Source organism: Corallococcus sp. AB032C (assembly GCF_003668935.1).
Taxonomy (GTDB): domain Bacteria; phylum Myxococcota; class Myxococcia; order Myxococcales; family Myxococcaceae; genus Corallococcus; species Corallococcus exiguus.
The window spans coordinates 115344-228693 of the sequence record NZ_RAWP01000002.1 but is presented as its reverse complement, the minus strand read 5'-3'; the positions used below and the strand labels follow the sequence as shown (position 1 = coordinate 228693).

The window sequence follows — 113350 nt, the reverse complement described above, 5'->3', positions numbered from 1 at the left end:
GCCCCGGCGTCTCCCACCGAGGCGCCCGCGCCCCGCGCCACGGGATTGCCAAGAGCGGTGTGGGCCGCGGTCGCGGCGCTCTACGTGGTCCTCTTCCCGTACCACCCGGGCCTGCGCTCGCCCAACGAGCTGTGCCGCCTGTGGCAGACGCGCGCCCTGGTGGAGGACGGGACGCTGGAGATCAACCGCGCCCTGCGCGACTACGGCCCGGTGGGCGACCTGTCCGTGATGGATGGGCGCTACTACCCGTCCAAGGCGCCGCTCTTGTCCTTCGCCGCGGTGCCCGTGTACGCGGGCCTGAGGCTCCTGGGCGGCAGCCACCGCTACGCCGTGCCGGAGGTGCCGCTCGTCTTCTTCAGCCGGCTCTTCCTCACGGTGCTGCCCACGCTGTGGCTGCTGTGGCTGGTGCGCCGCTTCCTGCGCGCGTTCCTGTCGCCCGTCGTCGCGGACGGCGTCACGGTGACGTACGCGCTGGGCTCGCTCGCGTTCAGCTACTCGCTGCTCTTCATGAGCCACCAGACGACGGCGGTGCTGCTCTTCGCGGGCTTCTACGCGCTCTGGAAGCTGTCGCGCGGCGAGTGGCGCGAGCGTGGCTACGTCGTGGCCGGCGCGTGCGCGGGCGCCACCGTCGCCGCCGAGTACACCGGCGCGCTGGGCGTGCTGGGCCTCATCCTCTACGCCGTCCTCACCGTCCTGGGCACGCCGGAGCCGTGGGCCGCGCGGCTGAAGAAGCTGGGCCGGGCCACGGGGCTCGCCGTGCTGGGCGCGCTGCCCTTCATCGTGGCGCTGGGGCTCTACCACCAGGCCACCTTCGGGCACCCGCTGGAGACGGGCTACAAGCACCTCAACGACGCGGCCTACCAGCCGTGGCACCTGGGCGGCTTCCTGGGCATCCGCACGCCGGATCCGCGCGCCTTCGCGCTGTCGTTCTTCTCTCCGCTCCGGGGCCTCTTCACCCTGTCGCCGTTCCTGCTGCTCGCGCTGCCCGGGCTCGTGCTGCTCAAGCGCCTGGGCCGGACCTCCGCGGAGGCGCGCGCCCTCTTCTGGATGTCCGCGGCCACGCTCGTTGGCTACACGTACTTCACCTCGTCGTTCACCTACGACTCGTGGGGCTGGACGACAGGCCCCCGGCACCTCACGGGGCTGGTGCCCTTCCTGCTGCTGCCCGCGGGCCTGGTGCTGGAGCGGCTGCGCGGCGCCGGCAGGCCGGTGCTGTCCGGCATCGCGGCCATGCTGTGCGCGGCGTCCGTGCTCGTCACGGGGCTGGCCACCTTCGTCAACTACATCCCCGACGACGTCTCCACCCCCGTGCTCGCGCTGGCCCGGCCGCTCCTGATGGACGGCTACCACCCGCCCAACCTGCTCGCCTGGCTGGGCCTGCCCACGTCCCTGGCGGGCGCGGTGCTGTTCGCGGCGCTCGTCACCGTGGCGGCGTCCGTCTTCGGGGCGCTGGGCCGGGACGCGGCCGGACGCGCGCCTCCGCCGGCGCTCTGGGTGGCGGGGCTCGCCACGCTGGCGGTGCTCGCGAGCTCGCAGGCGGTGTTCACCCGGAATGACCGGGCGGATCAGAACGCGGTGCGCTTCCTGGAGTCCGTCTGGCTCCAGCCCCCCGGCCGCCCCACCGCGCCCTTCTGGCCCCACGCCGGTTCCTGAGCGCGTGGCTATACTGGCGTCCCCCTCCCTCGGAGACCGTGCATGACCTCGCGGTGGTTCCTGCTGTCCACCCTCCTGCTGTGCGCTCCCGCCGTCTCCCACGCCGAGGACGCCGCCGCCCTCTGGGACAAGAGCTGCAAGAACTGCCATGGCCCGGACGGCCGCGCCCAGACGCGCGTGGGCCAGAAGGAGTCCATCCCCGACATGAGCCGGGCCTCCTGGCAGAAGGCGGAGTCGGACGCCGAGCTGCGCAAGGTCATCGCCAACGGCTCGTCCCACAACCCCAAGATGAAGGCCTACAAGGACCGGCTCACCCCGGAGCAGATGGACGCCCTGGTGGGATACATCCGCACCTTCAAGGCCAAGGCGAAGGAATAGCGCTCGTGAATAACCCTTCGCGTCCGGGCGTCGTGGGGATTGGAAGAATTGGAGCCACCATGAAGACCCTCACCGTCGCCATCGTGTTCTGCCTGTCCATGGTCAGCCTCTTCACGTCGGTGCGCGCCGACGCCAATGCCTTCCCCCGCCTGGAGCCGGGCATCTCCCAGCCGGTCGCGCTGATGCCCAAGGGCGGAGACGGCAAGGGCGGTGGCAAGGGCGGCAGCGACGGCGGCAAGGGCGGCGGCGAGGAGGATGAAGAGGAGTACCGCCGGCAGACCCGCGCCCTCTCCCAGAAGGCCGCCCTGGAGCTGGTGGATCCCGGCGTCCTGGACGACATGCTCCGCCTGCGCGCCGCCGTGCGCGGCGGCCACCGCTGACGCCGGGCTACCTCGCAAGAATGAGGGGGCTCGCAAAATTTGCGCAGCCCCCTGACGTCACACGGCACCCCCCCGCATCGCGGACATCCCTTATTCCGGCGGGTTGAGTGCCGGAATTCCCGGCACGAAGCTTGCTGTTCACTGGCTCCCAAGACGTACCTCCCCCAGGGTACGTGAAGGAGCCCCCGATGGTGCGTCGCCCAACCCCCCGCCGTCAGTCCCGTGGCTTCACGCTCCTGCTCGCACTGGGCGTGGTCGCGGTCGTGACGATGGCGGTGATGCTCAGCTACAGCGTGGTGGGCCGCGAGGCCGACACCCAGTCGGACACCCGTCGCCAGAAGCAGGCGTTCTTCGCCGCCGAGGCGGGTCTGGCCGAAGGTCGCGAGACAATCCGCCTGATGCTGAACAACAACGGAAACAGCTCCACCATGTCCCTGCCCACAGCCCTGGGCGGGGGCGTACCGGTGGAGGACATTCCGGCGCTCGCCGCCGCCAATCCTCCCTGGTACGAGCTGCTGCCCGGTCCCACGGCGGACAAGTGGAACCGGTACACCCTCCTCAAGGCCAACCTGAGCGCGTCGGAGCTCCCCGCTGGCGTGGACTACCCGGAGCAGAACAACGTGCGCTACCGCGTCTTCGTCCGGGACGACGTGGACGATGATCAGAACACCGTCGACAGCAACCGCCAGATGTGGGTCCTCGCCGTGGGCGAGGTGACCACGGCGACCGGCCGTCCGACGCGCTCCATGGTTCAGGCGCTGGTGACCAATGCGACCGGCGAATCCATCTTCGCGCCGGGATGCATCACCAAGGGCTGCGGCCCGGACATGACCTACAACAATCCCACGGACATCAACGCGCCCACGGGAACCACCATCACCCTTCCGTGACCTCGTCTTTCCCCACGAGCCCCCCATGAAACGCCTGACTCCCCTGCTGCTCCTGCTCCCAGCGCTCGCCAGCGCCCAGGAACGAGGCGAATTGGCCTTCAACAAGGCCTGCGCGCAATGTCACCAAGCCCGGACCCCGACGGAGGCCCCGAGGAGTTCCTTCCTCAAGGTCCGCAAGCCCGTGGGTCCCTACATGGACCAGGTGCTGAACAAGAAGAGCCTGGTGGAGGTCCGCACGTGGGTGGTGTCCCCCCACCAGATCAACCCGAAGACCGACTGCGATACGCGCCTGCTGTCACGGGACGATTTGGACGCGCTCACCAGCTACCTGGCCACCGTCGTGGTGCCCCCGCCGACCTCGCGCCGGATGAGGCTGCGCAAGCAGATGGATGAGCAGGTGGCGGCGCGTGAGAAGGCGGACGCGAACGAGAAGGCGAAGTCCCAGCAGAAGAACCAGGGGAAGAAGTGATGCGCACGCTCTTTCAACGAACCCTCACTGCGCTGGTGCTGACGGTCGCGACGCCCTCGATGACCTCCGCGCAGCAGCTCTGCCAGGACGACCTGTCCAACGACAAGCAGGGCGCCTTCAAGCTGGGCCCTGACGGCCTCACCGTCGCCAACGACACCATCGTCCTGCGCGACGACGACCGGCTCCAGCTCAACACCAACCTCAAGAAGCTGGACTCGGAGAACATCACCTTCCCGTTCGACCAGACCGTCACCATCGACTACGTGTACGAGTCCGCCGGTGCGTCGCACTCGCTCGGCTACATGTACATGGATGACGTGGTGGCTCGTGGCTACGCGGACAAGACCACCCACGAGCTGCTCGACAAGAACAACAACGGCATCGCCGACCTGCACGAGGCCCTCTACAACCTCACGCCGGACGACGACCCTGTCATCGAGGCCAAATACCGGTACGTCGGCAAGTCGCGGCGCTGCTCGGTACCCTTCACTTCCGGGACCAAGAAGTACATGGAACCTGAGCTGGCGATGCGGGACACCTGCGCCAGCACGTTCGTCCACAAGAAGGACCAGACGGACGCGCGTCCGGGCTACGGGCACTCCAGCGCATTCAACATCGAAATCGACTGGGTCGGCGTCAACGAGGTCAACTCAGGCACGGGCGACCGGGGCCTGTTCAACTTCATCCCCAACCTGTTGGAGCCGCCCGCCGAGGAGAACGACTTCGAGGGCATCGGTCGAATGGTGTTCCTGCTGGTGGACGACGACGACGACACCACCGTCCACCGCAACCTGGGCCCCGTCGCGGACGCCACCAAGACCAACGACGGCGTGCCGGACTACAACGTCTCCCAGTATGACTACCGGGGTCTGAAGCTCCCCGCGCCGATCGCTCCCGCGGCCGGGGCGTCGAAGGAAGAAAAGGACCAGTACACCGCGGACAAGAACAACTACGAGAAGATCAATACCGGCGACCGCCGGGTCAACCTGGGGCTCGTCCAGGGTGGCAAGGAGATCATCTTCTTCGCCGTCGTCTACTACGACGTCCGCCACAACACGGACAACGACACGGTCGCCCCCTGCCTGAAGCGCAAGCCCTATACGGGCGTCCCCGAGGAGGACGGCAAGTGCCTGCTGCACCTGCAGACGTCCATCTCCGTGTTCTTCTCCAAGGCCACCTGGAACCTGGACCAGAACTTCAAGGCGCCCGAGAACAACTACGTGGCGGAGCGAAACATCGGCTGCGACTACTCGGATGGCTGCCACGATGCTTCGTCCGACCTGGCCTGCGAGATCGATAAGTCCGGCGGCAAGAAGGCCTGTGGCTGGCTGGAGCAGGCCACGATCCAGCGCCTGGACACGCCCGCCTACAAGAACCTGAAGTTGCCGATGGAGGGCGTGACCGTGCCGGTTCCGGGCAAGGACCTCACCGACCCGGTGAAGGCCGCTGCCATGGCCAGCATGAACTACATGCCCCACGTCATCGTGGGCGCGCCGACCACCGACCCCTTCCGGTGGATCCTCGGCTTCGAGGACCTCAACGGCGGCGGTGACCGCGACTTCAACGACATCGTGTTCATGATCAACAAGGAGAACGGCGGTGGCGCCAAGTCCACCACCATCACCTCGGACGTCATGGGCGACACGGGCGACAAGCTGGGCCCGGACTTCACCATCACCAAGGTCCGCTTCCGCCGCCAGGACGACATCGCCCCGTACGCGACCCCGGGCAGCCCCCCCACGAACATCCGCACCAAGTCCCCCTGCACGACACCGAGCTGCATTCCCCCTCCCACCTGCACGACGGCCCCCTGCTGGACGGAAGAGATTCCGGGCGCCTGCACCGCGAGCGGCGTGAAGCCCACCATCACGTACTCCATCGCCGTGGACTGCCGCGTGCTGAACGCCTCGGGCAAGTACGAGAAGAACGAGAACCCCTCGTGGGTGCCGGTACCGCTCGACAACGACAAGAAGCCGTACCCCGACCAGGAAGTGGAGATGGACATCCTGGCGCTGGGCCTCACCGGTTCGCAGCTGTGCTGGAAGGTGGACATCAGCAGCCCCAGCGAGCTGTGCCGTCCCATCATCGACGACGTCGACATCGGCTACCAGGCGGTGCGCTCCGGCTCCTACGCGCGCTCCAGCCCTAGCACGCTGGGCAACGTCGCCGTCTGGGGTGTGAACGAGACGCCGGGCCAGAACTGGGGCGTGAACTGGAGCAACGACGGTACGCTGCCCGCGGCCGGCGTGCGCGCCTATGACAACGCCAAGGACTTCACCATCCGCGGCCGCCTGTACATGCAGTCGCTCTACGAGCCGGGCGTCGCCAAGACCGACCCGAAGCAGCGCTGGGAAGCGGGCCGCGTGATGGCGCTGTCGCTGGCCTCCTCCGATCCGCTCAACCGCAAGCTCTACACGATGAACAGCTCGGGAGAACGCAAGGACGTCAAGGACGCGGACGTGGGCAGCACGCTGCTGCCCGCCTCGCTCTGCAACACGTACAGCGAGATCGACGGCCGCTACCTCTATGACATGAACAACGACCGCGCCTGCGTCATCGACAGCGACCGCCAGTTCTTCGTCGACTGGCTGTACGGGTACGAGAACAAGAGCGCGCCGAACGCCGCCAACAAGTACCGCCCCTGGCCCTTCGGCGGCGTCAACCTCTCCACCGTGGCGGTGGCGGTGCCTCCGTACCAGGACAACTGGTATCAGAACGCGAAGGGCACCGAGCGCGACACCTACCGCAAGAACTTCATGACGCCCCTGGAGGCGCGGCCCACCCGTGCCTTCGTGGGCACCATGTCGGGCGTGCTCCACGCCTTCAAGGCGGGTGACTTCCGCAACGGCCTGAACGACAACTGCGTGGGAGAGCCCCAGTTCCGCGGCTACTTCTTCCCGACGTCGTGCCCGAGCGACAAGACCAAGGCGATCCGCGACTACGGCACCGGCGACGAGGCCTTTGCCTACATGCCCAACCTGATGCTGAGCCAGTACCGCAACCAGTACGTGCGCTTCCGCAACTCGGGCCTCCTGCCCCGGCCGGGGATGGACGCTTCGCCCAGCATCGCCAACGTGGACCTGGGTGACCGCAACGACTGGAACGACAACATCAAGTACACCTGGACGCCCGCGACCGCGGAGCAGAAGAAGCAGGGCGCCAAGACGGTGCTCGTCTCCGCCACGGGCAAGAGCAGCCCGGTGGTCTTCTCGCTGGACATCACGGATCCGAAGGACACGTGGTACCCGCTGCCGCTGTGGGAGTTCAGCCTGGCGGACACGGACGTGGCGTCCGCCTTCACCGATGCCATCAAGAAGGACGCCAGCGTGCTGCTGCCGGACAACTCGGGCTCCCGGCACGCGCCTTCCGTGGCGCGCATCTCCTGGGGCTCCGGGGATGACAAGGATCGGCGCTGGGTGGCGGTGGTGGGCACCGACTACGAGCCGGGCGACTCGCGCGCGGGCGCCGTCTACATCCTCGACATGAAGACGGGCAAGCCGCTCAAGTACGACGACAACAAGGGCAAGTACGCGGGCGTCATCACCTTCGAGCAGGGCTCGGGCATCGCGGCGGAGACGGCGATGCTGGACCTGAACCAGGACGGCTCCTACGACGTCATGTACGTGCCCACCACGGCCGGCAGCGTCTGGCGCGTCAACCTCAAGGACGTGAACAGCTCACGCCCGATGGGCAGCCAGGTCCAGAAGTGCATGGTGGCCCACGCGGCCTCCGCGCTGAAGGACAACGAGGACGCGAACCAGACGGAGCTGGACCTGCAGGAGCTCTACTCCAACATCGCGGTGAAGGTGGTCGCGACGGACGCGGGGCCGGCGGTGCGCTTCTACTTCGGCACCAGCGACAGCCCCGACAAGTACACGGACGGATATCCCGCGGACGTCCAGAATCCCCAGAACCCCACGTACCAGTACCACCTGCTCGCCTTCGAGGACACGGACCCCATGGGCAAGAAGGGGTGCGCGGAACTCAAGCCCCTGTGGGTGCAGAAGATGAGCGCGGGTCAGAAGCTGTGGGGCGGCGTGGCGCTCAGCTCGGACAACATCTACGCGGCGACCGCGGTGGGAACGGCGGCGGACATCTGCAACCTGAACGCGGACGCGAAGGGTGAGGCCTACATGGCCAGCCAGTCGAGCGGCGCGCTCGTCGGCGGTGGACCGGCCGAGTTGGAGGGCCACGCCATCTCCTCGCCTGTGGTCCATGACGAGCACCTCTTCGTGCTCACGGCCACGGGTAAGATGACGGTCAAGGGCGGCGAGAACTGGAACAACAAGGCAGGCACGAGTGGAGTGCCGCGCTCGCAGATCATGATGTGGGAACCGCTGCCTGACGGGAGACTGCCGCAATGAAGCAGCGCGCCTCACGGGGTGTGACCCTGCTGGAAGTCATGGCCACCATGGCCGTCATGCTGCTGGGAGTCGCGGCGGCGATGACCGTGGTGAGCCAGACGACCCAATCCAACCGCCGCACCCTGACCGCCAATCAGGCGCAGATCATCGCCGAGCAGACCCTGGAGAACATCCTCCAGGTGGGCTGCCAGGGTTCGGTGACCTGCGACACGGCGACGAGCCAGACCTTCGACGTGTATCAAACGGCGGAGGGCTTCCAGCGCAACACGCCCCCCGCGGACACCAGCGTCATCGCGCGCAAGTACACGGTGACCGTGGACGTGGACAACTCCAAGGTCCCCGCCACCATCGAAGACGGCAAGGCGGGCGAGCCGGCCATCACCCGCAACCTGGTGGGGACCACGGCGGGCACGCTCGTGAACGTGCGAGTATCGGTCGCCTGGGATGAGCCGGGCATCCGCTCGGACCGGCAGATGGTGGTCCTCCAGAGTCGAATGGCGCCATGACACCGTCCTCCCTCCGCAAACGGGGCTTCACGCTCCTCGAAGTGATGATCGCCAGCTCCCTCGGCGTCATCGTGCTCGCCACGGGACTGGTGGTGGGCACCCAGATGCAGAAGCGCGCCCTGTTCGAAGAACAGACGATGACCGCCCAGGTCACCGGGCGCGCCGTGAAGGAGATGCTCACCCTGGACGTGTCCCGCGCGGGCACGGGCATGGGCAACACACCCATCTCCTTCAAGAACGATGACGAGCGCTCGGCCATCACGGTCTGGTCCAAGCCGGACCTGACGACGGGCGCCGGGACCACGCTGGGCGCGGACACGACGAACTACGCGCCGCCTCCCGCGGGGTTCCCGGCTTCGGACGCCCTCCAGCTGTACTGGGGGGATACGGCCGGGATGCTCACCCTGACGACCTGCGATTCGCTGTCGCGGATCCGCGAGGAGGAGACCACGACGGCCGGCACCTTCTGCACGCGCCTGAACCCATCGACCGCCCTGATGGACGCGACCAACCCCACGCTGGCTGTGCTCGTCAGCGGAGGCAACAAGAAGGCCTGCCCCGTGCTGGTGGACAGCGTGCAGCAGGGCGCCGCGAAGCTCGTCATCAAGGATGCGACTCCCCAGGTGCCCCGCTCGGACGTCTGCGCCGGCAAGGACCTGTGGACGAAGGCCTCCGGGGACATCGAGAACTGGGTGGCCCTGCGGCTGAGCGGCGCGGCCTACCGGGTGAACTGGAAGGGCGGCATCCCCACGCTGGAATACCGCGCTCCGAACCAGACGGACTGGTCGGTGTTGAGCCGTGACGTGGAGCAGCTCACCGTGCGCGAGGGCGTCGTCAACCTGTCCAGTCCCTTGAACCTGCTGGAATGGTATCCCGGAGATAACACGGCGGTCCCGAGCGCCCCTCATCCGGCCATCTCCGACTGCAACGTGGCGAAGCACACCCTGGGCTCATGCAAGACGGACGATCTCTCCTCCACGGGAACCGCGCTCGGGGCCCCGACCACGGATGAGGAGACCATCAAGCGCCTCCGCCAGCGGGTGCGCGAGCTGGAGGTGACGCTGGTCATCCGCACGCGGCGCATCAACCGGGACGCGAGCACCACGGGCACGGATGAAGAGGGCCTGGCGAAGGACGGCTATACGCGCCGTCGCTACACTTTCCGCGTCGCGGCGCGCAACATGGCGGTGGGCCTGACGCGGCCCGCTACGGCCCCGGTGACTCCATGAAGCCAACACGTGGCATGACGTTGCTGGAGATGATGACGGCTGTGGCGGTTGTGGGCGTGGTCACCGCCCTCGCCGTGGCCGGAATGCAGGGCAGCATCGGTGGACAGCGTGAGAACACCGCGACGCGGGAGCTGTGGTCGTCCGCGCTGCGCGCGCGGCAGGTGGCCATCAGCACCAATCAGCCCGTGCGATTCGTGGTGGAGAACAACGTCGACCAGCCGGATGGCAAGCAGTACACCGTGGCCCGCTGGGAACAGCTGAGGTGCGGCAGTGACCTGGCGACCGCGGACGAGTGGAGCATGGACCAGTGTCCGAACACGGCCTGTCTGGACAAGACCTGCCGCAACACGCCCGCCTGCTGCACCGCTACGGGGCCGGACATCATCATCCCGGTGACCATGAACGCGACGGACATGAACAACCTGTGCTTCTTGCCGGGTTCCGGCCGACCGGCGTTCAACAAGATGAACTGCCTGCAGGGGCAGCTGGGCGATCCAGCCGCCGTCGCCGCCGCCGCGCCAACGGACAACTCCATCCTCTTCCGCTTCACGTCCAACCGCGCCAAGAGTGTGCTGATGGTGGAGCCGTTGACGGGCCTGTCCAGCGTAATGGATTGCGATTCGCTGGCCGCCACCACCACGGACACCACCAAGAAGGACCTCCGGCTGGCGAACGCCTGCACCAAGCCTTGAGCGGGCTTACCGCGCGCCCGGGGACCTTCCCATGTCCCGGGCGCGCGTGAGCCTCCCCGCCCAGCGGCCGTCCCGCTGCCCCCATGGACACGACAGGTGTCCGCATCCAGCGTTGATTTGGGAGAAGCCGCACCCTAATTAGCCGAGGGCCCCACACGGGCCCCCGAATGGATACCTCTCCTCCTCCGAAGTCCGATGGCACGCCCTGGCCCGGCGGCGCTCCCCCTTCCTCCGGTGATGCCTTCGCCCGGCTCCTCGCCTCCCTGCGCGTGGGACACCGTGCGCGAACCCAGGGGGTGAAGGGCGCGGCGCGCGGCCACCTGCTCGCCCGCCTGCACCGCGAGCTGCGCGCACCCCTGGTGTGCGTGGCCGTGGATGAAGAAGCGGCGGACGCGCTCGCGCACGACCTGGCCTTCTTCCTGGGGGGCATCGGCAGCCTGCTGGAGCCCCGCGTGCTGCGGCTGCCCGCGGACGAGGTGCTCCCGTACGACGAGCTGTCGCCGGAGGCAGGCCCCATCACGGAGCGCCTGGGCGCGCTGTTCCACCTGGCGCGCGGCACGCCGTTCCCCGCGCTGGTGCTGTCCCTGCGCGCGCTGCACCGCCGCGTGCTGCCGCTGGGGGTGATGGAGGGGCTGGCCCAGCGCGTGGAGGTGGGCCAGGACTTCGACCGCGACTCGCTGGCGCGGAAGCTGGCGCTGATGGGCTACCAGAACAGCCCGCTGGTGGAGGACAAGGGCACCTTCAGCGTGCGCGGCGGCCTGCTGGACGTCTTCAGCCCGCTGTACGAGCGGCCGGTGCGCCTGGAGTTCTTCGGGGACACCATCGAGTCCATCCGCGTCTTCGACCCGGAGTCGCAGCGCACCGTGGACGCGCTCAAGACGGTGGACCTGGTGCCCGCGCGCGAGCTGCTGCTCACCGACGACACCCGCCCGCGCGCCGAGGCCGCCGCCCGCGCGGTCGCGGACCGCATCAACCTGCCCACCATCAAGCTGCGTGAGCGGCTGGACGCGCTCCGCGAAGGCCTGCCCGGCTTCGGACTGGAGGGGCTGCTGCCCGGATTCTTCGAGGGCGGGCTGGCCTCCGTGTTCGACTACCTGCGCGCGTGGGCCCAGGAGCCCGTCGTCTACCTGGACGACCCGATGGGCCTGGACCGCGCGTTGGAGGAACTGACGGCGGAGCTGGAGAAGGGCGTGGCGGAGGCGGACGCGCGCCAGGACCTCACCTATCCACCGGAGCACCACTTCCTCACGCGCGAGGGCGTGGCGGCGGGCCTCAAGGCCCTGCGCGTGGTGGAGGGCGGAGGCCTGTCGCTCACGCAGTCCGAAGCGCCCGTGGCCTTCACCTTCGGCACGACGCAGGACCTGCGCGAGGCCATCCTCGCGCACCACGGTGAGGAGGGCGCACTCACCCCGCTGGTGGAGCGGCTCCAGCGCTGGCGCGACACCGGCGTGGCGTGCGCGGTGGCGTGCGGCACGCTCAGCCAGGCGGACCGGCTGAAGCGGCTGCTGCTCGACCGCTCCGTGATGGTGAAGGTGCACACGGAAGCGTTGCAGGACCCGGCGAAGCTCTACGAGCCGGCCATCTGGGCACACCTGTTCACCGGCGAGGTGAGCCACGGCTTCATCGACCCGGAAGGCCGGCTGGCGGTGCTCGCGGACGAGGAGATTTTCGGCGTCCGCTCCCGCCGCCGCGTCAAGCGCAGCAAGAAGCTGGATGCGTTCGCCGCGGGCTTCAAGGACCTGAAGGAAGGCGACCTCATCGTCCACACCGACTTCGGCATCGGGCGCTACGCGGGCCTGACGAAGATGGAGGTGCAGGGCGTGCCGGGGGACTTCCTCGTCCTGGAGTACGCGGGGCGGGACAAAATCTATCTGCCGGTGGGCCGCATGCGGCTCATCCAGAAGTTCACCGGCGGCGACCCGGAGAAGGTCCAGCTGGACAAGCTGGGCACGACGAGCTGGGAGAAGACGAAGAAGCGCGTCAAGGAGCAGCTGCTCAAGATGGCGGCGGAGCTCCTGCAGATGGCCGCCGCGCGCAAGGCGCACCCGGGCTATGCGTTCGCGGCGCCGGACCGCTACTTCGCCCAGTTCGAGGCGGACTTCGAATTCGACGAGACGCCGGACCAGGCGAAGGCCATCGAGGACGTGCTCGCGGACATGCAGAAGGCGCAGCCGATGGACCGGCTCGTCTGCGGCGACGTGGGCTACGGAAAGACGGAGGTGGCGATGCGCGCCGCCTTCAAGGCCACGTTGGATCGCAAGCAGGTGGCGGTGCTGGTGCCCACCACGGTGCTGGCGCAGCAGCACTTCCACTCGTTCAAGAAGCGCTTCAAGGACTACCCCGTCACGGTGGAGGTCATCTCCGGCATCCGCAAGCCGCCGGAGATCCGCGACATCCTGCGCCGCGCGAAGGAGGGCAAGGTCGACATCGTCATCGGCACGCACAAGCTGCTGGCGGGCGAAGTGGCCTTCAAGGACCTGGGGCTGCTGGTGGTGGACGAGGAGCAGCGCTTCGGCGTGAAGCAGAAGGAGGCGCTCAAGCGGCTGCGCACGCAGGTGGACGTGCTGACGCTGACGGCGACGCCCATCCCCCGCACGCTGCACATGAGCATGTCCGGCGTGCGCGACATGAGCATCATCGCCACGCCGCCGCAGGACCGCCGGGCCATCCGCACCTTCGTGATGAAGTACGACGAGGGTGCCATCAAGGAGGCCGTGGAGCGGGAGATTGCCCGCGGTGGCCAGGTCTTCTTCGTGCACAACCGCGTGGAGTCCCTGCCGTCCATGGAGCAGGAGCTGAAGAAGCTCCTGCCCAACATCTCCATCGGCGTAGCGCACGGCCAGATGGGCGAGGGGCAGCTGGAGAAGGTGATGCTCCAGTTCACGGAGCACAAGTTCCAGGTGCTGCTGTGCACCAGCATCATCGAGAGCGGCATCGACATCTCCAGCGCCAACACGATGATCGTCAACCGCGCGGACCAGTTCGGTCTGGCGCAGCTCTACCAGCTGCGCGGCCGCGTGGGCCGCAGCAAGGAGCGCGCGTACGCGTACCTGATGGTGCCCACCCGCCGTCCGGTGACGAAGGACGCGCAGCGGCGCCTGGAGGTGCTCCAGAACTTCACGGAGCTGGGCGCGGGCTTCTCCATCGCCAGCCACGACCTGGAGATTCGCGGCGCGGGCAACCTGCTGGGCGAGAAGCAGTCCGGCGCCATCGCGGAAATCGGCTTCGACCTGTACGCGCAGCTGATGGAAGAGGCGGTGGCGGAGCTGCAGGGCCAGCCGCCCAAGGTGCACGTGGAGCCGGACATCAACCTGCCCATGCCGGCGCTCATCCCCGACGACTACGTGGCGGACGTGCACCAGCGGCTGGTGTTCTACAAGCGCTTCAGCCAGGCCAGCCACCCGGACGAGGTGACCGACCTGCGCGCGGAGCTGGTGGACCGCTACGGCGAGGCCCCCGACGAGGTGGACGCCCTCTCCGAGGTGACGCTCCTCAAGATCGACATGCGCGAGCTGCGGCTGCGCGCGCTGGAGGGGGGCCCGGCCCGGCTGTCGCTGGCGCTGGGTGGCGACGCGCTCCTGGACGGCGCGAAGGTGGCGGGGCTGGTGCAGCGCTCCAAGGGCTTCTACCGGCTGACGCCGGACATGAAGCTCATCGCCCGCGTGCCCCCGGAGGTGAAGGGGCACGCCCTGCTGGCGGAGGCGCACAAGCTGCTGCGCGACGTGGGCACCTGCGCGCTGCCCCGGCACTGACGCACTCCCGGGGACTTGAGATAGGCTGGCCGCCGAATGGCGATTGAGAAGGCGTTGTTGCTCATCGCGGACATCGGCGGCTACACCCGCTTCATGCGGCAGCACCGCTTCGGTCTCGCGCACGCGCAGGACACGGTGGCCCAGCTGCTGGAAGCCGTCATCGACGCGTCCGGGCGGTTCAAGCTGGCGAAGCTGGAAGGCGACGCGGCCTTCTTCTACGCCGTGGGCGAGGACACCTCGCCGGTCGCGAAGCAGGTGGCGGCCATCCGCCGTGCGTTCCTGGAGCGCCGGGAGCAGCTGGCCATCGACCGCATGTGCAAGTGCGACGGCTGCACGCAGGTGGGCAACCTGACGCTCAAGTTCGTGGCCCACGCCGGGGAGGTCGCCTTCCAGAGGGTGAAGCACCTCACGGAGCTGGCGGGGGTGGACGTCATCCTCCTGCACCGGATGCTGAAGAACGACGTGCCCATCTCCGAGTACGTCCTGATGACGGACGCGGTGCACCAGCACCTGGGGCCGGAGCTGCGTCAGCTCAGCCAGGGGCTGGAGCACGACTTCGAGGGCATGGGCCGCACGCCGACGCACTACATCGAGCTGAGCTCGCTGGTGACGAGCGTGCCCGCGCCGCGCCCCAACCTGCTGCGCAAGTTGTGGAACAAGCTGACGATGGAGCTGCGCTCGCTGAAGTACGTGCTCGGCTTCAAGGAGGCGTGCGAGGGCTTCCGCAACGTCGAGGTCGTCGACGCCGTACCCGAGAAGCCCTGAGCCGCGCCTTCAGCCGCCCGTGCAGAAGCGGGCCACCGCCTGCGTGAGCGCGGCCTCGCAGCGCACCAGGTCCTCCATGGGGACGAACTCGCCCGTCTGGTGCGCGACGCGGATGTCGCCGGGGCCGAACACCACGGCCTCCGCGCCCAGCTCCGTGAGCTGCGGGGCCTCCGTGCCGAAGGACACCGTTTCGGACGCGTTGCCGCTGACCTGCTCCAGGAAGCGCACCACGTCCGCGTCTCCGCGCGTGTGGACGCCGCGGTCCATGCGCAGGACCTTGATGCGCGCCTCGTAGGCGGGCTCGTCGCGGGTGAGCTCCTGGCGGATGTGCTCCATCATCTCCGGGACGCGCTCCGCGGCCTGGCCGGGGATGGGGCGCCACTCGACGGTGAAGCGGCAGGAGCCGGGCAGGACGTTCTTCGCCTTGCCGCCCTGGATGAGGCCTACGTTCACGGTGGTGAAGGGCGGCTGGAAGCCCTCGTCGCGGTCCTCGCGGAGGACGGTGTTCGCCAGCGTCTCCAGCCGGTGCAGGAAGCGGCCGGCTCGGAAGATGGCGGACGCGCCCAGCTCCGGGTACGCGCTGTGCCCTTCCTTGCCCAGCACCTCCACCTCCGCCAGGCAGTAGCCCTTGTTGGCGCGCACGGGGATGAGGCGCGTGGGCTCGCCGACGATGGCGTGCCTCGCGCGGCCCAGGCCGGCGGACACGAGCTTCTTCGCACCCACCAGGCCGACCTCTTCATCGGCGGTGAGGATGACGAGCAGGGGCGCGTCCAGCTTCGGCAGGTCCTTGCGCGTGGCGGTGTGCAGCGCGCAGGCGATGAAGCCCTTGGTGTCGCAGGCGCCGCGGCCGTACAGCTTGCCGTCGCGTTCGGTGAGGCGCAGCGCGTCCGTCCAGGCGGCGTCATAGGGCACGCAGTCGGAGTGGCCCACCAGGGCCAGCGCGGCGCGGTCGGCGTCGCCCTTGCGCGCGACGAGGTTCACCTTCGCCACGCCCGCTTCGTCGGTGTAGTGCTGGCGCTCGGCGGTGAAGCCCGCGGCCTCCAGCCGCGCCTGGGCGTAGTCGATGAGGGGCGCGTTGGGGCGCGAGGACGTGGTGTCCAGTGCCACCAGTTCCGCCAGGGTGGCCCGCAGCGCGGGCAGCGTGTCGCTCATGGGACGGCCTCCAGTCAGGCCACCTCCATGCCACCGCCCGCGCCGCGACGCCAGTGGGCCCGTGCCCCCGGCGTCGCGCGGAGGCCCCCGGCTTGTTACAGGCTGGACGCGGGCTCTTGCGCGGGCGCCGCGTCGGGGTTCCCCAGCCCCTTGAGGATGGCCGGTTCGGACGCCGTCACGTGGCCCACGTAGAAGACGCCGTGGTAGCCCTCTGCGTTGGCCGAGCTCCACCGGTGCACGAAGAAGCGGTCGCCGTTGTCCTTCCCCTTCGCCTCCTTCACGCCGCAGTCCAGCTTGCTGCTTTGCTGGTTCGCCGCGCAGATCCACGCCGTGCCGCTGTCGTAGGCCATGTCCAGCGCCGTGACGTCGTCAAGCTGGTCCTTCAGCAGGTAGCCCATGGGCTGGTACTGCTTGTCCCAGGGCAGTCCCTTCGCCGTGCGCGGATGGACATTGCCACTCACCACCAGGTGGAAGCGCTCCGGCTTTGCCTTCACCTGTGCCAGCACCGTCTTCGTCAGCGCATCCTCACGCTGCTGGCTGGAGAGCTTCGGGTGGTCATAGACGAACACCGCCACGTCCAGCCCCTGCGCTCGCAAGTGGCGCAGCTGCTCCAGCATGTTCGCCACCGCTTCACTGCCACGGCCGTCCGGATACGGGCTGCGCCAGAACGGGGCCTCCATCAGCTTGAGCCAGTCCACGTCACCGCCCTGGCTCTGGAGGAAGGTGGTGATGCGCTCCTCGTTCTCCACCGGCAGCTCCAGGCCCACCGTCACCGGCATCCCGGACGTGACGAGCTGACACACGGACTGCGCGATGAAGCGCGGCACCTCCTGCGTGCCGTGCAGCTCGCCCAGCAGCATCACCCCACCCACCTTCGCCAGCTTCTTCAGGCCCAGGATGGACTGGCCGCACTCGGTGAACGTCGCCGCGGCCTTCGCTGCGGGCTGCTCCGTCTTCGTCGGCTGCTGCTTCGCGAGCTTCGGCATGACGCCCCGGAAGACCCGCCACTCCATGGTCAGGTCACGCGTGCCCTGCCCCGACTCCATGTAGAAGGCATTCTCTCCCACCGGGAAGGCCAGCCGGTCCTCATCGTCTTCCACGCTCAGGACAAGCGGATCACCGCCCCTGAAAACCATCCGGGACATGCTCCAATCGAGCTCCTTGCCGGGCTGCGACAGCGTCTTGTTCACCGACTTGGTAATGCGGGTGATCCACAGCTTGCTCTTGGTCGGCGTCTCCCTCTTGCCGATGACCATGTACCGGTGCCAGTAGCCCGCGATCTTCGAGCCACCGAACTCCTGCTTCCACTCGGTCTCCAGCACCAGGCTGCCCCGGTCCTCCCGGTAGGGCAGGTTCGCGTCCTTGAAGTACTCACGGACCGACGGCCACATCTCCTCCAGGGGCACGTCGTAGATGGCTTCGTAGTCCGGCGTCTCCAGGTCCTGCCGCCCCGCGCAACCCACCGCCAGGAGCAACGCCAGCCATCCCACTTTCACCATCGAGCGCATTCGCAGTGTCCCCTCTCGTTCCGCGATGCACTGAATAACGTCGTGGGAGCAGTGGACATATCGGGGCCCGTGAAAAGCCAGAGGCCGCGCGGGCCACCAGCTCCGGTGGCTCGCACGGCCCCTGTGCTTCTGCCTCGGGTCCGGGTTACGGAGCGGACGCGGGCGCCGCGTCCGGGTTCCCCAGACCCTTGTTGATGGCGGGTTCGGACGCCGTCACGTGGCCCACATAGAAGACGCCGTGGTAGCCGTCCTTGTTGGCCGAGTTCCACCGGTGCACGAAGAAGCGGTCGCCGTTGTCCTTCCCCTTCGCCTCCTTCACACCGCAGTCCAGCTTGCGTCCCTGCACATCCGCCGCGCAGATCCACGCCGTGCCGCTGTCGTAGGCCATGTCCAGCGCCGTGACGTCCTCGACCTGGTCCTTCAGCAGGTAGCCCATGGGCTTGTACTGCTTGTCCCAGGGCAGGCCCTTCGCCGTGCGCGGATGGACGTTGCCACTCACCACCAGGTGGAAGCGCCGAGGTGTCGCCTTCACCTGAGCCAGCACCGTCTTCGTCAGCGCATCCTCACGCTGCTGGCCGGACAGCTTCGGGTGGTCGTAGACGAACACCGCCACGTCCAGGCCCTGCGCTCGCAACTGCCGCAGCTGCTCCAGCAGGTTCGCCACCGCCTCGCTGCCACGACCGTCCGGATACGGGCTGCGCCAGAACGGGGCCTCCATCAGCTTGAGCCAGTCCACCTCGCCGCCCTGGCTCTGGAGGAAGGTGGTGATGCGCTCCTCGTTCTCCACCGGCAGCTCCAGGCCCACCGTCACCGGCATGCCCGCCGTGACGAGCTGGCACACGGACTGCGCGATGAAGCGCGGCACCTCCTGCGTGCCGTGCAGCTCACCCAGCAGCATCACCCCGCCCTCCTGCGCCAGCTTCTTCAGGCCCAGGATGGACTGGCCGCACTCGGTGAACGTCGGTGCGTCCTTCGCGCCCGGCGCCTTCGCCGCCGGCTGCTCCGCGCTCACCGCCTGCTTCTTCGCGAACTTCGGCATGATGCCCCGGAAGACCCGCCACTCCATCGTCAGGTCTCGCGTGCCCTGTCCCGAGTCCACGTAGAAGGCGTTCTCTCCCACCGGGAAGGCCAGCCGGTCCTCGTCGTCCTCGATGGACACCCCGTACGCGCCGCTCGCGGTCGAGGACGAATCTCCTGGCGCCCCCGTGTCCCGTTCCAAGTGATCACCGCCGAGCCCCCGTCCGATGCCCCAATCCAGCTGCCGGCCGGGCTGCGCCAGTGCCCTGTTCACCGACTTGGTGATGCGGATGATCCACAGCTTGCTCTTGGTCGGCGTCTCCCTCTTGCCGATGACCATGTACCGGTGCCAGTAGCCCGCGATCTTCGAGCCGCCGAACTCCTGCTTCCACTCGGTCTCCAGCACCAGGCTGCCCCGGTCCTCCCGGTAGGGCAGGTTCGCGTCCTTGAAGTACTCACGGACCGACGGCCACATCTCCTCCAGCGGCATGTCGTAGATGGCTTCGTAGTCCGGCGTCTCCAGGTCCTGCCGCCCGGCACAGCCCCCCACGGCCAGTCCCATCAGCATCACCAGCGACAACCACATTCCTGAACGCATCCACATCCTCCCGCACCCCAAACGCGCCGACGGCGCCCCCCATATCGAACCGGGTCGCCGTCCCTACGGGTAGAGACGCCGGGCGAGCTGCTGGAACGCCCTGCCGCTCTCCTCCGTCAGCGGATGGCGGCCGTCCCGGACCACGAGCCGGCCCGCCACCGCCACCTCGCGCACCGCGCCCCCCGCCGCGCCGAAGACGATGCCCGGCAGGAGCGACGCGGAGCTCGCGCCCACCAGCGACGGGTGATGCACGTCCACCGTGAAGAAGTCCGCGGGCGACCCTGGCGACAGCGTGCCCGTGCCCATCCCCAGGCTTCGCGCGCCCTGCACCGTGGCCATGTCGAAGAGCCGCGCCGCCAGTCCATCCAGCGTCCCTGTTCCCGGGTCCAGCACCGCGCGGCGCAGCCGCACCAGCCGCAGGTGCTGCTCCAACTGCCGGGCCTCGTCCAGCAGGTCCACCACCGTCTGGCTGTCCGAGCCGAAGCTCACGCGCGCCCCGGCCTTCACCAGCGCGTCCGCCGGCACGATGCCGTCACCCAGGTTGCGCTCCGTGGACGGGCACGCGCACACCGTGGCCTCCGCGCGGCCCAGCAGCGCCACTTCGTCCTCCGTCAGGTGCACGCCGTGCACGGCCGTGAAGCGCGGCCCCAGCAGGCCCACGTCCGACACCAGCTCCACCGGACGGCGGCCGTGCTCCGCGAGGCACGCCTCAATCTCCTTCGGCTGCTCCGCCACGTGCATGTGGATGGGCATGCCGGCGGGCGCGGAGCGGGCCACCTGCGTCAGCCAGTCCCGAGACACCGCGCGCACGCTGTGCGGCGCGAGCCCCACGTTCACCCGCGCGTCACCGCGCACCGCGTGGGCCAGCGCCTCCGTGGTGGACAGGAACGTATCCACGTCCGCGTCGATGAAGCGGCGCTGGCGCGGGTTCGCGGGCACGTTGAAGCCCGCGCGCGCGTAGCCCACCCGCAACAGGCAGATGCGCAGCCCCACGTCCGTGGCCGCGCGGATGACCGCGTGCGCCAGCGCGTTGCGGTCCGCGTAGGGCGTCCCATCCGACTGGTGGTGCAGGTAGTGGAACTCGCCCACCGTGGTGATGCCCGCGAGCACCATCTCCAGGAACACCTGCCGGGAGGCGATGTGGATCTCGTCCGGCGTGAGCGCCTCCGCGGCGCGGTACATCGCCTCGCGCCAGGACCAGAAGTCGTCCTGCCCTCCGGCGGACGCCACGTATTCGGTGCGCCCGCGGATGAGCCGCTGGAACGCGTGCGAGTGGCCGTTGACCAGCCCTGGCAGCAGCGCCCGCCCCGCGAGCCGCTCCACGCGCGCGCCTTCGGGCACCGCGGCGAGGACCCGGCCATCCGCGCCCACCGCCAGCGCTCGGCCTTCGTGGAAACGCCCTTCCGTGAAGAGGAAGTCGGGTTGGTAGACAGTGATGTCGCTCACGCGCGGCAGCGTATGCCAGTTCGCCGCGACGCGCGGTAGCGGCTTCAGGCGCCCATTTCGGCGGTGTCCATGAAGGGCAATCGGCTGTCCGCCCAGGGCCGGGTGCGCACCGCGTCGCGGATCCACGTGCCGTGGCGCCGTTCGTCCTCACGGTGGCGCCGGATGAGGGCCTTCACTTCGGGGGACCACTCGAACTGGAGCGCCAGCTCATAGGCCCGGTCGAACAGCTCCTCGTTGCCCAACATGGCCCACAGCGTGGCCTCCGTCCCCATCAGCCCCGTCATGGCCGTCAGGCCCTTCATCGCGGAGCCCTTCAGGTCCGGGCGCAGCGTCACCGGCTCGCCCCCGAAGTGCTGGATGAGCGCGTTGAGGTCCTGCACGTGGCGCAGGTGGTCCGCGCGGAAGCTGTTGAGTCGCTCGCGCACCAGGGCGGGCCCGATGCGGGCGATGGCCACGTCATACGCGCCCACCGCGTCGGCATCGAGCTGGGCCAGGCTGTGCAGGCGATCCACTTCGGACTTGTTGGCCATGGGTGCCTCCTCCAACCGGGTGCCGAGAATGCTTGGGCCCGAACAACGTGGGGCCTCCTCCGCCCGGAACCAACGGCCCTCCCCGGTACCCATCCCTCCTCCGCACCCAGGGCAGGCGGGCAGCCTGCGTTTCACTCGGGGGTGTGGCCGAAAAGCGGGTCCCGGGTCGCATGGAGCACCTGCCCTCCTGGTCGCCCACCAGGCCATGTAAGGAATTGCGCGCCCGCCCTCCTGTGCAGAGCGTTGGAGGGTGAAGACCTCCGAGACCCAGAAGCGGCCGCGGCGTTACCAGACGAAGCGCGGCGTCCAGCTCACCCCCGAGTCCGTGAAGAGCGGACAGGTGGAGACGCTCGGGCCTCGCAAGCCCGGGGTGCCGCGAAACAAGAAGCCCGCGGCGTCCGTGCGCAAGACCGCGAAGGCGGCGCGTCCCCCGAAGACGCCGGAGCAACTGCTGGAGCGCGTGTGGCCGCCCATGCTGGCGCGGCTGGCGGTGTCCGACGAAGTGCACGACGAGACGCACTCCTACGAGGTGAAGTACGACGGCTTCCGCGCCGTGTGCGCCCTCACGAAGGGGAAGCTCGCCTTCCAGAGCCGCCGGGGCAACGACCTGACGAGCCGCTTCGGCCGGCTCGCCGCTTCGCTGCGCGAGCTGTCCGTGCGCGACGTGGTGGTGGACGGAGAGGTGGTCGCGCTCGACGAGAAGGGGCGCTCGCGCTTCCAGCTCCTGCAGCACACGGAGGAAGGCGCGGAGCAGCGCTTCATGGTGTTCGACCTGTTGTGGCTGGACGGCGAGGACCTGCGCGAGCTCCCCTACGAGGAGCGCCGCGCGCGGTTGGAGCAGCTGATGGCCGACGTGAAGCCGCCGCTGCAGCTCTCCGAGAAGCTGGACCTGCCGCTGTCACGCGCCCTGCTGGAGGCGCGGCGCAAGGGGTGGGAGGGCATCATCGCCAAGCGCAAGGACGCGCCCTACACGGGCACGCGCTCCGGGGACTGGCTGAAGCTGAAGGTGGTCGCGGGCCAGGAGGTCGTCATCCTGGGGTACCTGCCCATCAAGAACGCGCGGGCGAAGTCGGAGATTGGCGCGCTGCGCGTGGGCGTGCACGGCAAGAACGGCTTCCACGACGTGGGGAAGGTGGGCACGGGCTACACCTCCGCGGACCGCCGCGAGCTGCGCTGGCTGCTGGACGCCACGCGCGTGAAGAAGCCCGCCGCCGTGGATGCGCCCACGAACACGGACACCGTCTGGGTGAAGCCGAAGTACGTGGCCCAGGTGAACTTCACCGAATGGACGAAGGACGGCCGCCTGCGCCATCCCGTGTTCCAGGGCCTGCGCGGCGACAAGGTGCCGAAGGAGGTCGTGCGCGAACACCCCGCCCCCATCGAAGGCGCCGCACGACGGGGCTCGCGGCGCGCGCCCATGCAGGCCGCCGCCCGCACCGCGAAGGCGCCCGCCATGAAGACGCCGCGAGGGAAGCAACGCGCGCCGGAGGTGGCCCTCACGCATGGCGAACGCGTGCTGTTCCCCGAGTCCGGCCTGACGAAGGCGGACGTGTTCGCGTACTACGAGCAGGTGGCGCCGCTGCTGTTGCCCGTGCTCGCGGACCGGCCCCTGGCCCACCAGCAGTGGCCCGCGGGCATCCAGGCCGCGGGCTTCTTCCGGCACGAGCTGTCCGGCATCCCCACGTGGATGCCCACGCTGCGCGTGCGCCATGAGGACAAGACGCTGCGCCACGTGAACGTGAAGGACGCTTCCGCGCTCCTGTGGCTCGCCAACCAGTCCGCGCTCACGCTGCACATGTGGCTGTCCCACGCGCCCCGGCTGGCGCAGCCGGACTTCGTGGTGTTCGACCTGGACCCTGGCGAGGGTGGCTGGAAGGACGTGGTGAAGGTGGCCACCCTGCTGCACGCGCGCCTGGACGAGCTGGGGCTCAAGGCCTTCCCAAAGACGTCCGGCAAGCGCGGCCTGCACGTGCTGGTGCCCCTGGCGCCGGGCCACACCTACGCGCGCACCCAGGCGTTCGCGAACGCGCGGGCGCGCGAGCTGGAGGAGGAGCTGGGCGACATCGCCACCACGGAGCGCTCCATCCGCGAGCGCGGCGGGCGGCTCTACATCGACGCGGGACAGAACGCGCGCGGCAAGACGGTGGTGGCGCCCTACTCCCTGCGCGCCGTGGAGGGTGCGCCCTTCTCCGCGCCGCTCGACTGGAGCGAGGTGAACGGCCGCATGGACCCGCACCGCTTCCGCCTGAAGACGCTGAAGAAGCGCCTGGACGCCGTGGGGGACCTGTTCGCCCCTGTGCTCCGGGTGAAGCAGGTGCTGCCAGACGTGTGAGCGAGCAGCTGACGCGCCGCGCCCTGAACGGATGTTTCCCTCAAAGGGGCGGCGCGTGCTAGTGCGGCGCCGCCATGTCGTCCGTGACCGTCGTGCCCCCGGCCGTGAAGCCCGCGCCGCGGTGGAAGGTGTCCCTCGCCTACGCCACCTGCTTCATCCTCTGGGGCTCCACGTGGGCCGCCGTGAAGGTGGGGCTGGAGGACCTGCCGCCCCTGCGCTTCGTGGGCACGCGCATGCTCGTGGCCGGGGTGGCGCTGTTGCCCTTCGCGCGCTCGCGCGGGACGGCGCTGGGGGGTGGCACCGGTTGGCGCATCGCGGGGCTGGGCGTGCTCCAACTGGCGGTGCCCTTCGGGCTGCTCTTCGTGGCGCAGCAGTGGATTCCCTCCAGTTGGTCCGCGCTCCTCTTCTCCACCTTCCCGGTGTGGCTGCTGATGGTGGGCCGCTTCGTGTTTCCGGACCAACCGCTCACCGGGAGCAAGCTCTTCGCCGCGGCGCTGGGCCTGATGGGCGTGGTGGCGCTCCAGTACAAGGAGCTGGTGTCACTCAGCTTCTCCGGACAGGTGCTGCTGGGCTGCGCGATGACGCTGTTCGCGGCGTCGGTGGTGGCGGTGGCCAACGTGCTGGTGCGCCGGCACATGACGCACGTGCCGCCGCACCTGCTGACGTTGGTGCAGACGTTGAGCAGCGCGGTGCTGCTGCTCTCCGCGTCCGCGATGCTGGAGTGGAACCAGCCGGCGCACTGGACACCGAAGGCAGTGGGCGCGCTGCTGTACCTGGCGCTGGGCGGGACGGTGCTCACCTACCAGTGCCTGTACTGGCTGCTGCCGCGCATCTCGCTGGCGGCGCTGGGCGCCATGGCGCTCCTGGACACGCTGGTGGCGGTGACGCTGGGCGTGGCGCTGCTGGGCGAGCCGCTCACGCCGTCGCTGCTCGCGGGCGGTGCGCTCATCCTCACGGCGGCGGCGCTCGCCAACCGCGACGAGGCTCCGGAGGCGAAGGTGCCTCCGGAAGCCCCACCCGCGGGTTGAATCAGAACGGCAGGGGCAGCGAGTACGCCGTGCCGTTCTGCGTGCCGGTGCGGTAGCTCCTCGGCGCGCCGATGACGACCGACGGCGGCGAGCCTCCGGAGCCTGGGACGACCGCGATGGACTGGCCCAGATAGGAGCGCTCCGCGCCGTCGCCCACCACCAGCAGGAAGGGCGACAGCGGGCCCGTGGACTTCGCGCCACCGGCGAAGAGGAACGCCGCGCCGTCGCCATCCGAGGCCACCGACGCGTTGGGCGCGCCCACCCACAGGTCCGGCACGCCGTCGCCGTTCAGGTCCCTACCGCCCGACAGCGACGTGCCGAAGCTCACCGCGCGGGCGCGGTACGTCACGGGGATGGGCGTCAGCCCGTCGTTGATCGCGCCCACCACGGCCTCGTTCTTGGTCGCGCCATTGGCCGGGCGCTTCGCGTTGATGGCGGCGACGTCGTAGAGCAGCACCGTGGGCTGGTTCACACCCTCGAACAGGTAGTTGTTGGCCGACACCGCGATGAAGTCTCGCGAGTCCCCCAGGAACTTCCCCGCGCGCGTGGTGGCAATGCCCAGGTTCATCAGCGCGATCTTCTTCTCCGGATCCCCCGCGATGCGCACCATGGATGCCACCGTGCGGCCACCACACCTCGTGCCGCCCGCGTCGAAGCCGTAGGCAATCACGATGCCCGAGTGCGCGTTGTCCGAGTAGCGCCACGCCACCTCGTGGCAGCCGTCCCCGTTGAGGTCACCCACCGTGGCGATGGCGGAGGTCGTCGGCATCGTGGTGCTCGCCCAGTCACCGTCGGGCGAGCCAGGCATGAAGGTAGTCGGCCAGGAGTAGGCCGGGTCGCAGGCCAGCGTCATCTTCGCGAGCGACGCATCCTCGGGCGCGCGGCCCAGGAACACGTCCATGCCGCGGTCACGCAGCACGGCCAGGTCCTGCTTGCCATCACCGTTGAAGTCGAAGCCGCCCACCACGCCCCGTCCGATGGTGGTGCGCCTGCAGCGAGTGACCACCGCGGCATCGTCGCAGCCGGTGACCACGGACGGCGCGAACACGCGGTAGGCCTGCTTGAAGGTGCCATCCGCCTGCCCCAGCGACACCAACAGCCCACCCAGCGACTGCGTGGCCGTCGTCATGCAGGCGTTCGCCACGTAGGGGTCCCGCTCCGTCGCGGCGGAGTTCGTCGCCGGGATGACGAGCCCCGTGGCGCCGGCCACCATGTCCGGCCGGCCGTCGCCGTTGAAGTCCGTGAACGCCACGTCCACGCCCACGTTGCGGCCGCCGTGCCACGGAGAGCTGGCGCCCTCCCCTGACACGATGGCCTTCCCCGGCTCCGCGGTGTCGAAGGTGTACGCGCGGCCCACGGTCATGTCCGCGCCGTCGCTGTTGGGGCCCGGACCGGAGAAGCCCGGCGAGCCCACCAGGGCCATCACCTTGTCGTTGAGGCGCGCGACGGCCACGGTCTCACCGAAGCGCTCCACGCTGGCCTTGGCCGTGACATCCATGCCGCTGCGCGACCACTCCGCGATCGTCGCACCCGCCTTGGAGAAGACATCCACGCGACCGGTGAAGGCGCCCGCCGTGGAGGACGCGCGGCCGGAGAAGCCCGCCAGCACCGGACCGGAAGGCAGGTTCCACGCCGCGAGGCCCGCGCCCAGCACCTCCGACTTCGCCGCGCCACCCAACGCCGCGAGCGGCTTGTTCATCACCGTGTCCTTCGACAGGCCGGTGAGCGGGAACACCAGCACCTTGCCCGCGTTGCCCAGCGTGGCCGAGCCCGCCATCACCGATGCGTACGGCGCGCCCAGGAGCAGCTCCGGGCCCGGCGTGCCGTCCACGTCCATCACCGCCCAGCTGCGGGTCGCGGTGATGCTTCGCGCGTCGCCGTAGAAGCGTGCGAACGCGTTCGCCAGCGGCATCGTCGGCGGATTCACCACCGCAGGGTCCGCCGCCAGCATCGCGCCCCGCAGGTCGAACAGGTACGCGCCACCCGCGTCAACCTGCGCCGCCACACCACCTGTCGTCCGCAGGTCCGGCGCGTCCGCCTTGTCCGCCATCACCAGGAGGAACGGGGGCCGGCTGCCCTCGCCGGGGATGGTCCCCAGGCGGAAGGTGCCCTCGTTGGCCATCGTCTCCACGGCGGTGTTGGACACCAGCACGTACAGGTCCGCCGCGGAGCGGTAGCGCGGCGCCGTGTCGCGCGCGAAGTACACCGCCACGGCCATCTGCTGCCCGTTCGCGGTGCCGTCCGCATTGAAGCGGGTCAGCCGGTGCAGCGCCGCCAGGTCCGGGCGGCCGTCGTCGTTGAGGTCCGCCACCACGAGCGCCCGGCCCAGCTCCGTGGTGCTCTTCAGCTCGAACTTGCCGTTCTTGTCGACGTCCTGGCCACCCAGGCGCACCGTCGGCAGGTCCGGGATGGTCTGTCCCTTGTTGAGGATGAAGATGTCGATGACGCCGCGCCGGCTGATGCCGGAGAGGGTGGACAGGTCCGCGCCGGGCGAGCCCACGAACAGGTCCATGTCGCCATCGCCATCCGCGTCCGCGATGGCCATGCCCGTGCCGAACCCGCCGCGGCCCAGGCCGGTGAGCGCGGGCCTCAGCAGCGCGGGCGCCTTCCCCGGCTTGAACGAGTAGAGGTACACCGCGCCCGAGTCACCGATGGTGACGTCCGCGGCCGGCGAGGACACCGCCAGGTCCGCGATGCCGTCGCCGTCCAGGTCACCCGCGGCCAGCATGTCTCCGAAGAGCGCGCCCTCGGTCTCACCCGTCAGCACCCAGGTGGGCTTCGCGGGCAGGCCGGACGCGCTGCCCTTGTAGATGAACACCGCGCCGCCCGTGGGACGCGACAGCTCGCTCTCGCGCTGGCCCACCGCCAGGTCCTGGATGCCGTCGCCGTCGAAGTCCGCGGTCACCAGCGTGGCCACGTCCGACAGCTTGCCGTGCGCCAACAGGGGCCGCGTCAGCTCGTCCAGCACGCGCACCGACACCGGGGCCACGTCGCCAGTGAAGGCGTCCTTCGCCTCCAGCACGACGGTGCCGGTCGCGCCCGCCTCCACCACGACGCGGCCGTTCACCACGGAGCCGGGGCCGGACTTCTTCGTCCACGTCACGCGGTCCGAGCCGCCCGTCGTGCCCAGCGGCGCGGACGAACCCGATGGCACGCCCAGGTACTGGGGGTCACCCACCAGCTTCGCGGCCTTGCTCACGGTGTACTGGAGCGACTCCGTGTCGCCGGACTTCGTGTCGCGCACCGTGATGACGTCCTGCGCCTCCACCTGCCCCGCCGTGTAGAGGCCCGTGTCGGTGAGCGTGGCGCCGGAGCCGTTACCGGTGAGCGTGAAGGTCGCCGTGCCCACCAGACCTTCGGTGGCGATTTGGAAGGACGTGCCCGGCCGCAGCATCGCGCGCGCGGGCGCGACGCCGAACCTGGAGATCACCTTCACCCGCACGCTGGTGGCGCCGCCGCACTGCTCATCCACCACCGTCAGCGTGGCCTCGCCGGCCGTGCCACCCGCGACGAAGCGGTTGCCGCGCATGTCGCCGGAGGTGCCGCCTGCCTCCGCGCGGAAGGAGTAATGGCCGCTGCCACCGCCGGCCGTCAGCGTGGCCACGTCGCCGGAGCGCACCGTCGTGGGTTCCGCCGACAGCGACAGCGGGGCAAGGCCCTCGCAGGGGCCCACGTAGGGGAGCTGCTCGGCGGGCTTGAGCTCACCGTCACAGGCCAGGGTCAGCAGCACCGCGAGGGGGGTCGCGCGGAGGAGACGTTTCATGAGGGTGCCTCGGAAGGGGGCGCCCGTCCTCCCCCGGGACGAAAGGAAGACGGGCGCATGTACTGACGCGGAAGCAGTCTTGAAGCAGCGACTTCAGGGCAGCGCGCCGGAAGACACCCAACGCTGGATGAGGGCGATGCCCTGCGGATCCAACGGCCCATCCGCGGGCATGCGCAGGTCACGCACCGCCGCGTTGATGAGCTGGGCGTTGGACTTCCACAACTCGTAGGTGTTCAGCGGCCGGCCGGGGCTGGTGATGTGGCACTTGGCGCAGCGGGCCTCGTGCACGGGCCGGATGTCGCGCGCCCAGCTGGGGACCGTGGTGAGCGGCTGGTAGAGGAAGGGCATCTGCCGGCGCGCCTCCGAGCCGTCCTCGAAGCGGGACACGACGTTCAGAGTGTGGCCGCCCGGCGCCAGGGAGGAGAAGGAGAACGCCTTGAGCGTCTCGCCGTCCGCCTCCAGGCCGCCCATGCTGAACGCGGGCCCGGTGGCTTCGACCTCCTGGCTCTCCAGCTGGAAGTGGACGCTCTTCGGCGCGGTGCCCGGCGGCAGGCGGGCCTGGACCACCAGCCCGTCCTCCACCACCAGCATGCCCTGGTGCATGCCCGTCACGCGCGGCGCCGGCGTCTGGCTGATGGACAGGGCCTGCTCGCCCACGCGCACCCACGCGCAGCCGCTCTCGTCCGCGGCCAGCAGCACCACGGACCCGGACGGCAGCCCCTCCGCGGAGCCCCAGACCTTCGCGTCCGCGTCGTAGGTGAAGAGCCGGTCCCCGGCGCGGGCCCAGAGGTAGCGCCCCGCGCTCAAGAGCTGCTCGGGCAGCGCCGGCAGCGACACCGTGCTCCAGCCGTCCATGTTCCGGCGCAGCAGGCGGGTGCTGGTGAGCACCCAGACCTCACCCGGCGCGCCCGTGCCCGCGCTCAGCCCCGCGAGCGCGCGCACCGTCTCACCGCCCGCGAGCGGCGCGTCCGTGCCGCGCACCTGGTAGACGCCCGGCGCGGACGCCACCACCACGTTCAGCTTGCCCTCGCGCGCGAACCACAGGCCCGCGAGGCCGTCCTCCGCGGGCGCGGCCGTCATGGTGGTGATGCCGGTGAGCGGCTGCCCGGACAGCTTCAACGACGCGAGCACGCCGCCCTGGATCTGGAACAGGCCCTTGGGGTGGGCAATCCAGGCCGCGCCGTCCGCGGTCTGCGCGGTGGCGACGATGCCGGTGCCCAGCACCTCCTGCCACAGCGGTTCGATGAGCCAGCCCTGGTCCGCGAGGAACAGGCCGCGGTCGGTCTCCACCAGGGCGCTGTGCGGCCCCAGGCGGAAGGTGGCGCGCACGGAGCCTGGCGCCGCCGTGTTCTTCGGATGGGCGGCGAGCGCGGCCTTGGTGCCATCCAGCCGCAGGCGCACGGCCTCACCCGTCGCGGTGGCGAAGATTCCGCCGCCGGACTGGTCCGCGAAGCCGGGCACCGCGGACAGGGACTGCGCCGTGGTGACCTGGTGGGCCGTGAAGACCGCGGGCTTCGCCGGGTCGCTGCCCGGGGGTGCGTCCTCGCCGCACGCGGTGGACAGCACCGCGGACATCAGCAGGAGCGAGGTGGGGAGGAAGCGCGCCACGGTGGGGGAACCGTGGCGCGGACGGGGACGCATGAGGGGAGTGCTCATCAAGACTCAGGCAAGGATGAACCGCAGCGGGTCCACCCGCGTGATGCTGTAGTCCAGCTTCGCCGAGGCCAGCACCGTCGCGATGATGTGCTCGGGGAAGATGTTGGAGCCGTTCGGATCATTGGCGCCCGTGCGCAGGTCCACCAGACCCGGCGACATGCCGATGTCACCGCTGCGGCCCACCACCAGGTTGTGCTTGATGCCCGCGCCCATCATCAGGCAGCTGTTGGACAGGTGGTGGTCGCGGCCGCCCGTGGCGTTGATGGTGGGCGTGCGAGCGAACTCGCTGAACACCAGGATGGTGGTGTGGTCCATGAAGTTGCCGCCGCCCGGGTGCTGGGTGGCGCGCAGGTCCGTCACCAGCAGGTTCAGCGCGTTGAAGCCCGCGCGCTGGTTGGTCGCGTGCGTCTGCTGCGTGCCGAAGTGGGTGTCCAGGCCGCCCGCCAGGTTGATGGACACGCACTGGCTGATGCCCTTCTTCAGGGCGGTGGCCACCATGGCCGCGCGGCCCGCGGCGCTGTTGTACGGGTAGGCCTGACCGTTGAGCCCGTAGAAGTCGCGCACGGACTGGTTGGCCGCCAGCTGGAAGCGGAACGAGTCCGACAGCTTGTTCTCCATCACGGTCTGCATCTGACCGCGGCTGCTCTCATAGGCCGTGCCCACGCCCCGCGCGGTGAGCGCCTGCTCCTCGCAGGTGATGGGCATGCCGTTGAGGTCGATGAGGCTCTTCTCGATTTCGCTGTCCAGCTGGCGCGCCGCCACGGGCGGATCCAGCGTGAGCACCAGGTCCGCCAGGCCGCTCACGCGCAGCGCGTTGGCGTAGCCGCCGTAGCGGTCGTTGTAGGACTCCACGCCCTGGGCGATGGACGGGATGGGCACCGTGGGCTTCATCTGGCCCACGATCTCCGTGGCGGTGGAGGAGCCGCGCGCCGCGCTGCCGATGGGCATCTTCCCGGTGAGGAAGTAGCGGTAGCCCACCTCGTGGGTGAGCGTGCTCATGTTGATGCCGCGCACCACCGTCATCAGGTCGTAGTGGTCCGACAGGTTGGGCACGCGCGGGTCGCCGATGGCCGGCCCGAACGCGATGTTCGACGGGGCCGCCCCCGCCCGGTCCTTGGGGATGACGGGGATCTGCGCGTAGGCCGCGTCGGTGAGCAGGCTGTAGCCCGGCATGATGCGCGTGTCGCTGACCTTGTCAGCGGTGAACACCGCCGGGTCACGCGGGTCGAACGCGAGCAGCTGGTCCCACCCTCCGCTGAAATACACGAACACGAAGCAGCGGTCGGGCGGCGCCATGTTCGTCGCCTGGGCCACGGCCTTGAAGGGGATGCCTCCCAGGAGGAGGGAGCCCATGAAGCCGGCTCCGGCCTTGAGGAAGTCGCGGCGCTCGGGGGAGCTGAGGTCGTCTTGGCGTGTCTTCTTCATCGCAGGCACCGTCAAGGTCAGTAGGTGATGAAGCGCGAGTCCGTCAGCATGGCGATGCAGACCACCGCCAGCGCCTGGTCGCGCTTCTTGAGGGTTTCGGCCCGAGCGGAGGCCTTGCGGAAGAACGTCGCGTAGCGCGTGAGCTCGTCACCGGCGAGGGGCGCGCCCCAGAACCGGGTGGAGAGGTACACGAGCGTTTCGTTCACCTGCGCGTCCGTGAGCTTCGTCAGGTCGCTCATGGGCGTGGGCAGCGTGCGGCCCAGGGTGCGCAGGCTCAGGTCCGCCTGAGCGATGTCCTTCTGCGCCTGGGCGATGCAGACCTTGCGCGCGCCGTCGTCCAGGAAGCGGGCGAAGACGAGGTTGGGCTCCGTGTTCTCGGAGGTGATGAGCGCGTAGTCGGCGCGGCCCAGCGACTGGGCGCGTGCCTCCAGCTCATCCCACTCCATGCCCACGGCGATGCGGATGGACTCCTTGAGCTGCGCGACGGTGAGGCGGCGGGGCGCGCGGCCCACGCTGCCACCCTGGGCCTCCGGGTCCGGCAGCGGGTCGATTTGATCCGTGTTCCCGTGCGGGTTGGGCACCGGATCCAGCTGGGCATCCAGCGGGACGGGCTTGGCGGGGACGTCCACGGAGCCCTGGGTGCAGCCCGTGGCGAGCGCGAGCAGCGCGGTCAGCAGAAGGCGGCGCATCAGTCGATCCTCCGGTACGCGTCGGACATCACCACCTGCTCGATGAGGCCCTTGAGGCTGTGGTTGTTCTTGGCGAAGTCCTGCGACAGCGTCTGGAGGTACATGCGCTGCTCCTCGACCGTCATGGCGCGGCCCAGGAACTCGTTCCAGACGCGCTTGACGGTGCAGCGCTCCAGGTCGCCCGTCTCCATCATCCGCTTCACCAGCGTCTGCGGACCGCCCTCGATGTTCTTCTCCTCGTCCGCGCTGCGGTAGAGGTAGGTCTTCAGGAGGCCCAGCGAGTTGGCGCCGTCGCCGTCGAAGGCCTGCATCACGTACTGGCTGCACTCGCCGCCGCAGTTGGTGTCACCGTTGATGGCGCAGTCGCGGCACTTCACGTCCAGCTTGGGGAACTGCTCCGGGGACAGGAACAGCGCGGAGCGCTCCGCGTAGCGGCCCCAGTGCGCGCCCGTGGGCTCGATGGTGGCGTGGCAGTAGTTGCAGCCGCAGCGCGTGGCCAGGTTGTTACTCCGGTTGCAGATGTCGTCCGGGGACGGCAGGTTCGCGTCCGCGGCCGGGGCGAAGTGCTTGCAGAGGAACGCCTCGTAGAACTCGTTCACGCGGGCGCGCTGCGTGGGGAAGCGGTAGAGGAACGCGGGCGTGGTGAGCACGCCGGAGTGGGTGTTCTCGCGGACGTACTCGCTCCACTGGGTGGCGTTCGCGTACGTCACGGCGGGCAGCGTGGCCACATCCGCGGGGGACTTGATGCTGAAGACGCCCGCGCCCTGTCGCTGCCGGTAGAACTCCGACAGCGGGCCGTTCACGAAGGAGCGGCGGGTGGTGAGGATGTTGAAGTAGGGCTCGTCGTTCCGCACCACGGCGTCCGTGATGTAGAGCGGCTCCTCGTTGAAGGCGGCGACGCGCGCGGTGTGCACGTCGGTGATTTCGCAGCGGCGCATCTTGTCGCCGCAGCCGCAGCTGCGGTCGCTGTTGAAGCGCGACGTTTCACAGGACGCACCCGTGTAGGGGTTCGTCGCGCGGTCCTGCGCCTCCACGGCACACACCTTCACGGTCTCCGTGGTAGTGGACCAGTAGGGCTGCACCGTGGTGGTGACGTAGCCGTCGCGCTGCACGCACCCTGTTTGCGCCTTCCAGACGCCCTTCTGGTTCGTGGAGATGTCGAACCCGCAGCGTTCCAGCCTCATGCTGGTCGTCGGGGTGGTGGGATGCTCCCAGGCGGTGATGACGCCCGTGGCCGGAAACGGCACCAGGATGTTGGTGGTGTTCTTGTTCGGGTCCGGCAGGCAGAGGTAGCCCACGGACTTGCTCGCGGAGGCCAGGTAGCGGTTGTCGCAGAAGTTCACGTACTTGCCGTACGTCGCGTCGGCCTTCAGCGCGTTGCAGTCCGCGAACTTCAGCTCGGGCGACGTGGAGGCCACGTCCAGTTGGCGGCACTGGTAGAAGTTCGTGTCGTAGTCGTAGCTGACCGGCAGCGGGATGCCCTGCTCGTCCCGACAGGCGGGGGCCGTGGAGTTGCTCTGGTGGGGGTCCTGCGGGTTCGCCTTGCAGCTGTCCTGCGCAATCTCCCCATCACAGCGCTGGCTCTGGCCGCCGCGCAGGGTGTTGGAGTTGTTGCCCGCGAAGCTCAGCGGCGTGCCGGACACGCGGTAGTCGCCGTTGCCCTGCACGCTCGAGTTGATGTTCGAGCGCAGCAGTGCGCGGTGGTAGTTGCGCATCCGCGCGTAGAAGGACTCATCCTTCATCATCGCGCGGACGTCTTCCGCCGTGACGGAGCCCTTGGCCTGGAAGGTTTTGTACTCCTCCATGGTCGGAGGACGTCCCAGCAAATCGAGAGAAAGCTGACGGAGATGCCGCTCCAAGGGGACTTTCGCCACGGGCGCGCACACCGCTTCTTCAGCGGCTGCGGGCAGGGCGAGCAGGAGGGCGGCGCTCGCCAGGGGGGCAAGGCAACGCACGCTGAACACGGGGAACCTCCGAGAGGGGGGGTCGGGGGTGACGCAGTGGCCCCAAGTATGAAGGATTTTCCGGTTTGAGATCTAGTTGACCTTACCGATTCCATTCAACCGACATGTAGGTATTAGCGGGATTCCGCTTGGAGCCCCTGTTGCAAGCCGTCCGGACGCGGGCCACAAGGGGGACATGTCCAACGCTGCTTCCGGGCTCACCCCGTCGTCCTCGTCCACCCACGACCGCTCCTTCTTCATCGCGATCGGCGTGGTGTCCGCTGGCGCGCTGGCGCTGCTGGCGTGGCTGCTGCTCATCCGGCGCGGAGGCGCGGGCATGGGCGTGGACCTGCGCTTCATGCCGGCGGTGAACGCGGGGCTCAACGCGACGGCGGCGGCGCTGCTGCTGGGCGGCTGGGTGGCCATCAAGCGCGGCGCGCGGAAGGTGCACCAGAATCTGATGGTGAGCGCGTTCGCCGCGTCCGCGCTGTTCCTGGTGGGCTACCTCGCCTACCACTTCGTGCACGGCGACACGCGTTACGTGGGCGACTTCCGCGGGCTGTACCTGACGCTGCTGGCCAGCCACGTCATCCTGTCCATGCCGGTGCTGCCCATGGCGCTGGTGGCCTTCTACTTCTCCTGGCGGCAGCAGTTCGCCCGGCACCGCAAGGTGACGCGGTGGCTGGCGCCCATCTGGCTCTACGTGTCGGTGACGGGCGTGGTGGTGTTCTTCATGCTGCGCGGCGGCGTGCCCGCCGTCTCCTGAAGCGCCGCGCTACTGCGCGGTGTGCTCGGACGTGGACCGCGCGGGCCCCGCGCTGACCGTGATGCCCCGGGGCAGGCGCACGGTGAAGGTGGAGCCCTGCCCCTCCACGCTGCGCACGGCGAGCGTGCCGCCGTGCAACTCCACCATGCGGCGCGCGCTGGCCAGGCCCACGCCGCTGCCGGACACGTCCTGGGACACGTTGCGGCCGCGGTGGAAGCGCTCGAAGACGAAGGGCAGGTCCGCCGCCGGAATGCCGATGCCCTGGTCCGTCACGGCGAGCAGCACGAACTGCTGCGTCTCCCCCTCCTCCACCGTCAGGTGAACGGTGACGGTGGAGCCCGCTGCGCTGTACTTCACCGCGTTGCCCATCAGGTTCTCCAGCACGCGCTCCAGGGCGTGCGCGTCCCACTCGCCGGTGAAGTCGCGCCCGTCCGGCACCTCCAGGACGAAGTGGCGTGACGCGTTGGCCTCCAGCTCGCGCACCTTGCCGCGCACCATGACCAGCAGGTCCATGGGCTCGCGCTTGAGCGGGCGCTCCTGGCCGCGCGTCACCTCCAGGAAGTGGTCGATGAGCTCGCCCATGCGGTGCGCCGCGCGCACGATGTGGCCCAGGCGTGTCTCCAGGGCGGGCGTCATCGCGGCGGCGGGGATCTGCCGGCGCAGCACCTGGGCGTTGAGCGTCATGATTTGGAGCGGGCCCTTGAGGTCGTGCGTCGCCAGCGAGAAGAGCTCGTCGCGCACGGCCAGTGCCTCGCGGGCGGCGGCCTCGGCGCGCTCGGCCCGCAGGCGGCGATCCTCCAGCTCGCGCGTCATGCGCATCGTGTCCACCGCGGCGCGCAGGCTGCGGCGCAGGCGCTCCGGGCTGAAGGCCTCCTTCACGAGGTAGTCCTGGGCGCCGGCCTTCATGGCGTCCACCGCGACGCGCTCGTTGCCGCTGCCGGTGAGCACCACCACGGCGGGCACCCTGGGCAGCGCCAGCTCCGCGAGCTTCTGGAGCATGCTGACGCCGTTCATGCCAGGCAGGTGGTAGTCGAGCAGCATCGCGTCCACCGCGTTGCCGGACAGGTACGCCAGCGCGTCCTCCGCGGAGGACACCGGCACCACCTCCCATTGCATGTCCGGGTCACGCGCCAGCGCGCGGCTGACCGCGAGGCGGTCCGCCATGCCGTCGTCCACCAGCAGCACGCGCAGGCTCATGCTTCCGGCTCCTGGGGCTCGGGCAGACGCGCGGCCTTGAACCAGAAGGCATGGAGTGCTTCGGCGGTGGCCTGCAACTGGGGACCGACTTCGGGCTTGAACAGGTAGCTGTTGGCACCGTCCGCGTAGGCGCCGTCCACATCCTCCGCGGCCACGGACGAGGAGAAGATGATGACGGGGATGGAGCGCAGGTCGGGGTCCGCCTTCAGCGTGGCCAGCACCTCGCGCCCGCCGATGCCCGGCATGTGCAGGTCCAGCAGGATGAGCACCGGGCGCTCCGCGTCCGCGTGGACACCGCGCCGGTAGAGGTAGTCCAGGGCGTTCTCGCCGTCGCGCACGCGCACCACCGGCACGGGCAGCGGCAGACGCTTCGCGATGCGCATCAGCGCCTCCGCGTCCGGATCACTGTCCTCCACCAGCAGGAGCGGCTTCATGATCGCGGTGCCTCGCCCAGTGTGAAGAAGAACGTCGAGCCCCTTCCCAGCGCGGAGTCCACCCAGAGCATGCCGCCGTGCAGCGACACCAGCCGGCGCGCGATGGCCAGCCCCGCCCCCGTGCCGCCGCCGTAGGCCTGCGCGGGGTGCAGGCGGCGGAACAGCTCGAAGATGGCTTCATGGAATTGCGGCGCGATGCCGATGCCGGGGTCCTTCACGTAGAAAAGGTAGGGCACGGTGACATGCCGCGCCGCCTCCGGGCGCGTTTCTCCTGGCCCCAGGAAGCCCACCTCCACCCAGCGCGGCTCGGCTGTCTGGTACTTGGCCGCGTTGCTGATGAGGTTGGCCCACACCTGACGGATGCGGACGGCGTCACACGCCACCGTGGGCAGGCGGCGGGGCAAGCGGACCTCCACCCTGCCCTCCTCCAGCCGCGCGCCCAGCGTCCTCAGCACGTCCTCCACCAGGGCCTGCTGATCCGTCTCCTCCCACGACAGCTCCAGCCGGCCCAGGCGGCTGTACTCGAAGAGGTTGTCGAGCAGTTCGTGCGTGCGCTTCGCCAGCCACGCCAGGGACTCCAGCTGCCCGAGTCCGTCCGCGCCCAGCGTGGGGCCGAAGTCCTCCTGGAGGAAGGAGCTGTACTGGAGGATGCCGCGCAGGGGCTCCTTGAGGTCGTGCGCCACGGTGCCGCCGAACGCGTCCAACTCCGCGTTGGAGCGGGCCAGCTCCCGCGACAGCCGGGCCAGCTCCTCCGCATGCCGCAGCACCACGCCCACCAGCGCGCCCTTGAGCGCGCGCGCCGCCTCCAGGTCCTGCGCGGACCACGGGGTGCAGGCGCCCTTCATCTCCTCACGCCACACGTCGAAGGACGTGCGGGGCCGCAGCCGCGCATGGCCCGGCTCCGGACGCACGGGCTTGTTCGGATTGCCGGCCCACGACACGGTGCGCGCCACCTCCGGGCGGAACCACAGCGCGAAGTGCGGCACGGAGGGGTCCAGGCGCACCGCCAGCAGGCCCGCGGCCACGTCCGCGCGCGAGGCCAGCGGCGGGTACACGTCCCCCAGCCGGTCCACGTAGAAGGCTTCATCCGGCAGCTCACGCTCCGAAAGCCACGCCACCAGGGCGCGCACCTCCTCCGCGGACGGCGTGGTGCCGAGCAGCAGGGGCGACGCCTCCGGACCCGCGCTCGCGCCCAGCACCAGCGCCACGCCGTGGGAGCCCGTGAGCTCCATCAGCAGCGAGGCCTGCGCCTCCAGCGCCTTCGCGGGGCTGCGCTCGCCCAGGTTCGGAAGGACGAGCGCGTTGAGCAGCGACGCACGGCGCGCCTGGGCAGCGGACTCCAGGCTCCGCTCCTCCGCGGAGAGCTGGAGCGACAGCAGCCGCGCCAGCACCTCGCACGCCTGCCTCCGAGCGGCGGACACCGTGCGGGGCGCCAGGTGATGGCAGGCCATGAGCCCCCAGAGCTGTCCGTCCTTCAGGAGCGACACGCTGAAGGACGCGCCCACGCCCATGTTGCGCAGGTACTCCAGGTGGATTTCCGACACGCTGCGGAGCGCGGAGCCGGACAGGTCCAACGGGCGCTGGGTGCCGGGCAGCACCGGCGGCACCAGGGGCACGGCCTTCGCGTCCACGTCCGCGATGAGGCGCATGGGGTTGCGCGTGTAGAGGGCGCGCGCCTGCGCGGGGATGTCGCTCGCGGGGTAGTGCAGGCCCATGAAGGAGTCCACGCCCTCGCGCACGCTCTCCGCCACGACCTCGCCGTGGAAGTCCGCGTGGAAGCGGTAGACCATCACCCGGTCGTAGCCGATGAGCTCCCTCACCGCGTCCGCGGCTTCTTGAAGCAGCGCGACCGTGCCCTTCGCGCGCGCCAGCGGCGACACCAGCCGCTGCACCGCGCCCAGCGCCGTCTCCTCCGCGCCCACGTCCTCGTCCGCCAGCGGCTCCAGCTCCAGCACGCGCAGGCCGTCGCTGTCGTGCAGGAGCGCGGAGCAGCGCTGTCCCGACACCTCCACGGTGACAGGCCCCGGCCCCGCCTCCACGCGCGCGAGCAGCCCGTGCGGCAGCACGTTGGCGAGGGGCTTGCCCAGGAGCGCGTCCGGCCCGGCGCCGAGCAGCGCGTGGGCGTTCGCGCTCACGACCGCGACGTCCTTCGTGTCCTGGTGGAAGGCGACGAGCACACCCCGGGGCTGGATGCCGCCCAGCAGGTGGATGGGCTCGCGGTCACAGACGCTGAGGTCGGCATCAGAGACGGACAGAGACATCGTGCTCTCGCATCAACCAGGCGGCGAAGGTGTCGAAGGTATCGCGGGCGCCATGCACGACGGCCGCGTCGAAGGCCTCGGAGGCCGCCCGTTCGGACGCCCGGGTGAGGGCTTCACCGAACGCGCGCCACATGGGGCCCACCTGGTCGCCATAGGCCCGGAAGAAGGCGAAGTTCCCCACGCGCGCGTCCGCCCCGAAGTGGCGCGTCAGGTGGCGCAGGATGAGCTGGCCCCCCAGCGTGGAGCCCTCCAGCACGTACGCGCAGCCCAGCGCCTCCGCCAACCCCGGCAGCGCCGGCAGCGAGGAGGCGCGCGGCAACCGCGCGAGCGAGGCCGTGTCGTGCCCCATGGCGCGCAGGTCCGCTTCCAACAGCGGCGTCTTCCAACGCGCACCCAGGTCCAGCGCCGGCTCCAGGACCGCCAGGGGCCCGGCGAGCAGCGCCTCCAGGGGCAGGTAGAGACCGTAGAAGGCCTCCAGCTGGCGCTGGTAGCCCGCGGGCGTCAGGTGCGCGTCCATCAGACGCACCACGCCCTCCGTGCGCTCATGGTGGGGGCGCGTCTCCGTCTTCAGCCGCTGCATCAGTTCCAAGGTGGCCGGAGGATGGGAAGCGGCGCGGCAGGGGGGAAAGAACCAATTGCGCTGAATGTTGGCCGTTCATCGCAGGCGAATGTCGTCCGCCCAGCCCTGCATGCGGCGCGGGTCGCACGGAGCGTGAGTGCCCACGGGGTGCCTGTCTCCCCGGCACCACTCCACGCGGTGACTCGACCCCCTGAGTCACCCTGTCTTTACGGGCTGCGACACGACGCGTTAGCCTGGAGGCTCCACAGCTTGGCTTCCCGCGTCATGCGGGAAAGGGGTTCCGACGATGCCGTTCACCCTCCCTCCGCGCTACGGGCTGTATGAGCCGGAGACCGAGCACGACGCCTGCGGCGTGGGATTCGTGGCCCACATCCGGGGACAGCGCTCGCGGGGCATCGTGGAGGACGCGCTGGAGCTGCTCAACCGGTTGAGCCACCGCGCCGCGGCAGGGCGCGACCCGGAGACGGGCGACGGCGCCGGCATCCTGGTGCAGTTGCCGCATCGCTTCTTCAACCATGAAGCGCCGCGGCTGGGTTTCGAGTTGCCGCCGCGCCGCCAGTACGGCGTGGCGCAGGTGTTCCTGCCGCCAGAGCCGGAGGCGCGCCGCGCGTGCGAGGCGCTGTTCGAGGACGTGGTGGAGGAGGAGGGGCAGCGGCTGCTCGGCTGGCGCGACGTGCCGGTGGCGCCGGAGGAGCTGGGGCCGCTCGCGCGAGAGGCCGCGCCGTTCATCCGGCAGCTGTTCATCGCCCGGCGCCGCGTGGTGCCCAGCGCCTTCGAGCGCAAGCTCTACCGCATCCGCAAGCTGGTGGAGAACCGCGTGCAGGCGCGCGGCGTGGATCCGCAGGGGCGCTTCCACGTGGCCAGCTGTTCGTCGGAGACACTCATCTACAAGGGGCTGCTATTGCCCCGGCAGCTGCCGCGCTTCTACGCGGACCTGCGGCACCCGGAGTTCGTCAGCGCGCTGGCGCTGGTGCACTCGCGCTTCTCCACCAACACCTTCCCCACGTGGGAGCTGGCGCAGCCGTTCCGCTTCATCGCGCACAACGGTGAAATCAATACCCTGCGTGGCAACCGCAACTGGATGACGGCGCGGCGCGGGCTGCTCCAGACGGCGAAGCTGGGCGGGAGCCTGGAGCCGCTGTGGCCCATCATCGTCCCGGGCAAGAGCGACTCCGCGCAGTTCGACAACATGGTGGAGCTGCTCTACCTGGGCGGCCGCACCCTGCCCCACGCGATGATGATGATGATCCCGGAGGCGTGGGAGGGTCACAAGGAGATGGGCGACGAGCGCCGCGCCTTCTACGAGTACTCCGCGTCCCTGCTGGAGCCGTGGGACGGCCCCGCGGCCATCGCGTTCACGGATGGACAGCTCATTGGCGCGACGTTGGACCGCAACGGCCTGCGCCCCGCGCGCTACCTGGTGACGGAGGACGACCGCATCATCCTGGCGTCGGAGACGGGCGTCATCGACGTGCCCCCGTCGCAGGTGCGCCGCAAGGGCCGGCTGACGCCGGGCCGCATGCTGCTGGTGGACACCACGGAGGGGCGCATCCTGGAGGACGAAGAGGTGAAGCATGAAATCACCTCGCGCTGGCCCTACCGCCGCTGGCTCCAGCGCAACGTCTTCACCTTCGAGGACCTGCCCGCCGTCCCCGCCCCCGCGCGTCTGAAGGGCGAGACGCTGTGGCGGACGCAGCGCGCGTTCGGCTACACGGATGAAGACGTGCGCACCACGCTGGTCCCCATGGCGGAGACGGGCAAGGAGCCCACGGGCTCCATGGGCACGGACACACCGCTGGCGGTGCTGAGCGACCAGGCCCCCACCCTCTTCAACTACTTCCACCAGCTCTTCGCGCAGGTGACCAACCCGCCCATCGACCCGCTGCGCGAGGCGCTGGTGATGACGCTGGCCACCGCGCTGGGCCCGGAGGGCAACACCTTCGAGGAGACGCCGGAGCAGTGCCACCGGCTGTCGCTGCCCGGCCCCATCCTCACCAACGGGCAGCTGGCGCGACTGGCGAACCTGCGCGGAGACACCGGCCTCTTCGAGCCGCGTCCACTGAGCCTCCTGTATCCGCACGCGGGCGGCGCGGCGACAGCGCTGGAGGTCGCGGTGGAGCGGCTGTGCTCGGCGGCGGTGGACGCGGTGGACGCGGGCGCGAGCATCCTCGTGTTGAGCGACCGGGGCGTGGACTCGGCGCACGCGGCCATCCCCGCGCTGCTGGCCGTGTCCGCGGTGCACCAGCGCCTGGTGCGCGACGGCACGCGCATGTACACGGGCATCGTGCTGGAGACGGCGGAGGCGCGCGAGGTGCACCACTTCGCGTGCCTGTTCGCCTACGGCGTGTCCGCGGTGAACCCGTACCTGGCGCTGGACACGCTGCGCGCGCTGGCGGACGCGGGGGAGCTCAAGGCGGACGCGGACAAGGCGCAGGCGCAGTACCTCCACGGCCTGGAGGAGGGCCTGCTCAAGGTGATGTCCAAGATGGGCATCTCCACGCTCCAGTCCTACCGCGGCTCGCAGCTCTTCGAGGCAGTGGGCCTGCAGCGAAGCCTCATCGAGAAGCACTTCACCGGCACGTCGTCGCGCGTGGAGGGCGTGGGCCTGCCGGAGCTGGGCCGCGAGGTGGCGGAGCGGCACGCGCGCGGCTTCGGCGCCGGCGCGGACGGCGAGGAGGACCTGCTGCCAGTGGGCGGGCAGTTCCGCTGGCGCCGGCAGGGTGAGCGCCACAAGTGGAACCCCGCCACCGTGGCGAAGCTCCAGGCGGCGGTGCGCGCGAACGACGCGACGCAGTTCCAGGAGTACTCGAAGCTGGCGGACGACGAGACGCGCGAGCACAGCAACCTGCGCGGCCTGCTGGACGTGGTGACGGACGGCTGTACGCCGGTGCCGCTGGAGGAGGTGGAGCCCGCGCTGGAGCTGGCGCGGCGGTTCGTCACCGGCGCCATGTCCTTCGGCTCCATCAGCGCGGAGGCGCACGAGACGCTGGCCATCGCGATGAACCGGCTGGGCGGCAAGTCCAACAGCGGCGAGGGCGGCGAGGAGTCTCGCCGCTACACCCAGGACCCCAACGGCGACTCGCGCCGCAGCGCCATCAAGCAGGTGGCCAGCGCGCGCTTCGGCGTCACCGCCGAGTACCTGGTCAACGCGGACGAGCTCCAAATCAAGATGGCCCAGGGCGCCAAGCCCGGCGAGGGCGGCCAGCTTCCGGGCCACAAGGTGGACGAGCGGATTGCGCGCGTGCGCTGGAGCACGCCGGGCGTGACGCTGATTTCGCCGCCGCCGCACCACGACATCTACTCCATCGAGGACCTGGCGCAGCTCATCTACGACCTCCAGTCCGTGAACGCGAAGGCGCGCGTGAGCGTGAAGCTGGTGAGCGAGGTGGGCGTGGGCACCATCGCCGCGGGCGTGGCCAAGGCGGGCGCGGGCTGCGTAGTGGTGGCGGGCTACGAGGGCGGCACGGGCGCCTCTCCCCTCTCCAGCCTCCAGCACGCGGGCCTGCCGTGGGAGCTGGGGCTGGCGGAGACGCAGCAGGTGCTGGTGCACAACGGCCTGCGCTCGCGCATCCGCGTGCAGGTGGACGGCGGCCTGCGCACCGCGCGCGACGTGCTGGTGGCGGCGCTGCTGGGCGCGGAGGAGTTCGGCCTGGCCACCGCGAGCCTCGTGTCCGTGGGCTGCATCATGCTGCGCAAGTGCCACCTCAACACCTGCTCGGCGGGCATCGCCACGCAGGACCCGGCGCTGCGCGAGCGCTACCAGGGCACGCCGGAGAACGTCGTGAGCTTCTTCCTGCTGCTGGCGGAGGACCTGCGCCTGCACATGGCGAAGCTGGGCGTGCGCAAGCTGGAGGAGCTGGTGGGCCGGGTGGACCTGCTGCGCCAGCGCGCGGCGGTGGACCACTGGAAGGCGCGCAAGGTGGACTTGTCCGCGCTGCTCACCGCGCCGTCCGCGCCGGCCACCGAGCCGCGCCACTGCCAGACGCCGCACCGCAAGGACGTGGCGGACCACCTGGACCACGAGCTGCTGACGAAGGCTCAGTCCGTGCTCGCGGGCGGGCCGCCGTTGATGCTGACGCTGCCGGTGGCGAACACGCACCGCGCGGTGGGCGCCATGCTGTCCGGCGAGATTGCCCGCCGTCACGGCGCGCAGGGGCTGCCGGACGGGAAGCTGCGGGTGAAGCTGAAGGGCTCCGCGGGCCAGAGCTTCGGCGCGTTCCTCGCGTCGGGAGTGACGCTGGAGCTGGAGGGCGACACCAACGACTACCTGGGCAAGGGGCTGTCCGGCGGACGCATCATCGTCTACCCGCCGGAGGGCAGCCGCTTCACGCCCGAGGAGAACGTGCTCGTCGGCAACACGGTCCTCTACGGCGCCACGGCCGGCGAGGTGTACCTGCGAGGGCTCGCGGGTGAGCGCTTCGCGGTGCGCAACAGCGGCGCGCAGGCGGTGGTGGAGGGCGTGGGCGACCACGGCTGCGAGTACATGACGGGCGGCGTGGTGGTGGTGCTGGGCCAGACGGGCCGCAACTTCGCGGCCGGCATGAGCGGCGGCACCGCGTACGTGCTGGACCGCGAGCGCACCTTCCGCGAGCGCTGCAACCTGGAGATGGTGGAGCTGGAGTCGCTGGTGGACGAGTCCGAAATCTGGCTCGTGCACGGGATGATTGAGCGCCACCTGCACCACACCGGCAGCGCGCTCGCGCGGCGGGTGCTCGACAACTGGGAGCTGATGGTGCCGCAGTTCATGAAGGTGATGCCGTCCGACTACAAGCGCGTGCTCCAGGCGCGAAGGGCGGCGCGCAGGCCGCCACCGGCCGCGGGCGTGCAGCAGCTCCACGTCGTTGGCGGGGGGGCCTGAGCCATGGGCAAGCCCACGGGTTTCATGGAGTGGCAGCGCGTCCACGCACCCAAGCGGGACAAGGTGGAGCGCCTGGAGGATTGGCGCGAGCTGCACCTGCCGCTGGCGGCGGACGAGGCGAAGCGGCAGGCGGGGCGCTGCATGGACTGTGGCATCCCCTTCTGCCACCAGGGGTGTCCCCTGGGGAACCTCATCCCTGACTTCAACGACGCGGTGTACCGGGGCCAGTGGAAGGAGGCGTACCAGGTGCTCAGCCGCACCAACACCTTCCCGGAGTTCACCGGACGGCTGTGCCCCGCGCCGTGCGAGGCCGCGTGCGTGCTGGCCATCGACCGGGACGCGGTCACCATCGAGCAGATGGAGAAGGAGATCTCCGAGCGCGCCTTCGCGGAAGGCTGGGTGAAGGCCCGGCCCCCGGCGCGGCGCACGGGCAAGCGCGTGGCGGTGGTGGGCTCCGGGCCCGCGGGCCTGGCGGCGGCGGCGCAACTGAACGCGGCCGGGCACAGCGTGACGGTGTACGAGAAGGACAGCCGCGCCGGAGGCCTGCTGCGCTACGGCATCCCGGACTTCAAGCTGGAGAAGGCGGTGCTGGACCGCCGGCTCGCGTTGATGGAGGCGGAGGGCATCGTCTTCCGCACGGGCGAGGACGTGGCCGTCACGCCGGGCTGGCGCGCGCTGCGCGAGCAGTACGACGGCGTGGTGCTGGCCCTGGGCGCGCGCAAGGCCCGCGAGCTGGACGTGCCGGGCCGCGAGCTGTCCGGCGTGCTGCAGGCCATGGACTACCTGGAGCACCAGAACCGCGTGGTCACGGCGGGAGCGCCGCAGGACGCGCGGCTGGAGGCCCAGGGCAAGCGGGTCATCATCCTGGGCGGCGGCGACACGGGCTCGGACTGCCTGGGCACGGCGCTGCGCCAGGGCGCGGCGAGCGTGATGCAGGTGGAGCTGCTCCCCGCGCCGCCGCAGTTGCGCGCGAAGGAGAACCCGTGGCCGCGCTGGCCGCTGGTGTTCCGCACCTCATCCAGCCAGGAGGAGGGCGGCGAGCGCGCCTTCGCGATGATGACGAAGCGGCTGGAGGGCGAGGACGGCCAGCTGAAGCGCCTGCACGCGGTGCGCGTGGAGATGCAGCGCGAGCCGAACGGCGCACTGAAGCTGGTGGAGGTGCCGGGCTCCGAGGAGGTGTTCGAGGTGGACCTGCTCGTGCTCGCCATGGGCTTCACCGGCCCGAACACGGACCGGCTGGCGGAGGAGCTGGGCGTGACGCTGTCCCCGCGCGGCACGGTGCAGGTGGACGCGAAGTTCTCCACCTCCGCGCCGGGCGTGTATTGCGCGGGCGACGCCAGCCGGGGCGCGAGCCTCATCGTCTGGGCGCTCGCGGACGGACGTGAGGCGGCGCGCGCGCTGGACACCTGGCTGTCCGGCACCGCCTCCGTGCTGCCCACGCGCGGCCAGGACTGCGCGTTCTAGGCGCCGCGTTCCGTCAGTGGACGCGGGCCGCGGGTGGCTGGAGGAAGTCGAGCGGCAACTCCCGCGGCTGCGTCCTGAAGCCGGGACGCAGCTCCAGCAGCTGCTTCACCACGCCGATGTCACGGATGGGGCCCACCGTGAGCGCTGGCGCTGGCGCCCCGGGGGGCACGTCCAGGGGCACGCTCCCGGCGAGCGCCTGCATCCGGGACAGGAAGCCCAGGTCCAGGTCGATGAACCATCCGCACGTGGTGCAGCTGGCCAGCTCCTGCAGCCGCTGATGCCGGCGCAGCAGGTCCGCGAACGGCCACGACGCCACGGCGGCCCCGAACTGGGCATCCGGCACGGTGAACATGAAGCCCGAGCCCCCGCCCGTCAGGAACTTGGACAGCCGCGCCGGGATGCCCGACGTGGGGCTGACGTGCACGAAGGCCAGATTGTCCGTGCCGGAGAAGTCGTTCGTGCCCGTGTCCTTGAAGTGACAGCCATTGCACGTGTTGACGGAGAACTCCTTCCGCGCGCAGACCTCCGTGGCGTCCGAGGGCACCACGCTGAAGCCCTCCCAGTGGGTGGGCGGCGCCACCAGCGAGTTGGCGCCCAGGAACGGTCTGCCATTGAGGGTGCGAGGCACCGTGAAGTGCGCGGTGCACCGGGTGGGGACAGTCACCGGCTGCTCGACGCCGTTCTTGACCTGCGTGCGGACGAAGGTGTCGATGTCCGGATCCGTCTGGGAATCATGGGTCGCGTCATCGGGAGTCAGTGCCATCGTGTGGACGCGCAGGGGCCCGTTGGAGGGTTTGTCCTTGCCGGTGACGGGGTGCTCGTCCGCCAGCCGGAACTCCCGCATCTCCCACGGAAACGCCAGGGCGACCTCGTTGGTGCGAATCTGGTTGAGCGCGTTCGCGTTGCCCTTCCCCGGAGCCCGTCCCCGCAGGACGACGCTCTGGGTCATCTGGGTGAGCTGCGCCTTGTAGGCCACGTTGAAGGACGTGAACGTCCCCAGCAGCGCCCACTGCCGTGCCCAGGCGACGACCGGCGCGCACCCCTCGCCGGGCACGCCGTATTCGAAGATGACGGTGAAGGGCTTGAGGTTGCAGGTCGCCTCCGTTCCACCGCCCCAGGGAGAGGGGCGCGTCAGCCCGAAGATGAAGCGCAGTTCGCCCGGGTCGGTCGGCTTGTCGTCGGAGTCCCGGGTGCCGGCCAGGTCGATGCGGTTGACGATGGCCAGCAGCCGGAAGGGCGCGATGTCCAGGTCCAGCGGCTTGCTCAGCACCACCTCCCAGCGGCCCGTGGAGGCGTTCTGCTGGAGGGCCGAGGTCGCGCCGCTGGCGGCGGCCCAGGGGGCAATCACTTCGTCATACATCTTGCGGCGCGCGGGCACCGTGTCGCCGTTGGATTGGAAGTCATTGAGCCAGAGCGACAGCCAGTTCAGCACGAAGGCCTCCGGCCGCGCGCCGGACCCCTGGGCCATCTCCCGCATGAGGTGCGCGAAGGTCCACACGCCTCCCTTCGTCCCCGCGCCGGTGCAAGGGTCCCACGTGCGCGCCGGGTCGAGCACCACGGCCGGGTCGCGGATCATCTGCGTCCGCTCCCACTGCGGCTGGGTGGAGGTCGGCACCAGCGGACAGTTCGTGACCGGCGTCTGCGCGCCCCACCTGAAGGCCTGCGCGTCCACGGGGAGCCCCTCGTAGCGGGCGACCGGGTGGCGACCGTTGAACAGGATGGACTCCCGGGTGGTCGGCCCAAGCTCGCCCGAGGCCAGGCGGCGCTCGTTCTCCTGGCGCCGCTCCAGCTCCGAGTCCGGGAGCCGCGCGAAGAGCGTGAAGAAGTCCGGACCGGGGCTCGAGGGAATCGCGCCCAGCCGCGCCAGCGTGTCGGAGTGGAACAGGACCGTGGGCCGCGCCGGGTCTCCCACCACGCGCACCAGGCTGTCCGAGAGGAGCCGGTTGGCCGGGGGCGGCAGCTTCACGTGCACGGCCGTCGTCTCCCCCAGGGGCGTGGGCTGCTCCAGCCTCTGGGCGAAGGTCCTGGCGACGGACAGACCCGGCACGAGCGGTAGTTCCCCCAGGCTCGTGCTGCTCCCCCGCGACTCCTCCGCGGCGTCCTGCCGCGAAGGCTCCTGCGCCGGATCCTTCGCACAGCCGCTGACCGCCAGCACGGCCCCCACCACGACGATTCTCAATTCCTCGCACTTCCGAAACATGCACTCCCCCCGGCAAAGCCAGCGCTTGCCTTGAATGGCTGGCATTGACTCAACGCCGCCGGAGCGAAAGTGCGTGCACGGACGTCCACCCCGTGACGGATCGAAGTCAGGCCCGGACAGGGTGCTGCCCGCGCGAGTGATCAGCGGGGGCCGCGCCCATTCCCTTCCCGACAGGCTCACGGCCTCGCGGGGTCCACACGCTTGGAGGCCCAACGCATCACGGAGCCCGTCAGTGGACGCGGGCCGCGGGAGGCTCGAGGAAGTCGAGCGGCAGCTCCCGCGGCCGCATCCTGAAGCCAGGGCGCAGCTCCAGCAGCCGCTTCACCACGTCGACGTCGCGGATGGGGCCCACCGTGAGCGTCGACGCGGGTGAGCCGGGCGCCAGGTCCAGGGGCACGCTCCCGGCGATCGCCTCCATCCGGTTCAGGTAGCCCGCGTCCAGGTCGATGAACCATCCGCAGGTGGAGCAATGGGCCAGCTCCTGGAGCCGCTGGTGGCGGCGCAGCAGGTCCGCGAACGGCCACGACGTCACCTGCGCTCCGAACTGGGCATCCGGCACGACGAACATGAAGCCGTCGCCCCCACCCGTCAGGAACTTGGACTGCCGGGCCGGGATGCCCGACGTGGGACTGACGTGCGTGAAGGCCAGGTTGTCCGTGCCGGAGAAGTCGTTGGTGCCCGTGTCCTTGAAGTGACAGCCATTGCACGTGTTGCTGGAGAACTCCTTCCGCGCGCAGACCTCCGTGGCGCGGGTGGATACCGCGGAGAGGGCCTCCCAGTGGGTGGGCGGCGCCACCAGCGCGTTGGCCCCCAGGAAGGGCACGCCGTTGATGCCGTGAGGCACCGCGAAGCGGGCGGTGCAGTGGGTGGGGACGGTCACCGGCTGCTCGACGCCGTTCTTGACGTGCGTGCGCACGAAGAAGTCCACGTCGGGGTCCGTACGGAAGTCGTGGGTCGCGTCGTCGGGGGTCAGCGCCATCGTGTGGACGCGCAACAGCCCGTTGGAGGGGATGTCCTTGCCGGTGCCGGGGTGCTCGTCCGCCAGGTGGAATTCCCTCAGCTCCCACGGAAACGCCAGGGCCACTTCATTGGTGCGCAGCTGGTTGAGCGCGCTCCGGTTGCCCTTCCCAGGCGCGCGCCCATGCCGGACGACGCTCTCCGTCATCCGCTGCAGCCGCGACCGGTAGGCCTCGTTGAAGGTCGGGTACATCCCCAACCCCACCCACTGCCGCGCCCAACCGGTGATGGCCCGGCACCCCTCGCCCGGCACGCCGTATTCGAAGATGGTGGTGAAGGGTTTGAGGTTGCACGTCGCCTCCGTTCCACCTCCCCAGGGCGAGGGGCGCGTCAGCCCGAAGATGAACCGCAGCTCGCCCGGGTTGGATGACCGGCCGGAGTATTCCGAGCCGCCCGCCAGGTCGATGCGGTTGACGATGGCCAGCAGCCGGAAGGGCGCGATGTCCAGGTCCAGCGGCTGGCGCAGCACCACTTCCCAGAGGCCCGTGCCGGCGTTGAACTCGAGGGATGAGGACGCGCCGCTGGCGGCGGCCCAGGGGGCAATCACTTCGTCATACATCTTGCGGCGCGCGGGCACCGTGTCGCCGTTGGCCTGGAAGTCATTGAGCCAGAGCGACAGCCATTCGAGCACGAAGTCCTCCGGGCTCACGCCGGAGCCCTGGGCCATCTCCCGCATGAGGTGCGCGAAGGTCCACACGCCTCCCTTCGTCCCCGCGCCGGTGCAAGGGTCCCACGTGCGCGCCGGGTCGAGCACCACGGCCGGGTCGCGGATCATCTGCGTCCGCTCCCACCAGTCCTCGGTGGAAGCGGGTACCCAGGGACAACTCGTCTGGGGTACGAGCGCGCCCTGTGCGAAGGCGTTGGCGTCCATGGGGAGCCCCTCGTAACGGGCAGCCGGGTGGCGACCGTTGAACAGGACGGTCTCCCGGGTGGGCATCCCGAACTCGCCCGAGGCCAGCCGCCGCTCGCTCTCTTCGCGGCGCTCCACCTCCGGCTCCGGGAGCCGCGCGAAGAGGGTGAAGAACTCGGGGCCTGGGCTCGCCGGAATCACCCCGAGCCGGGCCAGGGTGTCGGAGCGAAAGAGGACGGTGGGCCCTGACGAATCACCGACCACGCGCACGAGGCTGCTCGCGAGCCCGCGATTGGCGGGGGGCGGCAGCTTCACGTGCACCGCCGTCGTCTCTCCCAGGGACGTGGGCTTTCCCAGCTTCTGGGCGAAGACCTTCGCGACGGACAGGCCCGGCACGACGGGCAGTTCCCCCAGGCTCGTGGTGCCTCCCGGCCCGGCCCGCACGCCCGCCGGGGCCTCCCGCACCGGCGGGGCCTGCGCGGATGCGGGCTCCTTCGAGCAACCCCACACCGCGAGCACGACTCCCAGGACAACGATTCTCAATTCATTGCACTTCCTCGACATGCGCTCCCCCACGGCGAAGCCAGCCCCGTCATTCGATGACGGGCCTTGTCTCAACGCCGTAGGTGCCCATGCATGAACGGACGTCCGGTGCATGGCAGGTCGCAGTCAGGCCCCGGACAGGGCGCTGCCCGCGCGAATGATCCGCGAGGACGCCACCCGACAGGCTCACGGCCTCGCGGGGTCCGCACGATTGGAGGCCCAAAGCATCACGGGGCCCACCCGCGTGAAGCGAGGGGCCCCGTGTGCACCGGCGTCGGTGGGGAAGAACGCTACGCGGGCACGGGCTCCGACGGAGCGGCGTGCTCCGGGGCGGTGGACGCGCTCGCGGCGGGCGCAGGCGGCGTAGGGACGGCGAGCGCCGCGGTGGGGACCTCGCCCACGGTCTCTCCGTGCTGGCTCAGGTCGAGGCCCTCCTCCTCCTGCTCGCGGGTGACGCGCAGCGGGACGATGCGGTCGACGATCTTGTACAGGATGTAGGAACCCACGAAGGAGAAGACGGAGACGACGACCAGCGCCAGCAGGTGCATGAGGAAGGTGCGCGTGGTGCCGTAGATGAGGCCCACGTCCTTGGCGAGCACGCCGGTGAGCACCATGCCCACGATGCCGCCCAGGCCGTGGCAGGGGAACACGTCGAGCGTGTCATCCAGCGCGGTGCGGCTCTTGAAGTGGACGGCGGCGTTGCTGACGAGGCTGGCGACCAGGCCCACCAGGATGCTCTGCCCCACGGTGATGAAGCCCGCGGCGGGGGTGACGGCGACCAGGCCCACCACCGCGCCCACGCAGGCGCCCATGGCGCTGGGCTTGCGGCCACGCAGCCAGTCGAAGGCGATCCACCCGAGCATCGCGGCGGCGGAGGCCGTGTTGGTGGTGGCGAAGGCGAGCGTTGCCAGGGACGACGCGGACAGCGCGGAGCCCGCGTTGAAGCCGAACCAGCCGAACCACAGCATGCCCGTGCCGAGCATCACGAAGGGCACATTGGCGGGAGCATGCGTGGCGTGCGTCAGGTGCACCTGGCGGCGGCCCAGCACGATGGCGCCCGCGAGCGCGGCGAGGCCCGCGGACATGTGCACCACGGTGCCACCGGCGAAGTCGAGCACGCCCCACTGGCGCAGGAAGCCCTCCGGGTGCCACGTCCAGTGGGCGAGCGGCGCGTAGATGAAGACGCTGAAGAGCACCATGAAGAGCAGGTACGCCTTGAAGCGCACGCGCTCCGCGAACGCGCCGGTGATGAGCGCCGGGGTGATGATGGCGAACTTGAGCTGGAAGAGCGCGAAGAGGAGCAGCGGCACGGTGGGCGCAAGGTCCGGATGCGTCTCGCCGCCCACGCCGCTGAACATGAAGAAGGTGCGCGGATCACCGATGAGACCGTGGAAGCTGTCGCCGAAGCAAAGGCTGAAGCCCACCACGACCCACAGCAAGCTGATGACGGCCATGGCGATGAAGCTCTGCATCAGGGTGGAGACCACGTTCTTCAGCCGCACCATGCCGCCGTAGAAGAACGACAGGCCGGGAGTCATCAGCAGCACCAGCGCCGTGGCGGTGAGCAGCCACGCGGTGTCCGCCGGGTTGATGGGGCCGCCCTGCTTCACCTGCGCCGCCGGGGCCACCAGCAGTCCCGCCACCGCCACCGCCACCAGCAGGACCATCGCCATCCACTTCTGCATCGCCGCACCTCTCCAGAGAGCTGACGCGATGCATTGTGGGTTCTGTCCGGGCTAGTTTCAAGCCGATGGAGGCTAAAATTCAGCGAATTAAGTCTAAATTTCGATTATCCAGACCCAGCGCACAACATTTCAGCAGCAACCACCAGGGCGGGAGCCTGGTCGCTACCTCCTGTCCAACGTGGGTCAGTCCTCGGAGTCGTCAGTGCCGAGTTCTTCTGGCAGTGGGTTGTTCATCAGGGTGAGCCGCCCTGGGAGTCGGACCACCAGGAAGCCTTTGCCGTCGATGCGAAGCTGCACGCCATCTTCAGCATCCCCGCTTTTGAGCCAAGACTCTGCTTCGGCCCGTGTTGCGAAGTCCCGTTCAACCTTGATCTTGAAATCGGGATCGAGACGTTCCCGATAGTAGTGCGCGAACTCCTTCAGCTTCCCGAGATGCTGAACATAAAGCAGGCAGAACGCCGCCGCTTCGAAGGCGTTCCAATCTCGAGTTCCCCGTGTGTGGTGTTGGCTCGCGGCATCAAGGACCTCAAGGATGCCTCGTACATCGATTTCTGGGACCTCACTCACGGCATCCCCCTTTCGCTCAGATAGGGCTCAATACAAGTAGACCCGCGGGTACCACCACGAGCGTGAACGCGACGCCTGCGACAATGACAACGGCTCCCAAGGCCACTTCGGACTTGTGCTCCCTCAGCCATTCCAGCGCTGCAGGCATGTTGGGAAATCGCAAGTCCCGCCTGACATCCATACGTTCCAGTGCCTCCTGCTCCTCGACGCACTTCATGAACTCCTCACGGCATGTCTTCGTGCAGTACTCATGGTGCGTCGCTGAATGCTTCGGGATGCTGGTGACAGGGGGCTTCCGTCTCCAGCACGTCTGGAAGCACTGCTTCTGGACCTCCGCACAGTAGGCCTCCGCCCCAGAGCCGCCCGTGCCAGGCCCTTCCGCCGTTCCGACGCCTCGCGCATCCTCGGAGACGACATAGGTCTTCCGCTCGGGACGTTGGGTGTGTCCACAAGCAGTAGCCATCATCACCGTGAGGACGAAGAAAGCCCCGGCATGAGAACCGGGGCTTCCGTGCCGGACGCTGGGGTTCATGGGAGTCACTCCACCCCTGCCCCCCAACCGCCTTCAAGCCGCGACGGACCTCTGTCCTGCGCAGGTCAGTTCACCTGCGCGAGCGGCCCATCGACTTCCGCGTCCTGGCTGCTACCTCCTGTCCAGGATGCGGCCCTGCCCGTCGATCGCGTAGATGACGCCTCCATCCAGGATGGGCTCGTTCAAGCCACAGCGCGCCGGTTGCAGAGAGAACCACACGAAGAACAGGTCTTCTCCCGATTGAAGGACATGGGTGTCGGAGGAGCGGAGCCTCTTCATCCTGAGTCCTCTCGGGCAAGGCGACGGCAACCAAGACCGTCACTCGAACAAGCCAAGGCTGAAGTCCCCCGCTGTTCCGGAAGCATCCCCGATGGGGATCCACCTTCCACCTCCCAGCGCCGACGCGACCCATTCCGAGGCCCCTAGAAGAGGAGCAACTCGCGCTCCCAGATCCGTCCGGACTTGTCCACGAAGCGGGCGGAGCCCCACGGCGACCAATCCAGCTCGTGGTTCGCACCCATGTCCTCGCGGGAGAACTCCCAGCTGTAGGGATGCGGATGCGCGGGCCAAGGCGGATACAACATCAAACCGCGTGTGACCGCGTCCAACGCCGGGGGCAGCTCAAACCCATAACAATACCACTCACATCTACGCGATTCCTTCGCTCTCCTGAGCAACAACCACAACAGGCCTTCAATCCAATATCATTTTCCACTCACCGGCGGCGCCAGGATGTACTCAGGACATGATCCAGACGTACTCCTCTCCGACACACTACGACCAACACACATGTATTCACAAACAGGCATTTCACCGTCCACCTTTTTCTTCACGCCATAACGCACACACTGCTCAGAATGACGTAGCAAATAGGCGCTTCGAATCATCTGCCTGCGAACCGCCTCATCGGTCTCTCTCTTTACGGCATCGTCCAGCGATTCAGCAGCGACAGGATCCTGGCTCAACAGGAGATCGTGCACCAACCGTGACCGTGCCCCAGGATAACTCTCCATTTCCAATCGCCTCACAAGCGCCCAGACCATCTTCCCGGGAGCCAGCGTCCCTATGAAATACACAGCCTGACCTGCGATAAAAGAATCCGCCGTCGCTTCAAAGGCCACCCACTCAAGGAAGGCCAAGGCCTTTTGGTTGCCACTCGCAGAAACACAGCGAAGCGCCATGTCAGCCGCACGATACTCTTCATCCCTGGCGGGACGCAGGTTCTTCTTCAACGCATCTACACAAACGTCATAAGCCTCACCAGGGTTCCTCCCAATGAATTCTTCAACGGGATCAGGCTGCCCAGGGCTCAGGACTGGCTCATGGCTTCGCATTCCTTCCTTCTCAACCATCACCTCAAACTCACGCCGTACGCGCCCCTCCAAGCATGAAACAACCAAAAGAGCCAGGGCAGCAAAAACAATCCTACTGATATTTCGAAACAAACCCCACCCCCTTCCAACGGTCTACGAAATTAAACTCAAACAGCGACACATCATAAGGACCTGGGGCCGCTCTGTCTCGCACATCGTACATCAAAGACTCCCGCACTTGGGCATGTCCCCTGTCATATTTCGGAGCAACCACGATCGAATCAATCTGCGCCTGAGGAGTGTTGCCGCTCAACCCAAAGTGGTGGCCAATCTCGTGAGCCAAGACCTGACCACGGACTTCATCCGGCACTTCAGGTTCTTGCGCACTGCCATCCCTGCTCCTGTTTGCCCCAACCAAGAGGAGCACCCCCATCGGGGTAGTCATGCCAAGCTGATTCCGAATATTCATTGCCCTGCGTCGATAATAAACTTCAATATAATCACGAACAGGACTCCGGTCATAATCCCCTACAATACCACAATACGTCCAACTCTTCCGGCAAGACATCGGCCAATCCGGGTTGATTCTCCTTGGACTTCGAAGTTATCGGAAATGAACTGCTCTCCGATCTTGGCGATTGTGACTCCTGGGTGACCATCTCGATTTTTATACAAGCCTGCATCCAAATCTTGGATGCCATGGCCACATCGGCCGGAATCTTGGCGGGATCAATTGCGTAGGTGCTTGGAGCATTCTCATCGCTTGCCAGCACCCGGGGATTCACCTTGGCTGTCACAATATCAACTGCCGGAACATCGATCCGCAGCCTAGCTGCGTCCGACACAATCTCATGCTCTGGCAGCGCAACAATCATCCCAACGAGATTTCCCTTCGTCGGCGCGGAGACCTGGACTCGAACGCCGCGACTTCCATTCACAAACCGAGAGTCATGTCTGTTGGCAGGGGGAAGATGACTGGTGTCATCAAATCTCCAAGCAAGTTGCGATTCAAAACCATCCACACCTGCGACCTCGAATGTCGACACCTGCGAATCACCATGACACAGCACCGAGGGGTTGATCACCCTGGGCGGGAATCCATCCGAGCGAATGTATTTAAAGGTCAAGGGCTCAATGTCCACTGAGGTGTCGACCGAGGGACCTGACTGCTGAGTGATCACTATCTTCGAGGACGAAGTCACCAAGAGGGTCGCAGGATCATTGTCCTTGGGACCAACCCCAGTCTGACGGGAGACTCTGCTTCCGCTTTGAATCAAGTCCGCACACATCAAGGCCCTGAGAGCCACCCCTCTAAACATCTTCGGCATCTGCTGGTTGCGAGGGGAGGAAGGCATGCTGGCTGGCAAGCAGGTGTGCGCTGCAAGGGACTGCTCAATCGGCACACCCTGGCCCCTGTGCGGACGATAGCCCCTTGGCCACTGTTGAGCTGGGGGTTCAACCGTCATGTTCGAAGCCATCGTGGAGCACTTCCTTACCCAGAGTCCACTCACCGTCATGGCCCGGGTGGTACTGGAGCGCGTCTGTGACGCGGCGTGGGTCGATGCGGCGTTTCATGAGCACCGGTGCCGACAGTATGAGCGCGAGTTGCTGTTCTCCGATGTCGTCGACCGCATGAGCTTGGTGGTGCTGGGCATGCTCCCCTCGCTGCATGCGGCGGCGCAGCGGCATCGCCTGCCCGTCTCGGTGCAAGCGCTCTACAAGAAGGTGAACCGGACCGAGCCGGCGGTCCTCAGGGCGCTGATGCGTGGCGCGTACGCTCGGCTGGCTCCGGTGCGTTGCGCGATGGGCTCGGGGGACGCGGTTTGCGAAGGGATGGCTGTCCGCATCGTGGACGGCAACGATTTGCCGGCGAGGGACAAGCGCCTCGCGGCGTTGCGCGGCCTCCGGGGCGCCGCGACGCCGGGCCCAGTCCCTCGTGCTTTACGACCCGGACCTGGACCTGGTGGCCGACGTGCTGCCCTGGGAGGACGCGCATGACCATGAGCGCTCGCTGCTGAAGCATCTGCTGCCGCAAGTCGAGCCAGGCCACCTCTGGGTGGCGGACCGGGGTTTCAGCACGCGCTCGATTCTGCAGGCCTTCGCCGCGCGCGACGCCTTCCTGCTGGTGCGGGAGCATGCTCGCAATCCCTCGCCGACCGAGGGGCGCCCGCGACGCAAGGTGGGGCGAATCGAGACGGGCACGGTATTCGAGCAGTCGGTGTCCATTCCAGACGGAGCCAGTGGCGTGCTGCGGTTGCGGCGAATCGAGATTGAGCTCGACACTCGGACCGAGGACGGCGAAACCGTCATCCGGCTGCTGACGAACGTCCCAGCGGGCCGCAAGGCAGCCACCACCCTCGCCCGGCTGTACCGTACGCGCTGGCGGATTGAATGCCTTTTTGGCCGCCTGGAGTCTGTCCTTGAGAGCGAGGTGCGAAGCCTTGGCTCACTCCGGGGCGCCCTGCTTGGATTCTGCGTCGCACTGGTAGCCTACGGCGTGTTGGCTCTTCTGCAGGCGGCGGTGCGGACCGCGCATCCGGTGTGCCGGGAGAAACCCATCTCCCCTTTCTACATCGCGGCCGAACTGCGCGAGTACTACGGCGGAATGAAGGCCGCCCTCCCGGAGGAAGTCTGGGTGCCCTACGAAAGCCAGACATCGGCGCAACTGGCCCGGACGCTGGTGGAAATGACAGGGCACGTCGACCCGATGACGCTTCTCAAGCATCCTCGCGGACCGAAGCCAAGGAGGCAGAATGGCTACGCGCCAGGCAGTGAGGTGCGCCGGCAGGTCGCGACGTCACGCGTCCTCGCTGCCGGCACTGTCGACTACGTCAAGCAGGATGTTTAGAGGGGTGGCTCTTACGAGTCACTCATCCTGATTTGGAATGGTACTGGGACAACCCGATTCCATAACCCGCTCCCGGGACCGAATCGCGCCTGCGCACCTATAGACGCACCCCCACCTACCGGTTACCTCCCTGAACTTCTCGCTATACACCCTGCAAACACCGGGCTCCCCCAACAAAGCAATTGCCTTATCAACATGCCTCGCGGTTTTGGCGTCTGATATCCCAGGCCGGATGTCCTTCAGATAGGGAACCGCCTCGGAGGATGCCAGCTTGATCAAATCATCAACAGTCGAGAACTGATCCTTCGGGTCCTGTCTCTGCCGCAAGCGTTCAACGAGAATTCCTACCCTCTCATTGCTCGGCGAAACCTCGATCAGTGCATCCAGGGCGGACCTCGAAAGCTCAAAACCAACCTTGTCACTAGAGGCCAGCCCCTTGAGCAACTCCCGAGAATATCCCTTCCTCAGGAGCACCAATCCATCCACGGCAGCCTCAATCAAAGACGGGTTACCACCATCCCCCGACTTCGCAGCATCCGCGACAAGCTTCTCAAAAAGAGGCGCCGCATCCTCACCATGCCTCTTCAAAAAGGTTTGAAAGCCTTGATCGCCCTTCCTTTCTTCATTCACCAGCGCCATTTGATCAGCCAGAACGGCACGCTCCAACTCTGACTGCAATCGCAACTGCTCCACAGCGCCCTCCTGCTTACAGGCGCTCATCATCACAACCATCAACAGCGGACTACAAAGAGCGTACACGACCGACTTTCTCAACAAATTCGGCCTCCTGCTTGGAAACGTCCACGCTTTTCGAATCTGGCCCTGTTCTGAAGTAGAGTCAGTTCACCTGCGCGAGCGAACCATCAACTTCCGCGTCCTCGTTCTCCGACGCGTCCTCCACCGCGTCGACTCCCTGCGGAATCCCATCCACGTAGGTGACGACGTTGTTCGGCAGCGCGGCCACGCGCGGGCCCGGCGTCACCACGCCCGTGAGGTTCAGCGGATCCACTCCGGACAGCTGGATGCGCACGCCGGACGGAGGCGCGCGCCGCACTGCTCGCGCCATGTCCACCGCTTCTGGCAGCGCGAACTGCTCACCCACGAAGCCCGAGACGAAGCGCCCACCGCGCAGCTCGCCTCGCGCTTCCATGCGCCGGTAGACGAACAGCAGGTCGCGCCACGTGGGCGCCAGCGACTCGCGCATCACCAGGTCGCGCCAGACGATGCCGTAGCGCTGGAGGAACAGCTTCGCCAGCGACTCCGTCACCTCCTCCTGCGACTTCGGCTCCGCTGGCGCCAGCAGGCTCCAGCGGCCCGGACCGCCCCGGTTGAGCAGCTTCTGCCGCTTGCGGTGCGCCGGGCTCTGCAGGATGCGCAGGTTCTGCACCGCGTCCGCCGTCACGAGCCCCTTCGCCACCAGCTCCCACAGCGCGTCCTCCACCTCCGCCGGCAGCCGCCGCGCCCGTGTCACCAGGTCCTGGAAGAAGCACGCGCCCCGCCGCTCCAGCACGCCCACCACGTCCTTCGCCGCCGCGCTCAGGTCCGGCGGCGTCCACACGCCGCCGTCCGCCAGCACCGCGTGCGGACGCGCCGCCGCGAGCATCCACTCCAGGTCCTCGCGCACCGTGAACGTCAGCGGCGCGTTGCGCGTCGGGGAAGACCGCTTCGCCACCACCGGCTCCGGCGCCTCCACTGGCGCGCCCCGGCGCGGGCCCGCGGGCTTCGGCGGGTCCTTCAGCGTCACCCGCCCCCACGCCACCTCGCCCGCGTAGCACGCGCGCTCCATCAGGTCCGGCGTGTAGCCCCGCATGCGCACGGGCAACAGGAAGCGCTCCCACGCGGAGGCCGGCGCTTCGTACCCCTGCAGCAGCCGCACCGCCTTGAGCAATCCCGTGGAGCCTCGCAGCGCGTCCATGTCCTCCAGGTGGTGCCACCGGAAGAGGAAGCGCATGAAGTCCTGCGGGCTCAGCGGTTCAATCTCACGGCGCAGCCGTCCGACCGTCAGCCGGTGGATGCGCTGAAGCAGGCGCCGGTCGCACCACTCCAGCACCGGGCTTCCGTCCGCGTCCCGAGGCACCGGCACGTCATCCTGCGCGCGGAACTGGCCTCGCAGCACGCTGCCCTGGCTCTCCAGGTTGTGCAGCGCCAGGTTGATGTCATCCGGCTCCAACAGCGTCAGCCGCGCCAGCTCCGTCACCGTGGTGGGCCCCACCAACTCCATCCGCCCACGCACCACCTGGAGCACCGCCGCGTCGCGCTCCACCGGCCGGTCGTACTCCAGCACCGGCAACACCGGCTGCGTCTGCGCGTCCGGGAAGAGCGCTCGCACCGCGTTGCCTCGCTCCGCCGACACCAGGAACCGCCCGCCCTGCCGCTCCAGCCAGGCCACGCGCCCCTGCTTGAAGAGCCCTGTCTCCAGGCCTCGCGGCACCTCCGACGCTCGCACCAGCACCAGCTGCAACAGCGCGTCATGCAGCTCGTCCTCGTCGCGCATCGGCTGCGCGGCGTCCTCCACCACCTGCCGGATGGCGTTCGCGTCCAGCGCTCCGAACGCCGCCGCGTCCTCGGCCGGCATCGCGCGGCGCAGGGCCACGTTGCGCACGCGGCGCTCCTCGGCCGGCGCGTCGTCCAGGAAGGTGTAGGGCTGGCTGTTGATGAGCGCGTGCGCGAAGACGCTCGGCTCCGGGACGTCTCGCGCGACCAGTTGGATGCGCCCGTCCTTCATGCGCCGGAGCACCTCGCGCAGCCCGTCGATGTCCATCGCCTCGCGCAGACAGTCGTCCATCGTCTGCTTCACCAGCGGATGGTCCGGCAGCTCCACGTCCCCGCCGCCGTGGTTGTCCTGGCAGCCCACCTGCGCGGGGAACACCGCCGCCAGCAGGTCCTCGCTGCGCGCGCGCTGGAGGTTCGGCGCCACGCGCTTGCCCCCCATCATCCGGTGCAGCGTCAGCGCTCGCGACGCCACCCACCGGAAGCGCGTGCCGAAGATCGGCGCCTGGAGGATGGCCTGCACCAGCACCTCCTCCACGTTGTCCGGATGCAGGAAGTCGAAGATGTCCGCCAGCGGGAACGAGTGCTGCTCCCCCAGGCTCAGGAGGATGCCGTCCTCCGTGGCCGCCGCCTGCAGCTCGAAGTCGAACGAGCGGCAGAAGCGCTTGCGCAGCGCCATGCCCCACGCGCGGTTGATGCGGCTGCCGAACGGCGCGTGGATGATCAGCTGCATGCCTCCCGCCTCGTCGAAGAAGCGCTCGGCGACGATCTGCGTGTGGCTGGGCACCACATCGCCCAGCATCTTCTTGCCCAGCCGCAGGTAGCCCAGCAGCGCGTCCACCGCGGGCGGCGGCAAGCGAAGGAGCTTCTCCAGGAAGCCCGCTGGGTCGTCGTGGCGCAGCAGCTCTTCGCGCAGCCGGCCCACCTGGAGGCTCAGCTCGTCCGTGCGGCCCGGGGCCTCGCCTCGCCAGAAGGGCACATTGGGCGGCGCGCCCTTCGCGTCCTCCACCATCACCGTGCTGCCCATGACGCGCTGGATGCGCCACGCGGTGCTGCCCAACAGGAAGATGTCTCCCGGCGAGGACTCCACCGCGAAGTCCTCGTCCAGCGTGCCCACCACCTTGCCTTCCGGCTGCGCGGTGACGCTGAAGTTGAACGTGTCCGGGATGGCGCCACCGTTGGTGAGCGCGGTGATGCGCACGCCCCTGCGCCCCTTGAGTCGCTGGTTCACCCGGTCCCGGTGCAGGTGGATGCTGCCCCGGCCCCGGCGCTCGGAGACGCCTTCCGACAGCATCTCCAGCACCTGCTGGTACTCCTCCCAGGTGAGGTCCTGGTACGGGTATGCGCGCTGGAAGATGCTGAAGAGGGCGCGCTCGTCCCATTCCTCGCACGCGCACGCGGCGACGATCTGTTGCGCCAGCACGTCCAGTGGCTTCTTGGGGATGCGGACCGCGTCCAGGTCGCCCTCGCGCACGGCGTTGAGGAGCGCGACACATTCCACCAACTCGTCGCGCGTCATCGCGAAGAGGATGCCCTTGGAGATGCCCGCCTTGTGGTGGCCCGCGCGGCCCACGCGCTGGAGCAACACGGAGATGGCCTTGGTGGTGCCCAACTGCACGACGAGGTCCACGTTGCCCACGTCGATGCCCAGCTCCAGCGACGCGGTGGCGACCATCACGCGGAGCTGGCCGGCCTTGAGGCGCTCCTCGGCGGACAGGCGCATCTCGCGGGACATGCTGCCGTGGTGCGCGGCCACCGACTGCTGGCCCAGGCGTTCGCCCAGGTCGTGCGCCACGCGCTCGGACATCTTGCGCGTGTTGACGAAGATGAGCGTGGTGCGGTGCTCGCTGGAGAGCTGGATCAGCCGGTCATAGACCTGCCCCCACATCTCGTGGCTCGCGATGGAGGACAGCTCCGCGTCCGGAATCTCCACCTTGAGGTCCCACGGACGCTGGTGGCCGACCTCCACGCGCTTGCACTCGGTGAGGGACGCGCCGGTGAGGAAGCCGGAGATGGCGTCCAGCGGCTTCTGCGTGGCGGACAGGCCCAACAGCTGGGGGCGCACGTCGGTGAGGGCCTTGAGGCGCTCCATGGAAAGCGCGAAGTGGCTGCCGCGCTTGTCTCGGGCGAGCGCGTGGATTTCGTCCACGATGACCGTGCGCACGTGGCGCAGGGTGGCGCGGGCGCGCTCGGCGGTGAGGTAGAGGTAGAGGGACTCGGGCGTGGTGATGAGGATGTGCGGCGGGCGGCGCACCATCTGGGCGCGCTCGCCCGCGGGCGTGTCGCCGGTGCGCACCTGCACGCGCAACTGCTGCGGTTCGTAGCCCTCCTCGCGCGCCAGGGTCATCAGCTCCTCCAGCGGCTGGAGGAGGTTCTTCTGCACGTCGTTGCCCAGGGCCTTCAAGGGCGACACGTAGAGGACGCGCGTGTGGTCGGGCAGCGTGCTGTCGAGCGCCATGCGAAACAGCGAGTCCAGCGCCGCGAGGAACGCCGTGAGCGTCTTGCCGCTGCCCGTGGGCGCGGCGATGAGCACGTCGTGGCCGGCCTGGATGAGCGGCCAGCCTTCAACCTGCGGACGGGTGGGTTCACCCAGGCGTGAGGCGAACCAGCGCCGCACCACCGGGTGGAAGGCGGCGAGCGCCGGATGGGCCGCGAACTCCGACGTGAAGGCGAGGGCGATTTGAGGGGACATGGCGGGCTCCCAGAGGGCCAGCCTGAACACAGGTACAGCGCGTCGTCAACGGACGGAGGGTGCCGCCGTCGGTCCCCAAGTCAGGGGATGTCGGAGGGCCCGCGTATCCCCCTGAACCTTCGGAGGATTCGTCTCCCAGCAGGACGCAGGGTAATCAGGCGGGCGGGCTTCGTGTCGTCGCCGGACACCACCCCCGTCAGAGCCGCTCCGTCACAGTCATGGACCCAAAACATCCGATGCTTGCAGAGGACGACTCGCCCTCCATCTGGAACGAACGCGAGGAAGTCCGCGTGGTGCTGCCTGACAGTGATTTCGATCGGCTCGTGGATGCGTTGGAGAAGCCAGCGAAGCCTCTGCCCCGGCTGCTGGAGCTCGCGCGCAAGAAGGCCCGCTGACGTTCTGGAAGGACAGATGCGCTTCTACCAACTCCAACGTCCGGCCCCTTCCACTCCGAGACACTGGAACGGCAGCCTGTCCGCCGAGCACGTCTGGAGCCTGCCCGGGGTGGAGTGCCCCACCTGCCATGAGACCTGGAGTGGTCAGTTCGCGCTTCCCAGCGTCGATCTGTCTTCGTTACCCGGACGCGACCTGCTGGTGGAGCCGCGTGTCGAACCCCACGCGGAATACGCGCGCCTCGCGTCCCGCGTGCAGCCGTTCCTCCCAACTGGAGTGTCCCCGGAACCCGGCATGCAGTTCGGTCCGCTTCGTGGCACGGCACACGGAACCTTCGGACCTTTGAGCGCGCGCTACGGGTGGGAGGCGCTGGTCACGCAGGAAGCATTGCGACACCTCCAGGCCGTGGGGATCCGGGGGCTCGCTCCCGTGCGCGCGGAGCTACAGGGACTCGATGCCGGGGTCGTGCTGTACGAGTTGGAGATTCCCTTGCGCGGGCTTCTGCACCGGGACGCGGTCCTGACCGGCCCCAGGTGCCCGACCTGCGGATGGTACGAGGTGCGAATCTCGCCCGAACCCTGGCTGGATGGAGCTGCCCTCCCTCACGACGTGGACCTCTTCCGCCCCGCGAACGGAACCACGTACACCTTCGTCACCGAACGCTTCGTCGAGGCACTCGAAGCCTTGGGCCCATCGGACGTGACGTTTCGCGAAGCCGGTGTCGTGCCGGCATCCCGCACGGGTTCGGTTCACTGAGCGCAGCGCCGGACCGCCCAGGCCAATCCGTCCGGCCTTCCTCCGACATCGATGTGGCCCGTGACCTCCAACGTCTTGAGGTCGATGACGGCGACGTCGTTGTCAGGCGTGCACGACACGGACGCCGGGTGCCCCCACCCGGAGCCCAGGCCTCCCTCCAGACGGGGGGGCTGTGCCAAGGAATGTGGCGCGGTAGCCTCGTTCGGATGACCCGAGTCTTCTTCTCCGACCTGGAGACACACTCGCCCAGCGGGCGCTTCACCCTGACGGCCCGCTCGCCCCACAACGGGGCGATCCTCCGCCGCGGCGGGCGGAAGGCTTCCTGGTGGTGGGGCAGGCGCACCGCGTTCCAGAACGAGTTCCGCTTCCAGTTGCTCGAACACATCCCCGGGAGCGCCGAGCCTCGCCTTGTCTGGGAGCGGTGGCAGAAATGGAACGAGAGCAGTCCGCACCAACTGTTCGTATCGGACACGGGCTGGTCCATCCTCCGGACCCACGGCCCTCAGCTCATCGCCGTGTCTCCCTCGGGACGCGACGTGCTTCGGGTGGACATCCTCGGTCCCAGGGAAGGGAAGGTGGGACGCAATGCGTGGCAGGCCGACCACGCCACGTACACGACCGCGGGGCTGTTCTGGTCGAAGCATGCGTGGCCCTACTTCTTCCGCGACGCCGAGACGGACTTCTTCATCTGGCGGACGCACAGAGGGCAGCGGCTGGTGCTCGACCTCACCCACGCGGCCATCCTCCCGGAGGCGGATGTCCGGGCTCGCGAATGGGATGCCGCGGAGCAGCGCGATGCGTCCGCGCTGCTGGCGATGCTGACGGAGCAACTCCAGGAGGTTCAAGCGCTCCTGTCGAAGTCATCCACTGCTCCGCAGAAGGAAGTCCCCAGCGAGTTGCGGAAGCACCTCGACAGGGTGGTGGGCGCCGTCGTGCTGGTGGGAGCACACCGCATCCACGCGTGCCTGCCACTCCTCCAGCAGTGGGAATCCGTGGAGGATTGGAGCAGCGTCTCGCGCAGCTCCGTGTTCCGCGAGGCGTCCCTGGAGGAGCAGGCCTTCCGCCCCATCGTCCAGCAGTCCCTCCGGCGGCTGGGGGTCCAGCCCCGGGGCTTCGCGGCCTATTCCTTCCTCGACGCGAAGCATGAACGGTACGCGATCCCAGAGTGCCTGCCGGACCGGCGCGAGCGGGCAGCGACCCTGGAGAAGACGATGTCGGCATGGGAAGTCCTCCAACGGGTGGGAGCACCGGACCTCATCCATCACGGGACCGAGCTCTCCGACGACGTGGAGCGCGCGTTCGAGCACTGGGAATACGACTTCCAGGCCGACGGCCAGTGGACGACGCTTCAGTTGCGCTGGGAGCTGAACTCGCGCCCGCCCTTCATCGCCGAGCTCCAGGAACGCCCTTCCTCCTGGCTCCAGTCGAACGCGCGCGAGCAGGCACTGCTGGAGCGCTAGGCTGGAGCCACGGCTCACCTCAGCCAGACATCGCAGTGCGGACAGCGGTCCAGCGACAGGGTGGGCGATCCGTCCGAATCCGTGTTGTCGAAGTCCTGCAGGTTGTTCCCGCATCCCGGACACAGCAGGTGGAAATACCTGCTGACCATGGAGGTCAGGCTGGCGCAGATGAAGCCCGCCGCGAAGGGGACCCCCGCCAGGTCCCACCCGTCCGGAGGAGGCGCGCGCCGCAGGAAGAGCCAGAGGCCCCCGCCCAGCAGCCCCACGACACCGCCCGCGAACACCACGGTGTTGTGCAGCGCCAACCGCCTGCTGAACTCCTCGCGGATCCTGACGAACCGCTGGGAGTCCAAGTCCCTCCGGGCGGACACAGTCAGCACCGTCCCCGTGGCGGGCGAGCTGTCCTGGACCGCTTCCCGCGCCGACGCCGCCAGCGCGCGGTGGTTCTCCGCCGTGGACTGGAGCGCGGAAGCGACCCCCGCGAGGTCCCGCAGGAGCTCCCGGATGGACTCTTCGGAGAGCGAGCCCCTTGGGGAGGCGATGAGCTCCTGCCCCTGGAGCTGGAACGGAGCACCGCGAGCCTGGAGCTGGCGCAGCGCATCGCGGACGACGGGTTCGCCCAACAGGCGGATGACCGCCGCTGGATTCGCGCCCCGGATGAGGAACGCCGCATCCAGCGCGGGCTGGCCCACCTGGATGTCCCGTTCCTTCGAGGCCCCGCGCCAACGCAGCCCCCACCCCTGGGGGAGCAGCGCGAAGTCCTGAGGCAGCTTCACCCCCAGCGTGAGACGAAGCCGTGAGGCTCCCGTGCGCAACAGGGACACCTCCACCGGATGGCCCCGGTAGCGCCCCGCCAGCAGCACGCGCGTGGACGACGGGAACGGTGACAGCTCCAGGATGGGGCCCAGTGCCCGCCAGCGACGCCGGGCCCATGCGCGGCGCCACGCCCGGAGCGTCAGGGGTGTCAGCGCCAGTACGGTCGCGACGGCAAGCCCGAGGAACCCAGGGGACATTATGAGGCCCAGGCTAAACGCGGATCCAACACGGAGAAAGCACGGCGTCCAACGGTGCCTCCCCACCCCGGTCCGAGTGAAGCGTCCGAGCGCGGAACGTCCAGGAGAAAGTGGCCGCGAGGGACGGGAACCCAGGCAGACTGTGCCCCCTCGAAAAGGAGAGACACCATGAGCTGGGAAGAAGACCTGCAGGGCCGTGAGCCCCCGCCCTCCCTGGAGACGCTCATCGTCCCGCGCGTGCGCGACCTGGGCGACGGCTTCCACGTGCGCCGCGCCCTGCCCTCCGCGCGCCGCCGCATGGTCGGCCCCTTCATCTTCCTGGACCAGATGGGCCCCGCGGACTTCGACCCCGGCCGAGGCCTGGACGTGCGCCCCCATCCGCACATCGGCCTGTCCACCGTCACCTATCTCTTCGAGGGCGAAATCCTCCACCGCGACTCGCTGGGCTTCGTGCAGCCCATCCGCCCCGGCGCCGTGAACTGGATGACCGCCGGCCAGGGCATCGCCCACTCCGAGCGCACCGGCCCCGAAACCCGCTCCGCCGGTGGCCGCCTCTTCGGCATCCAGGCGTGGATCGCCCTCCCCAAGCAGCACGAGGAGGTCGCCCCCGCCTTCGTCCACCACCCCGCGGACACGCTCCCCATCATCGACGGCGAGGGCATCCACCTGACCGTCATCGCGGGCCAGGTGCATGGCGGCAAGTCCCCCGTGCGCGCCCACTCCGACCTCTTCTACGCGGACGCGAAGATGGAGGCGGGCTCCCGCTTGAAGCTCTCCGCCGAATACGAGGAGCGAGGCCTCTACCTCGTCGAGGGCACCGTGGAGGTGGAGGGCACGCGCTTCCAGCCCGGCGAACTGCTCGTGTTCAAGCCGGGCAGCGAAATCATCCTCAAGGCGGAGTCCTCCGCGCGGATGATGCTCCTGGGCGGCGAGCCCATGGACGGCCCGCGCTACCTCTTCTGGAACTTCGTGTCGTCCTCCAAGGACCGCCTGGAGGCCGCCAAGGCGGACTGGAAGGAAGGCCGCTTCGCCGCCGTGCCCACGGAGACGGAGTTCATCCCCCTGCCTCCGGATGATCCGCCGGCGCCCGTGCGCTACCCGTAGAGCCGGCGCACCGGCGCGAGCGTGCCCGCGGGCCGCTGCGACTTCGCCTGCGACCACGTCAGCCGGTACGTCGCCGCCGTCCCGTCGAAGGCGATGGGCTTCACCTCGGGTGAGCCCGCGCCCGACGCGCGCAGCGTCTCCGCCAGGAAGCCGCAGGCGAAGAAGGGGTTGTCCGCCAGCACGTCCTTCACCCACAGGGTGGCGTCCTGCTTGGACAACTCCTCCACCCGCACCTCGTTGAAGTTGTTGCCCGCGCGCAGGTTGTACGGCACGCGCTCCAGCGTCTTCTGCGGACCCAGGTGCGTGACCAGCTGCATGCTCGCCCGCCCCACGGACGTCTGCTGGAAGCCCTTCAGGTAGCGGGCACCCAGCTCCAGGTAGGCCGACTCCAGGGTCTGGCCGGGGAAGACGTCCCGCGCGGCCACGTCCAGGAAGGCGCGCCACTGCTCCAGCGAGTAGTGGGGGCGCAGCGGCTCGGACAGGTTCAGGCCCGCGGCCTTCAGCTTCTGGCGCCCGTCACGCGTCAGGTACGGCCCCAACGCACGCACGAAGAGGGCTTCCACGCTCTGGGCGAAGATTTGCTTTTCGGATGGGGCCATGCCCCCAGGGTGGGGGCGCCCCTGCGCATCCGGAAGGGTCACCGCAACGCTTCCGTCCACGAGTCGTCAAACCCGTAGGATTTTCAGCCTCGCGGCAGACGCACCGTGAAGGTCGTCCCCTGGGCCTCGGTGGAGGTCACCTTCACGGTGCCTCCGTGGGAGCGGACAATCTGGCCGGCGATGTAGAGCCCCAGGCCCAGCCCTCCGGCCGCGCCACGCTCCCGGTCGCTGCGGCCGGCACGGCGCCACGCGGCGAAGAGGTGCGGCACCTGCTCCGCCGGAATGGGTGCTCCCAGGTTGTGCACCCGCAGCACGGCCTCGCCGTTCAGGCCCTCCGCGCTCACGCGCACGGGTGAGTCCGGCGGGCTGAACTTGAGCGCGTTGGACACCAGGTTGCCCACCACCTGCTCCAGCCGGTCCGCGTCCCACGCGCCGCGCCCGTCACCCTGAACGTCCAGCAACACCTCGCGCTGGGGCTGGCTGGCGCGTGCTTCCTCCACCGCGCCGCGCACCACGTCGAACAGGTCGCACCGCGAGCGCACCACCGGCAGCCCCGCGCCCAGCCGCGCCCGCGCGAAGTCCAGCAGCTGGCGGATCATCCGATCCATGCGCACGGCGCTGGTGAGGATGCGCTCGGTGAAGACGCGCTGGCGGTCGGACAGCTCTCCCTGGCGCTGGAGCTGCTGCGCGGACATGGACAGCGCGTTGAGCGGGTTGCGCAGGTCGTGGCCCAGGATGCCGATGAACTGCTCGCGGAAGTCCTCCGCGTTGCGCAGCTCCGTGACGTCCTGCCCGGTGGCGATGACGGCCTCCACCGCGCCCGTGGGTCCGGTGGCCGGGGACATCGTGTACTCGAAGTGCCGCGGGCCCTGGTCCGAGGACAGGCTGACGCGGCCGCGCTGCACCTGGCCCGTGCGCCGCGCCGCGTCCAGCGCCTTCGCGTAGGGCTCCAGCTGCGGATCCATCACGCGAATCGCGTCCATGCTCCTGCCCGGCACGTGCACGTGATGCGAGCCACGCGACGCGGCCACGGCCTGGTTCGCGTAGATGAGCGTCCCGTCGCCGTCATAGAGCGCGATGGGGTCCGCCGCCGCGGCCATGGCCAGCTCCAGGAGGCGGCGCTGCTGCTGCACCTGGTCGGAGAGGACGCGCACCTCTCGCTCGGCGCGGCGCAGGCGCAGGAGCGCGTGCACCTGGGCCACCAGCTCCTCTGGATCCACCGGCGCCACCAGGTACGCATCCGCGCCGTGCTCCAGCCCCTGCGCCCGGTCCGCGGCGCCCACCGCCTGCGCGGACAGGTGCAGCACCAGCGCGCTGCGAGTGCGCGGGGAGGCCTTCAGGCGCCGGCACACCTCCAGGCCGCTCATGTCCGGCAGGCGGACGTCCAGGATGACCAGGTCGGTGTGCTCGTCCGCGAGCGCCAGCGTCTCGACGCCCGTGCCCGCCTCCAGGACCTGGAAACCCGAAAGGGACAGCACGCGAGACGTGACGTAACGGCTGGCCAGGTCGTCGTTGACGTTGAGGATGGTGGGCGAGGAAGGCATGCAGGCGGATGAAACCGTGGCCCTTCTTCGTAATGGCTGCCCCTGGATGCGCCAAGTGTTGCACGTGGGAAAATGTCTTCTCCGACGGAACAGCCAGGGGAACGGGCGTCCGCCGCCGCTCGCTGGACGACAGGGTGGCTCCCCCGCTGGCGCGTTTCGCGATAGGGATGACCCATGCGCCCTCCCTGCCGCCCGCTTCCCGCTGATGGTCGCTTCCTCCAGGCCGTGGGGCCCACGCCGCTCGTGCCCGTGCGGCTGGACCCGGAAGGTCCGACCATCTGGTGCAAGTTGGAGTTCCTCAATCCCAGCGGATCCACGAAGGATCGCATCGCCCGGTACATGCTGGAGAAGGCGTGGCGGCTCGGGGAGCTGAGCCCGGGCGGCGACGTGGTGGAGGCGTCCAGCGGCTCCACCAGCATCGCCATGGCGTTGGCGAGCGCGCAGATGGGCTGCCGCTTCACGGCGGTGATGCCGGAGGGCGTGACGGAGGAGCGGCTCATCGCCATCCGCGCCTACGGCGGCGAGGTGGAGCTGGTGCCGCGCGCGGAAGGCATCCGGGGTGCCATCGCGCGGGCGGAAGCGCTGGCGAAGGAGCGCGGCGGCTACGCGCCCCGCCAGTTCGAGAACCCGGACAACGCGGAGGCGCACCGCGTGTGGACGGGGCAGGAAATCCTGGCGCAGGTGCCGGGCGGGCTGGTGCACGGCGTGGTGAGCGGCGTGGGCACGGGCGGCACCATCGTGGGCCTGTTCCAGGCGTTCGCGGAGGCGGGCTGTCCGGTGACGCCCTTCGTGGCGAGGCCCATCGCGGGGCTGGGCTGCGACATCGAGTGTTGCAGCTTCAGCGCGCGCGTGCCGGGCGTGGTGGACGGCCTGTCGAAGCTGTACCGCGAGGCGGACATGCCGGGCCGGGTGGAGCTGGATATCTCGGACGACCTGGCCATGCGCACCGCGCGGGCGCTCATCCGCCGGGGCTTCCCGGTGGGCCCGTCCTCCGGCCTCAACTACGCGGCGGCGGTGGAGGCGGCGAAGCAGCTGGGCCCGCAGGCCCAGGTGGTGACGGTGTTCCCGGACCGCATGGAGCGCTACTTCTCCACGGAGCTCGTGCAGCCCCGGGCCGCGCCCAAGGCCGGCTGAAGGCCCCTACGTGCGCATGCGCACGCGCGTCTCGTGCACCGTGTCCGGAGGCGGAGAAGCGCGCTCGCGCTCCTGGGCGCGCATCAGGCGCAGGATGCTGGGCCCCAGGACGTCAATCTCCGTGGAGGCGTAGGCCTCCGTGCCGAAGCGGCGGATGGAGTCCGTCTGCCGCTCCAGGATGCGCACGTCCTGTCCGAAGATGTGCAGGCCCACCGGCAGCACGAAGGGCACCGCGGCCTTGAGCAGCCAGCGCGGCACGGGCAGCTTCACCGTCACCACCGCGTACACGAGCGTGTCCCAGTCATCCACCGGCGTCATGGCGGAGTTGACCAGGATGTGGCTCTTCTCCCCGATGCGGTACTCCACCTGCGCGATGGACGGCATCAGGAAGCGGTCGAAGTGCTGCACCACCCCGCCCCCCGGCGCGAGCAGCCGCCCCACGAGCCCCTTGGGCGCGGGCTCGCCCAGGTACTCCGCCTCCACGCGGTCCGCGCTCCTGCGCACCACCACGTCGATTTCGTTCTTCTTCTCCGCGGTGCGGAACAGGCCGCCGTGGAGGAAGGCCGTGTGCGGCACGTCCAGCGTGTTCTCCAGCACCGCGTGCAGCGACCCCGGCGCGCGCAGCACCCGGCGCACGGTGGTGTAGTCCGCCGCGTCCAGCAGCGGGAAGCGGAAGGGCTCCGACGTGGGCTCCACGCCGGGCGTGGAGTAGACCCAGACGAAGCCGTCCTGCTCGCGCGTCGGGTAGGACGCGGCACAGCGGGAGCGGGCCTCGGGCTCGCCCACCAGGCCGGGGATGAGCCGGCACTGGCCACCGGTGTCGAAGCGCCACCCGTGGTAGCCGCACTCCAGCTGCCCGTTCTGCACGCGCCCCAGTGACAGCGGCACGTTGCGGTGCGGACAGCGGTCCATCAGGGCGCCGGGCTTGCCGCCCTCGCCCCGGAAGAGCACCAGGGGCGTGCCCTGCAGCGTGCGCGCGAGCGGCTTGTCCCCCAGCTCGCGCGACGTGCAGAGGATGAACCAGGAGTGCGGAAGCCGGACGACGGAGATGTGACTGGGGGACGCACCTGGGGTGCGCCCCTCCTCGCGGGCGGTCATGCGCCCAGTCTAATGGGCCCGGGCCTCCGTGCACGCCCCCTTCAGGCGGGCAGGTCGGCGAAGCGTTGGGCGGCCTCCGGGTTGAGGGGCTGAGGCATCACCCCACCGCTCATCCCCCGGCAAGACTCCTCGCAGCGGCGGCACGCGTCCGCGCAGTCCTTCATCGGCCCCTCGCTGCCCGTCTCCTCGCAGGCGGTCGCGCAGGCGGCGCACACCTCCGCGCAGGCGAAGCATGTGCGCGAATGCAGGTCCGATCCGCGCAGCATGAAGCGCGCGCTCGTCTCGCAGATGTCCGCGCAGTCCATCAGCAGCCGGAGGTGCCCCGGCTCGACGAGCTTGCCTCCCCGTTTCAAGCAGTCCGCCAGGGTCTCCAGACAGACGCGGTGACAGGCCGTGCAGTTGTCGATGCACTCCCGAATCGCGTCGTCGCCTCGCATCACTTCGGCGTTCGCCATGGTGGGGTTCCTTTCGGGCCTCACGGTGGGCACGCGCGGGGACGCCACCATCCCGCCTCGCGCGCCCGGTTGGCCGGCTGCTTCCGGACTAGAGCTTCAGCCGCCGCAACCGCAGGGCGTTGCCGATGACGGACACCGACGAGAGGCTCATCGCCGCGCTCGCGAACAGCGGGCTCAGGAGCAACCCGAAGACGGGGTACAGCACGCCCGCCGCCAGCGGCACTCCCAGCAGGTTGTAGACGAAGGCGAAGAAGAGGTTCTGCCGGATGTTCCGCAGCACGGCCTGGCTCAACCCACGCGCCCGCGCGATGCCTCGCAGGTCGCCCTTCACCAGCGTCACGCCCGCGCTCTCCATCGCGATGTCCGTGCCCGTCCCCATGGCGATGCCCACGTCCGCTCGCGCCAGCGCCGGTGCGTCGTTCACGCCGTCGCCCGCCATCGCCACCACGCGCCCCTGGGCTTGCAACGCCTTCACCGCGTCGCCCTTCGCGTCCGGCTGCACGCCAGCAATCACCTCCGTGATGCCCAGCCTGCGCGCCACCGCGTGCGCCGTCGTCGGGCTGTCTCCAGTGAGCATCACCACGCGCAGGCCTTCGTCCCGCAGCCTCGCCAGGGCCTCCGGCGTGGACGGCTTCAGCGGATCCTCCACACCCAGGAGCCCCGCCGCGCGGCCGTCCATCGACACCAACACCACCGTCTGGCCCTCCTGGCGCAGCGCCTCCGCGCGCTCCGTCAGCGCCTCCACCTCCACGCCCAGGCTCCTCATCAACGCCGCGTTGCCCAGCGCGACCTCGCGGCCTCCCACGCGGCCCCGGACGCCCTGCCCTGGCACGGACTGGAAGTCCTCCACGCCACCGGGGGACATGCCGCGCTCCCTCGCGCCCGAGACCACGGCGGCGGCCAGCGGATGCTCGCTGCCTCGCTCCAGGCTCGCGGCCTGGCACAGCAGCTCGGATGCTTCCACGCCCGGCGCGGGCTCCACCGTCACGAGCCGCGGCTTGCCCTCCGTGAGCGTGCCCGTCTTGTCCACCACCAGCGTGTCCACCGCCGCCATCCGCTCCAGCGCCGCCGCGTCGCGGATGAGCACGCCCATGCGCGCGCCCTGCCCCGTCCCCACCATCACGGACATGGGCGTGGCCAGGCCCAGTGCGCACGGGCAGGCGATGATGAGCACCGCCACCGCGTTCACCAGCGCGTGCGCGAGCCTCGGCTCTGGACCCCACACGCCCCAGACCACCGCCGTCACCACCGCCACCGCGATGACCGCGGGCACGAAGATGCCGGCCACCCGGTCCGCCAACCGCTGGATGGGCGCTCGCGTGCGCTGCGCTTCGGCCACGCGCTGGACGATGCGCGACAGGAGCGTGTCCTGCCCCACTCGCTCCGCGCGCATCACGAGCGTGCCCGTGCCGTTCACCGTGCCGCCCGTCACCTTCGCGCCCGGCCCCTTCTCCACCGGCACGGGCTCTCCGGTGACGAGCGATTCATCCACCGCGCTCGCGCCCTCCAGCACCTCGCCGTCCACCGGCACCTTCTCACCGGGGCGCACGCGCAGGCGCCATCCGGCGTGCACCTGGGACAGCGGCATGTCCTCTTCGTGGCCGTCGTCCGAGATGCGCCTCGCCGTGGCGGGGGCCAACGACAACAGGGCCCGCAGCGCACCGGACGTCGCGTGGCGGGCGCGCAACTCCAACACCTGCCCCAGCGCCACCAGCGTGAGGATGATGGCCGCGGCCTCGTAGTAAACGGGCACGGTGCCGCCGTGCCCCGTGCGCGCGCCTTCCGGCAACAGGTGCGGGAACAGCGTGACTCCCACGCTGAAGACGTACGCCGCGCCCGCGCCCAGCGCGATGAGCGTGAACATGTTCAGGTGCCGGTTCTTCACCGACGCCCAACCCCGCTGGAAGAACGGCGCCCCCACCCACAGCACCACCGGCGTCGCCAGCGCGAACTGCGCCCACACGAGCGCCGAGGGCGACAGTCCGTGCCGCACCGGCAGCATGTCCGACATGCCCAGCACCATCAGCGGCGCGCTCAGCACCAGGCCCACCCAGAACCTTCGCGTCATCGAACGCAGCTCTGGATCCGGCGGATCCTCCACCGTCACCGTGCGCGGCTCCAGTGCCATGCCGCACTTCGGGCAGGCGCCGGGCCCGTCGCTCACCACCTCCGGGTGCATGGGGCAGGTGTATTCGATGCGCGTCTGGAGGACGGGCGGCGCTTCGGGCTCCAGCGCCATGCCGCACTTCGGGCACGCCCCTGGCGCGTCCTGCCGCACCTCCGGATCCATGGGGCACACGTACACGGCGCCCGGCGCGGCGGGCGGTGGCGGCGTCCGGGGATGGAGGAACCGGGCGGGGTCCTCCTGGAAGCGCTGGCGGCACTTCGGGCCGCAGAAGAACCAGGTGTGCCCCTCGTGCTCCCAGCTCCCGCCCTTCGGTGCGCGAGGGTCCACCTCCATGCCGCACACGGGGTCGAGGGCGGGCCCCTCCTCGCCCACGGAGGGCGGCGACCGGGGTGAAGGCGGGACAGGGGAATGCGGATGGTGATGCGTCATGGGGAAGGCTCCTTTCCCCGGGCCAACGCGGCACCCGGCGCGCTCTTACACATGCGTAACCCTCCCTCCCGAAGGCCGTGCCGCCCGCGCTCGTCCCACTGGGAGGCAGGGCGCCAGGCGGGCCCGGGGGGTTGTCCGCGCAGGACCTCTCCCGGTAGGCCGCGGCGGGCCCGACGCGAAACGGCCAGGAAGATCCGCTCGCTCCGTGTGGCCAGGGAAGCAAGGTCGGGGCCCGACCAGGGAGGGCATCGAATGCGACGCATGTGGGGGACGTGGGGGGCGCTGCTGGCCCTTCTCACCGGCGGCTGTCCCTGCCCGCCCTGCGCTTCGTGGGCGGCGACGTGACGGTGAGCGCCAACGCCCGGCTGGACTCGCTCATGCTGGGCACGGCGACGGCCTTCCCCCTGTGGGTCGAGCGCAGCCTGTTCGTGGAGGACAACCCGAAGCTGCCCACGTGCCGGGCCACCGCGCTCGCGGCGAGCGTGTTCCAGGGCGAGGCGTGGGGCGTGAACATCGACCGGAACGACGACGCCGCGACCTGCCCCTGAGTCCCCGAGCCCAGGGCCGCCTTTAGCGGCGCGGCTTGCAGGAGCAGTCCAGACAGCCGTGCGCCGCGCACGCGCCGCAACCGCGCTCCAGCGAACGCTTGAGCGCGAGCCGCGCACGGTGCAGCCGCACGCCCGCGTTGTTGGGGGTGATGCCTGCCTCGCGCGCCACGTCCGGCACCGCTCGCCCCTCCAGGTCCACCTGGCGCACGAGCTGGGCGTACTGGGGCTTGAGCGTGGGCAGCAGGTCCGCGAGGCACGCGCACACCGCGCCCTTCAGCTCCGGGTCCTCGGTGGTGGAGTCCGCGTCGCGCGCCTCCACCTCCAGCGCGCGTCCCTCCGCGGCCTGCCGGCGGTGGTGATCCACCAGGGCGTTGCGCAGCAGGCGGTAGAACCACGCCACCGCGCCCTCGCCGTCCTTCAGCGCTCCGCCCTTCTCCAGGGTGCGGGCGAAGGCCGTCTGGAAGAGATCCTCCGCGACGGCCCGGCTGCCCACGCGCCGCTCGACAAAGGCGAGGAAGCGGCGCTGATGGGCCAGGAGCGCCGCCACCACGTCCTCGCGGTCCGGGGGCAGCCCTGCGTCTGGCCCTTCAGCCTCCATGCGACTCCCTGACGACTACGGAGGGCCGTTGCCCTGGCGCACCGAGTTCAGCTCCACCGCGGTGGCGTAGATCTGCGCCCACGCACGGTACTTGAACTTCGACAGCGTGCCCTTCTGGTCGTTCGCGTAGTCGAACATGTCCTGGCGGAACTGCGCGTCCGCGGCCTTGCGGGCCTCCGGCTTCAGCGGCGTGCCCTTGCGGTCGTAGTAACGCAGCAGGTCGTAGCCGTAGTCGTGCGTCTTGGCCGCCTTGTCGAACTCCTTCACCGGGCCAATCTGGCCGGGGACAGAGGCGTAGCCGAGCGGATCCTGCATGCGCTGGCCGTGCGGCGTCTGGATGGCGTAGGGCTTGTAGCCCATCACCTGCTCGAAGTCCGCCGGAGGCGGGCGCGCGCCGGTGAGGTACTCGTTCATCAGCTTGCCGTGGTCGCCCGGGGGCGCCTTGCTGATGGCGCCCGTGCGCTGGGCGGCGGTGGTGCCAGGGGAGAAGGAGTCCTTCACCACGTTGCGCGCGGCAGGGGCGGCGGGGCGCGCGGCGGTGGATTCCGTACCGGAGGAGGCCTGCGGCTGGCGGACGGGCGAGTTGCGGATGATCATGGGGGGCCTGGGGGAGAAGTCTTCTCGATTTTTCGGAAACCGCCGCCCCAAAGTTGCGGCCCCCCGACCAAAGTCGCGCAGAATGCGTGCAACGCACCGCGTGGTGCACTGGGAGACACCGTGAAGAGCTACCCGTATTCCGAAGGAATCAAGGAACTGCGCGCCGGCAACTTCGAGAACGCGCAGCGTCTGGTCGAGCAGGCGAAGAAGCAGGGGGACGCTTCGGTGGAGGAGCTCACCGCCATGGCGTTCGCGATGGACGGGCACAACCAGCGCGGCTTCGCCACGGAGCTGCTGCAGGAGGCGCTGAAGCAGGAGCCCTCGGCGGTGGATCCGGCCTGTGCCCTGGCCATGTATCACCTGGAGAAGCAGGAAGACGCCCAGGCCGCGGCCGTCCTCAAGCCCGCGCTGGACGCAACTCCGGATCACCCCAAGGCGAACCTGTGTATGGCCATGGCCCTGGCGAAGACGGAGGCCGCCAAGGCCCGCGCTCACGCCGCCAAGGCCGCGAAGGACACCGACGCGGACGTCCGCGCGCAGGCGGAGGCGCTGGACAAGGTGCTCTCCGAGCACGAGCCCCGCTGAAGCCTCAGTCGCCGCGCTTGAAGTCCTCCGTGCGGACGCCATAGCGCTTGAGCAGGCGGTGCAGGCTCTCGCGTTCCATGCCCGCGCGCTCGGCCGCGTGGGTGACGTTGCCGGAGAACTCCTGCATCAGCGCGGTGAGGTAGTCGCGCGACACGGCGTCGCGCACGCGGTCCACTGCCTCGCGGTAGGGCTGTTTCGCCAGTGCCTCCGCTGGCAGCGGCCCCGGGGCCGCGGAGGTACGGGCCAAGGTGAGCTCGGGCGGCAGGTCCTCCGGAGTGATTCGGGGGCCCGCCGCCACCGCCACCGCGCGCGCCACCGCGTTCTGCAGCTGCCGCACGTTGCCGGGCCAGGGCGCGGCGGTGAGCGCCTGGAGTGACGGGGGCGTGAAGCCCTCCAGCTCCGGCCGGTTCGCGCCAGCAAGGAAGTGCATGGCGAGCAGCGGGATGTCCTCGCGGCGCTCGCGCAGGGCGGGCATCCGCACCGTCACGCCGCCCAGCCGGTAGTAGAGGTCCTCGCGGAAGCGCCCCTGCGCCACCTCCTGCGCCAGGTCCCGGTGCGTCGCCGCCACCACGCGCACGTCCACCGTCACCGGCGTGGTGGTGCCCACGCGGCGGATCTCCTTCTCCTGGAGCGCGCGGTTGAGCTTCACCTGCACGGGCAGCGGCAGGTCGCCCACTTCGTCCAGGAAGAGCGTGCCACCGTGGGCCTCCTCGAAGAGGCCAGCCTTCGCGCCGGTCGCGCCCGTGAAGGCGCCCTTCGCGTGGCCGAAGAGCTCGCTCTCCACCAGCTCCGCCGGCAGCGCGCCGCAGTTCACCGCGACGAAGGGCTTGTCGCGGCGAGGGCTCTCGCGGTGAAGCGCGCGGGCGGCCAGCTCCTTGCCGGTGCCCGTCTCGCCGGTGAGCACCACGGTGAGGTCGCGCGCCGCCACCTGCGCGAGCAGCGCGTGCGTCTTCTGGAGCGCGGTGCTGGTGCCACGCAGGCCGTGGAAGTCCGGCATGCGCGCCACGCGGGCAGCGAGTCCCTGTGCATCCCGCCGTTGGCGCTGGCGCTCCAGGGCACGGGCGACCACCAGGGCCACCTCGTCCGGGTCGAAGGGCTTGGACAGGTAGTCGTATGCGCCGTCCTTGATGGCCTCCACGGCCTTGGGGATGCTCGCGTAGGCGGTGACGAGGACGACCTCCGTGTCCGGCGCGCGCCGCTTCACCTCGCGCAGCACCGTGAACCCGTCCGCGCCCGGCATCTGGATGTCCGTGACGACCACGTCGAACGTGCGCGCGGAGACCAGGGCCAGCGCCTGCACACCGTCGGGCGCGGTCGTCACCGCGTACGCGTCCCCGAGGATGCGCGCGAACAGCTTGAGCATGTTCTCCTTGTCGTCCACGACCAGGACCGCAGGCTTCGCGCCGCTCATGCCGCAGCCTCCTGTACGCGCGATGGAGACGGCAGGGACAGCGTGAAGCGCGCGCCGCCCAGGGCCCCGGAGTCCACGTCGATGCGGCCGCCGTGCGCCTCCGCGATGGCCTGGCTCACCGCGAGCCCCAGCCCCGTGCCGGAGGGCTTCGTCGTGAAGAAGGGCTCGAACAGCCGGGCCCGCGCTTCCGGCGTCACCCCGGCCCCCGAGTCCGACACCGCCACGCGCGCGCTCCCGTCCGCGTCCACCGCGATGCGCACCTCCACCCGTCCTCCCTCGCCCGCGGCCTCCGCCGCGTTCTTCACCAGGTTGAGCAGCACCTGCCGCAGCCGGGGCGCCTGCACCCACGCGGTGCCCTCGCCGTGCACGTCCACGCTCACGGTGCCCAGGCGGGTGGCTTCACGCAGGCGGGAGACGACCTCCTCGCACGCGTCGCGCAGCGCCACCGGCTCACGTGGCCCGCGGCCCGGACGCGCCAGGTCCAGCAGTCCCTCCACGATGTCCTGGCAGCGCACCGCCTCCTCCTCCACCACGCGCAGGTCCTCCGCGAGCGTTCCCTCCGCCCGCCGCTGCAACAGCCGCACGTAGCCGAGGATGACGCCCAGCGGGTTGTTGATTTCATGCGCCACGCCCGCCGCCAGCCGGCCAATGCCCGCCAGCTTCTCGTGCTGGACGAGCCGCGCCACCGCGTTGCCGATGTACACGCCCACCCCGGCCGCGAACAGCGTGGCCCCACCCAACAGCAGCAGCGCCCAGCGGAAGCTGTCTCGCTCCACCGCGCCCACGTGCGACTCGAAGGCGTCCATGGACGCGTCCGAGTCCGCCGTCAGCGCGTCCACCCGCGCCTGGATGCGCGACACCCACTCCAGCGCGCGCCCATGCGCCGCCTCCACCGCGCCCGCGTCCTTCGCCATCACCGCGGGCAGGAGCGTGTCCCGGTAGAGCGTGTCCAGCGCGTCGCCCGACGCCTGGATGTCCGCCACCGCCGCGCGCTCTTCCGCGTCGCGCGCGTGCTCCGCCAGCCGCCGCGTCAGCGCCTCCACGCGGGCGCGGGCCTCGGTGTGGAAGCGCCGGTGGCTGTCGTTGCCCAGGATGATGGTGTGCGCCAGGTGCGCATACTGGTCCCTCACCGCCGTGGCCAGCTCCCGCGCCTCCCGCGCGCGGCCGCCCACCTCGCGCAGCGCACGCGTGCCCTCGTGGATGTCCGCCAGCCGGCCGAGCGCATAGCCCGACGCCGCCGCGAACAGCGCCACCAGCGCGCCGAACGCGAGCAACACCCTGCGGGTCGTGGTGCCGGAGACAGGTCCCATGGGAAGCCCTCTTATACGGCGCGCGCCCCTTTTCGCCCGCGCCTGGCGCATGTCCTCCCCAGGCGGTCCGGACCGCATTCCCCTTGCGCCCCTCCCCTCCGGCCGAGCATGACTCGCACGAGGCGGCGCGGGCCCACCTTTGGGGGACACCCGTTGCCGGGAGCCACTGATGGCGATGCGCTTCAAGAACCTGGATGGCAGCGGACCGCAGGCCTTCACCCGCGTCCTCAAGTGGGCCGTCACGGACAAGCTCACGGGCAAGCGCCGCAGCTCGCCCGCGCGCGCGGTCGTGCCGCACGTGGAGCCGGACCTGACGGTGCTCGCCACCCCACCCGCTCCGGGCGAGGGCGCCCGCCTGACGTGGCTGGGCCACGCGAGCTGGCTGGTGCAGCTGGATGGCGTGTCGCTGCTCATCGACCCGGTGCTGCGCGACGCCATCAACGTCGTCATCCGCCGCAACGTGCCGCCCGGCGTGCCGGTGGAAAAGCTGCCGCGCATCGACGCGAGCCTGGTGTCCCACAACCACTACGACCACCTGGACCTGCCCACGCTCAAGCAGGTGGGCGCCCGCATCGTCACCGGCCTGGGCCACGCGCCGGTGTTCCAGGGCCAGGGCCTGCCCTTCCACGAACTGGACTGGTGGGAGTCCACCCAGGTGGGACCCGTGCGCGTGCACTACGTGCCGTCCCAGCACTGGAGCCGCCGTGGCCTCAACGACGCCAACCAGATGCTCTGGGGCGGCTTCGTGGTGGAGGGCTCCAGCGCGCGCGTCTACCACTCCGGCGACACCGCCTACTTCCAGGGCTTCAAGGAGATTGGCGCCAGGTTCCCCAAGCTGGATGCGGCGCTGCTGCCCATTGGCGCCTACGACCCCGCGTGGTTCATGCGGCTGCAGCACATGAACCCGGAGGAGGCGGTGCAGGCCTTCGAGGACCTGGGCGCGATGGCCTTCTTCGCCATGCACTGGGGCACGTTCAAGCTCACGGACGAGCCGTTGGACGAGCCGCCCGCCCGCCTGGACGCGGAGTGGCTGCGCCGGGGCTGGCCGCGCGACCGCGTGCACGTGCTGCCGGTGGGCGGCACACACACCGTGCGGCAAGGTTGAGCGCTGGCGGGGCTTGTGGTCTCAAGCGGGCATGCTCCTGCCCACCCTCGCAGCCCTGGTCCTCACGCAGGCCCCTCCCCCTCTCACCACTGTCTCCGAGCAGAGCGGCTGGAAGCGCACCGGCCGCTACGCGGAAGCAGAGAGCCTCTGCCGCGCCTTCCCCAAGGCGTTCCCCGGCAAGGCCCGCTGCGACACGCTGGGCACCACGCCGGAGGGCCGCCCCATGGTGGCGCTCGTCGTCAGCCAGGACGGCACGCTCACCGCGGACGCCGCGCGCAAGAAGGGGCGGCCCGTCGTCTTCTTCCAGGGCGGCATCCACGCGGGTGAAATCGACGGCAAGGACGCGGGCTTCTGGCTCCTGCGCGACGCGCTCCAGAACCGGGCGTCCATGCCGGACCTGCTCAAGGGCGTCACCGCCGTCTTCGTCCCCGTCTTCAACGTGGACGGCCACGAGCGCTTCAACCCCAACCACCGCCCCAACCAGGTGGGCCCGGAGGAGATGGGCTTCCGCGTCACCGCCCAGAACTTCAACCTCAACCGCGACTACGTGAAGGCGGACGCACCGGAGATGGTGCTGCTCTTGAAGTACCTCAACGCGTGGGACCCGCTCGTCTACGTGGACCTGCACGTCACCGACGGCGCCAAGTTCGAACCCGACGTGTCCGTGGGCCTGGAGCCCCAGAAGTCCGGCCCGCCCGCGCTTCAGGCGCTGGGCACGAAGCTGGTGGACGAGCTCTTCACCGGCCTCACCACCCAAGGGCACCAGCCGCTGCGCTTCTACCCGTCCTTCCTCGTGGACGACGACCCCACCAGCGGCTTCGCCTACGGCGTCCCCCCGCCGCGCTTCAGCCATGCCTTCTGGTCCGTCCACCACCGCTTCGGCGTGCTCGTGGAGACGCACTCCTGGAAGAACTACGCGCAGCGCGTGAAGGCCACCCGCGACGTGCTGGAGGGCCTCTTGAAGCTCGTGTCCCGCGACGGCGCCGCGCTCCTGGCCGCCGTGAAGGCGGAGGACCAGAAGGCCGTGGCCGGCGAGGTGCGTGAGGTGGTGCTCGGCTGGAAGAACACGCCCAAGCGCGAGGCGATTGCGTTCAAGGGCTACGCCTACGAGCGCCTGCCGTCGGACATCTCCGGCCAGCCGTACATCCGCTACGACGACACGCAGCCCCAGACGTGGAGGGTGCCGTACCTGCCGGACGTGGAGCCCGCCGTCACCGCGAAGCTGCCCGAGGGCGGCTACCTGGTGTCCGCCGCGCACGCCGCGTGGATCGCGCCGAAGCTGACCGCGCACGGTATCGCGTTCCAGCGCCTCACCCGCGCGGTGCCCGCGGCGAAGGTGGAGTCGTTCCACTCGAAGGACTTCCAGTTCCAGGTGCGCTCCAACGAAGGCCACCAGGGCCTCACCGCGAATGGCGAGTGGAAGCCGGACACGCAGGACCTGCCCGTGGGGACGCTCTACGTGCCGGTGGCGCAGAAGAACGTGCAGCTGGTGGCGCACCTCTTCGAGCCCGCGGGGCCGGACTCGCTCCTGTCGTGGGGCTTCTTCAACGCCCACTTCGAGCAGAAGGAGTACATCGAGGACTACGTGCTGGAGCCCTACGCCCGCGAGCTGCTGGCGAAGGACCCCGCGGTGAAGGCCGCGTTCCAGGAGCGCCTGAAGGACGCGGGCTTCGCCAAGGACCCGCGCGCCCGCCTGCGCTTCTTCGCCGAGCGCCACCCGACCTGGGACGAGCGCCTGGGCCTCTACCCCGTGTACCGCGCCGCCAGCGCACCTCCGAGCCTGGGGAACCTGGCCGCGATGAAGTAGCGGGAAAAGAAGAAGCCCCCGGCCCGCTTCCCCCGTGAGGGGGCGTCGCGGAGCGGGGGCTTCGGATTCAGCGCCGCGCTCCCGGTCCATGAGGCACCGGGAGCGCGTTTTCATTTCCGACTAGCCGATGGGCTTCTCGCAGACGCACGCGCTGACGTTGCACGTGAAGCCCGGCGCGCAGCCGCCGCAGTCCGGCTTGCAGACGCAGGCGCACAGACCGGGGTCCGCGCCGTAGCCGGTGCCGCAGTTGAGCGCGCCCGTGTCGCAGACGCAGCCGCAGGCGTTGTTGTCGAACTTGTAGCCCGCGGCGCAGGTCGCGGACTGCACGCAGCTGCACGTGCAGGAGTTCGTGTTGCACGTCTCGAAGGTGCCGCACGTGCCGCCGCAGTCCTGGGCGCAGGTGAAGTCACACACCGCGCGGTCGGTGTTGCACACCTGGCCGGCGGGGGCCGTGCCACCGCAGTCCGCCGGGCACTCGCACTTGTCCGTGGTGCGGTTGCAAGCGAGCTTGCCCTTGCAGAAGTCCGGGTCGTTCGGGTCGTAGTACTGCGTGTCGGACGCGCACGGCGGCGGGTTGCCGTCCGGCTTGACCGTGCGGTCGATCCAGTAGCGGTACGACAGCGCGGCCTGCGTCTTGCCGGACTCCTTCGGACGGCACGCGCCGTAGAAGGACACGGTGCGGTTGATGCCGTCCACGTCGAAGCCGTTGGTGCGGCTGCGCGGCAGGTCCCCGATGCTGGGGCAGATGGCCGGATCCACCACCGCATCCACCGCGACCTTCAGCGACGCGCCAATCGGCGGCTTGAGCGTGCGGTAACCCACCGACGCGATGACGCTGTCCACGATGGCGTTGATGGTGTTGGTGATGGAGGTGTTGTCCCGGATGCTGCCGGACACGCCGCCCGTGGCCTGGATGACGTCCAGGTGGCGCGGGATCTTGTTGTCCTCACCCGCGTAGCACGGGGAACCGTCCGGCGGGCAGATGATGCCGTGCACCTGGATGGACTGGTTCGTGGGGTTCTTCGTGGTGCCGGACACGGTGCCAGTGTTGAGGAAGTACGCGGAGTAGTTGGCCACCGTGTCCGTGGACTGGTCCTTCACGTCCGTGAGGATGACCACCACCACCTTGGCGCCCGGACGGATCTTCGTCTCCGGGCCGCCCGTGGACGCGGCCATGTCGTTGATGGCCTTGCGCGCGGCCTCCAGCGGACGCTCGCTGCCGTCACCGCCCAGGGCCACCCAGCAGTTGGTGTTGGCCGTACAGGTGGTGTTGGGCAGCGGCGTGTACGTGGGGTTCTGGGTGGTGCCACCCTTCACGGCGCACACGCTGTTGTTGCACACCGCGTTCTGGGTCAGCCACGCCTTGAACTGGTCGATGTTGGTGGTGAAGGGACGGATGATGTTGCGGTTGGCGCTGTTGCCCACCGTGTAGCTGGTGGTCACCATGGACACGCGCCAGTCCAGCGTCGCGTTGCCCAGCTTGTTGGCCACCGCCGTGCCCGCGTTCGCCAGCGACGTCTGCGACGACGCCATGGAGCCGGAGTCGTCCACCACGAAGAGGAAGTCCACCACGGCCGTGTTGCCGGTGAAGACCTCGCACTGCACCGCGTCCGCGTCGCCGAACTGCGCCAGCGCGGAGCCGCCCGCCGTGTCCGCCATGGTGAAGAGGCTGCCCGTGGCCGACTCGTTGTAGCGGGCCGCCGGCGTGATGGCGAGCACCACCACCACGCTCGCGTTGGAGCGGTGCACGTACTGCGCCTGGATCTTGAACGGGCCGTTGATGCCCGCCGTGCCGCCGAGCGTCTCCGTGCTGTTGGGCACCAGCTGGCGCGCCAGCGAGTTGGTGAACGACTTCAGCTCCGTCGTGCCGGCGAGCCCGTAGCGGGAGACCGCCGCGGGGAAGCCGTCCCAGGTGGTGAACGTCTGCGTGAACTCCACGTCCGCCGGCGCCAGGAGCGGCGTGCCGGTGCGGATGCCCGACTCGTCGGTCGAGGGCGTGGTGGAGCCGCTCAGCGGAGCGCGCTTGTACGCGATGAACGTCACCTGCTTCGTGTCGTCATAGCCCATCACGCCCACGGTCTGGCCGTTGGCCTTCAGGTTGAGGAGGTTGGCGTCCTTGAACGTGTTGGGCAGCGCGAGCCGGAGGTCCGCGCCGCTGTCCTCCTTGAAGGTCACCGTGCGCAGGTTCTGCACGCTGCACGCCTTGCCGGCGGGCGTGTTGGCCGCGCCGTCCGTGGGATCCAGCGGGTTGAGCTCGTTGGGGTCCACCTTGCCGTTCTGGTTGGAGTCCTCCGCGCCGTCGGGGATGCCATCGCCGTCCGTGTCCGGCTTGTTGGCGTCCGTCTTCGTCGTGGGGTCCGCGTCGCCCACGTAGCCGCAGTTGTTGCGCGGGGCCGCGGCCGTGGTCACGCCACGCTCCACGCCGTCGAGCAGGCCGTCGCCGTCGGTGTCCGGGTTGGTGGGGTCCGTCTCGCCGGGGTCCACCTGGCCGTTGGAGTTGGGGTCCTCACCGAGGAAGCCGTTGCGGCCGGCGCCGTCCTGGAGCCCGTCGCAGTCGGTGTCGGTCAGGCGCGGGTCGGTCTCACCGGAGTCCACGCGGCCGTTCTTGTTCGTGTCCTCCACGCCGTCCGCCACGCCGTCGCCGTCCGTGTCGGCGTTGTTCGGATTGGTGCCGGTGGCGATTTCGACGGAGTCCGGGATGCCGTCGAAGTCCGCGTCGGGGATGGACGCGGCGCAGTCCGCCTTGCGCGGATCCGTCTCGCCCGGGTCCACCTTGCCGTTCTTGTTCACGTCCTCGGCGCCGTCCGAACAGGTGTCGCCGTCCGAGTCGGGCTTGAGCGGATCCGTGCCCGTCTGCTTCTCCAGGCCGTCCGGCAGGCCGTCGCCGTCGGTGTCGCGCAGGCGGGGGTCCGTCTCGCCGGGGCTCACGGAGCCGTTCTTGTTCGCGTCCTCCACGCCGTCCGGGATGCCGTCACCGTCGGAGTCCGCCGTGTTGGGGTCCGTCTCCGTGAGGTCGCGCTTGCCGTTGCGGTTGGCGTCCTCCAGGCCGTCCGGCAGCCCGTCATCGTCCGTGTCCGCCTTCACCGGCGAGGTGCGCGTCGTCGGGTCCTGGTCCGCGCGGAAGTTGCAGTTCGGGTCCGTGCTGACACTGGACGTGCGGCCCACCTCCACGCCGTCACGGATGCCGTCGCCGTCCGTGTCGCGCAGGCCGGGGTGCGTCTTCAGGCCGCCGGCGTAGACCGTGGAGAACTCCTCCTGGTCCGTCAGGCCGTCGCAGTCCGAGTCCTTCGTGGCGTTGTTCGGATCATACGGGTTGACGGGGACTTCGCCGGGGTCGGGGTCCGGGTCGACGATGACGCCGGCGTCCTCGACATAGCCGGCATCGAAGCCCGCATCGACGACGCCTGCGTCGGAGCCTCCGTCGGTGGGGATGGGATCAGGGCCAGGGCCGGGGTCCGGGTCGGAGCCGCCACACCCCGCCATGAGCGTGGCGGCAAGCAGCGTGCCGGAGAAGAGTCGGATCCAATTGCGCATAACGGGTCAGCACTCCGGGAAGGGGGGTTACGGAGAACACCCGCAGCATAGAGGGATGCGCGCCTGATTCCGATGTAGGTGCGCCCTGGGGAGGAGGAGGAATCACGATTCGTAAACTTGGCGTTCACCACTGTCGCCTGTTTCCGACTGCACTGTCTTTACGGGGGACAGGAGGGCTCGGTTATCGTCCGCCCCGTGCCTGTGTTCGGTCTTGCGGCGGTATGGGGGGAAGCGGCTTCGCCTGAGAAGGCGGCAGCCGTCGTGGAGGGCCTGGGCGCGCTCTTGCCGTCCGCGCAGTCGATGCAACTCGTGGTGGCGTTTCGCGACGAGGCCGGCGCGCTGGAGGTGAAGGTGGAGGTGCCGGGCTATCCGCGCGCGGCGGTGGAGCGGCTGGGCGAGGAGGTCCGCAAGAGCGGCGGCACGTTCGTGGAGCTGTGGCGGCTGCCCAAGGCGGAGCGGGATGCGCTGCGCTCGCGCACGCTGTCAGGCGGCACGCCCTTCGCCGGCAACGAGCGCACGCAGGCCGCACAGGAGCTGCGGCAGCACCTGGAGGATCTGGCCGCGCGAGGTCCCCTGCCCGCTCCGTCAGCGCCGAAGACTCCACCGCCATCGGAGGCACCGCCCGCGCCCCAGGCTGCTCCCACCGAAAGTGGAGGCGCGCCGGAGACCGGAGCGTCCGAGCAACCATCGCCGTCGGATCCGCCCGCGCCGTCCCCCGTATCATCCGGCGATGACTCCCAGCGCCGCGCCCGGCGTTTCGCGGTGAAGCTGGAGATGGAGTTCCGCACGGAGCTGGACTTCGTGCGCGAGCACGCGCTGAACATCAGCAACGGAGGCCTCTTCGTGCGCACGGCGCACCGCCCGCCGCAAGACAGCGTCGTCATCGTGGACGTGAAGCTGCCCAACGGCCAGCGGCTGCAGGGCGAGGCGCTGGTGGTGCACGTGGTGGACGAGCAGTACACCGGGGGCGTGGGGCTTGCCTTCCTGAGCGACGACGCCACCTTCTCCGCGACGTTGGACGGGTATCTGGCCAGCCTGGCCGGGGAGAAGGCGTGACGTTGGAGGAAGACCCGACACAGGAATGGCCGCGCGACCTGGGCCGCTTCCAGCTGCTGTCGCGGCTGGGACGCGGCGGCAACGCGGAGGTGTTCCGCGCGAAGATGATCCAGGGGCCCTATGTGGGCGAGGAGATGGCCCTCAAGCGCGTGCGACCGGAGCGCCTGCGGGACCCGGAAGCGCGCGAGCAGCTCTTTCATGAGGCGGAGCTGGCACGGTGCCTGGATCATCCGCACATCGTGGGCTTCCGGGAGTACGGCGAGCTGGCGGACGGGCCCTACCTGGCGCTGGAGCTGGTGGACGGCACGGACCTGGGGCGCGTGCTGGCGCAGTGCCGGCGCCGGCGCATCGAGCTGCCCATCGACATCTCCGTGATGATGGTGCGCCACGTGCTGGAGGCGCTGGCGTACGCGCACAAGGCCACGAACGCCAAGGGCCTGCCGCTGGCGGTGGTGCACTGCGATGTGTCTCCGCACAACGTGCTGCTGTCGCGCGGCGGAGAGGTGAAGCTGGCGGACTTCGGCGTGGCCCGCTCGCGCGCGGGGCTGGAGGTGGATCTGCGGCGGGTGGGCAAGCAGAACTACCGCTCGCCGGAGCTCCTGGCGGGCGAGGTCTCCGTCGCGGTGGACCTGTGGGCGGCGGCGGTGCTGCTGTACGAGTTGCTGTCCCTGGAGTCGCCCTACGAGGAAGGGACGGCCGAGGAGGTGGAAGCCTCCATCCGGGGCCTGCGGTTGACGCCCGTGCGCATGGTGGCGCCGGAGGTGTCGGATCCGCTGGCGCTGGTGTTGGACCGGGCGCTCGCGCCGCACCCGTCGCAGCGCTTCTCCTCCGCGGAGCAGTTCGCGCGGGCACTGGCGGCGCTGAGCGACGACCGCGTGGCGACGCCGCTGGCCGTGGCCGCGGTGGTGCGCGGCCTGATGGGCGCGGAGCCGGTGACGGGCTGAAGGCCGGGACGTGAGTCCCCGGCCCTGGCGTCACGCCACCTGTTGATCCGAGGGCGCGATGATCCCCGCGTCGCCTTCGACGACGAGCTTGCTGCGGCCGCCGCCCTGCTTCACCACGCGCACCTGCACGCCGATGCGCTCGGCGAGCCCGCTCACGTGGGAGATGATGCCCACCTGGCGGCCGGTGGCCTGGAGCGCGTCGAGCGTGGCGAGCGCGACTTCCAACGTCTCCGGATCCAGGGTGCCGAAGCCCTCGTCGATGAAGAGGGTCTCCACCTGCGTCGTCTCCGACGACAGCGAGGCCAGGCCGAGCGCGAGCGCGAGCGACACAAGGAAGCTCTCGCCGCCGGAGAGGCTGGCCACGCTGCGGACCTCGTCGCCCATGTCGCCGTCCACCACCTGGAGGTCCAGGTCGTGGCCGGGCACGCGCTCCAGGCGGTAGCGGCGGGCCAGCTCGCGCAGGTGCGCGTTGGCGTGCAGGAGCAGCGCGTCCAGGGTGAGGCTCTGGGCGAAGACCTTGAACTTCTTTCCGTCGTGCGAGCCGATGAGGTCGCCCAGCGTCTTCCACACCTCCGCGTCGGCGCGGCGCAGCTCCAGGGCCCGGGCCTCCGCGCCATGACGTGCGCGGGAGGCGTCGTCGTGGTCCAGCTTCGCGCCCAGCAGGGCCTCGGCGCGGCGGCGCACCTCGACGTCGATGCGCAGGCGTTCGCAGAGCTCCGCGACGTCGGCTTCCGCGAGCGAGGGAAGCCCGGAGTCCTCATGGCGGACGCGGCGCTCGCGGCGCTCCACGAGGACGGCGCGGGCCTGGGCCACGGACTCGCGCAGGGCGTTGAGCGCGCGAGCCTCCGAGTCGCACCAGGCGGCGCCACGCGACAGCAGGGCCTTGAGCTGCTCCAGGGTGGTGCCGTGACCGGCGAGGCGCTCCTCGAGAACGGCCTGGGCTCTGTCGAGCGTGCGGGCGGCCTCGGTGCGCAGGCGCACGGCGTCCTCGGCGCGGGCGGTGGCCACCTTCTCCGCCTGCTGGAGGGCTTCGGAGTCCTCACGGGCGCGCTCGTAGGTGGCCTGGGCGGCGTCGACACGCGCCTGGACCTCCGCGCGCACCTCCTGCGTGGGGCGGCCCTGGAGCAGCCGGGCGCGGGCCCTGGACGCATCCTGGAAGGCCGTGTCCTTGAGGCTCGCGCGGTGGGCAGCGGTCTCCGCGTCCTCGTGCCGGGACTGGAGGCGGACTTCTTCACGGGCACGCAGGCCCTGTTGTTCCTCCAGGCGCTTGCGAGAGGCCTCCAGCTCCGCGAGCTTCTCGCGCCACTTCGTCACGCGCGCCAGGCACTGGCCCTGGAAGCGCGCGGGGTCCGCGGCGAGCTTGTCCTTCCAGGTGACCTCCTCGCTGGCGAACGGAGGGGACACTTCGGTGAGGGCGCGCTCGCGGGCATCGCGGGCGGTGTCCCGGCGAAGCAGCGCATCCCGGTGGGACTGGGACGCGCGGGACCAGGAGTCCTCGGCCTTGCGCAGGGCATCGGCCGCGCCTTCGCGCCGGGTGCGCCGGGTCTCCAGTTGGGCCCGGGCCTCGCGAGCGGCGCTGGCGCGGGCTTCCGCGGAAGCCTCTTCGTCACGAAGGGTCGCGAGCCGCGCGCGCACGTCTTCCTGAGCCGAGCGGATCCACGCCTGGGCGGTGTTGGCCTCCGCGTCCTCGGGAGGCGATGCAGCGGCACTGGCATCCTGTTCGGCGTGCACCGCGCGGGTCCACCGTTCGCGCGCCGCGCGCCAAGCTTCACGATGCGCCGTGCGCTTGCGGGCCGCGGTGTCGCGCCGCGCTTCGGCCTGGGTCGCTGCCGTGCCCGCGGTCGCCTGCCGCACGCTCGCCGCGCTCTCCTGCTTCGCCGCGGCATCCCGCGCGGACTCCAACTCCAGCACCCGGGCCGCGGCCTCCGAGACCAGCCCCTCCAGCGCGGAAGCCGCCCGGGCATACGGATGTTCGAGCGCGCCGCACAGCGGACACGGCTCACCTTCGTGCAGCGCGGCCCGGTGCGAAGCCAGCCCCTGCGTCGCCTCCGCGCGCGACTGCGCGCGCCGCGCTTCGTGGAGCATCGCCTCCTGCGTCGCCCGCCGCGCCGCCGCGTCCTTCGCCTCCTCCGCCGCGCGCTGGGAAACCTCGCGGTGCGCCTTCACCTCCGCCGCCGCGTCACCTTCCGCCGTGCCCTCCGCCCGAGCGCCTTCACCCGCGAGCGTCAGCGCCCCCAGGACATCCTGTCGCGCCAGCAGCGCATCCCGGAGCGCCCGCCTCGCCGCGCCGCCATCCTCGCCCAGCGCGGCTTCCGCGTGCGTCGCCAGGGCCTGCGCCTGCGCTTCCGACTCGACCGCGCCCTGGTGTTCCTCGCGGCACGACTGGGCCTCGTTGCCCAGACGGTCCGCGTCCTTCCCCAACCGGTCCGCGTCCGCGCCCGCCGACTGTTCGTCCTTCAGCGCCCCCGCGAAGCGCTCCAGCTCGCGCTGCCAGCGGGGCCACTCCGTGGCCAGGGACTCCCAGCTCGCATGCGACACGCGCCACGCCTCGGCCGCGTCCACCAGCACCTGGGCCTTCGCTTCCGCCGTCTGCACCAGCTCCAGCGCGTCTCGGGCTGACGCTTCCGCGGTCTTCGCCTGCTTCGCCAACTCCGAGGCCTCACGGGCCTCGCGCTCCGCCTCCGCGCGGCGCGTATCCAGCGTCGCGGCCTCCTCCAGCGCCGGACGCACCGACGCCTCCGCATCCAGCGCCGCAGCCCGCGCGGCCTCCGCCTGCATCCGCACCTGCCGCTGCGCCGCCGCCGCCGCGAGCGCCGCTTCCGCCTGCGAGGCCCGCTCCAGCTGCTCGGCCTCCGCCCTCACGCAGCCCTGCTCCGCGGCCTCCACCGCCGACACCACCGCGCGGAAGCCCTCCGCCGCGCGCACCGACTCCAGCAGCGCCTCGCGAGGCGCCGCCTCCTCCCGCTCCGACTCCGCCCGGGCCACGGCGCTTTCGGCCTGCTGCTCCTGCCCCACGAACTCCGCGCGCTGCGCGTACCAGGACCGGGCCGCCTCCGCCTCGCGCGACCGCGTCTCCTCGCGGACCCGCGCCGCCTCCTCCTCGCCCAGTTGGACGCGCACACTCTCGCGATCCGCGTCCGACATCAGCGCGATGGCCGCGAGCCCCAGCGACAGCCGCTTGAGTTCCTCCTGCTCCCTCGCGTTCTTCTCGTGCGCGGCGATGGACACGCGGCTGTACACCTCCGTGCCCGTCATCCGCTCCAGCAGCTCCGCGCGCTCGTTCGCGTCCGCGCGCAGGAACGCCGCGAACTCCCCCTGCGCCAGCAGCGCCGAGCGCCGGAACTGATCAAACGACAGCCCCAGCCGCTCTTGGATCGCGTGGAGCACCTCGCCCTTGGTGCGGCCGAACAGCTGCCCCGAGACCACGTCCGTCAGGCTCAGCTCCTGCGGCCGGAATCTCCCTTCCGCGCGCTCACGCGCACGCCACACGTTCCACCGAGCCCGGTAGCGCCGCCCATCCTTGCCCAGGAAGTCCACCTCCGCATGGCCCTTACCCGCCCCGCGCCGCAGCATGCCGCGCACGTCGTACGCCGACAGTCGCGCCTCTTCCTCCTCGTCCGCCCGGCCCACCAGCACCTTGCTGGGTCCGCCCAGCCGGGGCGTGCGGTCGAACAGCGCCAGACACAGCGCATCCAGCAGCGTGCTCTTGCCCGCCCCCGTCGCGCCGGAGATGGCGAACAGCCCCAGCCGGTCCAGCGGCGCCCGGTCCAGCTCCAGCGCGAAGTCCCCCGCGAAGCTCGTGAGGTTGCTGCCGCGAATCGCCAGGATCTTCACGACGCGTCCTCCTGCACCTGCGTGAGCAGCGCGTGGAACGACTCCAGCAACCCCGGCGAAGGCGCCTCCTTGAAGTCCCGCGCATACCGGGCGAGGAACACGTCCTCCGGAGTGCGCTCACGCAGCGAAAGCCCCGGCCGCACGTCCGCCAGAGCCCCGCCCGTGCCCGTGTAGAACGGCGTCAGCTTCACCAGCCGCGCCGCCCGTCCCTCCAAGGCCTTCTCCACCTTGTGGCGCAGCGCCGGCTCCGGCCGGGGCAGCGACACGCAGACCTCCAGGTACGGCCTCATCGACTCCGGAGCCTCCGCCTCGCACGCGGGCAGCGCGGCCAGCAGCTCCAGCACCTCCGACAGCGGCGCCGCGTCCCGCGCGGGCACCCGCATCATGTCCGTGGTGCGAGGCACCGACAGCGGGCGCACCTGCGTCAGCGCTCCGTCCTCCACGTCCAGCACCAGCACCTGGTGCCGGTAGTGCGCCTCCGACAGCGACAGCGGCAGCGGAGACCCGCTGTAGCGCACGCCCTCGCGGCCGCCCACGCGCTGCGACTTGTGCAGATGCCCCAGCGCCGCGTACGCGACGTCCTCCGGGAACAGCTCCACCGGCAGCGCATGCTGGTTGCCGCCCAGGATCTTCCGCTCGCTCAGCTCCGACAGCTCCGAGCCCGTCATGTAACAGTGGCCCATGGCCACCAGCGCCTGCCCGGACCTGCGCCGCCTGCGGGCCGCGTCCAGCACCTCCGAGTACACGGAGCGCACGCCCTCCACCAGCCGGTCTCCTTCGCTGTCCGGCACGGATGGCAGGTCCGAGGGCCGCAGGTACGGCACCGCCGCCACCCACGCGCCCACCTTCCCGCGCGCGTCGTGCACCGGCACCACCAGCCGCTCCATCTCCAGTCCGCCCCGGTGGCGAGGCAGGCCGCCCACCACGCGCACGCCCAGGGCGTGGAAGAGCGGATCCGGCGCGTCCAGGCGCGCGGCGGAGTCGTGGTTGCCGCCCACCACCACCACGTCCAGCTTCGGCAGCGTGCGCCGGGCACGCGCGATGAAGTGATACCAGGCCGCCTGCGCCTCCGCGCTGGGGTTGGCCGTGTCGAAGATGTCCCCGGCCACCAGGAGCGCATCCACCTCCTGGGACTCCAGCGTTTCCAACAGCCACGTCAGGAACGCGGCGTGCTCCGCTTCGCGTGAGACGTCATACAGCGTGTGGCCCAGGTGCCAGTCCGACGTGTGCAGCAGGCGCATCCGGCGTTCACCCTCCCTCGTGGCCCGGTGGCGGGTGCGAGCCGGGCAGCCTCCCCCGGTCCCATCCCCGACTCCAAGCGGCGAGCCCCCGCTCCCTTACCCGCCCCCTCTGACATTGTCGAAAAAGGGCGTCATTCCGCGAACTTGCATCCGTGGCCTGCCCGACGAGTCCCGTCCTCCCCACCCCACGCGCCACGGAGCCTCCGCGCGCGGGCCGCACGACCCGGCGGGGCACACCCGTGGCATGAGGGGCCTGCGCCATGCGTGCACTCCGCGCGGGCGCATGCGCGTGAAAGAACGCGAGCCACGTGGGATTCCACACGTTTGCATGCGCGCGGCGACCCTTCCCCCAGGTCCACGCACCCATGCAGCAAGCCTGCCCGGCGCACGGAGGCGCATCCGCGATCGGATTGATGGTTCACGCGTCGCGTGGCCAGTGCACAATGCGCCGTCATGCTTTCCGGTGTCTTCTCTCCGCTCGGCATCCTCGCGTCCCTGCTCGTCCTGGGCGCCCTGGTTCTCGCCACGCTGTTCCAGCTCAAGCGCCGCCAGCGCGCCGCGTGGGAGGTGTTCGCGAAGGCGCACGGCCTCTCCATCGCGGATCGGCGGATGGAAGTGCAGGGGCGCTACCAAGGGCGGCCGCTGCTGCTGGCCACGGGCAAGCGCGGCGCGAGCAGCAAGAAGCGCCACACCGTGACGGTGCTGCGGCTGGACCTGGAGGGCGCGCTGCCCGCGGACCTGCTGCTGGAGCACGAGCGCCCCGAGGACAAGCTTCCCGGCGCCGCCACGCCGCGCGAAGAGGCGCTGGGCGACGCGGAGCTGGACGCGGCCTTCCAGGTGGAGGGGCTGGCGCCGGAAGCGCGCCCCATCATCCTGGATCCGGGCGTGCGTCAGCGCCTGTTGGCCCTGAAGGGCCACCGCCGCGTGAGCATCAAGGGCGGCTGGCTCCAGGTGGAGCAGCGTGGCGTCCCCGCGAGCACCGCCGCATTGGAGGCGTTGCTCCGCGCACCCCACGACCTGGCCCGCGCCGTCTCCGAGGCCGCGCCCGCGACGAACGCGGCGCAGGCCTCGCTGCACGCGGAGGCCTCGCTGGACGAAGAGCTGCCCGGCTCCGAGCACGCCTGAGCCTTCGCCGCGCGCGGAACCCGCTCAGGTCCGGCGACGCCGGGCGCGCAGCCCCAGCAGGCCCAGCCCCATCCACACCGCCGGAGCCAACCCGGTGGTCGCGCAGTCACAGCTCCAGGGGTCGATGATGTCGTCGCCCTCGTCCCCAACCTGGATGGGCCCACCATCCACCGCCGTTCCCGCGTCCGGACCGGGACCGTCGACGTACACGGTGACGGCCTCCGCCTCGACCTCGTGTCCTGCCGAGTCCCTCACGATGACCTGGAGGACATGGCCTCCACGAGCGAGCCCCCTGATGTCCCAGCCGCTCGCGAAATAGACGGGGCCCGGGCCCTCCTGGGTCTCCAGAGGCACACCATCCACCCGGAACAGCGCGCGCACACAACCCACGTCGTCGATGCACTCGCAGGAGAAGTTGGCGAGGGGCCCTGACAGCCGTTCGCCCTGGAGCGGGGCGGTGATGCGCGCCGAAGGGGGCTGATCCAGCCCCACGACGAGCCGGAAGGACAGCTCCGCGTCGGGTTGCAGCCCATTGCTCGCCACCACCGCCACGTCCACCTCCCCCAACTGGGAAGGCGTCCACGTGAGGTTGCCTGGCGCATCCAGGCTCATCCCCGGAGGCGCGGTGCGCAGGGCATACGTCGGCGCGGGCCGTCCCCGCGCGTGCACGCTGAGCCGATAGGGGGCGCCCAACGCGGCCTGGGTGACAGGCACGGTGGTGAAGACCGGAGCCAGCGGGTCCTGATCCGCTTCCGTCACGATGAGGGTGCGCGAATCCAAGCCCGGCGCGGACAGCGTGAAGGTGGCCGCGCCGTCCTCGTTGTCCGCATCCTTCGCGGCCGCCAGCACCACCTCCTGGGGCGCCCAGACGGCCGGCTTGAACGTGAGCGACGCCCCTTCCCGCACCGTGAGGTCCGCGTCGCCGTCCGTCCGCTCCACCGTGACGGTGACCACCTCATCCGGGTCGCCGGACAACGAGAAGCCAGCCAACGCCACGCTGAAGGACGCCGTGCCCCCTTCAACCACCCTCAGCGACGACACATCCAGCACCAGGTGCAAGGGGTCGGGGATTCCCGCCTCCGGCAACGGGGTGGGAAGGGCAGGAGTCCCTGCCCACGCGGGGGAAGACAGACAGACCCCGAGCCAGCACAGGAGCAGGTGGCGCATGACCTTGACGCTACCCCGTCCGTGCCGCTTCAGCCCACCCGCGCGAGCGCCTCCACGTACTGCTCGCGCACGCGCGTGGCCAGGGCCGCCGAATCCGGCCCGAACGTCTCCGGCGGCAGCGCCGGCATCACCTGCACCGTGACGGTGGCGCGAGGGCTCATCCACGGCCCGTCCCCATCCACCAGCTCCCGCGTGCCGCGCACCAGCACCGGCACCACCGGCACGTGCTCCTCCAGCGCCAGTTGGAACGCGCCGCGCTTGAAGGGCAGCAGCTCCCCCGGCGAATAGGTGCCCTCCGGGAAGATGAGCACCGGGATGCCCTTGCGGAGCCACCGGCGGCACGGGCCCAGGAGCTGCTCCATGGACGTGGAGCTGCCGCGCACGATGGGCACGTACCCCAACAGCGTCATCATCCAGCCCACCAGCGGCGTGCGGAACAGTGACGCCTTCGCCACGAACTTGTACGGCGTGAACAGCCCCATCACCGCCAGGATGTCCGCGAACGACTGGTGATTGACGACGTAGACGCACGGACCCTTGGGCAAAAGCTCCCGTCCCTCCACCCGCACGCGCCAGCCGGGGGACGCGTGCAGCCACAGCCCGTAGCACCACCGGCACACCAGCACGTGCAGCCACTGGCGATCCGGATCCAACGGGTACGCCACCACGAACAACACCGCGCCCAACGTGAAGAGGAGGGGCGCGGTGATGAGGAACAGCGCGAAGAACCACAGCGAGACGACGTAGCGCATGCGAGAGGAGGAGCTTCCGTTCAGCGCGACGCCGAGGGCGTCCGGTCCGTCCGTCAGGAGTACCACGTTCCAGGCAGCCAGCTCACGCCCGGCCCGGTTGCCCGCGCGCCCTCCGAAAGAGCCCAAGGGGAGTCCGAGGGACGCCGAAGGAGCACCCGAGCGCCGGGGCAGGCAAGACGTCAGGCCCGCATCATTCTCCTGCAATGCGCTTGCAGGGCCGCCAGATTAGCGCCTTAAGGTGCCCGACGAACCCGGAGGGAGAACCGCATGGACGCGCAGGGAGTTCACATCGAAACCCATCCCCGTGAAGGCGAGCCGGTGTTCAGCGCGGGACGCCCGGACCCCTGCACCCTGGTCCTCTTCGGTGCCACGGGCGACCTGGCCGAACGCAAACTATTCCCCGCCCTCTTCGAGCTCGCCCGCTCCGGTCTGCTCCCCGAGCACTTCGCCATCGTCGCCTACAGCCGCTCCAAGCTGGAGGACGGCCCCTTCCGCGAGCACGTGAAGGAGGGCCTGAAGAAGTTCGCCCGCACGCAGCCCCTGGATGAAGCCGCGTTGAAGCGCTTCGTGGAGGCCATCGAGACCGCCTCCGGCGGCTACGACGACCCGGAGGCCTTCAAGCGCCTGGGCCAGAAGCTCCAGGACCTCTCGAAGCGCCACAAGACGGACGGCAACCAGCTCTATTACATGGCCACGCCGGCCTCCACGTTCCCGCAGATCATCCAGAGCCTCTCCGGCGCGGGCCTGCTCAAGCGCGAGGAGCAGCCCGGTCAGAAGCCCTGGCACCGGCTCATCATCGAGAAGCCCTTCGGCCACGACCTGGAGAGCGCGAAGGCCCTCAACAAGACGCTGGGCGCGGCGCTGGACGAGAAGCAGATCTTCCGCATCGACCACTACCTGGGCAAGGAGACGGTGCAGAACATCCTGGTGTTCCGCTTCGCCAACGCCATCTTCGAGCCGCTCTGGAACCGCCAGCACATCGACCACGTGGAAATCACCGCGGCCGAGGCCATTGGCGTGGAGGGCCGCGGCGGCTTCTACGACGAGACGGGCGTCATCCGGGACATGGTGCAGAACCACCTGCTCCAGGTGCTGGCCCTGTGCGCCATGGAGCCGCCGGTGTCCTTCGGCGCGGAGGACATCCGCGACGAGAAGACCAAGGTCTTCCGCGCGCTGCGCCCCGTTGAAGGCGGCGAGGTGCCCCAGCACGTGGTGGTGGGCCAGTACGAGGGCTACCAGGACGAGAAGGGCGTGAAGAAGGGCTCCCGCACGCCCACCTACGTGGCGATGAAGATGAACATCGACTCGTGGCGCTGGCAGGGCGTGCCCTTCTACCTGCGCGCGGGCAAGAACCTGAAGAAGCGCCTGACGGAGGTGTCCATCCACTTCAAGTCGGTGCCCATCGGCCTGTTCAGCGGCAGCGGCGCCACCTGCCAGCGGCTGCAGCCCAACGTGCTCACGCTGCGCATCCAGCCGCATGAAGGCATCGCGCTGTCCTTCGAGTCCAAGATCCCCGGCGAGGACGTCAACATCGGCGGCGTCACCATGGACATGGACTACGCGGAGAGCTTCAAGAAGCCCGTGCCGGAGGCGTACGAGCGGCTGCTGCTGGACTGCATGCGCGGCAACGCCACCCTCTTCGCGCGCCAGGACAGCGTGGAGCAGGCGTGGGGCTACATCACGCCCATCCTCCAGGCGCTGGAGACGGACGCGGGCGGCACGGTCCACACCTACGCCAAGGGCAGCAAGGGCCCTGACGCCGCGGACGCGCTGCCCGCGAAGAACGGCCGGCGGTGGTCCACGCTATGAGCCAGCCCCTCGTCGTTCCCTCCGAGCAACTGGCCCGCGAGGCCGCGGACTGGATGGCGCGTGAGCTTTCGAAGGCGCTCGCGACGAAGGCGCGCGTGAGCCTGGCCCTGTCGGGCGGCAACACGCCCAAGCCCGCGTACCGGCTGCTCGCGGACCACAAGCTCCCCTGGGGGCGCGTGGACGTGTACTTCGTGGACGAGCGCTTCGTGCCGCCGGACCACAAGGACAGCAACTACCTGCTGGTGAAGGAGTCGCTGCTCGAGCCGCTGAAGCTGCCGGACACGCAGGTGTTCCGCATGCAGGGCGAGCGCACGGACCGCGACGCCGCCGCGCGCGACTACGAGAAGACGCTGCCCGCGCGGTTGGACGTGGTGCTCATTGGCGTGGGCGAGGATGGCCACACCGCGAGCCTCATGCCCGGCCACCCGGCCCTGCAGGAGCGCACGCGGCGGGTGCTGGCGGTGGAGCAGAGCGCGAAGCCGCCGCCGTGGCGGATGACGTTGACGTTCCCCGTGCTCCAGGGCGCGGGGGCGGTGCTGGGGCTGGTGGCCGGCGAGGGCAAGCGGGACGCCATGCGGCGCATCCTCGCGGGCGATATGTCCCTGCCCGCGTCGCACGTGACGAACACACAGTGGATGTTGGATCCCGCCGCCCACGGGTGAGGCGGGCCCTCTGGAGGGGACGATGAGCACACAGACGAAGCCGGCGCAGTTCGGCGTGGCGGGCATGGGCGTGATGGGCGCGAGCCTGGCCCTCAACATCGCGGACCACGGCTTCAGCGTCGCCGTATGGGACCGCCACCCGGAGAGCATCCAGAAGGTCCAGCAGGCGAATCCGAAGCAGGCCCTGCAGGGCTTCCCGGAGCTGGAGAAGTTCGTCGCCGGCCTGGAGCGCCCGCGCCGCATCCTCCTGATGATCACGGCCGGCGCCCCCGTGGACGAGATGATGGGCCGGCTGTTCCCCCTGCTGTCGCCCGGCGACGTCATCATGGACGCGGGCAACTCCTGGTACCTGGACACGCGCCGCCGTGAGGCCCTGTGCAAGGAGAAGGGCTTCCACTTCCTGGGCATCGGCGTGTCCGGCGGTGAAGAGGGCGCGCGCAACGGCCCGTCCATCATGCCCGGCGGCCCCAAGGACGCGTACGCGCTGGTGCAGCCCGTGCTGGAGGCCATCGCCGCGCGCAGCGAGGAAGGCCTGTGCGTCACCCACGTGGGCCCGGAGGGCGCGGGCCACTTCGTGAAGATGGTGCACAACGGCATCGAGTACGCGGACATGCAGCTGCTCGCGGAGACGTACGACGTGCTCCACCGCGGCCTGGGCCTGGACACCGCGACGCTGGCCGACCTGTTCTCCAAGTGGAACGAGGGCATCGCCGAGTCGTTCCTCCTGGAGACCACCATCAAGGTGCTGCGCAAGCGCGACCCGGAGACGGGCAAGCCGCTGGTGGACCTGGTGCTGGACAAGGCCGGCCAGAAGGGCACGGGCAAGTGGACGGTGCAGGTGGCCCTGGATTTGGGCGTGCCGGTGCCCTCCATCGCGTCCGCGCTGGACGCGCGCAACCTGTCCTCGCGCAAGGACGAGCGCGTGGCCGCGAGCAAGAAGCTCCACGGCCCCGCCATCTCCCTGTCCTCGGAGGAGAAGAAGGAGCTGGCCCAGTGGGCGCATGACGCGCTCTACGCGGCGCGCGTGGTGACGTACGCGCAGGGCATGCGGCTCATCCAGGCGGCGTCGGACGAGTACAAGTGGGGCGTGTCGCTGGCGGAGATGGCGCGCATCTGGCGGGGCGGCTGCATCATCCGCGCGAAGCTGCTCACCCCGCTGCGCGAGGCCTTCAAGCAGCAGCCCACGCTGCCCAACCTGATGGTGTCCGAAGCGTTCGCGCCCGTGCTGGAGAAGATGGCCCCGGCGTGGCGCAAGTTCGTGGGCGCCGCGACGATGGCGGGCATCCCCGTGCCGGTGTTCAGCAGCAGCCTGGCGTACATGGACAGCTACCGCAGCCCGGAGCTGCCGCAGAACCTCACCCAGGCCCAGCGCGACGCGTTCGGCGCGCACACCTACCAGCGCCGGGACAAGCCCGACGCCGGCTTCGTGCACTCGGACTGGCTGAAGTAGTCCCCTGCCCTGCGCGCCGCCTACGACTTCTGGGTGGCGCGCAGCTCGGCGCGGCGGATCTTCCCGCTCACCGTCTTGGGCAGCTCCGTGACGAACTCAATCTCGCGCGGGTATTTGTAGGGCGCCGTGGTCTTCTTCACGAAGTCCTGCAGCTCCTGCGCGAGCTCCGGTGACGGCGTGTGGCCCGGCGTGAGCAGCACGTACGCCTTGATGCGATGGCCCAGCTTGTCGTCCGGCACGCCGATGACGGCGGACTCGGCCACCGCCGGGTGCTCAATCAGCGCGGACTCCACCTCGAAGGGGCCCACGCGGTAGCCGGACGTCTTGATGACGTCGTCGGAGCGCCCCACGAACCACAGGTAGCCCTCCGCGTCGCGCACCGCGCGGTCGCCGGTGACGTACCAGTCTCCCCGGCTGCTGGCGGCGTTGGCCGCGTCGTCGTTGAGGTAGCCCGCGAACAGCCCCACCGGCCGCTCCGGCTTCACGCGCACGGCGATGTCGCCCTCCTGCCCGTCCGCCGCTTCGTTGCCGTGCTCGTCGATGACGGCCACGGTGAAGCCCGGGGACGGCTTGCCCATGGAGCCCACGCGCGGCTCCATCCCGGGGAAGATGCCCACGATGACCACCGTCTCCGTCTGGCCGTAGCCCTCGCGGATGTGCAGCCCGGTGGCCTCCTTCCACGTCTGGATGACCTCCGGGTTGAGCGGCTCGCCCGCGCTCAGCGAGTGGCGCAGCGCGGACAGGTCCACCGCCTTCAAGTCCTGGAGCACCAGCGCGCGCCACGCGGTGGGCGGCGCGCAGAAGGTGGTGACCTTCTCCCGCTCCAGCACCTTCAGGAAGCCCACGGGGTCGAACCGGCCGCGAAAGTCGAAGACGACGTTGCACGCGCCCACGCTCCACGGACCGAAGAGCTTGCCCCACGCGCACTTCGCCCAGCCGGTGTCGCTGAGCGTGAGGTGCCGGTCCTCCGGCTTCAAGTCCAACCAGTAGCGGCCGGTGATGAGGTGCCCCTGCCCGTAGCTGGACTGGGTGTGCAGCACCATCTTCGGCATGCCCGTGGTGCCGGACGTGAAGTAGATGAGCAGCGGATCATCCGAGCGCGTGGGCGGGAACGCGGTCGCCTGGGATTCCGCCAGCGCCTCCGACGTGTAGCGCGTCCACGGCGCGGGCGCGTCGCCGGTGGACACCCACGTCGTCACGCCGGGGGCCTGGCCCAACACGCCCTCGAAGCGGTCCAGGCAGCTGCCATCGGTGAGGACGGCCTTCGCTCCGGAGACCTCCAGCCGGTAGCGGATGTCCTTGGCGGTGAGCATGGGCGTGCCGGGCATGAAGACGATGCCCGCGCGGATGCAGCCCAGCACCAGGAACCACCACTCCGGCACGCGCGGCATCAGGATGAAGACCCGGTCGCCGCGCTTCAGGCCCAGCCCGGTGAGGAAGCGCGCCGCGTGCAGCGAGCGCTCCTTCAGGTCCTGGAAGGTGAAGCGCTGGGAGCGCCCGGACTCGTCGGACCACTGGAGCGCGGGGGCCTGGGGCCGCTCGGCCGCGTGCCGGTCGATGACATCCGTGGCGAAGTTGAAGTGCGCCGGCCGCTCCCACCGGAAGTCACGGCGGATGGACGCGTAGTCGGCGGATGAAGACTCGGGCATGGGCGGCTCCTGGAGTGTTCCGACAACCCCAGCAGCCTGTCACGTCATCCCGAGCGGTGAGGCGGAACCCCGCGCGAAAGCGCCCGGTGGTGGACGCTCGTCACGCGCGGGGAGTCCCGGGTGCTTCAGCGGGCGGCTTCGTCGTGCAGGCCCTTCTCCTGCTTGCGCGCTTCTTCGCGCAGGCCCTTCGCCAGGTCGCGCGCCTCTTCGCTCCAGCCCTGCTCGTCCATCGCGGCCACCTGTTCGAATGCGGCCGCGGCGAGAGCCTTCTGGCCAAGGGCACGCTGCGCGAGCCCGCGGTTCCACAGCGCCTGGGGGTTGCCCGGTTCCGCGCGCACCACCGGGTCGTCCAACAGCGACAGCGCGTCCTGGTAGCGGCCGTCCTGCAGCGCCACCACCGACAGGTCGATGTTTCGCTCCAGCGACACGGGCTCGCGCGCCAGCACCGCCTGCGCCTGCTGCCACTGGCCGTGCAGCACGTAGGCCGCGACGATGCCGCGGAAGTCCTTGCGCTCCTCCATCTCCGCCAGCGGACGCAGCGGCAGCGTGACCTTCCCGGTCTCCGCGCCGTCCGCGCCACCGCGCATGGGGCTGTAGGGGCGGTGATGGTCCGCGCGCGGATCCGCCAGGCGGGCCTCCATCTCACGGGTGCTCTGGTTCTCCAGGAAGACGACCGCTGGCATGTCCGCGGCGGGCATCATGCGCGGCACGAAGACGGCGCAGAGGCTGGCGGCCATGGCCAGCGGCGCCACCACGCGCGCGTTCTTGCGCACCCACGCGCCCAGCGACACCACGTTGCCCTCCGGCTTCGCGGCCGGCGTCTCCGCCACGCCCGTGCCCAGGGCCCGCGCCGCCAGCAGCTCCAGCTGGAGCAGGTCCCGCAGGCCGCCCTCACAGGAGGCACAGCGCGGCAGGTGACTCCGGAAGCCTTCGGCGTCGGACTCGGACAGTTCGCCGTCCATGAAGAGATGCAACCGGGTGCAATGCGCGTTCATGACTGGACCCCCCGCTCCCGGGCTACGGCTACGCTCGGAAGCAGCAGTTCCCTCAGGTCCCGGCGCGCCAGCGTCAGCCAGCTGCCCACGGTTCCCACGGGGACGTTGAAATGTTCAGCGATGGCCTAGTAGCGGCGGCCTTCCGCGTGAAGCCTGTACGCGTCCCGAAGGTGCGGCTTGAGCTGCTCGATGGCAGCCTGGAACGCGTCGTTGCCCACCAGCTCCCAGTTCTCCTGGTCGCCATCCCCTGTCACCGGCAGGTCCTGCACCAGCGCCAGGTGCGGCAGCCCCCGGCTCTCCGTGCGCTGCCGGCGGCAGTGGTCCAGGAACCGGTTGGTCATGGTCGTGCACAGCCACGCCGCGCACGCCGCTTCCGTCCGGTCCTTCAGGTGGCCAAACTCCGGCAACGCCCGCTCGAAGGCTTCCTGGACCAGGTCTTCCGGGTCCAGGGCGCCGCGAGCGCACAACCGCCGCGCCACCGCCAGCAGGCTGGGCCGGTGTCGCTGGATGAACGCCTCGAAGTGGCGCTTTTCCCGGTTGAAGAGATTGGCCATGACACAAGGCCCCGAAGTGACTGGTGGGCTTTCCTGACTAAAGACGCCGAGCGGTTCGTTTCTTGAGAGAAAAATGCCCGGAAGGGCAGACAAGCCTGCCCGGCAGGAGCTTCAGCGAGCCCCTTCCGGCCCCGCCAGCAGGGGGGGCACCGACGGCGGCGGCAGCGGGCGGCGCCGCTTGGGGCCGCGCTCCGAGCAATTGACGTACGAATTCTTCACGTGCGGGGCGCTGCGGTCCGGCTCGAAAGCATTGACGGCGGAGGACACGTCTCCGGGGATCATGGGTCGCTTCTCCTGGTGCTGAGGAAGTCCGGCGAAAACCGGGGATGGGTAGAAAAAGACTGTTGGGCGTGGTCCATAGCACGCCTCGCCTCACCGGCAGGAGGGGCCCCCAGGGCCACTCCCTCAAGGATTTCAAGGAGTTCCGAATGAACGAGGACAAGTCTCCGCTGCACCCCGCGTGGCGGCAGTGGCTGGCGGAGAACCTGGCATTGGGAGTGTCGGCGGAGGACGTACAGCAGACGCTGGTGCAGGCAGGGGTGGACCCGGCGCTGGCGCGGGAGGAAATCACCGCGGTGGGGCGGCACCCCTACTTCAAGGCGGCGCTCCAGGTGGCCCGGCACTTCGGGTGGATGGAGTCGCTGATGGACGTCTACAGCGAGCTGCGCGCGCGGGACGGAGGCCGGGAGCTGGAGGTACGCGAAGGGGTGTCCCCGGAGGAGTTCTTCCGCCGCTACTACCTGGGCCACCGGCCCGTGGTGCTGCGCGGCCTGATGGCGGACTGGCCCGCGCTGAAGCGCTGGTCGCTGCCGTACTTCCGCGAGCGTTTCGGAACGGTGGAGGTGGAGGTGATGGTGGGACGCGACGCCAACCCGGAGCACGCGGCCGAGCAGGACCGGCACCGGGCGCGGATGCCCTTCTCCGACTTCCTCTCCCAGCTGGAGACGGCCGGAGAGACGAACGACTTCTACATGGTGCCGCGCAACGAGAACTGGGGACGCGAGGGTCTGGCGCCGCTGCGCGACGACCTGCGGGCCCCCGCGGGGCTCATCGACCCGTCGCTGCAGGCGGATCAATTGACGCTGCTGCTGGGGCCCGCGGGCACCGTCACCCCGCTGCACCACGACAACATGAACATCCTGTTGGGCCAGGTGATGGGCCGCAAACACGTGCGGCTGGTGCCGTCCTTCGAGCGCCACCGCGTGTACCCGCACCGGGGCACCTTCAGTCACGTGGACGCGGCGAAGCCGGACCTGGCCGCGCACCCGCTGTTCGCCGAGGCCACGGTGCTGGAGGCGGTGCTGGAGCCCGGGGACATGGTGTTCCTGCCGGTGGGCTGGTGGCACTGGGTGAAGGCGCTGGACGTGAGCGCCAGCGTCACCTTCCATCACTTCCTGGTTCCGGGAGGCAACACGCACCTGGACGCTCCCTTCTGACTGCTCAGTCCGCCCGCTCCACCAGGAGGACGGAGCGCGTCCAGACGGCGCGGGCATCACGCGCGAGCCACGCCTGGCGCTCGTCGCGCAGCGCGACGGCCGCGGGCTTGCCAGCATGGATGCTCCGGCGCACTCCGTCGAAGAAACGGCCCGCGGCGTCCGGGATGTCCACCGTGGAGGCCAGCACCGCGCGGGCCCCGGAGTCGATGAAGGCCGCGGGCAGGCTGAAGGGCTCCGTGCTCTGGAGGGACGCGGTGCGGCCCGCGCTGCACGCGGCCAGGAACACGGTGGGCGCGCCGGTCAGCCGCTGCTCGCGCACGACATCCGCGGTGAGCGCGTAGCGGCCATTCACCTCCGGTGATAGCACCACCAGCGACGCGCCGGAGATGCTGGGGTCGGTGATGCCGTGCGCGTGGATTTCAATCTCCGTGGCATCCGCCATCCGCGCCAGCACGCGCGAGGGCGTGGCGTCCGCGCCGGACAGCACGTCCGGCGGCGCGGCGCCGGGCTCCGCCTCCGGCGTCCACGAGGGGAGCCGGGGCAACTGCAGGAGCGACGGCGCCTCCACGCCAGCCACCACCAGGCGGCGCGTGGCGGTGGGCGTCCGCGCGGGACGCGGTCCCTGCGTGCGGCCCAGGCGGAAGCTCCAGGCCATCTCCGGCGGCAGCAGGTCCGTGCGGCCGAAGAGGGGCGTCCACGCGAACACATCCACGTGTTCACAGCCGACGAGCGTCTGGCGCAGGGCGTCCGGGACCAGCCGGGACGAATCCACCCGGGCCAGGGACTCCCGGCGCGAACCGTCGTAGGAGCCCTTCACCTCGCCCTTGGGCCCCAGCGCCACCAGCGTGGTGCGCTCGGCGTGGATGCTGGCCGCCAGCGCGCACCGCGAAGGGACGGGCGTGCCCAGCTGCGCGGCCATCAGCGCCACCACCTTGGGGAACTCACCGGCGCGGCCCGCGTCCGCCGCGAGCGACGAATAGCTGAGCGCCCAGGTCTCACGCCCCAGCACGTCGCCGCGAGGCAGGGCCTCCGCGTCCACGATGGCCTGCTTCAGCAGCGCCTCGCCCCGGGCCCGGTCCTGGTCCAGGAGGAAGCGGCCTTCCAGATAGTGCGTGTAGATGCGGTCGCTCTCCGGGACGGAGGAGCCCGCCAGGGCCCGCGTGGTGACCGTCTTCAGCCACTCCGCGTCGCGGGGGCCGGAGCCGAAGCGGGACAGCTCCGCGACCGTCGCGCCGAACACCAGCTCCATGGAGTTGTCCGCGCAGGCCTCCGCCGCTTCCAGCTCTCGCCGCGCGGCGTCCGGCCGCAGGTCCAGGTAGTACAGGTGCGCCAGCTGCACGTGGGGCCAGGAGCAGCTGCGGGTGGTGCCTCGCGCGGCCCATTCCTCCAGGTACGCGCGCGCGCTGCCCAGGTCGTTGCGGGAGCGCGTCACGTGGCTGAGGATCTCCAGGACGTTGAACTCCATCTCCCACTCGCGCAGCTGCCGGGCGCCCGCCCACAGCACGCGCGCGTGCTGCTCCGCCTCCGTGAGGCGCTGCTGGTCCGTGTAGAAGATGGTCAGCCGGCGCTCCAGGTCCAGGCAGCGCACCGACAGCGTCGTCTCACGGCAGCGCTGGAGCGCGTTGAAGAGCCGCTGCTCGGCCTTCCACCACGCCCCTTCCGCGACCTCCTGGCGCGCCTGGTCCCGCTCCGCGATGTACGTGAACCAGGGGTCGCCCATGCGGCCGACGCGCGCGACCATGTCCTGCAGGCCGGTCAGGGTGCCGTTGCGGCTGCGCAGGAGCGCGCCCAGGTAGATGTCCTCGTCACCGGACAGGCGCGCCCGGTTCAGCAGCGCCTCCGGGACGGACTGGCCCGAGCGCAGCGTCTCCGCGTACTGGCGCGCCAGGTCCGCCCGGCGGGAGAAGTCGCGCTTCGCCACGCGCTGCACGTAGTCCGTGAGCACGCTGCCGCCCTGCACCCGGTCCAGCTCCTTCGCCAGGGGCAGCAGCTCCAGCGCGCGCTCCTTCGACGTCGCGGCACGCACGGCCTCATAGAAGACGCCACGCACCGCGCCCGGAAGCTGCCGGGCCGCGTCCATGGGCAGCGGCGCCTTCGGGTCCTCCACCAGGGCCAGGGTCGCGTCGCGCGCGGCCTTCCACTGGCGCTGGCGCTCCAGCGTGGCCTCGCGCAGCGACAGCGCCTGGGCGTGGGCTTCACGTCCCCAGCCCTGCTCGTTGCGCTTCGCCACCTCTTCGAACAGCTCCGACGCGCGCAGCGTCAGCCCCATCTCCCGGAACACCAGCGCGCGGTTCCACAGGGCCTGCGTCAGGCCGGGCTTCGCGATGAGCGCCGCGTCCAGCAGGCGCAGCGCGCGCTCATGGTCTCCCCGGGCGAGCGCCACCGCCGCCAGGTCGCTGTCACGCTCCGGCGAGGCCGGCAGGCGCTCCAGGAAGGAGGCCGCCTGGTTCCACTCGCCCTCCAGGGCATATGACGCCGCGATTCCGCCCCAGTCCTCCTGGGCCTCCATGCGGGCGAGCGGGCCCAGGGGCATCGGCTCGGCGGGCACCGGGCAGCCTCCAGCGGGCGCGCGCGAGCGGTAGCGGTCGGCTTCGGGATGCGTGAGGCGGGCCTCGATGCGGGCCGCCGCCCGGCGATCCGTCCAGAAGGTGTCAGGAAGGGACTGCGGCTGCGCCCGGGGCTTCAGGGCCGCGACGCCAGCAGCCAGGAAAGGGATGGCCAGCGCCAGCGCCCAGAGACTCGTCTTCGCCGGCTTCACCATGCGGTCCCCCCGGGCATCTCCCCCCTGCCGCCCCTTCGGGCCGTTCTACACCAACCTCCGACGAACGCCGACCTGGCCCCGTCCCCTGCCTTCAGGCGTCCCATGACGCGGTGGGCAGCAAGGCGGTGGGAGAACAGGCGCATCGGATGTTTTGGGTGACACACGCACCAATAGACGGGCTGCTCGGCCGATCTTGAAAAAAGGCCCCACTTCCCACGTCAGGCGCGAGAAGGAGACAGGGCGCCGGGCCGTCCGGTTGTTGGGGGGATGACGCCCGGGGGCTCGGCTGCACGGCTGCTCTCGAAGGATGGTTTGAGCGCCCGCATCCACCTGGAATCACGCGCTTCGGCATGCCTGGGGAAGTGACGGGCGGCAGGGCCCTGTCCCCCTCATGCCCCACCAGGCGTCCCGGCGAGCGCGCGTGCGGCAGGGGGTTGGCAGGCGAGAGGGGGCGGGAAGGCTTTTTTCCCGCCGCGTGTCCTCGTGGCCCAACCCGGACCGAAAGGACCCCTGTTTGAAGCGACTCCTTCAGCTCGTTGCCGCGGCCTCCCTGATGCCTGCCCTGTCTTTTGCTGGCGTCATCTGGAAGGGCGACTTCGAGACCGGCAACACGTCCCAGTGGACGCGCCAGCAGGCCGTTGCCAACAGCCGCTTGCAGGTCGTAACGGATGTGGTGCGTGACGGCAGGTACGCCCTCAAGGCCACGGTGAAGCAAGGCGATGATCCCATCAACGCCAGCGGCAACCGCAACGAACTGCTGTACCTGACCCACGAGACGCAGGGGAAGGAGTACTACTACAAGTGGAGCACGCTCTTTCCCTCGAACTACCCGGTGCATGACTCGTGGCAGGTCATCACCCAGTGGCACCAGGAGAGCTGCTGTGGCTCGCCGCCGCTGGAGTTCTTCGTGCGCGGGGACAAGATCAACCTGCGCGTGGGCGGCAACACCACCCCCGTGCTGTGGCAGACCTCCATCGACAAGGGCAACTGGCACGACTTCGTGCTGCACGTGAAGTGGTCTTCGGACAAGAAGGCCGGCTTCGTGGAGCTGTGGCACAACGGCGAGCACGTGCTGCCGAAGACCTACGGCGCCAACCAGTTCGGCAAGGAGCTGAACTACCTGAAGATGGGCCTGTACCGCGACGACGCCATCAAGCCCGAAGGGAGCATCTTCCACGACGGCTTCACCATGGCGACGACGCTCGAGGACGTGATGCCGCCCGCGCCCGCGCCCGCGCCGGTGGAGGAGAAGCCCGCGCCCGTGCCCACGCCCGTGCCGGATGACACGACCATCCCCGCGGAGGATCCGACCCCGGTGACGGAGACGCCGGTGACGCAGACGCCGCAGCTGCCCACCCCCCAGCTGCCCACCGTGGGCGGGCAGACCCCCACCCCCACGCCGGTGTCCAACAACCCCAATGGCCTGCCGAACGCGTCCGAGGGCGTGGCGGGGGGCTGCAGCGCGTCCGGCACGTCCGGCACCCTGCCCTTCGCCGGTGCCCTGCTGATGCTGGGCGCTGTCGCGCTGCGTCGCCGCCGGGCCCCCGCCCGCGCGGTCGCCCGTCGCGCCAGGCGCTGACTTCCGCTCGATACCGAAGCAAGTCCCCAGGCCCGGTGCGTCTCATGACGCGCCGGGCCTTCTTGTTTTCTGGGACTTTCTTCGGCCACACAAAAATGTCGGAGAATTGAAGTAATTCTTGAATTGTTTGACCTTCGCGGCTCAGTCGGGTTTCGCTTCGGGTTCCCCCGCAGCACGAAAGGCAGGACCCGATGAAGCGGACCTCCGGTCTGTTCTCCACCGCGACGGCGCTGTTCGCTGGCGCCACGTTGAGCGTGATTCCCTCGATGGCGATGGCCGCGCCTTCCCAGGCGGAAGCGGCGCTGGCGCACGACGTGTCGCCCGACCTGCTCTCCGCGATGCAGCGGGACCTGGGCCTGACGGCGGACGGCGCGAAGCAGCGGCTGGCGTCGGAGGCGGCGGCGGTGCGCGTGGAGGGTTCGCTGCGCTCGGCGCTGGGCGAGCGCTTTGGCGGCGCGTGGATGAACGCGGACGGCAGCGCGCTAGTGGTGGGCGTGACGACGGACGCGGACGCGGACGCGGTGCGCCGCGCGGGGGCGGTGCCCCAGAAGGTGAAGTACACGCAGGCGGAGCTGGACGCGGTGAAGGCCCAGCTGGACCGCGACAGCCAGATGGCGGGCCGCGCCGTGCACGCCTGGTACGTGGACGTGATGACGAACAGCGTGGTGGTGCTGACGCAGGACTCCGCGCTGACGGGCGGCTCGGACTTCGTCGCGAAGGCGGGCGTGAAGCACGCCGCGGTGCGGATGGTGTCGTCGCGCGAGGAGTTCAAGCCGGTGTACGACCTGCGCGGCGGTGACGCGTACTACCCGGGCAACGCGCGCTGCTCCATCGGCTTCCCGGTGGCGGGCGGCTTCGTGACGGCGGGCCACTGCGGCGGCGCGGGTACGGGCACCAGCGGCTTCAACGGCGTGGCGCAGGGCACGGTGGTGGCGGCCAGCTGGCCCGGCAACGACTACGCCTGGGTGCGCACCAACGGCTCGTGGGGGTCGCAGCCGTGGGTGAACAACTACGCGGGCGCCAACGTGCTGGTGCAGGGCTCACAGGAGGCGGGCGTCAACGCGTCCGTGTGTCGTTCGGGCTCCACCACCGGCTGGCGCTGCGGCGTCATCACGGGGAAGAACGTCACGGTGAACTACTCCGCGGGCCCGGTGTACGGCCTCACGGCGTCCAGCGCGTGCGCGGAGGGCGGTGACTCCGGCGGTTCGTGGCTGTCCGGCAACCAGGCGCAGGGCGTGACGTCCGGCGCTGGCGGCAACTGCACCTCCGGCGGCAACACCGTCTTCCAGCCGCTCATCCCCATCCTGAACGCCTACGGCCTGTCGCTCACCACGTCCGGCAGCGGCGGCTCCGGCGGGCCCATCATCGGCCTGGCGAACAAGTGCATCGACGTGCCGAACTCCAACACCAACGACGGCACCCGCCTGCAGCTGTGGGACTGCAACGGCACCAACGCGCAGAAGTGGTCCTTCATGTCGGACGGCACCGTGCGCGCCTTCGGCAAGTGCATGGACGTGGCCTGGGGCTCCAGCGCCAACGGCACGGCCATCCAGCTGGTGAGCTGCAGCGGCAACCCCGCGCAGCAGTTCATCCTCTCCGGCGCCGGTGACCTGGTGAACCCCCAGGCCAACAAGTGCGTGGATGTGTCGGGCGGCAACTCCGCCAGCGGCACCCCGCTGCAGCTCTGGGAGTGCAACGGCACCAGCGCGCAGAAGTGGCGCCGGTAGTCGTCTGCGGTAGCACCTGAAACGAAGAAGCGCGGGCCCCAGTGCATCGGGGACCCGCGCTTTGTCGTTTCAGCGACCGCGCTTCTTCAGTGCGCGCCTTCCACCTTCACGTTGGGGTCCGCCTTCTGGAGCATGAACACCAGGATGATGGCGCAGACGAACAGCGCGGCGAGGATGAGGAAGTTCGTGTTGAAGGCCCGCACCAGCGCCTGCGCGCTGATGCGCTGACTCAACAGGCCGTAGGCGGCGCCCGTGGGATTCAGCACACCCCTGGCCGCCATGGCGCCGGTCATCGAGGCGACCTGCTCCTGGGCGACCTGCCCGTAGACGTCCACGTGCGAGGTGATGGCGGTGACGTTGGCCTGGGTGGAGCGGCTGAGCGCGCTGCTCATCCACGCGGTGCCGATGGAGCCGCCCAGCTCGCGGGTGAGGTTGAAGAGGCCCGCCGCGTTGCCTCGCTGCTCCGGACGCAGGTTGCTGAGCGCCATCACCGACAGCGGCACGAAGATGAAGCCCAGCGAGCAGGCGCGGATGAACACCGGCGTGATGAGGGTGATTTCATCCACGCGCGTGGTCAGGTGGCCGTTGGTCCACAAGGACAGGCTCATGCCCAGGATGCCGAAGCCAATCAGGAAGCGGCCATCCACCTTGCCGCCGAACTTGCCGATGAGCGGCATCAGCAGGATCTGGATGGCGCTGCCCTTGAGGAAGATGAGCCCGATGTCCAACGCCTCGTAGCGCATCACGGAGCCGCAGAAGAGGCTGAAGAGGAACGAGCCGGAGAACAGCGCCGTGCCCACCAGGAAGTTCACCCCCGTGGCCGCGGAGTAACTGCGGTTGCTGAATACGCGCAGGTCCACCACGGGACTGGGTGTCTCCAGTTCGTGGACGACGAAGGTGATGAGCGCGATGGCCGCGACGACCGCCAGCAGCGTGATGAGCCGGCTGTCGAACCAGTCCTCGCGGTTGCCCTCCTCCAGCACGTACTGAAGGCACGCCATGCCCACGGCGAGCAGCGCGATGCCGTTGCGGTCCACCTTCTCCGTGGACGCTTCGAAGTGGGGCTGTTCGATGGAGCGCCACGCCATGTACGCGGCGAAGAGGCCCACCGGCACGTTGATGAGGAAGATCCAGTGCCAGCTGGCCGCTTCAATGAGGAGCCCGCCCACGGTGGGCCCCAGCAGCGGACCCGTCACGGCGCCCAGGCCGAAGAGGGCGCCCGCCATGCCGTGCTCCTCGCGCGGGTAGCGGGCGAAGAGGATGGCCTGGGACGTGGGGATGATGGCGCCGCCGCCCATGCCCTGGAGGATGCGGAAGGCCACCAGCGAGGTCAGGTTCCACGACAGGCCGCACAGCACGCTGGCCACCGTGAAGAGGATGATGGAGAACGTGAAGTACTTCCGGTAGCCGAAGCGGCGCTGGAGCCAGCCCGTCATCGGGATGACCACGACGTTGGCCATCATGTAGCCGGTGGACACCCAGGCGATTTGATCCAACGGCGTGCCGAAGCTCGCGCGGATGTCGCTCAGGGCCACGTTGACGATGGAGATGTCCAGCACGGACATCAGCGCCGCGGCCATGGCCGCGATGGTGATGCCCGCCTTGGAGCCGGTGATGACGTCTCGGCGAGCGTCCACGGTGGGTTACTCCGCCTTCCGGGTATCCAGCGCCGCGGACTTCTGGGGCTCCGGCTTCGCGCCGGTGTCCACGGTGACGTAGGCGCTCATGCCCGGCTTGATGGGCAGCTCCTTCAGGTCGCCGTCGAAGCGGATGAGCACGGGGATGCGCTGCACGACCTTCACGAAGTTGCCGGACGCGTTGTCCGGCGGCAGCAGGGCGAAGCGCGCGCCGCTGGCGCCCGCGAGGCTGTCCACGTGGCCCTTGAACGCGTGGCCGCCGAACGCGTCCACCTTCAGCTCCACCGGCTGGCCCGCGCGCATCTCACCAACCTGGTCCTCCTTGAAGTTGGCCACGACCCAGATGTCGTTCTGCGGAACGACGGCCATCAGCGGGCGCTCCGGCCCCACCATCTGCCCCACCTCCACGGTGCGGCGGCTGACCACGCCGTCCACCGGGGCGCGCACCTGCGCGTAGGACACGGCGAGCTCCGAGAGCGTCAGCGCGGCGCGGGTCTGCTTGAGGCGGGCCTCCGCGAGCTTCAGCGCGGCCTGCCCGGCCTGCACCTGCACGGGCGCCGTCTCCGCGGCGGAGAGCTTGCCCTGCGCGGCCTCCAGGCCACCGGAGGAGCTCTGGATGCCGGCCTCGGTGGAGGTCAGCCGCGCGCGGGACTGGTCCAGGGCGGCCTTGGCCGTGTCATACGCGGCCTGCCGGGTGTCCAGGTCCGACTGGGACAGCGCGCCCTGCTCGCGCAGCTGCTTCACGCGGCCCAGGTCCGTCTCCGCCAGCTTGAAGCGCGCTTCGGAAGAAGCCACGTCCGCGCGGGACTGCTCCAACGCGGCCTTGGAGGAGCTGATGCCGCTGGAGGCCTGGGTGACGCCGGCGCGGGCCTGCCGCAGGTTGGCGCCCGCGTTGGCCTCCG

The 113350-nt window shown here is 69.9% G+C and carries 81 protein-coding genes and 2 pseudogenes (1 of these 83 running past the window's edge); 35 read left to right on the top strand and 48 right to left on the bottom strand.

Going from position 1 to position 113350, the window contains the following annotated elements; translation table 11 throughout:
• Nucleotides 1-57: 57 nt before the first annotated feature.
• From D7X99_RS01785 to D7X99_RS01735, 11 genes are all read left to right on the top strand, one after another.
• Complete coding sequence (locus tag D7X99_RS01785) at nt 58-1653, top strand: hypothetical protein (protein ID WP_121776164.1); 1596 nt, start codon at nt 58-60, stop codon at nt 1651-1653.
• Nucleotides 1654-1695: 42 nt separating this feature from the next.
• Nucleotides 1696-2031, top strand: a complete 336-nt coding sequence (locus D7X99_RS01780) for a cytochrome c (RefSeq protein ID WP_121776163.1) — start codon at nt 1696-1698, stop codon at nt 2029-2031.
• 59 nt (nt 2032-2090) lie between these two features.
• Nucleotides 2091-2411 carry a hypothetical protein gene (locus D7X99_RS01775; protein WP_120574424.1) on the top strand — a complete coding sequence of 107 codons (321 nt, stop codon included), beginning with the start codon at nt 2091-2093 and terminating at the stop codon, nt 2409-2411.
• 188 nt (nt 2412-2599) lie between these two features.
• Nucleotides 2600-3301 (top strand): hypothetical protein, encoded by a 702-nt coding sequence (locus tag D7X99_RS01770; RefSeq protein WP_121776162.1) that lies wholly within the window; start codon nt 2600-2602, stop codon nt 3299-3301.
• Between the two features lie 25 nt (nt 3302-3326).
• Nucleotides 3327-3770: a c-type cytochrome gene (locus tag D7X99_RS01765; RefSeq protein WP_121776161.1), complete on the top strand. Its 444-nt coding sequence runs from the start codon at nt 3327-3329 to the stop codon at nt 3768-3770.
• Nucleotides 3770-8134 (top strand): DUF4114 domain-containing protein, encoded by a 4365-nt coding sequence (locus D7X99_RS01760; RefSeq protein ID WP_121776160.1) that lies wholly within the window; start codon nt 3770-3772, stop codon nt 8132-8134. The genes D7X99_RS01765 and D7X99_RS01760 overlap by 1 nt, the downstream gene beginning before the upstream one ends.
• Nucleotides 8131-8640 carry a prepilin-type N-terminal cleavage/methylation domain-containing protein gene (locus tag D7X99_RS01755; RefSeq protein ID WP_121776159.1) on the top strand — a complete coding sequence of 170 codons (510 nt, stop codon included), beginning with the start codon at nt 8131-8133 and terminating at the stop codon, nt 8638-8640. The genes D7X99_RS01760 and D7X99_RS01755 overlap by 4 nt, the downstream gene beginning before the upstream one ends.
• A complete protein-coding gene (locus tag D7X99_RS01750) occupies nt 8637-9869 on the top strand; it encodes a PilW family protein (protein ID WP_121776158.1) in 1233 nt (410 codons plus the stop codon). The genes D7X99_RS01755 and D7X99_RS01750 overlap by 4 nt, the downstream gene beginning before the upstream one ends.
• Nucleotides 9866-10561 (top strand): Tfp pilus assembly protein FimT/FimU, encoded by a 696-nt coding sequence (locus D7X99_RS01745; protein WP_121776157.1) that lies wholly within the window; start codon nt 9866-9868, stop codon nt 10559-10561. Before D7X99_RS01750 ends, D7X99_RS01745 begins: the two co-directional genes overlap by 4 nt.
• Before the next feature lie 167 nt (nt 10562-10728).
• Nucleotides 10729-14313 (top strand): transcription-repair coupling factor, encoded by a 3585-nt coding sequence (gene mfd / locus D7X99_RS01740; protein ID WP_121776156.1) that lies wholly within the window; start codon nt 10729-10731, stop codon nt 14311-14313.
• Between the two features lie 36 nt (nt 14314-14349).
• Nucleotides 14350-15078 (top strand): DUF2652 domain-containing protein, encoded by a 729-nt coding sequence (locus tag D7X99_RS01735; protein WP_121776155.1) that lies wholly within the window; start codon nt 14350-14352, stop codon nt 15076-15078.
• Between the two features lie 9 nt (nt 15079-15087).
• Here D7X99_RS01735 and argE read toward each other — a convergent pair whose 3' ends face one another.
• The 5 genes from argE to D7X99_RS01710 all read right to left on the bottom strand — a co-directional run bounded on the left by argE (nt 15088) and on the right by D7X99_RS01710 (nt 21329).
• Nucleotides 15088-16230, bottom strand: a complete 1143-nt coding sequence (argE, locus tag D7X99_RS01730) for an acetylornithine deacetylase (protein ID WP_120574415.1) — start codon at nt 16228-16230, stop codon at nt 15088-15090.
• 95 nt (nt 16231-16325) lie between these two features.
• On the bottom strand, nt 16326-17738 hold the full coding sequence (locus tag D7X99_RS01725; RefSeq protein WP_121776154.1) for a hypothetical protein: 1413 nt from the start codon (nt 17736-17738) through the stop codon (nt 16326-16328).
• A gap of 145 nt (nt 17739-17883) precedes the next feature.
• On the bottom strand, nt 17884-19353 hold the full coding sequence (locus D7X99_RS01720; RefSeq protein WP_121776153.1) for a hypothetical protein: 1470 nt from the start codon (nt 19351-19353) through the stop codon (nt 17884-17886).
• Nucleotides 19354-19416: 63 nt separating this feature from the next.
• Complete coding sequence (gene hutF, locus D7X99_RS01715) at nt 19417-20799, bottom strand: formimidoylglutamate deiminase (RefSeq protein ID WP_121776152.1); 1383 nt, start codon at nt 20797-20799, stop codon at nt 19417-19419.
• A 44-nt stretch (nt 20800-20843) separates the two neighbouring features.
• Nucleotides 20844-21329: a DUF2383 domain-containing protein gene (locus D7X99_RS01710; protein ID WP_120574411.1), complete on the bottom strand. Its 486-nt coding sequence runs from the start codon at nt 21327-21329 to the stop codon at nt 20844-20846.
• A 250-nt stretch (nt 21330-21579) separates the two neighbouring features.
• On the opposite strand from D7X99_RS01710, the gene ligD reads away from it, so the two are divergent.
• Together ligD and D7X99_RS01700 are read left to right on the top strand one after the other, a co-directional pair.
• On the top strand, nt 21580-23661 hold the full coding sequence (gene ligD, locus D7X99_RS01705; protein ID WP_233613039.1) for a DNA ligase D: 2082 nt from the start codon (nt 21580-21582) through the stop codon (nt 23659-23661).
• Between the two features lie 74 nt (nt 23662-23735).
• The gene (locus tag D7X99_RS01700) at nt 23736-24689 is read left to right on the top strand and encodes a DMT family transporter (protein WP_121776151.1); all 954 of its coding nucleotides are present in this window, start codon (nt 23736-23738) and stop codon (nt 24687-24689) included.
• A gap of 1 nt (nt 24690) precedes the next feature.
• On the opposite strand, the gene D7X99_RS01695 is transcribed toward D7X99_RS01700, so the two are convergent.
• The 5 genes from D7X99_RS01695 to D7X99_RS01675 form a co-directional block, all read right to left on the bottom strand.
• Nucleotides 24691-28452 carry a VCBS repeat-containing protein gene (locus tag D7X99_RS01695; protein ID WP_121776150.1) on the bottom strand — a complete coding sequence of 1254 codons (3762 nt, stop codon included), beginning with the start codon at nt 28450-28452 and terminating at the stop codon, nt 24691-24693.
• Between the two features lie 93 nt (nt 28453-28545).
• Entirely contained in the window at nt 28546-30108 is a 1563-nt protein-coding gene (locus D7X99_RS01690) for a hypothetical protein (protein ID WP_233613038.1), read from the bottom strand.
• A gap of 6 nt (nt 30109-30114) precedes the next feature.
• On the bottom strand, nt 30115-31533 hold the full coding sequence (locus D7X99_RS01685; RefSeq protein WP_121776148.1) for a DUF1501 domain-containing protein: 1419 nt from the start codon (nt 31531-31533) through the stop codon (nt 30115-30117).
• Between the two features lie 17 nt (nt 31534-31550).
• Nucleotides 31551-32222 (bottom strand): hypothetical protein, encoded by a 672-nt coding sequence (locus D7X99_RS01680; protein ID WP_121776147.1) that lies wholly within the window; start codon nt 32220-32222, stop codon nt 31551-31553.
• The gene (locus tag D7X99_RS01675) at nt 32222-34027 is read right to left on the bottom strand and encodes a DUF1585 domain-containing protein (protein WP_233613037.1); all 1806 of its coding nucleotides are present in this window, start codon (nt 34025-34027) and stop codon (nt 32222-32224) included. Before D7X99_RS01675 ends, D7X99_RS01680 begins: the two co-directional genes overlap by 1 nt.
• Before the next feature lie 334 nt (nt 34028-34361).
• On the opposite strand from D7X99_RS01675, the gene D7X99_RS01670 reads away from it, so the two are divergent.
• On the top strand, nt 34362-34931 hold the full coding sequence (locus D7X99_RS01670) for a DUF420 domain-containing protein (protein ID WP_121776145.1): 570 nt from the start codon (nt 34362-34364) through the stop codon (nt 34929-34931).
• A gap of 9 nt (nt 34932-34940) precedes the next feature.
• Here D7X99_RS01670 and D7X99_RS01665 read toward each other — a convergent pair whose 3' ends face one another.
• From D7X99_RS01665 to D7X99_RS01650, 4 genes are read right to left on the bottom strand one after another with little or no spacing between them, the layout of a single operon-like run.
• A complete protein-coding gene (locus tag D7X99_RS01665; protein ID WP_121776144.1) occupies nt 34941-36128 on the bottom strand; it encodes a hybrid sensor histidine kinase/response regulator in 1188 nt (395 codons plus the stop codon).
• Nucleotides 36125-36562, bottom strand: coding sequence for a response regulator (locus D7X99_RS01660; protein ID WP_169819688.1), 438 nt, complete (start codon nt 36560-36562; stop codon nt 36125-36127). Before D7X99_RS01660 ends, D7X99_RS01665 begins: the two co-directional genes overlap by 4 nt.
• Entirely contained in the window at nt 36559-38823 is a 2265-nt protein-coding gene (locus D7X99_RS01655; RefSeq protein ID WP_121776143.1) for an ATP-binding protein, read from the bottom strand. Before D7X99_RS01655 ends, D7X99_RS01660 begins: the two co-directional genes overlap by 4 nt.
• Entirely contained in the window at nt 38804-39403 is a 600-nt protein-coding gene (locus D7X99_RS01650) for a biliverdin-producing heme oxygenase (RefSeq protein ID WP_121776142.1), read from the bottom strand. The genes D7X99_RS01655 and D7X99_RS01650 overlap by 20 nt, the downstream gene beginning before the upstream one ends.
• 286 nt (nt 39404-39689) lie before the next feature.
• On the opposite strand from D7X99_RS01650, the gene gltB reads away from it, so the two are divergent.
• On the top strand, nt 39690-44261 hold the full coding sequence (gene gltB / locus D7X99_RS01645; protein ID WP_121776141.1) for a glutamate synthase large subunit: 4572 nt from the start codon (nt 39690-39692) through the stop codon (nt 44259-44261).
• A gap of 3 nt (nt 44262-44264) precedes the next feature.
• A complete protein-coding gene (locus tag D7X99_RS01640) occupies nt 44265-45725 on the top strand; it encodes a glutamate synthase subunit beta (RefSeq protein ID WP_121776140.1) in 1461 nt (486 codons plus the stop codon).
• Nucleotides 45726-45738: 13 nt separating this feature from the next.
• On the opposite strand, the gene D7X99_RS01635 is transcribed toward D7X99_RS01640, so the two are convergent.
• From D7X99_RS01635 to D7X99_RS42180, 9 genes are all read right to left on the bottom strand, one after another.
• Nucleotides 45739-47925, bottom strand: a complete 2187-nt coding sequence (locus D7X99_RS01635; RefSeq protein WP_233613036.1) for a hypothetical protein — start codon at nt 47923-47925, stop codon at nt 45739-45741.
• A gap of 229 nt (nt 47926-48154) precedes the next feature.
• A complete protein-coding gene (locus tag D7X99_RS01630; protein ID WP_233613035.1) occupies nt 48155-50335 on the bottom strand; it encodes a hypothetical protein in 2181 nt (726 codons plus the stop codon).
• Between the two features lie 290 nt (nt 50336-50625).
• A complete protein-coding gene (locus D7X99_RS01625; RefSeq protein WP_120574394.1) occupies nt 50626-52020 on the bottom strand; it encodes an ammonium transporter in 1395 nt (464 codons plus the stop codon).
• Between the two features lie 183 nt (nt 52021-52203).
• Nucleotides 52204-52587 carry a hypothetical protein gene (locus D7X99_RS01620; RefSeq protein WP_120574393.1) on the bottom strand — a complete coding sequence of 128 codons (384 nt, stop codon included), beginning with the start codon at nt 52585-52587 and terminating at the stop codon, nt 52204-52206.
• A gap of 16 nt (nt 52588-52603) precedes the next feature.
• Nucleotides 52604-53119 (bottom strand): hypothetical protein, encoded by a 516-nt coding sequence (locus D7X99_RS01615; RefSeq protein ID WP_120574392.1) that lies wholly within the window; start codon nt 53117-53119, stop codon nt 52604-52606.
• 111 nt (nt 53120-53230) lie between these two features.
• Nucleotides 53231-53398: a hypothetical protein gene (locus D7X99_RS42615; protein ID WP_158624253.1), complete on the bottom strand. Its 168-nt coding sequence runs from the start codon at nt 53396-53398 to the stop codon at nt 53231-53233.
• Nucleotides 53399-53823: 425 nt separating this feature from the next.
• Complete coding sequence (locus D7X99_RS42190; protein WP_147451946.1) at nt 53824-54471, bottom strand: hypothetical protein; 648 nt, start codon at nt 54469-54471, stop codon at nt 53824-53826.
• A 73-nt stretch (nt 54472-54544) separates the two neighbouring features.
• A complete protein-coding gene (locus D7X99_RS42185; protein WP_147475992.1) occupies nt 54545-54877 on the bottom strand; it encodes a hypothetical protein in 333 nt (110 codons plus the stop codon).
• 73 nt (nt 54878-54950) lie between these two features.
• Nucleotides 54951-55517 carry a hypothetical protein gene (locus tag D7X99_RS42180; protein WP_147475991.1) on the bottom strand — a complete coding sequence of 189 codons (567 nt, stop codon included), beginning with the start codon at nt 55515-55517 and terminating at the stop codon, nt 54951-54953.
• A gap of 430 nt (nt 55518-55947) precedes the next feature.
• Between D7X99_RS42180 and D7X99_RS01610 the strand changes: the two are divergent.
• Nucleotides 55948-57280 (top strand): annotated as a pseudogene (locus D7X99_RS01610) (IS4 family transposase).
• Between the two features lie 18 nt (nt 57281-57298).
• Here D7X99_RS01610 and D7X99_RS42175 read toward each other — a convergent pair.
• Nucleotides 57299-58054 (bottom strand): hypothetical protein, encoded by a 756-nt coding sequence (locus D7X99_RS42175; protein WP_147475990.1) that lies wholly within the window; start codon nt 58052-58054, stop codon nt 57299-57301.
• 64 nt (nt 58055-58118) lie between these two features.
• On the bottom strand, nt 58119-62462 hold the full coding sequence (locus D7X99_RS01605) for a DEAD/DEAH box helicase (protein ID WP_171805184.1): 4344 nt from the start codon (nt 62460-62462) through the stop codon (nt 58119-58121).
• Nucleotides 62463-62698: 236 nt separating this feature from the next.
• Here D7X99_RS01605 and D7X99_RS01600 point away from each other — a divergent pair, with 236 nt between their 5' ends.
• A complete protein-coding gene (locus D7X99_RS01600) occupies nt 62699-62857 on the top strand; it encodes a DUF1778 domain-containing protein (protein WP_158624251.1) in 159 nt (52 codons plus the stop codon).
• Between the two features lie 16 nt (nt 62858-62873).
• A complete protein-coding gene (locus tag D7X99_RS01595) occupies nt 62874-63611 on the top strand; it encodes a double-CXXCG motif protein (RefSeq protein ID WP_158626895.1) in 738 nt (245 codons plus the stop codon).
• Here the strand turns inward: D7X99_RS01595 and D7X99_RS01590 are convergent.
• Complete coding sequence (locus D7X99_RS01590; protein WP_199756312.1) at nt 63605-63790, bottom strand: hypothetical protein; 186 nt, start codon at nt 63788-63790, stop codon at nt 63605-63607. The two genes, D7X99_RS01595 and D7X99_RS01590, sit on opposite strands and share 7 nt — an antisense overlap.
• Before the next feature lie 27 nt (nt 63791-63817).
• On the opposite strand from D7X99_RS01590, the gene D7X99_RS01585 reads away from it, so the two are divergent.
• The gene (locus D7X99_RS01585) at nt 63818-65071 is read left to right on the top strand and encodes a hypothetical protein (protein WP_121776135.1); all 1254 of its coding nucleotides are present in this window, start codon (nt 63818-63820) and stop codon (nt 65069-65071) included.
• A 14-nt stretch (nt 65072-65085) separates the two neighbouring features.
• Here D7X99_RS01585 and D7X99_RS01580 read toward each other — a convergent pair whose 3' ends face one another.
• Nucleotides 65086-66084, bottom strand: coding sequence for a zf-TFIIB domain-containing protein (locus D7X99_RS01580; protein ID WP_147475989.1), 999 nt, complete (start codon nt 66082-66084; stop codon nt 65086-65088).
• 168 nt (nt 66085-66252) lie between these two features.
• Between D7X99_RS01580 and D7X99_RS01575 the strand changes: the two genes are divergently transcribed.
• Nucleotides 66253-67188 (top strand): pirin family protein, encoded by a 936-nt coding sequence (locus tag D7X99_RS01575; protein WP_120593383.1) that lies wholly within the window; start codon nt 66253-66255, stop codon nt 67186-67188.
• Here D7X99_RS01575 and D7X99_RS01570 read toward each other — a convergent pair.
• Both D7X99_RS01570 and D7X99_RS01565 read right to left on the bottom strand, forming a co-directional pair.
• Nucleotides 67179-67787 carry a DUF2378 family protein gene (locus D7X99_RS01570; protein WP_121776134.1) on the bottom strand — a complete coding sequence of 203 codons (609 nt, stop codon included), beginning with the start codon at nt 67785-67787 and terminating at the stop codon, nt 67179-67181. The two genes, D7X99_RS01575 and D7X99_RS01570, sit on opposite strands and share 10 nt — an antisense overlap.
• 83 nt (nt 67788-67870) lie before the next feature.
• On the bottom strand, nt 67871-69331 hold the full coding sequence (locus D7X99_RS01565) for an ATP-binding protein (RefSeq protein ID WP_121776133.1): 1461 nt from the start codon (nt 69329-69331) through the stop codon (nt 67871-67873).
• A gap of 174 nt (nt 69332-69505) precedes the next feature.
• Between D7X99_RS01565 and D7X99_RS01560 the strand changes: the two genes are divergently transcribed.
• Nucleotides 69506-70465, top strand: coding sequence for a PLP-dependent cysteine synthase family protein (locus tag D7X99_RS01560; RefSeq protein WP_121776132.1), 960 nt, complete (start codon nt 69506-69508; stop codon nt 70463-70465).
• Between the two features lie 6 nt (nt 70466-70471).
• Here D7X99_RS01560 and D7X99_RS01555 read toward each other — a convergent pair whose 3' ends face one another.
• From D7X99_RS01555 to D7X99_RS01545, 3 genes are all read right to left on the bottom strand, one after another.
• Nucleotides 70472-71563 carry an aromatic ring-hydroxylating dioxygenase subunit alpha gene (locus tag D7X99_RS01555; RefSeq protein WP_121776131.1) on the bottom strand — a complete coding sequence of 364 codons (1092 nt, stop codon included), beginning with the start codon at nt 71561-71563 and terminating at the stop codon, nt 70472-70474.
• A gap of 41 nt (nt 71564-71604) precedes the next feature.
• Nucleotides 71605-72018 (bottom strand): four-helix bundle copper-binding protein, encoded by a 414-nt coding sequence (locus D7X99_RS01550; RefSeq protein ID WP_121776130.1) that lies wholly within the window; start codon nt 72016-72018, stop codon nt 71605-71607.
• A gap of 88 nt (nt 72019-72106) precedes the next feature.
• The gene (locus tag D7X99_RS01545) at nt 72107-74575 is read right to left on the bottom strand and encodes a heavy metal translocating P-type ATPase (RefSeq protein ID WP_121776129.1); all 2469 of its coding nucleotides are present in this window, start codon (nt 74573-74575) and stop codon (nt 72107-72109) included.
• A 272-nt stretch (nt 74576-74847) separates the two neighbouring features.
• On the opposite strand from D7X99_RS01545, the gene D7X99_RS01540 reads away from it, so the two are divergent.
• The gene (locus D7X99_RS01540) at nt 74848-75123 is read left to right on the top strand and encodes a hypothetical protein (RefSeq protein WP_147475988.1); all 276 of its coding nucleotides are present in this window, start codon (nt 74848-74850) and stop codon (nt 75121-75123) included.
• A gap of 22 nt (nt 75124-75145) precedes the next feature.
• Here the strand turns inward: D7X99_RS01540 and D7X99_RS01535 are convergent, their stop codons facing one another.
• Nucleotides 75146-75721, bottom strand: coding sequence for an RNA polymerase sigma factor (locus tag D7X99_RS01535; RefSeq protein ID WP_121776128.1), 576 nt, complete (start codon nt 75719-75721; stop codon nt 75146-75148).
• 15 nt (nt 75722-75736) lie between these two features.
• Nucleotides 75737-76318 (bottom strand): hypothetical protein, encoded by a 582-nt coding sequence (locus D7X99_RS01530; RefSeq protein WP_121776127.1) that lies wholly within the window; start codon nt 76316-76318, stop codon nt 75737-75739.
• A 120-nt stretch (nt 76319-76438) separates the two neighbouring features.
• On the opposite strand from D7X99_RS01530, the gene D7X99_RS01525 reads away from it, so the two are divergent.
• A complete protein-coding gene (locus D7X99_RS01525; RefSeq protein ID WP_120574377.1) occupies nt 76439-76903 on the top strand; it encodes a hypothetical protein in 465 nt (154 codons plus the stop codon).
• A gap of 4 nt (nt 76904-76907) precedes the next feature.
• Here the strand turns inward: D7X99_RS01525 and D7X99_RS01520 are convergent, their stop codons facing one another.
• Together D7X99_RS01520 and D7X99_RS01515 are read right to left on the bottom strand one after the other, a co-directional pair.
• Nucleotides 76908-78314, bottom strand: coding sequence for a sigma-54 dependent transcriptional regulator (locus D7X99_RS01520; protein ID WP_121776126.1), 1407 nt, complete (start codon nt 78312-78314; stop codon nt 76908-76910).
• Nucleotides 78311-79624 (bottom strand): sensor histidine kinase, encoded by a 1314-nt coding sequence (locus D7X99_RS01515; RefSeq protein WP_121776125.1) that lies wholly within the window; start codon nt 79622-79624, stop codon nt 78311-78313. Before D7X99_RS01515 ends, D7X99_RS01520 begins: the two co-directional genes overlap by 4 nt.
• A 169-nt stretch (nt 79625-79793) precedes the next feature.
• On the opposite strand from D7X99_RS01515, the gene D7X99_RS01510 reads away from it, so the two are divergent.
• Together D7X99_RS01510 and D7X99_RS01505 are read left to right on the top strand one after the other, a co-directional pair.
• Entirely contained in the window at nt 79794-80729 is a 936-nt protein-coding gene (locus tag D7X99_RS01510) for an MBL fold metallo-hydrolase (RefSeq protein ID WP_120593396.1), read from the top strand.
• A gap of 31 nt (nt 80730-80760) precedes the next feature.
• Nucleotides 80761-82536, top strand: coding sequence for a M14 family zinc carboxypeptidase (locus D7X99_RS01505; RefSeq protein WP_121776124.1), 1776 nt, complete (start codon nt 80761-80763; stop codon nt 82534-82536).
• A gap of 120 nt (nt 82537-82656) precedes the next feature.
• Here D7X99_RS01505 and cglD read toward each other — a convergent pair whose 3' ends face one another.
• Entirely contained in the window at nt 82657-86070 is a 3414-nt protein-coding gene (gene cglD, locus D7X99_RS01500) for an adventurous gliding motility lipoprotein CglD (RefSeq protein WP_121776123.1), read from the bottom strand.
• Between the two features lie 261 nt (nt 86071-86331).
• Here cglD and D7X99_RS01495 point away from each other — a divergent pair, with 261 nt between their 5' ends.
• Together D7X99_RS01495 and D7X99_RS01490 are read left to right on the top strand one after the other, a co-directional pair.
• A complete protein-coding gene (locus D7X99_RS01495; RefSeq protein ID WP_233613034.1) occupies nt 86332-87126 on the top strand; it encodes a TIGR02266 family protein in 795 nt (264 codons plus the stop codon).
• Nucleotides 87127-87128: 2 nt separating this feature from the next.
• Nucleotides 87129-88070 (top strand): serine/threonine-protein kinase, encoded by a 942-nt coding sequence (locus tag D7X99_RS01490; protein ID WP_121776180.1) that lies wholly within the window; start codon nt 87129-87131, stop codon nt 88068-88070.
• A gap of 30 nt (nt 88071-88100) precedes the next feature.
• Here D7X99_RS01490 and D7X99_RS01485 read toward each other — a convergent pair whose 3' ends face one another.
• Together D7X99_RS01485 and D7X99_RS01480 are read right to left on the bottom strand one after the other, a co-directional pair.
• Entirely contained in the window at nt 88101-91904 is a 3804-nt protein-coding gene (locus D7X99_RS01485; protein ID WP_121776121.1) for an AAA family ATPase, read from the bottom strand.
• The gene (locus tag D7X99_RS01480) at nt 91901-93145 is read right to left on the bottom strand and encodes an exonuclease SbcCD subunit D (RefSeq protein WP_121776120.1); all 1245 of its coding nucleotides are present in this window, start codon (nt 93143-93145) and stop codon (nt 91901-91903) included. Before D7X99_RS01480 ends, D7X99_RS01485 begins: the two co-directional genes overlap by 4 nt.
• Before the next feature lie 453 nt (nt 93146-93598).
• Here D7X99_RS01480 and D7X99_RS01475 point away from each other — a divergent pair, with 453 nt between their 5' ends.
• Complete coding sequence (locus tag D7X99_RS01475) at nt 93599-94270, top strand: hypothetical protein (protein ID WP_121776119.1); 672 nt, start codon at nt 93599-93601, stop codon at nt 94268-94270.
• A gap of 24 nt (nt 94271-94294) precedes the next feature.
• Here D7X99_RS01475 and D7X99_RS01470 read toward each other — a convergent pair whose 3' ends face one another.
• Both D7X99_RS01470 and D7X99_RS01465 read right to left on the bottom strand, forming a co-directional pair.
• Nucleotides 94295-95329, bottom strand: a complete 1035-nt coding sequence (locus tag D7X99_RS01470) for a hypothetical protein (protein ID WP_121776118.1) — start codon at nt 95327-95329, stop codon at nt 94295-94297.
• 137 nt (nt 95330-95466) lie between these two features.
• Entirely contained in the window at nt 95467-96189 is a 723-nt protein-coding gene (locus tag D7X99_RS01465; protein WP_121776179.1) for a 1-acyl-sn-glycerol-3-phosphate acyltransferase, read from the bottom strand.
• Between the two features lie 267 nt (nt 96190-96456).
• On the opposite strand from D7X99_RS01465, the gene zwf reads away from it, so the two are divergent.
• The 3 genes from zwf to gndA are packed head-to-tail and all read left to right on the top strand — an operon-like array spanning nt 96457 to nt 100110.
• Nucleotides 96457-97998: a glucose-6-phosphate dehydrogenase gene (zwf, locus tag D7X99_RS01460; protein ID WP_121776117.1), complete on the top strand. Its 1542-nt coding sequence runs from the start codon at nt 96457-96459 to the stop codon at nt 97996-97998.
• Complete coding sequence (pgl, locus tag D7X99_RS01455; RefSeq protein WP_121776116.1) at nt 97995-98660, top strand: 6-phosphogluconolactonase; 666 nt, start codon at nt 97995-97997, stop codon at nt 98658-98660. The genes zwf and pgl overlap by 4 nt, the downstream gene beginning before the upstream one ends.
• Before the next feature lie 22 nt (nt 98661-98682).
• Nucleotides 98683-100110: an NADP-dependent phosphogluconate dehydrogenase gene (gene gndA / locus D7X99_RS01450; RefSeq protein WP_121776115.1), complete on the top strand. Its 1428-nt coding sequence runs from the start codon at nt 98683-98685 to the stop codon at nt 100108-100110.
• A gap of 20 nt (nt 100111-100130) precedes the next feature.
• Here gndA and D7X99_RS01445 read toward each other — a convergent pair whose 3' ends face one another.
• The 4 genes and pseudogenes from D7X99_RS01445 to D7X99_RS43075 all read right to left on the bottom strand — a co-directional run bounded on the left by D7X99_RS01445 (nt 100131) and on the right by D7X99_RS43075 (nt 103590).
• Entirely contained in the window at nt 100131-101759 is a 1629-nt protein-coding gene (locus D7X99_RS01445) for an acyl-CoA synthetase (RefSeq protein WP_121776114.1), read from the bottom strand.
• 125 nt (nt 101760-101884) lie between these two features.
• The gene (locus D7X99_RS01440; RefSeq protein WP_121776178.1) at nt 101885-102754 is read right to left on the bottom strand and encodes a zf-HC2 domain-containing protein; all 870 of its coding nucleotides are present in this window, start codon (nt 102752-102754) and stop codon (nt 101885-101887) included.
• A pseudogene (locus D7X99_RS01435) lies at nt 102751-103308 on the bottom strand (RNA polymerase sigma factor). Before D7X99_RS01435 ends, D7X99_RS01440 begins: the two are co-directional and overlap by 4 nt.
• Before the next feature lie 111 nt (nt 103309-103419).
• The gene (locus D7X99_RS43075; RefSeq protein WP_167547806.1) at nt 103420-103590 is read right to left on the bottom strand and encodes a hypothetical protein; all 171 of its coding nucleotides are present in this window, start codon (nt 103588-103590) and stop codon (nt 103420-103422) included.
• Nucleotides 103591-103736: 146 nt separating this feature from the next.
• Between D7X99_RS43075 and D7X99_RS01430 the strand changes: the two genes are divergently transcribed.
• Entirely contained in the window at nt 103737-104744 is a 1008-nt protein-coding gene (locus D7X99_RS01430; protein WP_121776113.1) for a cupin-like domain-containing protein, read from the top strand.
• Nucleotides 104745-104748: 4 nt separating this feature from the next.
• On the opposite strand, the gene D7X99_RS01425 is transcribed toward D7X99_RS01430, so the two are convergent.
• Entirely contained in the window at nt 104749-107505 is a 2757-nt protein-coding gene (locus D7X99_RS01425; protein ID WP_121776112.1) for a CHAT domain-containing protein, read from the bottom strand.
• A 514-nt stretch (nt 107506-108019) separates the two neighbouring features.
• On the opposite strand from D7X99_RS01425, the gene D7X99_RS01420 reads away from it, so the two are divergent.
• Complete coding sequence (locus tag D7X99_RS01420) at nt 108020-109084, top strand: polysaccharide lyase (RefSeq protein ID WP_121776111.1); 1065 nt, start codon at nt 108020-108022, stop codon at nt 109082-109084.
• 191 nt (nt 109085-109275) lie between these two features.
• Entirely contained in the window at nt 109276-110811 is a 1536-nt protein-coding gene (locus tag D7X99_RS01415; RefSeq protein WP_121776110.1) for an RICIN domain-containing protein, read from the top strand.
• Between the two features lie 86 nt (nt 110812-110897).
• Here D7X99_RS01415 and D7X99_RS01410 read toward each other — a convergent pair whose 3' ends face one another.
• Both D7X99_RS01410 and D7X99_RS01405 read right to left on the bottom strand, forming a co-directional pair.
• The gene (locus tag D7X99_RS01410; RefSeq protein WP_233613032.1) at nt 110898-112448 is read right to left on the bottom strand and encodes a DHA2 family efflux MFS transporter permease subunit; all 1551 of its coding nucleotides are present in this window, start codon (nt 112446-112448) and stop codon (nt 110898-110900) included.
• A gap of 6 nt (nt 112449-112454) precedes the next feature.
• A protein-coding gene (locus tag D7X99_RS01405) for an HlyD family secretion protein (protein WP_121776109.1) crosses the window boundary here: on the bottom strand, nt 112455-113350 show its 3' portion. Its footprint extends 388 nt past the window's final position; only the last 896 of its 1284 coding nucleotides appear in the window; its start codon lies beyond the right edge, outside the window; the stop codon is at nt 112455-112457.

Bases quoted from the DNA above. Each gene is read 5' to 3' on its own strand.
- D7X99_RS01700 (WP_121776151.1), top strand. From the start codon at position 23,736: ATGTCGTCCGTGACCGTCGTGCCCCCGGCCGTGAAGCCCGCGCCGCGG.
- D7X99_RS01735 (WP_121776155.1), top strand. From the start codon at position 14,350: ATGGCGATTGAGAAGGCGTTGTTGCTCATCGCGGACATCGGCGGCTAC.
- D7X99_RS01760 (WP_121776160.1), top strand. From the start codon at position 3,770: ATGCGCACGCTCTTTCAACGAACCCTCACTGCGCTGGTGCTGACGGTC.
- D7X99_RS01535 (WP_121776128.1), bottom strand. From the start codon at position 75,721: ATGGAGGCTGAAGGGCCAGACGCAGGGCTGCCCCCGGACCGCGAGGAC.
- D7X99_RS01425 (WP_121776112.1), bottom strand. From the start codon at position 107,505: ATGGTGAAGCCGGCGAAGACGAGTCTCTGGGCGCTGGCGCTGGCCATC.
- pgl (WP_121776116.1), top strand. From the start codon at position 97,995: ATGAGCCAGCCCCTCGTCGTTCCCTCCGAGCAACTGGCCCGCGAGGCC.
- D7X99_RS01775 (WP_120574424.1), top strand. From the start codon at position 2,091: ATGAAGACCCTCACCGTCGCCATCGTGTTCTGCCTGTCCATGGTCAGC.
- argE (WP_120574415.1), bottom strand. From the start codon at position 16,230: ATGAGCGACACGCTGCCCGCGCTGCGGGCCACCCTGGCGGAACTGGTG.
- gndA (WP_121776115.1), top strand. From the start codon at position 98,683: ATGAGCACACAGACGAAGCCGGCGCAGTTCGGCGTGGCGGGCATGGGC.
- D7X99_RS01755 (WP_121776159.1), top strand. From the start codon at position 8,131: ATGAAGCAGCGCGCCTCACGGGGTGTGACCCTGCTGGAAGTCATGGCC.
- D7X99_RS01720 (WP_121776153.1), bottom strand. From the start codon at position 19,353: ATGCGTTCAGGAATGTGGTTGTCGCTGGTGATGCTGATGGGACTGGCC.
- D7X99_RS01650 (WP_121776142.1), bottom strand. From the start codon at position 39,403: ATGCAGCGGCTGAAGACGGAGACGCGCCCCCACCATGAGCGCACGGAG.
- D7X99_RS01415 (WP_121776110.1), top strand. From the start codon at position 109,276: ATGAAGCGGACCTCCGGTCTGTTCTCCACCGCGACGGCGCTGTTCGCT.
- D7X99_RS01530 (WP_121776127.1), bottom strand. From the start codon at position 76,318: ATGATCATCCGCAACTCGCCCGTCCGCCAGCCGCAGGCCTCCTCCGGT.
- D7X99_RS01550 (WP_121776130.1), bottom strand. From the start codon at position 72,018: ATGGCGAACGCCGAAGTGATGCGAGGCGACGACGCGATTCGGGAGTGC.
- D7X99_RS01745 (WP_121776157.1), top strand. From the start codon at position 9,866: ATGAAGCCAACACGTGGCATGACGTTGCTGGAGATGATGACGGCTGTG.
- D7X99_RS01750 (WP_121776158.1), top strand. From the start codon at position 8,637: ATGACACCGTCCTCCCTCCGCAAACGGGGCTTCACGCTCCTCGAAGTG.
- D7X99_RS01555 (WP_121776131.1), bottom strand. From the start codon at position 71,563: ATGACCGCCCGCGAGGAGGGGCGCACCCCAGGTGCGTCCCCCAGTCAC.
- D7X99_RS01765 (WP_121776161.1), top strand. From the start codon at position 3,327: ATGAAACGCCTGACTCCCCTGCTGCTCCTGCTCCCAGCGCTCGCCAGC.
- cglD (WP_121776123.1), bottom strand. From the start codon at position 86,070: ATGCGCAATTGGATCCGACTCTTCTCCGGCACGCTGCTTGCCGCCACG.
- D7X99_RS01510 (WP_120593396.1), top strand. From the start codon at position 79,794: ATGGCGATGCGCTTCAAGAACCTGGATGGCAGCGGACCGCAGGCCTTC.
- D7X99_RS01430 (WP_121776113.1), top strand. From the start codon at position 103,737: ATGAACGAGGACAAGTCTCCGCTGCACCCCGCGTGGCGGCAGTGGCTG.
- D7X99_RS01480 (WP_121776120.1), bottom strand. From the start codon at position 93,145: ATGCGCCTGCTGCACACGTCGGACTGGCACCTGGGCCACACGCTGTAT.
- D7X99_RS01605 (WP_171805184.1), bottom strand. From the start codon at position 62,462: ATGTCCCCTCAAATCGCCCTCGCCTTCACGTCGGAGTTCGCGGCCCAT.
- D7X99_RS01685 (WP_121776148.1), bottom strand. From the start codon at position 31,533: ATGAAGAAGACACGCCAAGACGACCTCAGCTCCCCCGAGCGCCGCGAC.
- D7X99_RS01595 (WP_158626895.1), top strand. From the start codon at position 62,874: ATGCGCTTCTACCAACTCCAACGTCCGGCCCCTTCCACTCCGAGACAC.
- D7X99_RS01690 (WP_233613038.1), bottom strand. From the start codon at position 30,108: ATGAGCACTCCCCTCATGCGTCCCCGTCCGCGCCACGGTTCCCCCACC.
- D7X99_RS01770 (WP_121776162.1), top strand. From the start codon at position 2,600: ATGGTGCGTCGCCCAACCCCCCGCCGTCAGTCCCGTGGCTTCACGCTC.
- D7X99_RS42615 (WP_158624253.1), bottom strand. From the start codon at position 53,398: ATGAAGAGGCTCCGCTCCTCCGACACCCATGTCCTTCAATCGGGAGAA.
- D7X99_RS01660 (WP_169819688.1), bottom strand. From the start codon at position 36,562: ATGAAGCCGCTCCTGCTGGTGGAGGACAGTGATCCGGACGCGGAGGCG.
- D7X99_RS01520 (WP_121776126.1), bottom strand. From the start codon at position 78,314: ATGAGCGGCGCGAAGCCTGCGGTCCTGGTCGTGGACGACAAGGAGAAC.
- D7X99_RS01665 (WP_121776144.1), bottom strand. From the start codon at position 36,128: ATGAGCCTGCGCGTGCTGCTGGTGGACGACGGCATGGCGGACCGCCTC.
- D7X99_RS01675 (WP_233613037.1), bottom strand. From the start codon at position 34,027: ATGGAGGAGTACAAAACCTTCCAGGCCAAGGGCTCCGTCACGGCGGAA.
- D7X99_RS01725 (WP_121776154.1), bottom strand. From the start codon at position 17,738: ATGCGCTCGATGGTGAAAGTGGGATGGCTGGCGTTGCTCCTGGCGGTG.
- D7X99_RS01580 (WP_147475989.1), bottom strand. From the start codon at position 66,084: ATGTCCCCTGGGTTCCTCGGGCTTGCCGTCGCGACCGTACTGGCGCTG.
- D7X99_RS01615 (WP_120574392.1), bottom strand. From the start codon at position 53,119: ATGAACCCCAGCGTCCGGCACGGAAGCCCCGGTTCTCATGCCGGGGCT.
- gltB (WP_121776141.1), top strand. From the start codon at position 39,690: ATGCCGTTCACCCTCCCTCCGCGCTACGGGCTGTATGAGCCGGAGACC.
- D7X99_RS01655 (WP_121776143.1), bottom strand. From the start codon at position 38,823: ATGTCTCTGTCCGTCTCTGATGCCGACCTCAGCGTCTGTGACCGCGAG.
- D7X99_RS43075 (WP_167547806.1), bottom strand. From the start codon at position 103,590: ATGATCCCCGGAGACGTGTCCTCCGCCGTCAATGCTTTCGAGCCGGAC.
- D7X99_RS01545 (WP_121776129.1), bottom strand. From the start codon at position 74,575: ATGACGCATCACCATCCGCATTCCCCTGTCCCGCCTTCACCCCGGTCG.
- D7X99_RS01575 (WP_120593383.1), top strand. From the start codon at position 66,253: ATGAGCTGGGAAGAAGACCTGCAGGGCCGTGAGCCCCCGCCCTCCCTG.
- D7X99_RS01670 (WP_121776145.1), top strand. From the start codon at position 34,362: ATGTCCAACGCTGCTTCCGGGCTCACCCCGTCGTCCTCGTCCACCCAC.
- D7X99_RS01505 (WP_121776124.1), top strand. From the start codon at position 80,761: ATGCTCCTGCCCACCCTCGCAGCCCTGGTCCTCACGCAGGCCCCTCCC.
- D7X99_RS01515 (WP_121776125.1), bottom strand. From the start codon at position 79,624: ATGGGACCTGTCTCCGGCACCACGACCCGCAGGGTGTTGCTCGCGTTC.
- mfd (WP_121776156.1), top strand. From the start codon at position 10,729: ATGGATACCTCTCCTCCTCCGAAGTCCGATGGCACGCCCTGGCCCGGC.
- D7X99_RS01640 (WP_121776140.1), top strand. From the start codon at position 44,265: ATGGGCAAGCCCACGGGTTTCATGGAGTGGCAGCGCGTCCACGCACCC.
- D7X99_RS01565 (WP_121776133.1), bottom strand. From the start codon at position 69,331: ATGCCTTCCTCGCCCACCATCCTCAACGTCAACGACGACCTGGCCAGC.
- D7X99_RS01440 (WP_121776178.1), bottom strand. From the start codon at position 102,754: ATGAACGCGCATTGCACCCGGTTGCATCTCTTCATGGACGGCGAACTG.
- D7X99_RS01680 (WP_121776147.1), bottom strand. From the start codon at position 32,222: ATGCGCCGCCTTCTGCTGACCGCGCTGCTCGCGCTCGCCACGGGCTGC.
- D7X99_RS01570 (WP_121776134.1), bottom strand. From the start codon at position 67,787: ATGGCCCCATCCGAAAAGCAAATCTTCGCCCAGAGCGTGGAAGCCCTC.
- D7X99_RS01585 (WP_121776135.1), top strand. From the start codon at position 63,818: ATGACCCGAGTCTTCTTCTCCGACCTGGAGACACACTCGCCCAGCGGG.
- D7X99_RS01600 (WP_158624251.1), top strand. From the start codon at position 62,699: ATGCTTGCAGAGGACGACTCGCCCTCCATCTGGAACGAACGCGAGGAA.
- zwf (WP_121776117.1), top strand. From the start codon at position 96,457: ATGGACGCGCAGGGAGTTCACATCGAAACCCATCCCCGTGAAGGCGAG.
- D7X99_RS42190 (WP_147451946.1), bottom strand. From the start codon at position 54,471: ATGGTTGAGAAGGAAGGAATGCGAAGCCATGAGCCAGTCCTGAGCCCT.
- D7X99_RS01695 (WP_121776150.1), bottom strand. From the start codon at position 28,452: ATGAAACGTCTCCTCCGCGCGACCCCCCTCGCGGTGCTGCTGACCCTG.
- D7X99_RS01635 (WP_233613036.1), bottom strand. From the start codon at position 47,925: ATGTTTCGGAAGTGCGAGGAATTGAGAATCGTCGTGGTGGGGGCCGTG.
- D7X99_RS42185 (WP_147475992.1), bottom strand. From the start codon at position 54,877: ATGACTACCCCGATGGGGGTGCTCCTCTTGGTTGGGGCAAACAGGAGC.
- D7X99_RS01560 (WP_121776132.1), top strand. From the start codon at position 69,506: ATGCGCCCTCCCTGCCGCCCGCTTCCCGCTGATGGTCGCTTCCTCCAG.
- D7X99_RS01780 (WP_121776163.1), top strand. From the start codon at position 1,696: ATGACCTCGCGGTGGTTCCTGCTGTCCACCCTCCTGCTGTGCGCTCCC.
- D7X99_RS01445 (WP_121776114.1), bottom strand. From the start codon at position 101,759: ATGCCCGAGTCTTCATCCGCCGACTACGCGTCCATCCGCCGTGACTTC.
- D7X99_RS01710 (WP_120574411.1), bottom strand. From the start codon at position 21,329: ATGGCCAACAAGTCCGAAGTGGATCGCCTGCACAGCCTGGCCCAGCTC.
- D7X99_RS01465 (WP_121776179.1), bottom strand. From the start codon at position 96,189: ATGCGCTACGTCGTCTCGCTGTGGTTCTTCGCGCTGTTCCTCATCACC.
- D7X99_RS01625 (WP_120574394.1), bottom strand. From the start codon at position 52,020: ATGCAGAAGTGGATGGCGATGGTCCTGCTGGTGGCGGTGGCGGTGGCG.
- D7X99_RS01475 (WP_121776119.1), top strand. From the start codon at position 93,599: ATGCTTTCCGGTGTCTTCTCTCCGCTCGGCATCCTCGCGTCCCTGCTC.